The organism is Pikeienuella sp. (assembly GCF_046290545.1).
Classification (GTDB): domain Bacteria; phylum Pseudomonadota; class Alphaproteobacteria; order Rhodobacterales; family Rhodobacteraceae; genus Pikeienuella.
In genome coordinates, this window is record NZ_JBKAGV010000018.1 from 55,740 (window position 1) to 167,915 (window position 112,176).

Below are 112,176 nucleotides of genomic sequence, written 5' to 3' on the forward strand. Positions count from 1 at the left end.
ACGGCGAACATCGTCGCCAACAAGGGCTCGCAGGCCAACTCCGTCCTCGCCTCGCTCGACCGCGGCTCTGACCAGACGGTCTCCACGGCGTCGATCACGGTCAACAAGCAGGACCTCACGAACCGCGCCGGCGCCGCCGGCACGGGCACCGACCTCGCGGCGGCGGCCTTCACCGTCTCCGGCGCGGCGGCGGCGGCACTCGGCTCCACGGCCACGCTCACGGTCGTCGGCGACGTCGCCACGGCGGCCCGTGGCGGCAACCGTGTTCTGGCTGGCGACAGCTACACGATCGGCGGCCTGACCGGTGTGACCGGCGCAGTGCGCTACGTGGCGCGGGACGGCGATTCGGTGAACGACATCGCCGCCGGCATCGCGGAGCGCATCAACCTGCAGGCGGCTGCGGACGGGATCAAGCTGACCGCTTCCGTCTCCGGCGCGGCGATCACGCTGACCAACAACACCGGCGCGGCCGTGACGGCCACCAGCACGCTGACCACCGGCGGCACCACCTCCGGCGGTCTCGAGACGCTCAGCCTGATCGACGTCTCGACGGAAGAGGGGGCCACTGCGGCGCTCTCCGCCATCGAGGGCCTGATCCAGACCACGACCAACGCGCAGGCCGCGCTCGGCACGTCCGAGAGCCGCATCGAGATCCAGAACGAGTTCATGGGCGCCCTGATCGACAGCTTCAAGTCGGGCATCGGCTCCCTCGTGGACGCGAACATGGAAGAAGCCGCTGCGCGGCTCCAGGCGCTCCAGGTCCAGCAGCAGCTCGGCACCCAGGCGCTCTCGATCGCCAACCAGGCGCCGCAGTCCATCCTGGCGCTCTTCCGATAAGGAGAGCCTGCCGGAGCCGGGCGAACCCCGGCTCCGGTCCCTTCCTCGTCGCGCGGCCGAAGCCGCGTATGACACCGCCGCCGGCCGGACCGGCGCCTTTGCGAGGATACGCATATGACTTCCCACCACCGCGCTCAGGCTGGCTATGGCGATACGTCCCGCGCCGTGAACGCCCCGAGACAGATCGAATACCAGGCTTTCGCGCGCATCACGCATGGCCTCAGCGCCGCGATCGCCGCCGAAGGCCCTGGCGCCTTCCCCGCGCTCGCCGAGGCGATGCACCAGAATCTCCGGCTATGGACCATTCTCGCCGGCGAAATGGCCGACCCGAACAACGGCCTCCCCGAAAAACTCCGCGCCCAGCTTCTCTCCCTCGCCCTTTTCACGCGGGAGCATACGTCCCGCGTCCTTGCGAAGGAGGCGACGGCCGAGGCGCTTGTCGAGATCAACACCGCGATCATGCGCGGTCTCAGAGCCCAGAACGAGGCGGCGCTATGCCCGGCCTGATCCTCAAGCTCGCACCAGGCGAGCGTTTCGTCGCCAACGGCGTCGTCATCGAGAACGGGGACAGGCGCGCCCGGCTCAACATCCTGACGCCGGATTCGAACGTCCTGCGCCTCCGCGACGCGCTGCATCCCGACGAGGCGAACACGCCCGTCCGCCGCGTGCTCTACATCGTCCAGCTCGCGCTGGCCGGCGAGGCGGACGTTGCGGAAGCCAAGCGGCAGATCGCGATGGGTATCGAGCAGCTCGGCTTCGTGTTCAACGACCCCGAATCGCGCGTGCGCCTCTCCCGCGCCGCGGAGGATGTCGCGCTCGAACGGTTCTACCCGGCGCTCCGCGCGCTGCGCGGGCTTCTGCCGCTCGAGGAAAAGCTGATGGCCTATGCGGCCGGGGCGGAGCCGAGGCCGCAATGAGCTTCGATCCCATCGTCCCTGTCGGCGGCGTCGCCGGCTACCGACTCCTCGTCCGGACGGAGACGACGCAGCGCGCCGTCTTCGACCGGCAGCCGGAGATCGCTCGCGACGTCGCCTATTTCAAGGAGAACATCGCGAAGGTCACGAGCGCGGAAGAGCTTGTGGCGGACCGGAGGCTGCTGACCGTCGCGCTCGGCGCCTTCGGCCTCGGGGACGAGATCGACAAGAAGGCGTTCATCCGGAAGATTCTGGCTGAGGGCACGGAAAACCAGGACGCGCTGGCCAACAAGTTCGTCGATCCCCGCTATGGCGAGATCGCGAAGGCCTTCGGCTTCGGCAATCTTGCCGGCGCCCGGACCGGAGACCCGGGCTTCGGCGAGCGGATCACGGACGCCTACCGTGTCCGCGCCTTCGAGATCGCGGTGGGCGAGCAGGACGAATCGCTGCGCCTCGCGCTCAACTTCCGGCGCGAGATCGGCAAGTTCGCCAACGCCAGCGACCCGGTGAGCACGGCATGGCTCTCCGCGCTCGGCGACCAGCCGGTGCGCGCCGTGCTGGAAGGCGCGTTCAACCTGCCCGCCGGCTTCTCCCAGCTCGACGTGGACCGCCAGCGGGAGGAGCTCCAGCGCGTGGCGCTGCGCGATTTCGGCTCGAAGTCCATGGCGGTGTTCAACGATCCGGTGAATGTGGACCAGGCGATCAACCGCTATCTGATTCGCAAGTCGATCGAGAACGGCCCTTCCGCCTCGACGCCCGGCATGGCGGCGCTCTCTCTCCTCCAGGGCTCGGTCGGGCCGAGCGCGGCGCAGAACCTGCTGCTCTCAAATCTCGGCTGAGCCGGCTCAGCCGGGCTTGCGGCGCCTGTGCTCTTCGAGCCGCGGCATGATCTCGACGAAGTTGCAGGGCTTGTGCCGGTAATCGAGCTGCGGGGCGAGCAGCGCGTCCCAGCCGTCGCGGCAGGCGCCGGGGCTGCCGGGCAGGGCGAAGAGATAGGTGCCGCCCGCCACACCCGCGCAGGCGCGGGACTGGATCGTCGAGGTTCCGATCTTCGCCCATGAGATCATGTGGAAGGCGACGGCGAAGCCCTCGATCTCCTTTTCGAACACGGATTTCATCGCCTCCACCGTCACGTCGCGCCCGGTGAGGCCGGTGCCTCCGGTGGAGATCACCACGTCCACCTGCGGGCTCTCGACCCAGGGGCGGACCTGCGCGACGATGGCCTCCACGTCGTCCTTCACGATGGCGCGCCCGGCGAGGAGGTGCCCGGCCGCCTCCAGCCGCTCGACCAGCGCATCGCCGGAGCGGTCGTCAGCGGGCGTGCGCGTGTCGGAGACGGTCAGCACCGCGATGCGGACGGGGACGAATTCGCGCTCGGTCATCATCGGGCCTCGGGCGGCGGCGCGCCGTCCAGCACGGAGCGCAATGACAGGAGGTCCCGCCAGGCCTTCGCCTTTTCGGCGGGCTGGCGGAGGAGATAGGCGGGGTGCAGCGTCGGCAGGACGGGACGCCCGCCCGTTCGCGCCGCCTGCCGCCAGCGCCCTCGGACACGCGTGATGGAAACCGACTCGTCGAAGAGCGCCGAGGCCGGCGCACGGCCGAGCGTGACCACGATTTCCGGCGCGGCGAGTTCGATATGGCGTTCGAGGAAGGCCAGGAGCATCGCGGCCTCGTCGCTCGCCGGGTCCCGGTCGCCCGCGGGGCGCCAGGGGAGGAGGTTCGTGATGTAGGCGCCGCGCTCCGGCCCCGCCGCGCGGCGGTCCAGCCCGATCGCGGCGAGCATCCGGTCAAGCAGCTGGCCCGAGCGGCCGACAAAGGGCTTGCCCTCCCGGTCCTCGTCGCGCCCCGGCGCCTCGCCGACGAACATCACCCGCGCCGCCGGGTCGCCGTCGGCGAAGACGGTGTTGCGCGCGCCTTGCTTCAGGGCGCAGCCCTCGAAGCCCTCGATCGCTGTGCGGAGCTCTTCAAGCGTCCGCGCCCCGGCGGCGAGTCTCCGCGCCTCCGTCACGGCTTCCGCGGCGTCAGTTTCCGCCGGCTGCCTCGGGCTCAGGACGGCGGGCGCCGCCGGTTTCGGCGCGGGCGCGGGCGCGCGCGCATCGGCCCGCGCCGCCGCCGCCTCGCGCGCTGCGGCGGCCGCGGCGAAACGGTCCACCGGCTCCGCGCCGATGCATTCGTCCGCCCCCGCCTCCATCTGGAAGAGAAGCGCGGCGAAGAGCGCCTGCCTGTCGAGCGGTTGCGGGTCCATGCCCGGAGGATAGGGCCGGCGGCGGGGCGCCGCCAGCCCGTCAGGAGAGATAGGTCTCGTCGAGCGCGTAGCCGGCGGCGCGGACGGTGCGGATCGGGTCCGCATCGCCGCGGCGGTTCAGCGCCTTGCGGAGCCGGCCGACATGCACATCCACCGTCCGCGCCTCGACATAGACGTCGCGGCCCCAGACCATGTCGAGCAACTGCTCTCGGCTGAAGACGCGGCCCGGCCGGCGGATCAGGCAGTCGAGCAGGCGGAACTCCTTCGGGCCGAGATGCACCTCGCGCGGGCCGCGATGGACGCGCCGCGTCTCCCGGTCCAGCACGATGTCGCCGAAGGTCGCGACGTCGCCCGCCAGGGTGGGGCGGGAGCGGCGCAGCACGGCGCGGACGCGGGCGAGAAGCTCCGTCATCGAGAAGGGCTTGGTCAGGTAATCGTCGGCCCCGGTGTCGAGCCCGCGAATCCGGTCCTCCTCCTCGCCGCGGGCGGTGAGCATGATGATCGGCAGGTCCCGCATATCGGCCCGCCCGCGCGCGCGGCGGCAGATCTCGATGCCGGAGACGCCGGGCAGCATCCAGTCGAGGATCATCAGGTCCGGCGCCTCCTCGTCGAGGGTCAGCAGCGCCTCGTCACCGTCGGCGCAGAGCCGGACCTGGTAGCCTTCCTGCGTCAGATTGTAGTCGAGGAGCGCGCCGAGCGCCTCCTCGTCCTCGACCACGGTGATCCGCGCGCTCATCTCTCCGCTCCCGTTCAGATTGCCTGCCCGATATCGTCCGCCTCGCCCTTCGGCCGCTCCGGCCCGATGGCCTCGCCCTTCGCGCTGTAGTGGATCATCTCCGCGATATGGGTCGCGTGATCGCCGATCCGCTCCAGGTTCTTCGCGATGAAGAGGAGCTGCGAGCCGAGCGAGATCGTCCGCGGATCCTCCATCATGTAGGTGATCGTCTCGCGGAAGAGGGCGTTGTAGGCGTCGTCGATCTCCACGTCGCGGCGCCAGACGGCGATCGCGGCGTCCACGTCCGTCTTCACGTAGGCGTCCAGCGCTTCGGTGAGCTGGGCCTGCGCCTGCCGGCCCATGCGGACGACGGAGCCGGAAATCCGCACCGGGCTCGTCGCCGTCAGCGCGCGGGAGCGTTTGGCGATGTTCTTGGCGAGGTCGCCCACCCGCTCCAGCGTGGTCGAGAGCTTCATGGCGGAGACGACGAGGCGCAGGTCCTTCGCCATGGGCTGCCGCTTCGCGATGATCTGCGTCGCGAGCCGCTCCACCTCGTGCTCCAGCGCGTCGAGCCGCCGGTCCTTGCCGATCACCTCCTCGGCGAGCTCGGAATCGCGCCGCTCGATGCTGTCCAGCGCCTGGGAGAGCTGCGTCTCCGCCACCCCGCCCATCTCCGCGATGCGGGCGCGAAGCTCGATCAGGTCGTCGTCGAACGAGGTGACGATGTGTTCGCCCATGATGGCCTCCTCAGCCGAACCGGCCGGTGATGTAGTCCTGCGTCCGCTTGTCGGACGGGTTCGTGAAGATCTTGTCGGTGTCGTCGTACTCGACCATCACCCCGAGGTGGAAGAACGCCGTCTTCTGGCTCACGCGCGCCGCCTGCTGCATCGAGTGGGTGACGATGACGATGGCGAAACTGTCCCTCAGCTCGTCGATCAGCTCCTCGACGCGCGCCGTCGCGATCGGGTCGAGCGCGGAGCAGGGTTCGTCCATCAGCAGCACTTCCGGGGAGGTGGCGATGGCGCGGGCGATGCAGAGCCGCTGCTGCTGGCCGCCGGAAAGGCCGGTGCCCGGCTTGTCGAGCCGGTCCTTCACCTCGTCCCAGAGCGCGGCCTTGCGGAGGCAGCCTTCGACGATGGCGTCGAGATCGGGCTTGTTGGTCGCCATACCGTGGATCTTCGGGCCGTAGGCGACGTTGTCGTAGATCGACTTCGGAAAGGGGTTCGGCTTCTGGAACACCATGCCGACGCGGGCGCGGAGCTGCACCGGGTCGACCGACTTCGCGTTGATGTCCTCCCCTTCGAGCAGGATCGAGCCCGTGACGCGGCAGATGTCGATCGTGTCGTTCATCCGGTTGATGCAGCGGAGGAAGGTGGACTTGCCGCAGCCGGAAGGGCCGATGAACGCCGTCACGGCCTTGTCCCCGATCTCGACGGAGACGTCCTTTATGGCGTGCGCCTCGCCGTAGTAGACGTTCACGTTCGTGGCGGAGACTTTCGTATCCCCCATCAGCGCCCGCTCGTCGTCCTTCATGAAGTTTCCTTCCATCTCTTTGTCCCCCGTCGTCACCAGCGGCGCTCGAAGCGCTTGCGGAGCAGGATCGCGGTGACGTTCATGATCAGCAGGAAGCCGAGCAGCACGATGATCGCCGCGGAGGTCCGCTCCACGAAGGCGCGCTCGGCCATGTTGGCCCACATGAAGATCTGAACCGGCAGCGCCGTCGCCGGGTCGGTCGGGCCTGACGGAACGTCCGCGATGAAGGCGACCATGCCGATCATCAGCAGCGGCGCAGTTTCGCCGAGCGCTTGGGCGAGGCCGATGATCGTCCCGGTCAGGATGCCGGGCATCGCGAGCGGCAGGACATGGTGGAACACCGCCTGCATCTTCGAGGCGCCGACGCCGAGCGCGGCCTCGCGGATCGAGGGCGGCACCGCCTTCAGCGACGCGCGGGTCGCGATGATGATCGTCGGCAGGGTCATCAGCGTGAGCACAAGGCCGCCGACCAGCGCGGCCGAACGCGGCAGTCCGAAGAAGTTGATGAAGACGGCGAGGCCGAGGATGCCGAACACGATGGAGGGCACGGCGGCGAGGTTGTTGATGTTCACCTCGATCAGATCGGTCCAGCGGTTCTTCGGCGCGAATTCCTCGAGATAGATCGAGGCGGCGACGCCGATCGGCAGCGCGAGCGCGAGCACCACCAGCATCATGTACATCGAGCCGACCATCGCCGCGCCGACGCCCGCCGTCTCGGCGCGGGAGGAGGCGCCGAAGGTGAAGAGCCCGGTGTTGAACTTCTTCTCCAGCGCGCCCGCCTCTTCGAGCTGGCGCAGCATGGCGATCTGCCGGTCCTTGATCGGTCGGCGGGATTCCTCCGTCTCCTCGCTGATCGAGCCTTTCATGAAGGCGTCGACAACGCCGTCGGCGAGGAACCAGATCTCCTGCCGCGTGCCGATCTGGTCGAGATTCTCGGCCACGTAGTCACGCAGGAGGATCCGGGAGCCGCCGGAGAGCAGCTTCTGGGCGTCCGCCGCGAGAAGCTCGTCATTCGGGTCGATGCCGAGTTGCGAGAGCAGCGCCTCGTCCACGAGGCCGCCCCAGCGGAAGACGTTGCCCGTCATCACCGCGTCCACGGTGTTCCGGCCCTGCGGGTCGATCACGTCCTGCTTCAGGTCGACGGTCAGGCGAATGGACGTCTGCTGGAACGCGCTGATCCCGTTGACGAAGACGGTGGAGAGCAGCGCGATGAGAAAGAAGAGCGCGACGGAGATCGCGGCGATGCCGTAGGCCTTGAACCGGGCCTCCGCGGCGCGGCGCTTCTTCAGGCTGGGCGTGACCTCGCCAAGCGAGGCCGCGCGACGGGGTGCGGCGATGTCGGCCATCAGTCGTACTGCTCCCGGTATTTGCGCACGATGTGCAGCGCGTAGATATTAAGCCCCAGCGTGACGACGAAGAGCGTGAGGCCGAGCGCGAAGGCGACGAGCACCTGCGGCGAGGTGAATTCGGTGTCGCCGGTCAGCTGGCTCACGATCTTTACGGTGATCGTCGTCATTTCCTGGAAGGGATTGAGCGAGATGCGCGTCGCGACGCCCGCGGCGAGCACGACGATCATCGTCTCGCCGATGGCGCGCGAGGCCGCGAGCAGCACGGCGCCGACGATGCCGGGCAGGGCGGCGGGCAGCACGACCTGCCGCACCGTCTCCGACTTCGTGGCGCCGAGGCCGTAGGAGCCGTCGCGCAGCGATTGCGGCACCGCGTTGATGATGTCGTCGGAGAGCGAGGAGATGAAAGGGATGATCATGATGCCCATCACCACACCCGCCGTCATCACCGAGGAGCCGGAGGAGCCGAGGCCGAGCGGCACGGCCACCGCGTCGCGGATGATCGGGCCGACCGTCACGAGGGCGAAGAAGCCGTAGACGATGGTGGGGATGCCGGCCAGCACCTCGATGATCGGCTTCACGATCCCGCGCACGCGCTTGGAGGCGTATTCGGCCATGTAGATCGCCGAGAAGAGCCCGATGGGGACGGCGATGATGAGCGCGATGATCGAGATGTAGGCCGTGCCCCAGAGCAGCGGCAGGATGCCGTATTGCCCGCCCTCGTCGCCCGTCGAGTCGGCGGCGGCGAAGCGCGGGTCCCAGGTCGAGCCGAAGAAGAAGTTGACAGGCGAGACCATGCTGAAGAAGCGCAGGCTCTCGCTCAGCATCGAGAAGACGATGCCGACCGTGGTGAGGATCGCGATGGCGGAGGCGGCGATGAGCACGCCCTTGATGACCGTCTCGACGCGGTTCCGCGCGCGCATCTCCGGCTTGATCTGGAGCCAGCCGAGCGCGCCGCCGATCACGGCCGCGAGGATGGTCAGGAGCCACATGGCCCCGGAAAAGGTCGAGTTCAGCCCGTTCAGCGTTTCCGCGGCGCGGACCATGAAGGGCTCGATATCGGCGCCGCCGAGCGCGACGCCCTTCTCCGCCAGCAGCGGCCGGAGCGGCACAAGGCCGACGCGCACCTGCTCGCGCTCGCCTTCGTCGAGCAGCGTCAGCCCGCCCGCGATCTGCGAGACCATACCGGCGATGAGGTTCGATTGCGTCTCGTCCTGCCGGAGCTCCGCCGGGAACTCGGCGCGCACCGCGTTGTCGACGATGATGGGGCGCGCGATCACGATCAGCACGATGACGGCGAGCGAGGGCAGCAGCACCCAGTTCATCACATGGGCGGCGTGAAAGCCGCTCCGCGAATGGGGCTTCGCCCCGGCCCTCTCCATCGCCTTCGCCTTCATCCGGCCGGCGATGTAGCCGGCGGCGGCGAGCGCCAGCACGACCAGTATCAGCGTCGAGACGCCCATGATTTCTTCCCCTCGCGTCAGGTCGCCGGGGGCGGGCGCCCCGCCCCCGGCGCGTTCAGGACCGGGGTCCGATCACATCGTCTCGCCGGAGGCGATGCGCGCGCGCAGCGCCTCACGCTCCGCCTTCGGCGCGGCGACGAGGCCATAGTTGGCGAGCGGACCCGCCGGCCCGATCATCTCGTCGGCCGTGAAGAACTCGACATAGTCACGAAGGCCCGGGATCACGTCGAGATGTGCCTTCTTTACATAGAAGAAGAGCGGGCGGGAGACGGGATACTCGCCCGCGGCGATCGACTCCGTGGTCGGGACGACGCCGGACATCGTGCCGACCTTCAGGCGGTCCTTGTTGTTCTCGTAGAAGGCGAGGCCGAACACGCCGACGCCGGTGCGGTTCGCATCGATGCGGGAGAGCGTCTCGGTATAGTCGCCGTCGATGTCGATGGAGGCGCCGTCCTTGCGGACGCGGATGCAGGCGTCTTCGGCGCTGTCCTCGGACATGCCGCCGTCAATCATCGCCTTGAGCGCGCCGGTCTCCTCGCAGCCATGCGCGAGCACCTTCTCCTCGAAGACTTCACGGGTGCCGTGCTTCTCGCCCGGGATGTAGGCCGCGATCTTCCAGTCGGGGAAGGCCGGGTTCACTTCGTTCCAGGTCGTGTAGGGGTTCGGGACGAGCGCGCCATCGACCACGACGTCGGAAGCCAGAGCCTTGTAGATGTCCGCCGGGGTGAACGCGAAGTCCGGGCCGTTGATGTCCGTCGCGAAGACGATCCCGTCATAGCCGATGCGGACTTCCATGATGTCCGTCACGCCGGCGTCTGCGCAGGCCTTCACCTCGCTGTCGCGGATCGGGCGGGAGGAATTCGCGATGTCGATGGTCGCCGGGCCGGCGCCCTTGCAGAACTCCTTCAGGCCGCCCGAGGAGCCGCCGGATTCGACGATCGGCGTCTTGAAGTTGGAATAGGTCTCGCCGAAGGCCTCCGCCACGATCTGGGCGTAGGGAAGGACAGTCGAGGAGCCGGCGATCTGGACCTGGTCGCGGGCCGAGGCGGACCCGGCGACGGCGACCGCCGCGGCGGCGATCGCGGCGGCTGCGATGCGCTTGTTCATGTGAATCTCTCCATATCGAGGATCGTTTCTGCGTTTTGACGAGCAGAACGTCTCGCGCCCTGTCTCAGGAGCCGTGCCTAGCCTTCGCAGGCCGAGTTTCTATGACGGAGGGAAAACAGTTTTGTGACATCTTAGTAGTTTGGAAAACATATGGATTTCAGGATTAGTCCGCATTCGTGGAGGGAGACTCGCGCGGTTTCGTCACGGAACCGGGCGCGGCGCGCGAGTCGGGCGCGGGGGGCATCCAGATCGTGAAGGCGCTGCCCTCGCCGAGTTTCGAGCGGATCTGGAGCTCCCCGCGATGACGCGTCAGGATGTGCTTCGCGATGGCGAGGCCGAGCCCGGTTCCCCCCACCGCCTTGCTGCGCGCGACCGAGACCCGGTAGAACCGCTCCGTCAGCCGGGGCAGGTGCTCCCGCGGGATTCCGGGGCCGTCGTCGGCCACGGTGAGGCCTACCATGCCGGGCCACTCCGGGGCGGGCGCCGCGCGGCGGATGGCGACGGTGACGCCTTCGCCGCCATACTTGATCGCGTTGTCGATGAGGTTGGTGAGGAGCTGGGCGAGCTGGTCCTGGTCTCCGGCGACGACGGGGCCTTCTCCCTCCACCTCCAGCGCGAGTGTCGCCCCCGCCTCGCGCGCCACCGGCTCCATCGCCGCCACGGTGGCGTGGGCGAGGGCGGCGAGGTCCACCGCGCCCTTGGGCCGGACATGGGCGTTCATTTCGATGCGGGAGAGGGACATGAGGTCCTCCACCAGCCGCTTCATGCGCTCCGCCTGCGTCGCCATGATGCCGAGGAAGCGGGCGCGGGCGGCGGGGTCGTCCCTCGCGGGGCCCTGCAGGGTCTCGATGAAGCCGATGATGGAGGCGAGCGGGGTCTTCAGCTCGTGGCTGGCGTTGGCGATGAAATCCTGCCGCATCTCCTCGATCTGGCGGATGCGCGTCCGATCCTCGATCAGGACAAGCGCGGCCGGCTCCCGCGGGGCGGCGGGGCCGAGGGCGCGGACATGGGCGAGGAGCCGCCGCTCCGTCCGCTTGCGGATCAGCGGCGCCTCGACGCTCCGCGGCGCGCCGTCGGTGATCGTGTCCTCGATCGCCTCGATCAGCCCCGGCGCGCGGATCAGCGAGACGAGCGGCAGGTCGACCGCCGCCTCCTCATTCGGCCCCGGTTCCTCGGCGAGGAGCCGCAGCGCCTCCGGGTTCACGCGCCGGATGCGGAGGTCCTCGTCCACGAGGATGAGGGCGGCGGGCAGCCTGTCCAGCGCCTCCGAATCCGGCGAGCGGGCGGGGGGCGGCGGCGCGACGGGCGGCGGCTCCGGGGCCGGAGACGGCGCTTCCGGCTCCGCCTCGGGCGGGCGGACGAAGAGGCGGCCCGCGAGGCGGGCGAGGTCGGGGAGGCGCGGCATGATCCATCCCTGATAGCCGAGCCGGGGCCGCGAAAGAAGCGCGATGGCTTTCACGGAAACGTCTTATATATCATCCTGCGAGATAGAGAGGGGCCATGATCCGCTACGACCTTCGCTGCGCCCAGGGCCACGCCTTCGAAGCCTGGTTCGGCTCCGCCGCCGCCTATGACGAGCAGGCGGCGCGGGGCCTCGTCTCCTGCGCGCTCTGCGGCTCCCCGAAGGTGGAAAAGGCGCTGATGGCGCCGGGTGTGCCGGTGAAGGGCAACCGGAATGCGGCGCCGGCGGAGCCGATGCTCTCCGCCCCCGCCCCGGCCGAGATCGTGGAGAAGCTCGCCGCGCTCCGGCGGGAGATCGAGGCGAAATCCGCCTGGGTTGGCCGCCGCTTCGCGACGGAGGCCCGGGCCATGCATGTCGGCGAGGCCGAGGCCCGCCCGATCCACGGCGAGGCGACGGCCGAGGAGGCGAAGGCGCTGATCGAGGAGGGTGTGCCGGTCGCCCCGCTCCCGTTCCTGCCAAGGCGGGACGATTGAGGGGATGCGCACAGTGCGCAGGGGTGATAAGTCTATGGGGTTAAAGGTGAATATACCATGATACCCCAACTGTCGGATCCCGGTGCGGGCGCCCCCCTGCCTGTCCGTCCTCTCGGTACGGGGGGAGGGGAGCGCCTTGCGGGGCGCGTTGACGCCCGGGTCGGCCGGACGGGCCCCGCCGAATTCCCCGTTGTGTAGCGCCACCCGAACGCCTTGCCCCCCCGCGCCCCCGGCGATATAGCGCACCCGCCCGCCGGGACGGCCGGGCGAGCAGGAGCCGCGGATGACGACACCCCCCCGTCTCGTGATGAAGTTCGGCGGCACCTCGGTCGCCGACCTGGAGCGAATCCGCAACGCCGCTTCGCGCGTGAAGCGCGAGGTCGAGGCGGGCTATCACGTCGCCGTCGTCGTCTCCGCCATGGCGGGGGAGACGAACCGGCTGGTGGGTTACGTGCGCGAGGCGGCGGCGACGCCGGGGGCGAACAGCCCCGGTTTCTACGACGCGCGCGAATATGACAGCGTGGTGGCGAGCGGCGAGCAGGTGACGAGCGGGCTGATGGCCATCGTCCTGCAGGAGATGGGCGTGCTCGCCCGCTCCTGGGCCGGCTGGCAGGCCCCGGTGACGACGACCTCCGCCCACGGCTCGGCCCGGATCACCGGCATCGACACGACGAAGATCGAGGAGCGGTTCGGGCAGGGGATGCACGCGGTGATCGCCGGCTTCCAGGGCGTGAGCCCGGAGGGGCGGATCACCACGCTCGGCCGCGGCGGCTCCGACACCTCCGCCGTCGCCTTCGCCGCCGCGCTCGGCGCCGAGCGCTGCGATATCTATACGGATGTCGACGGCGTCTATACGACGGACCCGCGGATCGAGCGGAAGGCGCGGAAGCTCGCCCGCATCAGCTTCGAGGAGATGCTGGAGCTGGCCTCGCTCGGCGCCAAGGTGCTCCAGACGCGCTCCGTCGAGCTCGCCATGAACCATGGGGTGAAGCTGATGGTCCGCTCCAGCTTCAGCGACGATCCGGGCACGCTCGTCTGCCCAGAGGAGGAAATCGTGGAGAAGAACGTCGTCTCCGGCATCGCCGCCGAGCGCGGGCAGGCCAAGGTCACGCTGCTGAAGGTGGCGGACCGGCCGGGCGTCGCCGCCTCGATCTTCGGTCCGCTCGCCGAGGGCGGGGTGAACGTGGACATGATCGTCCAGAACATCTCCGAGGACGGCTTCACCGACATGACCTTCTCCTGCGCGGAGGATGACGTGGCGCGGGCGAAGCACCTGCTGGAGAATGCGGAGCCGAAGATCGGCTATCGCGAGATCGTGGTGGACGACGATGTGGCGAAAGTCTCCGTCGTCGGCGTCGGCATGCGCTCCCATTCGGGCGTGGCGCAGACGATGTTCAGCGCGCTCGCGTCGGACGGCGTGAACATCAAGGTCATCACGACGTCGGAGATCAAGGTGAGCGTGCTCATCAGCCGCAAATATCTTGAACTGGCCGTGCAGTCGTTGCACGCGGCCTTCGGTCTCGACAAGGTCTGAACGCCGGCGCAGAACGCGCCGGGGACAGGGGGACTCGCAAATGCCGCCACCGGCGGACATAGGCTCGCGCGTGCTGCTGCGCCGGCTTCGCCAGGTCATGGCGAAGCCCGGAGACGCGCAGGCGAGGCTCGACCGGATCGTCTCCGTCATCGCCGTCAACATGGTGGCGGAGGTCTGCTCGATCTATCTCCTGCGCGAGGAGCAGATGCTGGAGCTTTGCGCGACGGAGGGGCTCCGGAAGGAGGCCGTCCACCGCACCCGCTTCCGCTTCGGGCAGGGGCTGGTCGGCCGCATCGCCGCCTCCGCCGAGCCCTTCGCCTCCCGCGATGCGCCGCGTGCGCCCGGTTTCGAATACCGGCCCGAGACGGGGGAGGAGATCTATTCGAGCTTCTGCGGCGTGCCGATCCAGCGGCTCGGCAAGGTCATGGGCGTTCTCGTCGTGCAGAACGCCGCGGCGCGCGATTATACGGAAGACGAGATCGACGCGCTCGAGGTGATCGCCATGGTGATCGCCGAGATGGCCGACGCCGGGCAGTTCACCGGCGAGGGGTTCGACCTCGTTCGCTCCGCGCCGAAAGCCTATGAAGGCGTCGGCGCCTCGGACGGCGCGGCGATCGGCGTCGTCCACCTGCACGAGCCGAAGGCGGCGATCACCAACCCCTTCACGGACGATGTCGAGGGCGAACGCGCGCGGCTCGACGCCGCTATGGCCGACCTCCGGGAGGAGGTCGACGCGCTGGTGACCGCGGACATGACCGAGGCGACGGCGGAATATCGCGATGTGCTCGAAGCCTACCGGATGTTCGCGCATGACAAGGGCTGGCTCCGGCGGCTCCACGAGGCGGTGGCCGCCGGCGTCGTCGCGGAGGTGGCGGTGGAGCGGGTGCAGTCCGCCGCGCGGAGCCGGATGGAGCGCGCGGCGAACCCCTATCTGAGGGACCGGCTCCACGATCTCGACGATCTCGCCAACCGGCTGCTGCGCCGGCTCGGCGGCGGGGCGCCGAACGGCGCGCCGCCGGAGGGCGCGGTGCTCGTCGGCCGCACGATCGGGCCGGGCGAGCTGCTCGACCATGGCAAGCGGCTCGGCGGCGTGGTGATGGAGGAGGGCGGCCTCGGCTCGCACGCCGCCATCGTCGCCCGCGCGCTGGCCATCCCGATGGTCGTCGGCGCGGAGCGGATCGTGGCGGAGGCGCGGAACGGCGACGCCATCGTGGTGGACGCGGACCGGGGCGAGGCCTTTCTCCGCCCGCCGGAGAATCTCCGCATCGCCTATGAGGAGAAGGTCGCGCTCGCGGCTGAAGCGGAGGCGCGCTACCGCGCGATCCGCGCCCTGCCGGCCGAGACGCGGGACGGCCACCGCATCGCGCTCCAGATCAACGCCGGATTGCTCTCGGACATGCCGAACCTTTTCGAGGTCGGGGCCGAAGGCGTCGGCCTCTACCGCACCGAGTTGCAGTTCCTGACGCGGCCGACCCTGCCGCGGCGGGCCGACCAGGCGGCGCTCTACGGCCGGGTGCTCGACGCGGCGCAGGGCGCGCCGGTGATCTTCCGCACGCTCGACATCGGCTCGGACAAGGTGCTGCCCTACATGAAGCGGCCGGAGGAGGAGAACCCGGCGCTCGGCTGGCGGGCGATCCGCGTCGGGCTCGACAAGCCCTTCGCGCTGAAGATGCAGCTCCAGGCGCTGCTGAGGGGGGCGGGCGCGCGGCCGCTCTCCGTCATGTTCCCGTTCGTGGCGGACGAGTCGGAGTTCTACGCCGCGCGGACGATCCTGACGGAGACTCACGGGCGGCTCCAGAAGCTCGGCTATACGGTGACGACCGAGCTGAAGGTCGGCGCGATGCTGGAGACGCCCTCGCTCGCCTACGCCTCCGCCGCCTTCTTCCGGGAGGTGGATTTCCTCTCGGTCGGCGGCAACGACCTGATGCAGTTCTTCTTCGCGGCGGACCGGGGGAACGAGCGGGTGCGGCGAAGGTATGACGCGCTTTCCGCGCCCTTCCTTACCTTCCTCCGCCGCGTCGCCTCCCGCGCCGCGGCGGCGGGGACGCCGATCTCCTTCTGCGGGGAGGCGGCGGGCAGACCGGAGGAGGCGCTGGCGCTCGCCGCGCTCGGCTTCCGCAGCCTCTCGATGCGCCCGGCCTCGGTCGGCCGGGTGAAATACGCGCTCCGCTCGGTCGAGCTCGGCGCCGTGCGCGCCATCGTCGAGGAGGCGATGAGCGGCGGCGCTCCGGCCCGGCCGGCCATCGGGGCCCTTCTGGCCCGCTCCGCGGAGCTCTGAGCCGCCCTTCCGCACGCTGTGGCGGGAAATCCCATGAGATTCCTGTTAACCTTGGTGAACAATCAAAGAACAAAAGGAACAAACAAGAAACAAATACACGGCCAAGATGTGACTTATCTCGCATTCGATGGAATCTGCGGGCGTCGTCCCATGAATTGCCCATACGAATCCCTTGCTGACCATGAAATCCCATGCTATCACCATCTCAAGCAGCGACCTCCGGCCTCAACGATAAATCGGCAGGTTCATACAGGCGCCGGGGCGCTGCTTGAGGCGAAGACGACCGCGAAAACGCGGCGGGCGCAGTCAGACGGCGCCGAGGGACAGGCTGAGGGCCGCGCATCCCGAGAGGTGCGCGGCCCGTTTCACATCCGGGCGGCGGGAGCGGCGCGGAGAAAGAGGGAGAGGCGGGGAGCGGGCGGTGCAGACGATCTTCCACTCCAGCGCGACCAACAAGGTCGATGCGAAGGGCAGGGTCTCGATCCCGGCGCCCTTCCGCAATGCGCTGCGGGACGGAGGGGATTCCACGCTCTACCTCATGCCCGAGATCATGGAGCGCCCGGCCATCATGGGCTTCGGCGCGGGCCATTATCGCCGCCTCGCCGAAAGCGTTATGACCATGCCGCCCTTCGACCCGGTGGCCGAGGCGCTTTCGGATGCGCTCGGCAGCGAGGCGCGGGAATTGCCGCTCGACGGGACGGGGCGGATCGTGCTGCCGGCCGACCTGAAGGCGCTGGCGGAGATCGAGGAGGACGCGCTCTTCATCTCCCGCCTCACCCATTTCCAGATCTGGAAGCCCGAGAACTACGCCGCGATGAAGGCCGATCTCCGCCGCACGGCGCGGGAGAACGCCTCGGCGCTGCCCTGGTCCACGGCGCGCACGGCATGAGCGCGGAGGCGGCGCTTCGCGCGGCGCGCGCGCTCCACGAGCCGGTGATGCTCGCGGAGGTTCTTTCCGTGCTGGAGCCGGGGCGGGGCGGGACCTATCTCGACGGGACCTTCGGCGCGGGCGGCTATTCCGTCGGGCTGCTCGAAGCGGGGGCGGGGCGCGTGATCGCGCTCGACCGCGATCCGGAGGCGGTTTCCCGCGGGCGGGACTGGGCGCCGGCCTTCGCCGGGCGGCTCGAGATCGTCGAGGGGCGGTTCGGGGACCTTGCGGAGCTTGTCGAAGGGCCGCTCGACGGGGCGGTGTTCGACATCGGCGTCTCCTCCATGCAGATCGACGAGGCGCGGCGCGGCTTTTCCTTCATGAAGGACGGCCCGCTCGACATGAGAATGAGCGCGGAAGGGCCGAGCGCGGCGGAGATCGTGAACCGGGCGGAGGAGGCGGCTCTGGCCGACATCTTCTTCCTCTACGGGGAGGAGCGCGCCTCCCGCCGCATCGCGCGCGCCATCGTCGCGGCGCGCGCCGACGCGCCCATTGAGACGACGCGCGCGCTCGCCGCGCTGGTGGAGCGCTGCCTGCCCCGGCCGAAGCCGGGCTGGCCGCATCCCGCGACGCGGGTCTTCCAGGCGCTGCGCATCGCTGTGAACGACGAGCTCGGGGAGCTCGCACGCGGGCTCTCCGCCGCCGAGGCGCTGCTGGCGGAGGGCGGGATTCTCGCCGTCGTGAGCTTTCATTCGCTGGAGGACCGGATCGTGAAGCGCTTCCTGCGGCTCCGCGGCGGCGCGGCGCCCGGCGGCTCCCGCCATGCGCCGGCGGCGGCGGGGGAGGCGCCCGCCTTCGAGATCGTGACGAGGAAGGCGCTGGAGCCCGGCGCGGCGGAGCTGGCGCGGAACCCGCGCGCGCGGTCCGCGAAGCTCCGCGCCGCACGGCGGACGGGCGCGCCGGCCGGCGCCGTCTCCGCCGCCGCGCTCGGCCTGCCGGCGCTCCCGGGCGCCTCGCGGGGGATGCGCTGATGCGCTGGGTCCTCCATCTCTTCGCCTTTGCGGCGCTCATCGCCGTCGCCTCCTGGTCCTTCTCCGTCACTTACCGGACGAAGGACGCCCTGCGCGACGTGGCCCGGCTCAACCGGGACATTGCGGCGGAGCGGGAGGCGCTGGCGGTGCTGCGGGCCGAATGGGCCTGGCTCAACGCGCCGGACCGGCTCACCGCCCTCGTTGCGGCGCATGGCGCGCCGCTCGGCCTCGAGCCGCTGACGCCGGAGCGCTTCGGCGAGACGGCGGAGGCGCCGCTGATCGAGCCGGACGACGGCATGGACCCGGTCGCGCTGATCGATCTCGACGCGCTCTTTCCCGGCGAGGCGGCGCCGCGCCGGCGCGAGCCCGCGCGAGAGCCCGGGGAAGGCGCGCCGACGGCCCGTGTCGCGGCGACCCCGGCCGTTCGGGCGGCGCCGCAAGAGGCGGTGGAGCCCGCACTGGCCCCCGCACTTGCCCCTGCGCCGGCCTTCGTCGCAGCGCCCGCCCCGGCCCCCGCGCCGCAGGCGGCCGCAACCGCCGCCCGGAGCGCGCCGGCGCCCGCCCGCGAGAGGGTGGACCGATGACGCGGCGCGACGAGCTCATCCGCGTTCTCGGCGACCAGGGCGCCGAACGCATCGCGCAGAGGGCGCAAAGGCGTGAGAGCGCGCGCGAGGCGCGGCGCAAGGCGCGCGCCGACCTCGCCGAATGGCGACTCTGGCTCGTCGCCGGCTGCTTCGCGCTCGGCTACGCCACGCTCGCCGGCCAGATGGCGCTCACCGCGGTCGCGGAGCCGGAGGAGCCGGCGCTCGAAGTCGCGGGCGGGCCGCCGCCGGCGGAGCGCGCGCCGATCGTGGACCGGGAGGGGAGGATCCTCGCCGCCAACCTGCCGACCTGGGCGATCTATGCGCATCCCGAGGTCACCGCCCGCGCCGGGATCGATGCGGCGGAGGCTGCGCGGCTCCTCGCCTCCGCATTGCCCGGCGTCGGGGAGGAGACGCTCCGCGCCCGCTTCGCGCCGGGGCGCAAGTTCGTCTGGGTAAAGCGGCCGGTGAGCCCGGCCGAGAAGCAGGCGGTCCACGATCTCGGCCTCCCCGGCGTCGAGTTCGGGCGGCGGGAGACGCGGATCTATCCGGCCGGGCGGATCGGCGCGCATGTCCTCGGCGGCGCGACCGTGGGGGCGGAGGGCGTGGACCATGCCGAGCTCGTCGGCCTCGCGGGCGTCGAGCGGCGGCTCGACAACGCGCTGAGGGACCCGGCGCGCGCGGGCGAGCCCTTCCGCATCTCCCTCGACCTCGCGGCGCAGACGGCGATGACGGAGGTGCTGGAGGCGGCGATGCGCGACTTCCGCGCCATCGCCGCCTCCGCCGTGCTGATGGACGCGCGGAACGGGGAGATCATCGCGATGGTCTCCCTCCCCGATTTCGACCCGAACGCGCGGCCGGACACGCGGGACCCCGTAGTGGCCAAGACGCGCCCGATGATGAACCGGGCGGCCGAGGGCGTGTTCGAGCTCGGCTCCACCTTCAAGACCTTCGCCGCCGCGCAGGCGATGGAGCTCGGACTCTACGGCCCGGGAAGCCTGATCGACACGACCGGGCCGCTCCGCGTGGGCAGGTTCCGCATCAGCGACTTCCACAAGATGCCGCCGCAGATGACGCTGCGCGACGTGATCGTGGAAAGCTCCAATGTCGGCACCGCGCGCGTCGCCGTCGCCATCGGCGCGGAGCGGCAGAAGGACTTTCTCGGGAAGCTAGGCCTCCTTGAGCCCACGCCGGTCGAGATCGCGGAGGCGCGGCTCGGCCAGCCGCTCTATCCGGCGAACTGGAGCCAGCTCTCGACCATGACCATCTCCTACGGCCACGGCCTCGCCGCGACGCAGCTCCATCTCGCAGCGGCCTATGCGACGCTGCTGAACGGCGGGCTGAAGGTGAAGCCGACGCTGATCCCCGGCGCGCCGGCGCCGACGGAGGCGGACCGCGTGGTCTCCGCCGAGACGTCGCGTCATCTGCGCGAGATGCTGCGCGCGGTGGTGGCGGAGGAGAAGGGCACGGCGAACCTCGCGGAGGTTCCGGGCTACGAGGTCGGCGGCAAGACCGGGACGGCGGAAAAACCCTCGGCGGGCGGCTATGACGGCGGGCGGAACATCACGACCTTCGCCGGCGCCTTCCCGATGTCCGATCCGCGCTACGTGATCGTGGTGACGCTCGACGAAGCCTCGACCTTCAAGTACGGGCGGACCTGGCGGACCGCCGGCTGGACGGCGGCGCCGACCGCCGGGCTCGCCGTGCGCCGCATCGCGCCGGTGCTCGGCATGCGCCCGGCGCCGAAGCCGATCGACCCGGCGGAGGTCGCCGGAGCGGCCTCGGGGGCGCGGTTTTGAACGGGCGGACGCTCGCCGCGCTCGGCCTCGCGGGGCTGGCGCATCGGGGGCCCGCCCCGGAGCCCGGTCTCTCCATCGCGGGCCTGACGGCGGACAGCCGGGAGGTGAAGCCGGGTTTCCTCTTCGCCGCGCTCCGCGGGCGGCTCGACGGCGCGGAATTCGCGCAATATGCGGTCAGGATGGGCGCCGCGGCGGTTCTGGCGGACGAGGCGGGGGCGGAGCGGGCGAAGGCCGATATCGGCTCCTGGCCCGTCCCCTTCGTGATCGACCCCGAGCCGCGCCGCCGCCTCGCCCTCGCCGCCGCGGCTTTCTTCGGCGCGCAGCCCGAAACGCTCGTCGCCGTGACGGGGACGAACGGCAAGACCTCGGTCGCCAGCTTCGCGCGGCAGATCTTCGCCGCGCTCGGGCGGCGCGCGGCGAGCTTCGGCACGGTCGGCGTGGAGGGGGCGGACATTCTCGCCCCGGCGATGACGACGCCGGACCCGGTGGCGCTCCACCGCCTCCTCGCCGCGCTGGCGGCGGAGGGCGTGACCCATGCGGCGATGGAGGCGTCGAGCCACGGCCTCGCGCAATACCGGGTGGACGGCGCGCGGCTCGCCGCGGCGGCCTTCACCAATATCAGCCGCGACCATCTCGACTATCACGAGACCTTCGATGCCTATCTCGCCGCGAAGCTCCGGCTCTTTTCCGAGGTGCTGCCTGAGGGCGCGGCGGCGGTGATCAACGCGGACGAGGCGTGCTTCCCGGAGGCGCTCCGCGCCGCGCGGCGCGCGGAGGTCATCCCATACGGGCGGGACCGGGAGGCGGCGCGGGGCCTGCGCCTGCTCGACGCGCGGTTCGATGCGGAGGGGCAGAGCCTCGACCTCGAATGGCGGGGCGCGCCGCGCCGCGTGCGGCTCGGGCTCGTCGGCGGTTTCCAGGGGCTCAACGCGATGGCGGCGGCGGGGCTCGCCATCGGGGCGGGGGAGGCGCCGGAGGCGGTGTTCGGCGCGATGGAGGCGCTCGTCGGCGTGCGCGGGCGGATGGAGCGGGTCGCGACGCGGGCGAACGGCGCGGCGGTCTATGTCGACTACGCCCACACGCCCGCCGGGCTCGCCACGGCGCTCGCCGCGCTCCGGCTCCACACGCCGGGGCGGCTCGTCGTCGTCTTCGGCGCGGGCGGGGACAGGGACAGGGGCAAGCGGCCGGAAATGGGCCGCGCCGCCGCTGCGGGCGCCGATGTCGTGATCGTGACGGACGACAACCCGCGGAACGAGGATCCGGCCGCGATCCGCGCCGAGGTCATGGCGGGCTGCCCCGGCGCGGAGGAGGCGGGGGACCGGGCGGAAGCCATTCTCCGCGGCGTCGACTCATTGTCGCCGCATGACCGCCTTCTGATCGCGGGAAAGGGGCACGAGACCGGGCAGGAGATCATGGGCGTTACGCATCCCTTCGACGACGCGGAAATCGCCCGCGCCGCGGTCGCGGCGCTGGACGGGGAGGCGGAGAGATGACGCTCTGGACTTCGGAGGAGGCCGAGGCGGCGACGGGCGGGCGGGCGACCGCGCCTTTCTCCGCCTCCGGCGTCTCCATCGACAGCCGCGCGCTCGCCCGCGGCGACCTTTTCGTCGCGCTGGCGGACCAGCGGGACGGGCACGATTTCGTCGCCGCCGCCTTCGCCGCGGGCGCCGCCGCCGCGATGGTCTCCCGCATCCCGGAGGGAGCGCCAGAGGGCGCGCCGCTCCTGATCGTGGAGGACGTTCTGGCCGCGCTCCGCGGTCTCGCCGCCGCGGCGCGAGCGCGCTCGGGCGCGAAGGTGATCGGCGTCACCGGCTCGGTCGGCAAGACGGGGACGAAGGAGATGCTGCGCGCCTGCCTCGCGACGGCGGGGGAGGTCCATGCGGCGGAAAAGAGCTTCAACAACCACTGGGGGGCGCCGCTCACGCTGGCGCGGGCGCCGCGGAGCGCGGCCTTCATCGTCGCCGAGCTTGGCATGAACCATGCGGGGGAGATCGCGCCGCTCTCCCGCCTCGTGCGGCCGGACATCGCGATCATCACCACGGTGGAGGCCGTCCATCTCGAGAATTTCGCGAACGAGGAGGGGATCGCGGACGCGAAGGCGGAGATTTTCGAAGGACTGGCGGAGGGCGGGCTCGCCGTCCTCAACGTGGACAACCGGCATTTCGCGCGGCTCGAAGCGGCGGCGCGGGCGAAGGGCGCGCGCATCCTCCGCTTCGGCGCGGCGGAGGGGGCGGAGGCGCGGCTCGAAGGGGCGCGGCTTGCGGGGCCGGCGACGGTGGTGCGGGCGAGCCTTCACGGCCGGCCGCTCATCTTCAAGATCGGCGCGCCGGGCCGGCATCTCGCGATGAACGCCCTGGCCGCGCTCGCGGCGGCGGAGGCTGCGGGGGCGGATGTGGCGCGCGCCGCGCTCGCGCTCGGCGGCTGGGCCCCGCCCGAGGGCCGCGGCTCGCGCTGGCGCATCGCGCTCGGCGCGGGCGGGATCGACGGCGGGGTGACGCTGATCGACGAGAGCTACAACGCCAACCCTGTCTCGATGCGCGCGGCGCTCGCGGTCCTCTCCGCCGCGAAGCCGGAGGACGATATCGGCCGGATCGCGAAGGGCCGCCGCGTCGCCTTTCTCGGCGACATGCTGGAGCTCGGACCGCAGGCGGAGGCGATGCATGCCGGGCTCGCCGCCTGCGAGGAGATCGCGGGGGTGGATGTCGTCCATACCTGCGGGCCGCTGATGCGCGCGCTGCATGAGGCGCTGCCGCCGGAAAAGCGGGGCAAGTGGTTCCCTTCCTCCGCCGAACTGGCGGAGGCGGCGGGGAGGAAGCTTGACGCGGGGGACGTCGCGATGGTCAAGGGCTCGCTCGGCTCGAAAATGGCGGCTGTGGCGGCGGCGGTGAAGCGCTTGGGCGCCGCCGCGCCGGAAGGGGGAGAGGCCTGAATGCTCTATGAACTCCTCACCCCGCTCTCGACCGGCGGGGATGTCTTCAACCTCTTCCGCTATATCACATTCCGCGCGGGTGGCGCGTTCTTCACTGCGCTCGTCTTCGGCTTCCTCTTCGGGCGGCCGATCATCGACCGGCTGCGGCGTATGCAGGGCAAGGGGCAGCCGATCCGCTCGGACGGGCCGGCGAGCCACATCCTCGAAAAGGCGGGAACGCCGACCATGGGCGGGGTGCTCATCCTCGCCGCCATGGTCGTCTCGACCCTGCTCTGGGCGCGGATGGACAACGGCTTCGTGCTCCTCGTCCTCTTCGTCACGCTCGGCTTCGGGGCCATCGGATTCGTGGACGATTACCTGAAGGTCACGAAGCAATCCCATCGCGGCTTTTCCGGCCGGCACCGGCTCGCCATCGGCTTCGCCATCGCCGCCCTCGCCTCCTGGTGGGCGACGAGCCTCCAGCCTGAGCCGCTCCAGACGCAGCTGGCCGTGCCGGTGTTCAAGGAGGTGCTGATCCCGCTCGGGCTCCTCTTCTTCCCCTTCGCGATGTTCGTCATCGTCGGCAGCGCGAACGCCGTGAACCTGACGGACGGGCTGGACGGCCTCGCCATCATGCCGGTGATGATCGCCGCGGGTTCGCTCGGCGTCATCGCCTATGTCGTGGGGCGGACGGACTTCACCGAATATCTCCAGATCCACTATGTGGCCGGGACGGGTGAGATCACCGTCTTCGCCGCGGCGCTGATCGGCGGCGGGCTCGGCTTCCTCTGGTACAACGCGCCGCCCGCGATGGTCTTCATGGGCGACACCGGGAGCCTTTCGCTCGGCGGCGCGCTCGGGGCCATCGCCGTCTCGATCAAGCACGAGATCGTCTGGGCCGTGATCGGCGGGCTCTTCGTGCTGGAGGCCGTTTCCGTCATCGTGCAGGTGGCCAGCTACAAGCTGACGGGCAAGCGCGTCTTCCGCATGGCGCCGATCCATCATCACTTCGAGCAGAAGGGCTGGCGCGAGCCGACCGTGGTGATCCGATTCTGGATCATCGCGCTCATCCTCGCGCTGATCGGGCTCGCCTCGCTGAAGCTGCGGTGATGAGCGTCGCCTCCCCCTGGATCGCCGGCCTTTGGCTGAAGCTCCGCGCGGCGAGGCCCGCGCCCTTTGGCGAGGGGGTGGCGCGGCTCCTCCGCGCGCGGGATGAGGCGAAACGGGAGGAGGCGCGGCTGGAGGCGGCGCGGGCGAAGGGGCGGGAGGGCGCGGGATGATCGCGCGGGCCATCCTCGCCGCGACGGGGCTCCTCGTGCTGGCGCCGGGGTCGGCGCATGCCTGCCGGGTCACGGGAGACGAGTTGCTGAATCCGGCTTGGATCGGCGCGCGCAGCGACAGGATGCCGGACGTCGAAGTGGAGATCGTAGGCTTCGTTACGAGCGTCGAGCACGGTGAAACGAGGCTCAAGGGCTTGCTCACCGGGCGGCCGTGGGTGATCCGCGTCGAAACGATCCGGACCGTAAGGGGGGAGCGGAGGCCGAACTGGAGCGTGGCGCTGCTTGCGCCTCTGGACGGTTACACGCGGCCCGACTTCGGCGAAGGGGCCTACCGCTTCGCCTTCGATCTGCCTGAGACCGACGCGCGCGACAGCGCGCCCTCGCCTGTGCGGGAGACGCGGATTCGCGGCTCGGATGTGGCGCTGCCGCAAGTCGGGATGAGGCTCTGCGGGCAGGCCTCGGTCTTCCCCGTCTCGCCCTATTCACCGGACGTCCTCCTCGCGCGCGCCGTCGGAGCCTCCGCCGCGCCCTTCGTCGCCGGCCTTTCCGGCCTCGGCCTTCTCGCCGGAGCCGCCGCTCTCCTACGCCGCCGCTGGAGGCGCGCATGATCGCCGTGCGCGGATACGAAGGGCGGCGCGTCGGCGTGCTCGGTCTCGGCCGCTCCGGCCTCGCCGCGGCGCGCGCGCTCCGGGCGGGGGAGGCGCAGCCCGTGCTCTGGGATGACGGAGAGGCTGCGCGGGCGGCGGCGGAGGCGGCGGGCTTCGCGGTGGAGGACCTGACGCGGGAGAAGCCCTGGGCGGACATGCCGCTACTCGTTGTGTCCCCCGGCGTGCCGCATCTGCCGCCCGCCGCGCATCCGGCGATCCGGGCGGCCTGGGCGGCGGGCGCGCTGGTGGACAATGACGTGTCGCTCTTCTTCCGCGCCGTGCAGATGACGGGCGCGCGGGTGCGGATCGTCGCCGTCACCGGCTCGAACGGGAAATCGACGACGACGGCGCTGATCGACCATGTTCTCGGCGCCGCGGGGCGCCCCCGGCAGATGGGCGGCAATATCGGCCGCGGCGTGCTCGACCTCGACCCGCCGGCGGACGGGGAGACGATAGTGCTCGAGCTTTCCTCCTACCAGACCGACCTTGCGCGGACCCTAGCGCCGGACGTGGCCGTGTTCCTCAACCTCTCGCCCGACCATCTCGACCGTCACGGCGGCCTTGGCGGCTATTTCGCGGCGAAGCGGCGGCTCTTCGAACTCGGAGCGCCGGAGGCGCTGGTGATCGGCGTGGACGACGATTTCGGCCGCTTCCTCGCCGCGGCGACGGACGACCCTTCGGAGGATGGCGCGCGGCTGACGCGCGTCTCGGCCGGCGCGAAGCTGAAGGGGCAGGGCCGCTCGGTCTACATGAACCGCAACCACCTGACGGAATGGGATGGCGCGAAGCAGGCCGCCGCCTTCGACCTCCGCGAGGCGAAGGCGCTGCCGGGGGCGCACAACCACCAGAACGCCTGCGCCGCCTGGGCCGCGCTCCGCGCGCTCGGCCTCGGGCCGAAGGTGATCGAGGCGGGGATGCGGAACTTCCCCGGCCTGCCGCACCGGCTGGAGCTCGTGGGCGAGGCGCGGGGCGTGCGCTTCGTGAATGACTCTAAGGCGACGAACGCGGATGCGGCGGAAAAGGCGCTGCTGACCTATGACCGCATCCGCTGGATCGCGGGCGGCGTGCCGAAGGCGGGGGGGATCGCGCCGCTCGCGCCGCTCTTTCCCCGCGTCGCCAAGGCCTATCTGATCGGGGTGGCGGCGCCGGCCTTCGCGGAGACGCTGGGCGATCATCCGAACGCGCTTTGCGGCGACCTCGCCGCCGCGCTCGCCCGCGCCGCGGCGGAGGCGGAGCCGGGGGACGTGGTGCTGCTCTCCCCCGCCTGCGCGAGTTTCGACCAGTTCCGGGATTTCGAGGCGCGGGGCGACGCCTTCCGCGAGGCCGCCCGCCGCATCGTCGAGGGGGGCGCATGACCGATATCAGCTACCACGCCGCGCCGGCCGGCTATGGCGACCCGTCGATCCTCGGCCGCTGGTGGCGGACGGTGGACAAGCTCTCGCTCGGCGCGCTCGCGCTCCTGATCCTCGTCGGGCTCCTGATGAGCTTCGCCGCCTCGGTGCCGCTGGCGGAGAAGCGGGGCCTGCCGCCCTTCTATTTCGTCACGCGCCATGTCGTCTTCGCCGTCGTCGCCTATGCGGTGATTGTCGCGATCTCGGTGATGCCGCCGGACCAGGCGCGGCGGAACGGCGTGCGGCTCTTTCTCGCCGCTTTCGTCGCGGTGCTGTTCCTGCCGGTCTTCGGCACGGATTTCGGCAAGGGCGCGGTGCGCTGGTATTCGTTCGGCTTGTCCGTCCAGCCCTCGGAATTCCTGAAGCCCGGCCTCGCCGTGCTGACCGGCTGGATGATGGCGGCGGCGCTTCGGCCGGGCGGGCCTCCGGGCGTCGTCATGTCCTTCCTCGTGACGCTCGCCGTCGTGGCCTCGCTGGCGATCCAGCCGGATTTCGGGCAGGCGCTGCTCGTCATAGCGGCCTGGGGGGCGATGTTCTTCGCCTGGGGCGCGCCGATCCTCCTCATCGTCGGCTTCGTCGGGCTCGGCGTCGGGCTCGTCTGGTTCGCCTATACGAACTTCGAATACGTCGCGAGCCGGATCGACGACTTCCTCGCGCCCGAAGTCGATCCGACGAGCCAGATCGGCTATGCGATCACCGCCGTGCAGAAGGGCGGTCTCTTCGGCGTCGGCGCGGGGGAGGGGTCGGTGAAATGGTCCCTGCCGGACGCGCATACCGATTTCGTGATGGCGGTGGCGGCGGAGGAATACGGGCTGCTCTTCTGCCTCGCGGTGATCGGGCTCTATCTCTTCGTCACGCTCCGCGCGCTGACCCGCCTGATGCGGGAGCGGGACGCCTTCGCCCGCGTCGCGGGGGCGGGGCTCGCCGTGCTCTTCGGCGTGCAGGCCTTCATCAATATCGGCGTGACCTTCACGCTCCTGCCGGCGAAGGGTATGACGCTGCCCTTCGTCTCCTATGGCGGCTCCTCAATGCTCGCCTCCGGCATTGCGATGGGCCTCCTCCTCTCGCTCACGCGCCGCCGCCCGCAGGACCATGTGACGGACAGGCTCGGCCGGCGATGAGCGGGCGGCTTCTCGTCATCGCCGCGGGGGGGACGGGCGGGCACATGTTCCCGGCGCAGGCGCTGGCGGAGGCGATGCTCGCCCGCGGCTGGCGCGTCGCGCTCTCGACGGACGAGCGGGGGCTCCGCTACGCCGGCGGCTTCCCGGCGGCGGTGGAGCGGCGCGCGCTTTCGGCGGCGACCTTCGCGCGGGGCGGGATGGCGGCGAAGGCGGTCGCCCCCCTCCGCATCGCGAAGGGCGTGGCGGAGGCGTGGGCCTGGTTCGGGCGGGCGAAGCCGGCGGCGGTGGCGGGGTTCGGCGGCTATCCGGCGCTCCCGGCGCTGGCGGCGGCGGGGTTGCGCGGGGTTCCGCGGCTGATCCATGAGCAGAACGGCGTTCTCGGCCGGGTCAACCGCGCCTTCGCGAGCCGGGTTGAGGCGGTGGCCTGCGGCGTCTCCCCTCTCGTCGGCGCGCCTTCCGGCGCGCGGCTCGTCGACATCGGCAACCCGGTGCGGGCCGCAGCGAAGGCGGCGGCGCAAGCGCCTTACGCGCCGCCGGGGCAGGGGGCGCTGAACCTACTCGCCTTTGGCGGCAGCCAGGGCGCCTCCGCCCTCTCCCGTCTCCTGCCGGAGATGCTGGCGGCGCTCCCCGAAGGCTTCCGCGCGCGGCTGAAGATCACGGCGCAGGCGCGTGAGGCGGAGGCGGCGGCGCTCTCCGCCGCGCTCGGGCCCGCGGCGGAGGTCGCGCCCTTCTTCGCCGACATGCCGGAGCGGATCGCCGCGGCGCAGCTCGTCATCTGCCGCTCCGGCGCCTCCACGGTGGCGGAGCTGGGCGTCATCGGCCGGCCCTCGATCCTCATCCCCTTCCCGGCGGCGACGGCGGACCACCAGACGGCGAACGCCCGCCCGCTGGCGGAGGCGGGCGCGGCGATCCTCGCGCCCGAGGCGGGGTTGACGGGGGCGGCGCTCGCGGGCCATGTGCGCGCCGTTCTCGAGGATGCGGCGCGTGCGGCGGCGATGGCGGAGGCGGCGCGGCGGCTCGGCCGGCCCGCGGCGGATGCGGCGCTCGCCGACCTCGTGGAGCGGATCAGCGAAGGAAAGCCCCCGGCATGATGACAATCGCCCTCCCGCTCGACATCGGGCTCATCCATTTCGTCGGCATCGGCGGCATCGGCATGTCCGGCATCGCGGAGGTGCTGCTCAATCTCGGCTATCAGGTGCAGGGCTCTGACCTCCGCGCCTCCCCGATCACGGAGCGGCTGGCGGGGATGGGGGCGAAGATCTTCGTCGGGCAGCGGGCGGAGAATGTGGAGGGCGCGCGCGTCGTCGTCATCTCCTCCGCCATCAAGCCCGGCAACCCGGAGCTGGACGCGGCGCGGGCCGCGGGCCTGCCCGTCGTGCGGCGGGCGGAGATGCTGGCGGAGCTGATGCGGCTCCGATCCAACGTCGCGGTCGCCGGCACCCACGGCAAGACGACGACGACCTCGATGGTCGCCGCCCTCCTGGACGGCGGCGGGCTGGACCCGACCGTGATCAACGGCGGCATCATCCAGAACTATGGCTCCAACGCCCGGCTCGGGACCGGAAAATGGATGGTGGTGGAGGCGGACGAGAGCGACGGGACCTTCGTGAAGCTCCCCGCCACCATCGCCATCGTGACGAACATCGACCCCGAACATCTGGATCATTACGGCGATTTCGAAGGGGTGCGGGACGCCTTCCTCGCCTTCGTCTCCAACATCCCCTTCTATGGCCTCGCCGTGCTCTGCATCGACCATCCGGAGGTGCAGCGGCTCGTCGGACTGGTGGACGACCGACGGAAGGTCACCTACGGCTTCGCCCGGCAGGCGGACGTGCGGGGAGAGGGGCTGCGCTATGAGGGCGGGCGCGCCGTCTTCGACGTCGCGTTCCGCGGCGGCGCGCGGATCGAGGGGCTCACGCTGCCGATGCCGGGGGCGCATAACGTGAGCAACGCGCTCGCCGCCATCGCGGTGGCGAAGGAGCTTGGCGTCTCTGACGCGGACATCCGCGCCGCCTTCGCCGGGTTCGGCGGGGTGAAGCGGCGCTTCACCCGTGTCGGAAGCTGGAACGGGGCGGAGATCATCGACGATTACGGGCACCATCCTGTCGAGATCGCGGCGGTGCTGAAGGCGGCGCGGGCGGCCTGCTCCGGCAAGCTGATCGCGGTTCACCAGCCGCATCGCTACACGCGGCTTGCGGACCTCTTCGACGAGTTCTGCGGCGCCTTCAACGACGCGGACGCGGTCGGCATCGCGGAGGTCTACGCCGCGGGGGAGGCGCCGATCGAGGGCGTGAGCCGGGACGCGCTGGTCGAGGGCCTCCGCGCCCACGGCGTGCGGGACGCGCACGGGGTGGAGGAGGAGGCGGGGCTCGCGAATTTCGTCCGCGCCCATGCCGGGCCGGGGGACATGGTCGTCTGCCTCGGCGCCGGGTCGATCTCGGCCTGGGCGAACGCGCTGCCGGGTAAGCTGGCGGCGGAGGCGTGACGGTGGGGCGGGCGAAGCGCCACGGCCCCGAAAGGCGGCCTTCCGGTGGAAAGCCGCCGGGGCCGTTCGGCCGGAGGCGCAAGCCGGAGGCCGAGGGGCGCCAAGCCGCCGCGTCGGTCGAAGATCGGGCCGTGGTCGTCGCGGCGAGCGCGGACTCGCGGTCGCCGGGGGGGCGACGACCGCGGGCCGATCTGACGCAGGTCAGATCGGCCGGGCGCAGACGGTTCCCTTCGCGCGATGGCCGGGCGGGCGTGCTTCCCTGCCCAACCCCTCGGCTCCGCGCATGACCGGCGCTCGGCCCGAAGACCTCGCCGCCCGCTTCGCCGGCCGGCTCCATGCCGGGCGCCCGCTCTGGCCGCTCACCTGGCTCCGGGTCGGCGGGCCGGCGGAGCTGCTCTTCATCCCGTCGGACGCCGCGGACCTCGCCGCCTTCATGGCCGAGCTGTCGCCGGAGGCGCCCGTCACGATCATCGGCGTCGGCTCCAACCTTATCGTGCGGGACGGGGGCGTGCCCGGACTCGTCATCCGCATCGCCGGGCGCGGCTTCGGCGCGGTCGAGCAGCTGCCGGGCGCGCGCATCCGCGCCGGGGCCGGAGCGCTCGACTCGCGCGTCGCGGAAGCGGCGGCGGATGCCGGGATTGGCGGGCTTGAGTTCCTGCGCACCATTCCGGGCTCCATCGGCGGCGCGGCGGCGATGAACGCGGGCTGCTACGGCGCCTACATGGCCGACGTGTTCGAGAGCGCGGAGGCGGTGACCCGCGCGGGCGAGACGATCACGCTCGGACCGGAGGACATGAATTTCGCCTACCGCTCCTCAAACCTCCCCGAAGGCGCGATCCTGACTTCGGTGACGCTGTGCGGGAGCCCTGACGAGCCCGAGGCGATCCGCGCCCGCATGGCCGCGGCGCTGGCGAAACGGGCGGAGACGCAGCCCGTGAAGGACCGCACGGCCGGCTCCACCTTCCGCAACCCGGCCGGCTTCTCCTCCACCGGGCGGGGCGATCACGGGCAGGAGCTGATGGCCTGGAAGCTGATCGACGAGGCGGGCTGCCGCGGGCTGCGGCTCGGCGGGGCGGTGATGAACGAGATGCACCCGAACTTCCTGACCAACGCCGGCGGGGCCAGCGCGGCCGATCTCGAAAATCTGGGCGAACTTGTCCGCAAAAGGGTTCTCAATTCATCGGGCATTAAGCTAGAGTGGGAGATACGTCGGATCGGGGTTCTCCCCGAAGCAGGCGAGACCGGGGAAAGCCCGGCGAAAACAGGCGAATAGCCCCCGTCAGAGGGGTGAGAAGCGAGGCGCGGATGTCGGGCAGGACGACGCGCGTGGCGGTGTTGATGGGCGGATGGTCCGCCGAGCGCGAGGTTTCCCTCGTCTCGGGGGCGGAATCCGCGAAGGCGCTGCGGAACGCGGGATACGACGTGATCGAGATCGACGCGGGGCCTGACCTCGCGCAGCGGCTCGCCGCGGCGGCGCCGGATGTCGTCTTCAACGCGCTGCACGGGCGCGGCGGGGAGGACGGATGCGTCCAGGGCCTCCTAGAGGTCATGCGCCTCCCCTACACCAATTCCGGCGTCCTCGCCTCCGCACTCGCGATGGACAAGGTCCGTGCCAAAGAGGTCTTCGCCGCCGCGGGCGTGCCCGTGGCCGAGGGCCGGCTCGTCCGGCGCGAAGAGGTGGAGCGGGGGCACCCGATGGAGCCCCCCTATGTCGTGAAGCCCTACAACGAAGGCTCCTCCGTCGGCGTCTACATCGTTCGCGAACAGGCCAACGGCCCGGCGAAGCTCGACGCCGGGGCGCCGGACATGCTTCTCGTCGAACGCTACGCGCCGGGGCGGGAGCTGACGGCGGCGGTGATGGGCGACAGGGCACTGGCGGTGACGGACATTGTCTCGACTACCGGCTGGTACGACTATACCGCGAAATACAGCCCCGGCGGCTCCCGCCACATCCTGCCCGCAGAGATTCCCGAAGAGGTGACGGAGGCGTGCCGTGCCCATGCGCTCGCCTGCCACCGCGCGCTCGGCTGCCGCGGCGTCTCGCGCACCGATTTCCGGTGGGACGAGACGAAGGGCGCGGAGGGACTCATTGTGCTGGAGGTCAACACCCAGCCCGGCCTGACGCCGACCTCGCTCATTCCCGAACAGGCGGCGCTGTTCGGGATCGACTTCGCCGCGCTCTGCCGCTGGATGGTGGAGGACGCCTCATGCGGGCGCTGAGCGCGCGGCTGATCGCCCTGAGGAACGACCCGGCGCCCTCTCGCCTCGGCTTCCGGCTGAAGCGGCTCTGGCGGAGCGCGCGGTTCCGCCGGGCGGCGACGGTGCAGGCGCCGCTCGCCGCGCTCGCCGCGGCGCTCGTCTGGTCCGCGGCGCAGCCGGATTTCCGCGCCGCGGGGCTCGCCGCTTTCGACACGGCGCGGGAGGCGGTGACGGCGCGCCCGGAATTCGCCATCCGGCGGATCGAGGTCCGGGGGGCGGGGTTGGAGGTGACGGCGGCGGTGGAGGCCGCGCTCGCGCCCTGGCGCGGCGCCTCCTCCCTCGCGGCGGATGCGGAAGCGGTGCGGAGCGCGGTTTCCGCTCTCGGCGCGGTCGCCTCCGCCTCCGTCCGGCTCTCGGCCCCCGAGACGATGATCGTTACGGTGGAGGAGCGTCTGCCTGCGCTCGTCTGGCGCCGGGGCGGGGCGCTTTCCCTCGTCGACGCGACCGGGGCGGAGATCGGGCCGCTCGCCGCGCGCACGGCGCGAGAAGACCTCCCGCTCGTCGCCGGCGAAGGCGCGGATGCGGCGGCGGAGGAGGCGCTGGCGATCTTCGCCGCCGCGGCCGGGCTCGGCCCCCGGCTCCGCGGGCTCGTGCGGGTCGGGGAGCGGCGGTGGGACGCGATCCTGCACGAGGGGCCGGTCATCATGCTGCCGGCGGAGGGCGCGGCGGACGCGATGGGCTACGCCGCAGCGCTCGACGCCGGGGAGCGGCTAACGCGCCGCGCCGTCACCCATGTCGACCTCCGCATCGCCGGCCGGCCGACCCTGCGCCTTACGCCGGAGGCGGCGGCGGCGCGGAACGAGACGAAGAAACCCCGAACCCCCGGTAAAGACGCATGATGACCACCCTTTCCGACATGCGCTCGATGCGCGAGCGGCTCCGCGCGGCGCTCCGCCGCGGGCTCATCGCCGTGCTCGACGTCGGCTCGGCCAAGACCGTCTGCCTCATCCTTGAGGTCGACGCGGCGCGGCTCGCCGCGGCGGAGGCGAAGGGCTCGGCGCATGAGGCGCATGCCGCGCTCCGCGTCGTCGGCGCCGGCCTCACTCGTTCCCGCGGAGTCCGGCTCGGCGAGATCGTGGAGATGGAGGAGGCGGAGCGCGCGATCCGCACCGCGCTGGAGCGGGCCGAAAAATCCGCCGGCGCGCGGGTCGACCAGGTGATCGCGGCGCTTTCCGGCGCCCGCCCGCGCAGCCACGCCGTCTATGGCGAGGCGGAGCTCGAAGGCGAGGAGGCCGGGTCGCGCGACATCGCCCGCGCCCTCGCTGCGGCGGAGGAGCCGGAGCGGCGCGAGGGGCGGGAGATGATCCACGCCATGCCGGTCAACTACACGCTCGACGGGCGGACGGCGACGGCGGACCCGCGGGGCATGGCGGCCCGCTCGCTCGGGGTCGATCTCCACACCGTCTCGGTGGACCGGACGCCGCTCCGCAACCTCGCCGCCTCCGTCCGGCGCTGCGACCTCGAACTTGCGGGCGTCGTGATCGGCGGTTGCGCCTCCGGCCTCTCGGCGCTGGTGGAGGACGAGCAGAAGCTCGGCGCCGCCTGCATCGACCTCGGCGCCGGCTCGACCGACATCTCGATCTTCCTGCGCGGCCGGCTGGTTCATGCGGACAGCGCGCGGCTCGGAGGGGATCACCTGACGCAGGACATTTCCGTCGGCCTCTCCATGCCGGTGGCGGAGGCGGAGCGGATCAAGACGCGGCATGGCGGCGCCATCGCCACGGGCATGGACGAGCGCGAGCTGATCGAGGCGCCGCATCTCGGCGGCGACCATCCGGCGGAGCGGCGCCGCATCTCCCGCTCCGCGCTGATCGGCGTCATCCGCCCGCGCCTGGAGGAGATCCTGGAGGATGCGCGGCGGCGGCTCGATCGGGCGGGGTTCCAGAACCTCCCCGGCCGGCGCATCGTGCTGACAGGCGGCGGCGCCCAGCTGACGGGGATCGAGGAGACGGCGCAGCGCATCCTCGGCCGGCAGGTGCGGATCGGGCGGCCCATGCGCGTCGCGGGCCTCCCCGCCTCGGTCAGCGGGCCGGACTGCGCGGCCGTAGTCGGCCTCGCGCTCCACGCCGCGCGGCCGCAGGACGAGGCCTGGGATTTCGAGCCGGCGGCGGCCTTCGCGCCGCGGCTCCGGCTCGTCGGCGCGGTGCGGTGGTTCCGCGAGAATTGGTAGGCTTTTAGGGGTTTTCGAATCGACATGATTCTTCCCCTGCGTTACTCTCTTTCGATAACGCCTCAACTCAACAACGAAGGCGTGGCAGCAGTGGCAAATACAGGCGGATGACATGGCCCTTACCCTGAAGTCGCCGGAGCCCGACGAGCTCCGGCCGCGCATCACCGTGTTCGGCGTCGGCGGCGCCGGCGGCAACGCCGTCAACAACATGATCGAGAAGAACCTCGAAGGCGCGGAGTTCGTGGTCGCGAACACGGACGCCCAGGCGCTTCAGCAGACGCGGGCGAGCCGGCGGCTCCAGCTCGGCGTCGGCGTCACGCAGGGGCTCGGCGCGGGGGCGAAGCCGGATATCGGCGCCGCCGCGGCGGAAGAGAGCCTCGAGGAGATCATCCGCCATCTCGAAGGCTCCCACATGTGCTTCATCACCGCCGGGATGGGCGGCGGCACGGGCACCGGAGCCGCGCCAGTCATCGCCCGCGTCGCGCGGGAGATGGGGATCCTCACCGTCGGCGTCGTCACCAAGCCCTTCCAGTTCGAAGGGTCGAAGCGCATGACCCTCGCCGCGGGCGGGATCGACGCGCTGCAGCAGGTGGTGGACACGCTCATCATCATCCCGAACCAGAACCTCTTCCGGATCGCCAACGAGCGGACGACCTTCGCCGAAGCCTTCATGATGGCGGACGACGTGCTCTATCAGGGCGTCAAGGGCGTGACCGACCTGATGGTCCGCCCCGGCCTCATCAACCTCGACTTTGCGGACGTGCGCGCCGTGATGGACGAGATGGGCAAGGCCATGATGGGCACCGGCGAGGCCGAGGGCGAGACCCGTGCGATCGACGCCGCGGAGAAGGCCATCGCCAATCCGTTGCTCGACGAGGTGAGCCTGAAGGGCGCCAAGGGCGTCCTCATCAACATCACCGGCGGCTACGACCTCACGCTCTTCGAACTCGACGAGGCGGCGAACCGCATCCGCGAGGAAGTCGATCCGGAGGCGAACATCATCGTCGGCTCCACGCTCGACCCGGACATGGAGGGGCGGATGCGCGTCTCCGTCGTCGCGACGGGGATCGACGCGGCCGCGATGGCGGAGAACCGGCCGACGCCGGTGGAGCGGCGCCCGGCCGCGACCGCCCGGATCGTGCCGGCGACGCCGGAGGCCCCGCGCCGCGCCTCCGCCATGCCCGCCGCGGCGGAGCGCCCGGCCGAGCCCGCGCCGCGCCCCGCGCCGCAACCGCTTCCGGCCGAGCCGAACCTCTTCGCAGAGGAGGAGGCGCCCTCCGCCCCCGCGCCGCGCGCGGAGGCCTATATCGCTCCCGCCCCGGTGCAGCCCGGCGACCCGCGCGCGGAGGCGCCCGAACCGGCGCCGCGCCGCCCGGCCCATGCCGGGGACCCGACGCCCTTCACCGTCCAGGGGATGCGCGACGCAGCGCAGGTCTCCCCGGGCGGGGAGGCCGAGCGCGGGCGCTTCGGGCTCAACAGCCTGATCCACCGGATGACGGGCGGCGGCGCGACGGCTGCGCGCTCGGCCCAGCCGGTCGGCCGGGCCGAGCCCGTCGCCCCCGCAGCGCCGCGCCCGGCGCAGCGGCCGGCGGAGCGGATCGAGGACTCGGTGGAGGATGACGAGGACCTCCGCATGGAGATCCCGGCCTTCCTTCGCCGCCAGGCGAACTGACGCAGAAGCGGCGGGCGCCCGCGCGGCGCCCGCCCTTCCCGCCCGCGCGGGTGGGCGATGACGGGGCCGCGAGGCCGTGCTATCGAACCGCCAGAGACGGCGGACGAAGGAATCGGACATGAAGCGGACGCGGATCACGGCGCGGACTTTGGGCGCAAGCCTCGCCCTCGCGGCGGCCCTGGCGCTCGCCGGCTGCTCGTCGGATGAGTCGCTGGTGGATGACGCGCGCCCGGCCGCCGACATCTTCGCCGAGGCCGAGGCGAATTATCAGGATGGCGACTTCACCGAGGCGGCGACCGGCTTCGACGAGGTCGAGCGGCTCTATCCCTATTCCAGCCTCGCCAAGACCGCGATGATCCGCTCCGCCGAAGCGTATTACCGCGCCCGCCGCTATGACGAGGCGCGCCTCGCCGCGCAGCGCTATCTCGATTTCTTCCCGTCCGACGAGGACGCGTCCTATGCGCAGTACATCGTCGCGCTGAGCTACTATGACCAGATTTCCGACGTCGGCCGCGACCAGGGCGACACGATCCGCGCCGGGCAGGCGCTCCGCGAGGTCATCGAGCGCTACCCCGACAGCCCTTGGGCGCGGGATGCGGCGCTGAAGCGCGACCTGACGCTCGACAACCTCGCGGGCAAGGAGATGGAGATCGGCCGCTATTATCTCGGCCGGGGCCATTACGTCGCCGCCATCAACCGCTTCCGCCGGGTGGTGGAGCAATACAACACCACGAGCCAGACGCCGGAGGCGCTGCACCGGCTCGTCGAAAGCTATCTCGGCCTCGGCGTGACGGCGGAGGCGCAGAACGCCGCCGCCGTGCTCGGCTTCAACTATCCGGGCTCCGAATGGTATGTGGACAGCTTCGCGCTCCTGACCGGAGAGCGGCTCGGGCCGGAGATCAGCCCGGAAAGCTGGCTGAGCCGCAACTTCCGCAAGGTCGTCTACGGCGACCAGTTCTGACCTGCGGGGCGCCGGCGGGGCCCATGCTCGAAAGTCTGGAGATCAGCGACATCGTGCTGATCGAGCGTCTGGCGCTCGAATTCGGCCCCGGCCTCACCGTGTTCACCGGGGAGACGGGGGCGGGCAAGTCGATCCTCCTCGACGCGCTCGGCTTCGCCCTCGGCTTCGCGGAGGCGCGCGGCCTGGTCCGCGCCGGGGCGGCGGAGGGGGCGGCGACGGCGATCCTTCGCGTCCCCTTCGGCCATCCGGCGCGGGCGATCATGGCCGAGGCGGGGCTGGAGGCGGATGCGGACGAGCTGATCCTCCGCCGCGTCGCGTCCGCCGCCGACCCGTCCCGCGCCTATGTGAACGACCGGCGTGTGAACGCGGAGACGCTCCGCGCGCTCGGGGAGGCGCTGGTGGAGGTTCATGGCCAGCATGACGACCGGGGCCTCCTGAACGCCCGCGGCCACCGCGCCCTGCTCGACGCCTTCGCAGGGGCCGAGCCTTCGCTCTCCGCCTGCCGCGCGGCGCACGGGGCCTGGCGGCGCGAGGCGGCGGCGCTGGAGGCGGCGGAGGCCACGCTCGCGGAGGCGACGCGGGAGCGGGAGACGCTGGCGCATTTCGTCGCCGAACTCGAAGCCTTCGCGCCCGAGCCGGGCGAGGATGCGGCGCTGGACGCGCGGCGGCGCGCGATGCAGGGCGCTGCGCGGATCCGGGAGGATGTGGCGCGCGCGCTCGCGCTTCTCTCCGAAGGAGCCGAGGGCGCGCTCTTCGACGCGAGCCGCCGCCTCGCCGCCGCCGCGGGGGAGGCGGAAGGCCGGCTCGACGGGCCGCTCGACGCGCTCGACCGGGCGAAGGACGCGCTCTCCGAGGCCGTCGCCGGGGTCGAGACGGCGATGGAGGCGATGGAGTTCGATCCGCTGGCGCTGGAGCGCGCAGAGGAGCGGCTCTTCGCCCTCCGCAAGCTCGCGCGGAAGCATGATTGTGCGCCGGACGATCTCGCCGCGCTCGCCGGCGCGCTTTCCGCCCGCCTCGCGCGGATCGAGGCGGGGGAGGGGGAGATCGCCGCGCTCCGCGCCCGGGCGAAGGCGGCCAAGGCGGCGCATCGCGAGGCCGCCGCCGCGCTCTCCGCCCTCCGGCTTGAGGCGGCGGGGCGGCTGGAGGCGGCGGTGGCGGCGGAATTGCCGGCGCTGAAGATGGAGCGGGCGCGGTTCCATGTCTCCGTCGAGTCTGCGGAGCCGGGGCCGGAAGGGGCGGAGGAGGTCACCTTCCTCATCGCCGCCAATCCCGGCGCCGCGCCCGCCCCGCTCGCCCGCGTCGCCTCGGGCGGCGAGCTTTCGCGCCTCCTCCTCGCGCTGAAGGTCGCGCTCTCCGCCGCGGGCGGCGCGGGGGCGATGATCTTCGACGAGATCGACCGCGGCGTGGGCGGCGCGACGGCGGACGCGGTGGGCCGCCGCCTCGCCCGGCTCGCGCGCGGGGCGGGCGCGGCGCAGGTGCTCGTCGTCACCCATTCACCGCAGGTCGCCGCCTGGGGCGACGTTCAGTTCCGCATCGAGAAGCGGGTGGAGGCGGGCGCGGCGCGCACCGAAGTCCGCCGGCTCGCGGAGGGCGAGCGGGCGGAGGAGATCGCGAGGATGCTCGCCGGCGGCGCGGTGACGGCGGAGGCGCGCGCCGCCGCCTCGGCGCTTCTGGCGGCGGCGGGCTAGAGCGTCATCCGTCCTGACTGGTCTTCCGGGCGGATGACGCGCGAAGCCTCAGAAGTCGCTCGGCGACTCGTGGCTCTCCTCGGCGTCGATCCCGGGATCGCCCGCGCCGCCCGCCTCTCCGCCGAGCGGGTTCGTGACCGGAACAGGCGGTGCCTCGCCGGGCTCGCAGCCTCCGGCGGAGCAGGTCGCGAAGGCGGGCGCCGTGAACTCGAACACGGTCGCGCTGTTCGCCGGCGCCGCCGTCACCACGCCTTCGAGGACCCAGAGCCGGATCAGGTCGTCGCTCGGCGCCTCGATCCAGAAATCCGTGCCGCGCACGCCGATCGTGCCGATCGAGGTGGAGACGGCGACGCCCTCCTTCGGCATCCGCCCGCTCACCATCCGCATCGCGCCGCGGCTCAGCGAGAGCGCGAGCGAGCCCGGCCGCCCGGCGCCGGCGAAGACGTAATCGTCGATCACGAGGGAGGCGTTCGGCGCGACGGTGAGCGCGGTGCCGTCCTCCAGCCGGATCTCCGCCGTGCCGTATTGCTTCGTGTAGACCCGCGCATTGCGGAAGATCTCCGCCCCCGCGTCGATCGGAAAGCCGACGGCGCCCTCGGCCTGCAGCGCATCCTGCTGGACGGCGACGGCCCGGCCCGCGAGCTCCGCCGCGCCGGCGCCGCCGGCGCAAAGCGCGGCGACCGCGGCGGCGGCGATGAAGTTCCGTTTGATGGACATGGCGATTTTCCCCTCATTGGCGACATGCCAGCGTCGCCTGTTTGACATGAAAGTGTAGCAGACCACGCGGCGCCTGTCTCAGCGCCGCGCCGTCGGGTCGATCGGATAGACGATGGGCCGAGGCGGCGGCCATGCCTCCCGGCAGGTCGTACGGGTGCATTCGGCATAGACCGGCTCGTCGAAGACGAAAACCTCGTTCGAATCCACCGGCCGGGCGATGACCGAGCCTTCGTCCACCCAGAGCCGCGTGAGGCCCGGCGTGTCGACATCCAGCCAGAACTGCGTCCCGCGCACGCCGATATTCGCGACCGCCGTCCGGAATTCCGACTCGTCCTTCTTCAGCCGCCCGCTGATGACGCGAAGCGCGCCCTTCGCCAGCGACATGCCGACGGCGCCGCCCTCCGGGTCATAGACATAACTGTCGATCACGATGGAGGAGGAGGGGCCGACGAGCAATTCCGTCCCGTCGTCGAGCGCGACCTCCATCGTGCCGTAGGTCTTGGTGTAGAGCGTGGCGTTCTGGATCACTTCCGAGCCGCGCCGCATCGCATAGCCGGCGAAGCCCTCCTTCTGGAAGGATTCCGCCTGCACGCGGATCGCCTCGCCCGCGCGGTCCGCGGCGGCGAGGCCGGGAAGGGCGAGGAGAAGGGCGGCTAGGGAGAGGCGTGCGGTCATCGGCGATCCTGTCTTCCGTCTCTTCCCGACCTAGGCGCCCGTCGCCGCGGGCGCTGTGATCTTTCGCAAGCCTCGGAGCGGCTTAAGTAGCGCCCCCGTCAGTTCACCTCCACCACCTTCCCCGGGTTGAGGATGTTCTTCGGGTCGAGCGCGCGCTTGATCTCCGCCATCACGGCGTAGCCGGCGCCGTGCTCCTCCTCCATGTAGCGCTTCTTGCCGACGCCGACGCCATGCTCCCCCGTCACCGTGCCGCCGAGGCGGATGGCGCGGCGGTTCATCGAATGGGTGAGCTTCTTGGCCAGCTCCAGCTCCTCCGGTTTCTCAGGGTCGATCAGGAAGCCGCAATGGAAGTTCCCGTCCCCCACATGGCCGATGATGGGTGAGATCATGCCGGATTCCGCGATCTCCTCCGCCGTCTCCAGCAGCGCCTCCGCGAGGCGGGAGATCGGGACGCAGACATCGGTGGAGAGGGCGCGGCAGCCCGGCTTCAGCTTCAGCGACGCATAGTAGAAATTGTGCCGCGCGTGCCAGAGCCGGTTCCGCTCCTCGAGGTTGGCGGACCATTCGAAGCCCATGCAGCCATGCTCCCGCGCGATCTCCCCGAAAAGCTCCACCTGCTCCTTCGCGCCCGCCTCGGTGCCGTGGAACTCGACGAAGAGATGCGGAACCTCCGGCAGGCTCATCGAGCCCGAGATGTTCACGGCGCGGATCGCCACCGGGTCCACGATCTCGATCCGCGCCATCGGCACGCCCATCTGGATCGTCTGGATCACGGTGTTGACGGCGGACGGCATGTCCGGGAACGGACAGACGGCGGCGGTGATGCTATCGGGCTGGCCCTGGAGCTTCACCGTCAGCTCGGTGATGATGCCGAGCGTGCCCTCGGAGCCGATCATCAGCTTGGTCAGGTCGTAGCCGGCGGAGGATTTCCGGGCGCGGGAGCCGGTGCGGATGATCCGCCCGTCCGCGAGCACCACTTCGAGCGCCATGACGTTCTCCCGCATCGTGCCGTAGCGCACCGCGGTGGTGCCGGAGGCGCGGGTCGCCGCCATGCCGCCGAGGGAGGCGTTGGCGCCGGGATCGACCGGGAAGAAGAGCCCGGTCGCCCGCAGCTCCGTGTTGAGCTGCTCCCGCGTCACGCCGGGCTGCACCACGGCGTCCATGTCCTCTGCGTGGATTTCGAGGACCCGGTTCATCTCCGACATGTCGAGCGAGATGCCGCCGTTGAAGGCGACGGCGTGCCCTTCGAGCGAGGTGCCCGTGCCCCAGGCGACGATCGGACAAAGCTCCTCGTTGCAGATCTTCACGATGGCGGAGACTTCCTCCGTCGAATGCGGGAAGGCCACTGCGTCGGGCGGGACGGGGGTGAAATAGCTCTCGTTCTGCCCGTGCAGGTCGCGCACGGAGGGGGAGGTCGAAAGCCGCTCCCCGATCAGATCCCGCACCCGCGCTATCGCCGCCTCAACGCTCATCGTCGTCGCCTCCCGCTGTTTGCCGGAAGGCGTAGCGCGAACCGCGCCGGCAAGGAAGCCCGCTTGGCGGGGCGGCGGCGCGCGTCTATCACGGGACGCGACGCAAGAAAGAGGAGGCGCCATGCGCGACCTGAGCCCCTGCTGCCCCGACCGGGACTTTCCCGCCGGCATGGTCCCGATGCAGCCGCAGGTCGTCCTGCCCGAATGGATCGACTATAATGGGCACATGAACGTGTCCTACTACACCTTCGCCTTCGACAAGGCCTTCGACGACCTTCTCGACAACTGGCTGGGCGTCGGCGTCGAGTTCGTGAAGCGCGCCCGCCTCGGGCCGATGGCCCTGCAGACGCAGATCTGCTATCTCGCGGAGCTGGTGGAAGGGGAGCCGTTCCATGTGGAGACGCGCATTCTCGACCATGACGAGAAGCGGATGCACTTCTTCGGCGTGATGGTCTCGGACCGGACAGGCAAGCGCGCGGCGACCTATGAGAGCCTCGGCATGAATGTCGATCTCGAGACGCGCCGGCCCGCCCCCTATCCGGCCTGGGCGCAGGAGCGAATCGCGCGGATGGCGGCGGCGCAGGCCGCGCTGCCGCTTCCGCCCGAGGCCGGGCAGAAGCTCGGAATCCGGCGGAAATCGTGACTGGCCGCATTAGCCAAGGCTTCAGCTTCCTTCGATAGCGGTGTCGTGCAGGAGGCGAGGCAGGCGGATGCGGTTCACAAAGGCGATGGCGCTGAGGTCGACGGCGGCGATCCTGCTGTGTCTCGCCGTGGCCGAAGCCGTGGTCTTCGTCATGACCGTTGTCATCGAGCCGGAGCGGCTGGTCTTCGAACTGTCGGTGACGGCGGCCATAACGCTGATGATCGCGACGCCCGTCATTCTCTATTTCGTCACGCTCACCGAGGAGCTTAGGGCCGCGAAGCTGAGCGCAGCAGCGGCCGATCGGGCAAAGAGCGCTTTCCTCGCCAACATGAGCCACGAGATCAGGACGCCGATGAACGGCGTGCTCGGCGTCGCCGAACTTCTGGACCATACGCCACTCGACGAGCGGCAGAAGGGCTATGTCGGGCTCATCAAGTCCTCCGGCGACGCCCTGCTGACGATCATCGACGAGGTGCTCGATCTCTCGAAGGTCGAGGCCGGTCGGATGGAGTTGCGTCCGGAGCCGTTCTCGCCGCACGCCCTCGTCGGGGATGCGGCGGCGCTGATGGCGGCGCGCGTCGGCGACGGGCCGGTCGAGGTGATGGCGCGGGTCGCGCCCTCCGTGCCCGAAACGTTGATCGGGGACGGCGGGCGGCTCCGGCAGATCCTGCTGAACTTCGCTGGCAACGCCGTGAAATTCACGGAACGCGGCCATGTTCTTATCGAGGCGACGGGCGCGCCGCGCCGCGGCGGCTTCCTCCTCCGCCTCGCGGTGGAGGATACCGGCCCCGGCGTTCCCCGAGAGGAGCGCGTCCGGATTTTCGAGGCGTTCAGGCAGGGCGACGAGACGCTCCGCCGTCGGCATCAGGGCGTGGGCCTCGGCCTCGCCGTCAGCGCCTCGCTGACGCGGCTGATGAATGGCGCGATCTGGGTCGAGGCCGGGCCGGAAGGCGGCGCGCGTTTCGTCATGGAGGCGCTTCTCCCGGCCGAAGCCGCGGAGGCGGCGCGGCCGCTCGAAGGCGCGCGGCTCCTGCTCGTTTCCGTTTCCGGGCGACACGCCCGCATCCTTGAAGAGGCGCTGTCGGCCGCGGGGGCGCGGTCCCGAACCTGTGCGACGGCGGCCGCCGCCGCCGCGCTCCTCCAGGCGGGCGAGCCGGCGGAGGCGGCGCTGCTCGACTGGCGGGGCGAGCCGGAGGCCGAGATCGCTCTCCTCGACGCGGCCGCAGGGCAAGCCGGCGCCGGCCTCATCCTCCTCACGCCCTTTGGCTCCGTCCCGCCCCCCCGACGCCCCGGCCTGACGCTTATGCGCCCGGTCTGCGCGGCGGCGCTGACCGAGGCGGTGAACCGGGTGAGGGCCGCTGCGCGGCGGCCCGCACGGCTCGTCTCATGACGACGCAAGGCGGGTTCCCGACCGCACGCCCCGCCTCTCGCTGGCGGGTCCTGCGCACGACGGCGCTGGTCTCCGTCGCCTGCGTCATCGGCTCCAACGCGCTCTCGCTCGTCTACGCTCTGGCCGCGGATCTTGACTCCGAAATGCTGTGGACGACGATCATCCTCACCACCTTCATCTCCGGCGTCGTCTCGGGACTGACCTGCTGGCGATTCGTGCTGGATGCGGAGAAGCTCCGCGCCGCGAAGGCGGAGGCGGAGGCGGCCAACCGGCGCGCCGCCGCAGCCGACCGGGCGAAGAGCGCCTTCCTCGCGAACATGAGCCACGAGATCAGGACGCCGATGAACGGCGTGCTCGGCGTCGCGGAACTTCTCAACCACACCGACCTCGACGAGCGGCAGCGGAGCTATGTCGGCGTGATCAAGTCCTCGGGCGACGCGCTGCTGAAGATCATCGACGAAGTGCTCGACCTTTCGCGGATCGAGGCGGGGCGGATGGAGCTGGAGCCTGCGTCCTTCGCGCTTCGGGATCTGGTCGAGGATGTGGGCCTTCTGATCGCCGCGCGGGTCGCGGAGAAGCCGGTCGAGGCGCTGGTCTCCGTCGACGCCGCGCTGCCGGACCGGCTGACGGGAGATGCGGGGCGGCTCCGCCAGATCCTTGTGAACCTCGCTGGGAACGCCGCCCGCTTCACCGACGAGGGGCATGTGCTCATCTCCGCCGAATCCGCCGGCAGGAGCCGGGACGGCGCCGCGCGGCTTGTCCTTGCGGTGGAGGATACCGGGCCCGGCGTGCCGGAGGCGGAGCGGGAGCGGATCTTCGGCGCCTTCGTCCAGGCGGAGGGGGCCTTCGCGGGCAAGAGCGCGGGCGCCGGACTCGGGCTCTCGATCTCGGCCTCGCTCGCCGCGCTGATGAAGGGCTCCATACGCGTCGAGGAAGCCCGGGGCGGCGGAGCCCGCTTCGCCCTTGAGGTATCCCTGCCGCCCGCGCCTGCGCCTCCGCGGGCGCGGGCGCTTGAGGGCAGATGCGTCGCGCTCCTCTCCGCTTCTCCGGTCCACGGCGCGATCCTCGAGGCGCTCCTCTCCGGCGCCGGGGCGGAGGTCCGGCGGGCGGCGGAGCCCGGCGACGCGGCGGCCCTTCTCGCGGACGGCCGCGCGGGCGCCGCCCTTCTCGACTGGCGGGGCGAGCCGCCCGAGGCGCTCCGGCCCTATCTCGATGCGGCGGCCGAAGCGGGCGCCGGAATGGTCGCGCTGGCGCGGTTCGGCGGCTCTGAGCCGGGGCAACCGGGAATTCGCGTTCTCTCTCGCCCCGCGCCGGCCCGGGCGCTCGTTGCGGCGCTGCTCGACGCCGCGAAGGCGGCGCGCCAACCTTCCGCGGCGCGGGCGCATCGTCTATAGCGAGAGCGGGCGCCGGGAGCGGGCGCGGGGAGGCGAGGCATGCCCGACGGCACGGCGGCGGAGGCGGCGAAGCGGCGACGAAAATGGCTCGGCGCCCTCGCCCATCAGGCCGAAACGGCGCCGGGAAGGCTTGTCTTCTGGGCCGTCGCGCTCGTCGTCGGGGTAATGGCGGGATACGCCGCCGTTGGCTTCCGCCTGTCGATCGACATTCTCCAGACCTTCTTCTACGGCGCGGGAAACCAGACGATCCACAGCCACGCGGCGGGGCTCGATCCCTGGATCGTCTTTCTCGTCCCGGTTTTCGGCGGGCTCGCCGTGGGCCTGATCCTCTCGCGCTTCACGCCCAACGCCCGCGCGCTCTCCGTCTCCGATGTGATCGCCGCGGCGGCGCTCCGGGATTCGCGGGTGGACCGGAAGGCGGGCCTCGCCTCCGCCGCCGCCTCGCTCATCACCCTCTCGACCGGCGGTTCGACCGGTCGCGAGGGGCCGGTGGTGCATCTCGCGGCGGTGATCGCCGGCTGGGTGGACGACCGGCTGAACCATCATGGCGTCACCGCGCGGGACATTCTCGGCTGCGCCGTCGCCGCCGCCGTCTCGGCCAGCTTCAACGCGCCGCTCGCCGGGGCGCTCTTCGCGCTCGAGGTCGTGCTGCGGCACTACGCGCTCCACGCTTTCGGCCCGATCGTGATGGCCTCGGTGGCCGGCGCGGTGATCGCACGGGTCCATATCGGGGAGTTCACGCAATTCACCCTCCCGGAAAACACGCTCGGCTTCTACGAGGAGATTCCCGCCTTCATGCTGCTCGGAGTCTTGTGCGGTTTCGCGGCGGTCGTGATGATGCGGACGCTCTTCGCGGCCGAGGATTTCGCGGATGCGGCGCAGAAGCGGCTCCGCTGCCCGGTATGGGCCAGACCGATGATCGCGGGCGCGATGCTTGGCGCGCTCGCCATTCCCTTCCCTCATGTGATCGGCGTCGGCTACGAGACGACGACGCGGGCGCTGACCGGCGGGCTCGACTTCCAGGCGGCGGTGCTCTTCGCCGTGGTGAAATGCGCGGCGGTCACGATCACCTATGCCGGGCGGATGGGCGGCGGCGTCTTCTCCCCCTCGCTCATGATGGGGGCGTTGACCGGGCTCGCCTTCGGCGCCGTCGCCTCAAGCGTCTTCTCCGGCCTGCCTGGCTCGGAAGGACTCTACGCGCTGGCCGGCATGGGCGCTTTCGCCGCCGCGGTGCTCGGCGCGCCGATCTCGACCACGCTTATCGTGTTCGAGCTGACGGGGGATTATCAGGCGGCGATCGCGGTGATGGTCTCCGTCTCCGTCGCGACCGTCGTGGCGAGCCGCTTCGTCTGGAAGAGCTTTTTCCTCAGTCAGTTGAAGCGCGCCGGCGTCGCGCTCGGCGGCGGGGCGGCCCGCTTCCTGCCGGGCACGATCCCGGTCCGCGGCCTCATGCGGGTGCGCGGCGCGGATGACGGTGCGTCGGACACCGCCTGTCTCGCCCTCGCGGAGCAGGGCGTGAAGCTCCGGCAGTGGGACACGCTGGCGGAGGCGCTGCCGCTTTTCGAGGCGTCGCGGCGGCTCGAATTCGTGCCGGTCATGGCGCAGGTCGTCGACGGGCGGGAGGAAATCGTCGGCGCGCTCTATCAGGTGGACGCGCTGCGGGCCATGAACCGCGCCCTGATCGAGCGGGACGAGGAGCGCGGCGGCTGAGGCCCCTCAAGGGAGAACTTCGATGGACCACTATCCGAAGCCGGAACGCGCGGCCTTTCCGGCCTTCCAGCGCATTCCGACGCGCTGGAACGACAACGACGTCTACGGCCACATGAACAACGTGGTCTATTACGAATACTTCGACACGGCGGTGAACCGCTGGCTGATCGGCTCCGGCGCGCTCGACGTGCCTGCCGGGCCTTTCCTGGGCCTCGTGGCGGAGACGCGGTGCCGCTTTCTCGCCGGCGTCGGCTTCCCCGACATCCTCGAGATCGGCCTCTCCGCGCTCCGGGTCGGGACGTCGAGCGTAACCTACGGTCTCGGCCTCTTCCGGGAGGGCGAGCCGACGCCCGCCGCGGTCTGCCGCTATGTCCATGTCTATGTGGCGGCGGAGACGCGGCGGCCGATCCCGATCCCCGAATCGCTCCGCGAGGCGCTGGCCGCGCTTGCCCCGCCGGAAGCCGCGGATTCCGCCTGAAAGCCCACGCCGCCGCCCTCTTTTCGTCGCAATCGCGGCTCATCAGGGGGCGAGCGTCAAACCCTGTGGCGGAATGGTGACGGAGTTGCCGGGTTGACGCAGCGAAGGGCCTTAAGTCGCTTGCCATGTTGTTTTTGCGCGCCTGACGTGCCAAAACACACGCAAGCCGGAAAACGGCTTGAACGAGGGTCGTAGATTTGGGCGCGCCGAGCAGTGCGGCCCGCAAAGAGACGGAGAGAGGGATGAAGATGACTTCCCGAATCGCACTGGCAGGCGCCGCGCTGGTCGCCGCCGGGTGCACGAACATTCCCGGCGCGAATCTTGGCGGGACCTTCGGCGCAGCCGACTTCCTGGCGATGGACATGCCGGGCGGCGACTTCAACGCCGAACTGGCGAAGCAGTATCAGTCCGCCGCGGCGTTCAACGCCACGAAGGAAGTGAACTGGATGGACGCGGCCGGCTACATGGACCGCTCCAACGCGGCCGCCGCCGGCGGCGTCGCCCCCTGGAATCCGGCCGATCTCGGCATCGGCGGCGAAGCCGCGGCGATGTATTCCGAAGTCGGCGCGGGCATCGCGGCGAACGCGGCGACCAACCCGGCCGCCTGCGCCGAGGCGCAGAAGCTCTGGGATCAGTGGCTCGAAGCGCAGTACCAGCCCACCGGCTGCCTCGACGCCGATGAGGTCAAGGCGATGTTCGACGCGGCCTATGCGGCCTGCCTCGGCTCCGGCCCGGCCAACTTCATCGTCTACTTCGGCTTCGACCGGTCGAACCTCACGGATGCGGCGCGCGGCGTCGTCTCTGATGTGGTCGCCGCGCTCTCCGGCGTCGCCAACCCGATCGTCTCGCTTGTCGGCCATGCCGACACGTCGGGCCCGGCGGCCTACAACGTCGGCCTTTCCCAGCGCCGCGTGAACACGGTCGCCGACGCGCTGGCCTCCGCCGGCGTCCCGATGGGCGGCGTCACCCGCGCCGCGCGCGGCGAGGCCGAGCCGGCCGTCCCGACGGGCGACGGCGTGCGCGAGCCGCGTAACCGCCGCGTCGAGATCACGATCGGCAACTGATCCGGCAGGCGCCTCCGGGCGCCGGCCCCAACGAACAAGAGCCGCTCCGCATCCGTGCGGGGCGGCTTTTGCTTGGAACATGATGAACCGTCCGCCCCTGGCGCCTATATGCCCGGGATGAGATTCTTGCGCGCCGCCGCCTTCGCCCTTCTTGTCGCCACGCCTGCCGCTGCGGACGAGGCGGGCGAGCCGATCCTGCCGGGGGAGGAGGAGCTTCGCGCCCTCGGCGAGGAGGCGGAGGCGATGCTCAGGCGCTTCGCCGAGACGCTCGACCCGATGGCGAAGCGCCTCCGCGCGCTGATTGACGATCTCGACGCCTACGAGGCGCCGGAGCGTCTCCCGAACGGAGACATCATCATCCGCCGCAAGCCGGAGGCGCCGGATCCGCCCCCCGACGGCGGGATTTCGCTCTGACGCGGCGCCTTTCCCCCGCCTGTGCGCCGCCCTACCCTCCCTGCCGTGCAAAGAGAGACGAAGGACCATCCATGACCCCGATTCCCGCCCCGCCCCGCGACGCCGCCTCCCCCTCCGGCGGCGCGCCCTTCGGCGACCTGCCGGAATGGCGGCTCGACGATCTCTATCCGGGCATGGAGAGCGCGGAGCTGAAGGCTGACCTTGCCTGGCTTGCCGCCGCGATCCCGGCCTTCGCGGCGGACGCGCAGGGGAAAATGGCGGCGATGGAAGGCGACGCGCTCGCCGCGCTCCTCGCCCGTTACGAGGCGATCCAGGGCAAGAGCGGGCGGATCATGTCCTATGCCGGGCTCCTCTACAGCCAGAACACGGCGGACGGCGCGCGCGGCAAGTTCTACGCGGACCGGGAGGCGGAGATCACCGCGCTCTTCAACCCGCTCGTCTTCTTCACGCTGGAGCTTAACCGGATCGAGGATGCGGCGCTGGAGGCGAAATTCGCCGAAAGCCCCTCCCTCGCCCGCTACCGCCCCTGGTTCGAACGCCTCCGCGCCTTCCGCCCGCACCAGCTTTCGGACGAGCTGGAGACATACCAGCACGACATGTCCGTCGTCGGCGCCTCCGCCTGGAACAAGCTCTTCGACGAGACGATGGCCGCCCTCGAATTCGACGTGGAGGACGAAACCTTGAATCTCGAGGCGACGCTCAACCTCCTCTCCGATGCGGACCGGGCGCGGCGCGAGGCGGGGGCGCGGGCGCTGACGAAGGTGTTCAAGGCCAATCTCCCCCTCTTCGCCCGCATCACCAACACGCTCGCGAAGGAAAAGGAGATCGAGGACAAGTGGCGCAAGCTGCCGACGCCGCAGCACGCCCGCCATCTCTCCAACCATGTCGAGCCCGAGGTGGTGCAAGCGCTGCGCGACGCGGTGGTCGCCGCCTATCCCACGGTCAGCCATCGCTATTATGCGCTGAAGGCGAAATGGCTCGGCCTCGAAAAGCTCGAATTCTGGGACCGGAACGCGCCGCTCCCCTCCGCCGACGACCGGAAAATCTCGTGGGACGAGGCGAAGGAGACGGTGCTCGGCGCCTATGCCGGCTTCGACCCGAAAATGGCCGACCTCGCCCAGCCCTTCTTCGAGAAGGGCTGGATCGACGCCGCGGTGAAGCCAGGCAAGGCCCCTGGCGCCTTCGCCCATCCAACGGTGACGGAGGCGCATCCCTATGTGATGCTGAATTATCTCGGCAAGACGCGGGACGTGATGACGCTGGCGCACGAGCTTGGCCACGGCGTGCATCAGCTGCTCGCGGCGGGGCAGGGCGAGCTTCTCTCCCGCACGCCGCTGACCCTGGCGGAGACGGCCTCCGTCTTCGGCGAGATGCTGACCTTCAAGCGCCTCCTCGCCGCCGCCGCGCCGGAGAAGCGGAAGGCCATGCTCGCCTCCAAGGTGGAGGACATGATCAACACCGTCGTCCGCCAGATCGCCTTCTACGAGTTCGAGAGCCGGGTCCACGCCGCGCGGCGCGAGGGCGAGCTGACAAAGGAGCAGCTGGGCGAGATCTGGATGGGCGTGCAACGGGAAAGCCTCGGCCCCGTCTTCGACTTCGCGGAAGGCTACGAGACCTACTGGACCTATATCCCGCACTTCATCCACTCGCCCTTCTATGTCTACGCCTACGCCTTCGGGGATGGTCTGGTGAACGCGCTCTATGCCCGCTACGAGGCGGAGCCTGAGGGCTTCCAGCAGAAATATTTCGACATGCTGGCGGCGGGCGGCGCGAAGCATCACCGGGAATTGCTCGCGCCCTTCGGGCTTGACGCGACGGATCCGGATTTCTGGAAGATGGGCCTCGGCGTCATCTCCGGCATGATCGACGAGCTGGAGGCGATGGAGGGGTGAGAGCGGGCGGGGCGGGGGAAGCGCCTTTCGCCTGCTCAAGCGAGCATACGTCCATCATGGCGAGTTCCGCCTTAAGTAGCGCCCGGCGGATCAGACCCGCGGCTGATCCGCCCGCGGCCGCCGCCCCCCGGCGGCAGCGTTTCCGCGCCCGCCGCGGAGGCCGCCGGCAGATCTTCGGCCGACGCGGCGGCTTGGCGCCCCTCGCCCTGCGGCTTGCGCCTTCGGGCGGCGGCCTCTGCGACCTTCCACTGGAAGGTCGCTGACCGATGCCGGGGACTTGAATGGCGGGCGAGCGCCAAGCTCGGCCGCCCCGCCGCGCCCGGCAATTGCCGGGCGCAGAGCCGCGGTGTAGGCTGGCTGTTCAATAATGAATGGCCTGCTCATGAATGAACCGGACGCCGCCGAAGCCGCCTATTCCGTCCCGCCCGTCCACCGCGCCTTCGCGCTCCTTCGCCACATCGCCGGCGGCGGGCGCTGCCGCAACGTGAACCAGACGGCGAAGAGCCTCGGCATCAACCGCACGACGATGATCCGCCTCCTCCACACGCTGGAGGCGGAGGGGATGATCGAGCGGATCGAGGAGGATGCGGGCTGGCGGCTCGGCCCCGGCATGATCGTCCTCGCCGCCGACGCGCTGAAATCGCGCGACGTCGTGCGCGTCTCCCGCCCGATCATGGCGCGGCTGGCGGCCTCCCTCTCGCTCTCCTCCCATCTCGGCGTGCTGGACGGGCGGGAGATCATCTATCTCGCGCGGGAGACGCCGGATTCGCACCTTGTCAGCAATATCCGCGAAGGCTCGCGCCTGCCGGCCCACGGCACGACGGTCGGGCGCGTCCTCCTCTCGCATCTGCCGCCGGAACGGCTTCGCGCGCTCTATGCCGGCGCGGAGCTCGCCGCCTACAGCGACAGGACGGCGACGAGCCTGGAGGCGCTGGAGCGGCAGCTGGCGGAGGACCGGGCGCGCGGCGTCGCCTGGTCCGTCTCCAACTATGAGCGCGGGCTCGGCTCCTGCGCGGCGCCGGTGCATGACCATCGCGGCCGCGTTGTCGCCGCGATCAACGTCACCGGCCCGGCCGAAGCCTTCGAGCCCGGCGCGCCCCGCGCCGAGGAGATCGAGGCGGCGGTGAAGGCGGGCGCGGAGGAGGCCTCCGCCGCGCTCGGCTGGCGAAGGGGCGCCTAGAGCCCGAGGCTCTTGTAGGCCGCGGCGACTCGGCCGATGGAGACGAGATAGGCCGCCGTCCTGAGGTCCGTCACCTCGGGCCGCGCCCGCCAGACCTCGGCGATGGACTGATATGCGCCGCGCATCGTGTCTTCGAGCCCGGAGCGGACCAGCGCCAGTTCGTCCGCCCCCTTCAGGAACTTCTCCGAGAAGGTCGTGGAGACGGTCTGGCCCGTCAGCCGCTCCAGCTCGTCGATCAGCATCCTGTGCCGCGATTCCTCCTGCCGCCGCTGCATCCGGCCGAAGCGGATATGGGAGAGGTTCTTGACCCATTCGAAATAGCTCACGGTCACGCCGCCGGCGTTCGCGTACATGTCCGGGATGATGACGCAGCCCTTCCGGCGCAGGATCTCGTCCGCCCCCGCCGTCACCGGCCCGTTCGCCGCCTCGATGATGAGCGGGGCCTGGATGCGCTCCGCATTCGTGAGGTTGATCGCCGCCTCGAAGGCCGCGGGAATGAGGATGTCGCACTCCTCCTCCAGAAGCCGCGCGCCCTCCGCGATGTATTTCGCGCCGGGAAAGCCGCGGACGCCGCCCTGCTCGATCATGTGCTGGCGCACCCGCTCCACCGGCAGGCCCGCCGGGTCGAATATCGCGCCGTCCCGCTCGATCACGCCGGTGATGCGGCAGCCGTCCTCTTCCTCCAGAAACTTGGCGGCGTGATAGCCGACATTGCCGAGGCCCTGGACGATGACGCGCTTGCCGTCGAGGCTCCCGGTCAGCCCGGCCTTCTTCATGTCCTCCGGGTGGCGGAAGAACTCCTGCAGCGCATATTGCACCCCGCGCCCCGTCGCCTCCACGCGCCCGGCGATGCCGTGGGCGGTGAGCGGCTTGCCGGTGACGCAGGCGCGGGCGTTGAGCTCCGACGTGTGCATCCGCGCGAACTGGTCGGCGATCCAGGCCATTTCGCGCTCGCCCGTCCCCATGTCCGGCGCCGGGACGTTCTGGCTCGGATGGATCAGGTCCCGCTTGATGAGCTCATAGGCGAAGCGGCGGGTGATGCGTTCGAGCTCGTCCTCCTCCCATTCCTTCGGGTCGATGCAGAGCCCGCCCTTGGAGCCGCCGAAGGGCGCCTCCACCAGCGCGCATTTGTACGTCATGAGGGCGGCGAGCGCCTCCACCTCGTCCTGGTTCACGCTCATGGCGTAGCGGATGCCGCCCTTCACCGGCTCCATGTGCTCGGAATGGACGGAGCGGTAGCCGGTGAAGGTGTGGATGCGCCCGCGCAGCTTCACGCCGAAGCGCACCGTATAGGTGGAGTTGCAGACGCGGATCTTCTCCTCCAGCCCCGGCGAAAGGTCCATCAGCGCCACCGCGCGGGTGAACATCATGTCGACGGACTGGCGGAAGGAGGGTTCGGAGGTGTGCTGGAGCATGGCGCTCTCCCCTGTGGCCGGCCGCGTGGGCTCGCGGCTCATCCCCCATAGAGCGCACAGGTGACCCGCGAATGAAAGGCCGGGGGGGCGCGAGGCCCGCCTTCCGCCGCGCGCGAGGCCCCCTCGCCCCGGTCGGCGGGGTTCAGAAGATGAAGTCGTCCTCCGCGAAGGCGTTGGCGTTCTGGTTCTCGAAGAGGATCGAACCGCGCCTGTAGGTCACGAGCACGTCGTCGCCCCGCTGCTCTATGGTCAGATCGTCGAAGCCGGGAACGCCGCGCCTGAACTCGACCTGATCGCGGCCCTGCTGGAAACGCAGGATCACGTCGTCGCCATCGCCCGGCTTGAAGCGGAAGAGGTCCGCCCCCGCGCCGCCGATCAGCGTGTCGGCGCCCTTGTTCCCCTCGATCGTGTCGGCGCCGCCGCCGCCGATGATCCGGTCCGCCCCGCCGCCGCCCTTCAGGAAGTCGCCGCCGCCGCCGCCCTTCAGCGTGTCCTCGCCGCCCTGGCCGAACATCCGGTCGGCCTGGCCGCCACCCTTCAGGCTGTCGTCGCCCCCGCCGCCGCGGAGCACGTCCTCCCCCTGCTGGCCGAGCAGCGTGTCGTCCCCGCCCCGGCCCCTCACCGTATCGTCCCCGGCCAGCGCCGCGATCCGGTCCGGCCCGCCGGTTCCCCTCAGGTTGTCGTCGCCCTGCGTCGGCCCGGCGGGCGGAGTGGCCGGGGGCGTCACAGGGGGCGTCACGGGCGGTTCGACCGGCGTGGCAGGCGGCGTGACGGGCGCAGCCGGAATCGCCGCCTCTACCGAGGCGAGGCTCCGCGCCCCGTCAGCGAAGAGGAAGGTTTCCACGGAGAGCGCCGTGGTCGCTTCCCCGGCGCGTGAGAGCGTGACGCCGCCAGGCGCGGCGGAGACGGAATAGGTGGAGAACGCGCCGGCGAAGACGGCCGTATCCGTCCCCGTCCCGCCTTCGAGCCGGTTGACGCCCGCCCCGCCCTCCAGCCTGTCGTTCCCCGCGCCGCCGATCAGCGTGTCGTCGCCCCCGAGGCCGAGAATGGTGTCGTCCCCGCCCAGCCCGTCAATTCGCTCATCGAGATCCGTGCCGAGAAGGTCGTCCGCCCCTTCGGTGATGGTCCGGGCGCCGAAGAGGATGATGGCCTGTTCCGGAGCGGCGCTATTTGCACGGGCCTGCACGATCAGGTCGTCGATCCCGTCTCCGTTCACGTCCCCCGCGCCGGAGACGCCGACGCCGAGGCGGGAGGCGGAACCGGAGACGCCGTCGATCCTGAAGCCCTCCGTCTCCGTCAGCGTGGCGAGGTCGAGCACGCCGGGGAAGCCGGCCTTCCGCCCGAAGACGACATAGGCGACGCCGTCCGTCTCCGAATTCACTGGCAGGGCGCCTAACAGAAGATCGTCCAGCCCATCGCCGTTCACGTCCCCCGCGATGGCGACGGCGTAGGCGAGTTGGTCGCCCGGGTTCTCGCCGTCGATCCGCATGGAGGTCACGCCGTCGAAACTGAGGTTGTCGACGCTGAAGCCGGCGCCCTGGAGGATCTCGACATCGTCTCTCGGATTGACGTAGTTCGAAATATAGCGGTCTGCGCCGCCGAAGAGGACTACAGCCGCGCCCTGCCGTATCGCGCCGCCGGCGCCGTCGCCCGTCGTCTCGCCCGACGCGCCAATGATCACGTCGTCGAACCCGTCCCCGTTTATGTCGCCGCCGCCGCCGACCGCGCCGCCGCCGCCGGCGATGGACGGGTCGCCAGTCTCAAACGAGTCGAAATTCAGAACTCTGAGCCCGCCAAAAACTCCGGACTCGGGCTGTTGCAGCGGAGCCGTCGCGGGCGCCCCGGCGCCAAGGTCCGCGCCGAAGACGATAAAGGCCGCGCCGCCTTCGAAGACGATGAGGCCTCCGTCTCCCGGCCCGCCGACGATGAAATCGTCGATCCCGTCGCCGTTGAAGTCCCCTGCGCCGGAAACGGCCGCCCCCGCCAGCAGGCCTCCGGCGAAACTGGTGAAGATCACGCCGTTCTCGCCGTCGAGATCTTCGGCGACCATCTCCGCGGCGAAGCCGGCGTCCTTCCGCCCGAAGAGGACGAAGGCGTGGCCCGAAATCACTCCAAAGTCCAAACCGGTGCGGAACTGGGGATCGCCGACCAGGATGTCGTCCACCCCGTCTCCGTTAAAGTCGCCGATGCCGGAGACTGCGGCGCCGAAGGCCGAGGCGGTGCGGCCGAGCAGGGTGAAGCCGTTCTGGCCGTCGAGGCTCGCGAGATCGAATGTCGCCCCGAAACCTTCCTTCTGTCCGAACACGACATGGGCGCGCCCTCTGTCCGCAAAGTCTCTCGCGCCGATCAGGAGATCGTCGATCCCGTCCCCGTTCACATCGCCCGCCGCCGCGACGGAGGTCCCGGAGCGCCCGTTCGGAGTGGCGGCGGTCAGCGTGAAGCCGTCGGTCCCGTCCAGCGCGTCGAGATCGACGGCGGCGCCGAACGCGTTGGCGCCGGTCTGGCCGAATATGACGTAGGAAACGCCCGGGCGCGCGCCCGCGGCTCCGAACGTGTTCGGCAGGCCGATGACGATATCGTCGATCCCGTCGCCGTTCAGATCTCCGGCGGAAGCCACGGTCAGCCCGCCCGAACCGTTGATCTCGCCGCCGGTCAGCCGGAAGCCGTTCGTCCCGTCGATGTCGGCGGCGTTGACGACCTTCATGGCGCGCTCCTTTCCCGCCGAAACCCGGGAGGAGCCGACGACCAACCTGACGCCACGTTAACCGATGCGGGCGCGCGCACGAAGTGTCGGAGCGCACGCCGGCCCCGCCTCGCCGGAGGACGGCGCCGCGCTGGCGTCACGATTCGCGTTCAGGATCGGCGCGGAAGCGCGGCGTTAACCTTCGAGGCGCAGAACGTCGCAGTCTGGGAGGATCGGAAGATGGCCATGATCGACGCTCCGAAACGGCTTTCGCACGGCTGGCCGGGGATGCTGCGCTTCGCGCCCTTCGGCGCGGCGGTGGCGCTGATGCCCCTCGGCGCGCTGGTGACGCTCATCGCGCCGATCACGGGCGTTATCCTCGCCCTTCTCGGCCTCGTCCTCACACTTGTCGGCCTCTACGACCTGAACCAGACGAAGCACGCCGTTTCGAAGAACTACCCGGTCTCCGCCCGGCTCCGTTATCTCCTCGAATTCTTCCGCCCCGAAATCCGGCAATACTTCATCGAGGACGACCGGGAGGAGACGCCTTTCAGCCGCGAGCAGCGCGCGCTCGTCTATCGCCGCGCCAAGGGGATCGAGGGGCTGCGCCCCTTCGGCACGATCTATGACGTGAACGCCATCGGCCACGAATGGATCAACCATTCCATGGCGCCGAGCCATATCGAGAGCGCGGATTTCCGCCACCGCGTCGGCGGGCCGGATTGCGCGAGGCCCTATGAAAGCTCGGTGCTGAACATCTCCGGCATGTCCTATGGCGCGCTTTCCCCCACCGCCATCGAGGCGCTGAACAAGGGCGCGAAGGAGGGCGGCTTCGCGCACACGACCGGGGAGGGCTCGATCTCCCGCTTCCACCGCATCCACGGGGGGGACCTGATCTGGCAGATCGGCAGCGGGTATTTCGGCTGCCGCGACAAGGCGGGCCGCTTCGACGAGGGGCGCTTTGCGGAGAATGCGGCCGGCGAGGCCGTGAAGATGATCGAGATCAAGCTGAGCCAGGGCGCGAAGCCCGGCCATGGCGGCATCCTCCTCGGCGCCAAGGTGACCGAGGCCATCGCGGAGGCGCGGGGCGTCGCGGTCGGGGAGGATTGCGTCAGCCCCTCGGCCCATTCCGCCTTCTCCACGCCGCTCGAGCTTTGCGCCTTCATCGCGCGGCTTCGGGAGCTTTCGGGCGGCAAGCCCACCGGGCTCAAGCTCTGCGTCGGCCATCCGTGGGAATGGTTCGCCCTCGCCAAGGCGATGAAGGAGAGCGGGATCACGCCCGATTTCATCACCATCGACGGCTCCGAAGGCGGCACCGGCGCCGCGCCCGCGGAATTCGCGGACCATCGCGGCGCGCCGCTGCGGGAGGGGTTGATGCTCGTCCACAACACCCTCGTCGGCCTCGGCCTGCGCGACCGCGTGCGCCTCATCGCCGCCGGCAAGCTCATCAGCGCCTTCGACATTTCCCGCGTCTTCGCGCTCGGGGCGGACGGGTGCAACATGGCCCGCGGCTTCATGTTCGCCATCGGCTGTATCCAGGCGCAGGCCTGCCATACCGGCCATTGCCCGACGGGCGTGACGACGCAGGACCCGGGCCGCTACCGCGCCCTCGTCGTGGCGGACAAGTGGAAGAGGGTCGCCAACTTCCACCGCAACACCATGATCGCGCTGAAGGAATCGATCGAGTCCTCCGGCCTCCGGCACCCTTCGGAACTGACGCCGCATCACCTGATGATCCGCGTCTCCAGCCGGGAGGTGCGCTCCGCCGCCAGCCAGTATCCCTGGGCGGAGCCGGGCGAACTCGAACGCGGCACGCCGAACCACCCCGCGTTCCGGAAATACTGGGCGGGGGCGCGGGCCGGGAGCTTCTCCCTCGCCGGCGGGACTGCGCCGGCCGACTTGCGCGAGGAACGCGGCGCCGCGTAAGAGGGCCCGGTCGAAACCGGAGCGCGCCATGGACATTTCCGAAGGCTTCGCCGGGCGGGAGGCGGAGATCGCCGCCCTCTTCGCCCGCACATTCGCCGCCTCCGAAGGCGAGGCGGAAGGCGACCTGATCGGCGGCCTCGTGCGGGATATGATGGCGGGGACGCCGGAGGAAGACATCCGTGTCTTCACCGCGGCGGAGCGCGGCGCCCTCCTCGGCGCCGTCGTCTTCACCCGCATCGTCTGGTCGGAGGATGCGCGGGCGGCGTTCATCCTCTCCCCCGCCGCCGTCGCGCCGGAGCGGCAGGGCGAGGGAATCGGGCAGGCGCTGATCCGCTTCGCGCTCGACGCCCTGCGCGAGGCGGGCGTGGAGGCCGCCCTCACCTATGGCGACCCGAATTATTACGGGAAGGTCGGCTTCGCGCCGGTCTCGAAGGCCGTCGCCCCCGCGCCGCAGCCGTTGAGCCAGCCGGAGGGATGGCTCGCGCTGTCGCTTGCGGGCGAGGCGCTCACGCCGCTCCGGGGCGCTTCGCGCTGCGTCCCCGCACTGATGCGGCCGGAATTCTGGTAGGCGCTCAGCCCGCCAGCCGCATCAGATACCGCCCGTATTCCGTCTTGGTCAGCGGCGCGGCGAGCGCCTTCAGCTCGTCGGCGTCGATCCAGCCGGCCTCGAAGGCGATCTCTTCGGGGCAGCCGATCTTCTGGCCTTGCCGCTTCTCGATGGTGCGGACGAACTCGCCCGCCTCGATCAGGCTGTCATGCGTCCCCGTATCGAGCCAGGCGAAGCCGCGGCCCATCCGCTCGACCGAGAGCGCGCCCTCGGCGAGGTAGGTGTCGAGCACGGAGACGATCTCCAGCTCCCCGCGCGCGGAGGGCTTCACGCCCCGCGCCCGCGCAGGGGCCTCCGCATCGAGGAAATAGAGCCCGGTCACGGCGTAGGAGGAGCGGGGCTGTTCCGGCTTCTCGACGATGGAGACGGCCCGCCCCTCCCGGTCGAACTCGACGACGCCATAGCGCTCCGGGTCCGCCACGCGGTAGCCGAAGACGGAGCCGCCCTTCGCCTTCGCCCCGGCGCGGGCGAGGAGGTCCTGCATCCCGGCGCCGTAGAAGATGTTGTCCCCCAGAACCATCACCGAGGGCGCCCCGGCGAGGAAGTCCTCCGCGAGGAGATAGGCCTGCGCCAGCCCGTCCGGGCTCGGCTGCACGATGTATTCGAAGCGGAGGCCCCATTTCGCACCGTCTCCGAGGAGGCGGGAGAATTGCGCCTGGTCCTGCGGCGTCGTGATGATCGCGATTTCCCGCACGCCGGCGAGCATCAGCACCGAGAGCGGGTAGTAGATCATCGGCTTGTCATAGACCGGCAGGAGCTGCTTGGAGACGGAGAGCGTCAGCGGATGGAGCCGCGTGCCCGAGCCCCCGGCGAGGATGATGCCCTTGCGTGTCATGCCTTCAGCTCCTTCACGACATCGGCGAGCCCGGCCCGCCAGTCCGGCGCCTGCACGCCGAAGGTTGCTTCGATCTTCCCGCAATCGAGGCGGGAATTGAGCGGGCGGCGCGCCGGCGTCGGCCAGTCCGCCGTCGCGATGGGCGCGACGGAGACGGAAAGCCCCGCCTCCGCGAAGATCGCCTCCGCGAAGCCGCGCCAGCTCACCGCGGGGGCGCCCGCGAAATGATAGACGCCCGAGGCGCCCCGCCCCGCCGCCAGGGCGGCGGCGACGGCGAGGCAGGCGTCGGCGATGGCGGCGGCGGGGGTCGGCCCGCCGACCTGATCGTCCACCACCTTCAGCGCGCCGCGCTCGGGGCCGACGCGGAGCATCGTCTTCACGAAGTTCTTGCCGTGGGCGGAGAAGACCCAGGAGGTGCGGAGGATCGCATGGGAGCCGCCCGCAGCGGCCACCGCCCGCTCCCCTTCGAGCTTGGTGCGGCCATAGGCGGAGAGCGGCGCGACCGGCTCGTCCTCCCGCCGCGGGGCCTCGCCCGCGCCGTCGAAGACGTAATCGGTGGAGATGTGGACGAAGGGCAGCCCGCGCGCCGCCGCGGCCCGCGCCATCGCGCCGGGCGCCTCTGCGTTGACGCGGCGCGCGGCGTCCTCGGCGCTCTCCGCCCCGTCCACATCCGTCCAGGCGGCGGCGTTCAGCACGGCGTCAACCTCCGCCGCCTCCATCGCGCGGGCGCAGGCTTCCGGGTCCGCGAGGTCCGCAAGGCCGCGCCCGAGCGCGACGATCTCGTGCGCCCCGGCCCGGCGCAGGATCTCCCGCGCCACCTGCCCCGTCTCTCCGAACATCAGGATCTTCACGCGCCGAGCCCCCGGCGCTTCGCCGCCTCGCCCCGCTCCTGCAGCGGGCGCCACCAGGCCTCGTTGGCGAGATACCAGTCCACCGTCCGCGCCAGCCCCTCCTCCAGCGTCACGGTCGGCGCCCAGCCGAGCTCCCGCCCGATCTTCGCGGCGTCGATGGCGTAGCGGAAATCGTGGCCCGGCCGGTCCGCCACGAAGGCGATCAGCCGGTCATGCGGCGCGCCTGCGGGGCGCCGCTCGTCCAGCAGGCGGCAGAGCGCGCGCACGATGTCGATGTTCCGCGCCTCCGCGTTGCCGCCGATATTGTAGGTCTCCCCCGGCGCGCCCTTCTCGACGACGAGGAGCAGCGCTTCGGCGTGATCCTCGACGAAGAGCCAGTCCCTCACGTTCTCGCCCTTGCCGTAGACGGGCAGCGGTTTGCCCGCGAGGGCGTTGAGGATGATCAGCGGGATCAGCTTTTCCGGGAAGTGATAGGGCCCGTAATTGTTCGAGCAGTTGGTGACGAGAACGGGGAGCCCGTATGTCTCCCCCCAGGCGCGCGCCAGATGGTCCGACCCGGCCTTGGAGGCGGAATAGGGCGAGTTGGGGTCGTAGGGCGTCTCCTCCGTGAACTTCCCCTCCGGCCCGAGCGCGCCGAAGACCTCGTCGGTGGAGATGTGATGGAAGCGGAAGGCGGCCTTCGCCGCGCCTTCGAGGCGGGACCAGTGGGCCCGCGCCGCCTCCAGCAGGGTGAAGGTGCCGACGAGATTGGTCCGGATGAAATCCCCCGGCCCGTCGATGGACCGGTCCACATGGCTCTCCGCCGCGAGGTGCATCACAGCGTCCGGCCGGTGCGCGGCGAAGATGCGGTCCATCTCCGCCCGGTCGCAGATATCCGCCTTCTCGAAGGAATAGGCCGGATTCGCCTCCGCCCCCGGCAGGTTGGCGGGGTTTGCCGCGTAGGTCAGCTTGTCGACATTCACCACCTCGTGCCCGCGTTCGAGCGCGAGGCGGACGACGGCGGAGCCGATGAAGCCGCAGCCTCCGGTGACGAGGAGCTTCATGGCGCGGCCCCGAACGGGTTCTTCCAGCTCTTCAGGAAGGGCGCGTTCATGTCCTTCTCCGAAAGCACCATGTTCTCGTGCGCCACCGTCCAGTCGATCGCGAGGTCCGGATCGTCGAAGCGGACGGAGCCGTCGGCTTCCCGGTTGTAGGGCGCGTCGACCTTGTAGAGCACCTCGGTGTTCGGCTCGAGCGTCAGGAAGCCGTGGAGGAAGCCCTTCGGCACCAGCAACTGCTCCCCGATGCAGGAGGTCAGCTCCACCGCCACCCATTTCCCGTAGGTCGCGGAGCCGGGCCGCACGTCCACCGCCACGTCGAGGACGCGCCCGCGCGCGACGCGCACGAGCTTCGTCTGCGCGTAGGGCGGCGCCTGATAGTGCAGGCCGCGGAGCGTGAAGGCGGGAACCGAGAGCGAGTGATTGTCCTGGATGAAGGCGAAATCGAGCCCGACCGCCGCCATCGCCCCGGCGTTCCATGTCTCCGAGAACCAGCCCCGCGCATCGCCGAAGCGGCGCGGGGTGATGAGCTTGACGTCCGGTATGCTCGTCTCGTCCACCTGCATGTCAGCCCTCCTGCACGACGGGGTTGCGGCAGACGCCGATCCCCTCGATCTCGCATTCGATCACGTCGCCCGGCTTCATGTAGACGGGCGGGGTGCGCGCGTTGCCGACGCCGGGGGGCGTGCCGGTGGCGATGAGGTCCCCGGGCTCCAGCGTCGCGAATTCGGACATGAGGGAGACGATCTCGTCCACCTTCCACATCATGTCCGCCGTCGTCCCGTCCTGCATCGTCGCGCCGTTGAGGCGGCTGCCGATCTTCAGCGCGCCGGCGAGGCCGAGCTCCCCCGCATCGGTCACGACGGGGCCGACGGCGCCCGTCCGGTCGAAATTCTTGCCCGGCGTCCACTGGTGGGAGCGCTTCTGGTAATCCCTCAGCGTCCCGTCGTTAAAGATCGTGTAGCCGAAGATGTGGTCGAGCGCCTTTTCCCGCGCGATCCCGCGCCCGCGCTCGCCGATGACGATCATCAGCTCGGCCTCGTAGTCGAACCGCTCCGAGACGTGGGGCCGCACCAGCGGCGCGCCGGCCGGGGCGAGCGAGGTGGAGATGCGGACGAAGATCGCCGGATGGGTCGGCATGTCGTAGCCGCCCTCCTTCACATGGTCGACATAGTTGTGCCCGAGGCAGAGCACCTTGCCCGGCCGCGCCACCGGCATCTCCGGCGTCAGCGAGGCGAGGGGGACGCGCGGCGCCCCCGCCATCAGCGCCGCCGCGCGCCGCGCCGCCTCGAGCCGGCCGAGGGCGATGGGCCCCGTCATGTCCGCCCCGAAGGCCGGGTCGAGCGCGGTGAGATTCGCCGCCTCCGCGCCCGAAACGCCCCAGACGGCGCCGCCGCTGACCAGATATTTCATGAAGCTCCCTCTCTCGCCGGCGCGAGGAATAAAGCGTTACGTCCTTTCGTTCCAGTGAAGAGACGCACGTTGAATCCGCCCGGTTTCGGGCGTAATCGCAGCGAAACCATGGAGCCGCGCATGTTCTCCACTCTCCGCCCTTCCGCGCCCGACCCGATCTTCGCTCTTGCCGCCGCCTATCGCGACGATGCGCGCGCGACGAAGCTCGATCTCGGCGTCGGGGTCTATCGCGACGCTGCGGGGGGAACGCCGATTCCCCGCGCGGTGAAGCGGGCCGAGGCGCAGTTGCTGGCGGGCCAGGAAACCAAGAGCTATCTCGGCTTTCTCGGCGATATCGGCTTCACCGCCGCGATGGCCGATCTCGTCCTCGGCGGGGCGGCGCCCGCCTCGCGCATCGCCGCGATCCAGACGCCGGGCGGCGGCGGCGCGCTCTGGATTCTCCTCGCGCTCGCGAAGAAGGCCGCGCCGGACGCGACCGTCTGGCTCTCCACGCCCACCTGGCCGAACCACGGCGCCATCGCCGAATTCGCCGGGCTGAAGACGCGCGCCTATCGCTATTTCGACCCCGAGACGCGGGACGTGAACGCCGCCGCGATGCGCGACGATCTGAAGGAAGCCGGGCCGGGCGACATCGTCCTCCTCCACGGCTGCTGCCACAACCCCACGGGCGCGAACCTGACGATGGAGGACTGGGCGGCGCTGACCGAGATGGCGCTGGCGCAGGGCTTCACGCCCATGGTGGACATCGCCTATCAGGGCTTCGGGGACGGACTGGCGGAGGACGCCGCGGGGCTCCGCCACATGGCCGCGCGCGTGCCGGAGATGCTCGTCGCCGCCTCCTGCTCGAAGAATTTCGCGCTCTACCGGGACAGGACGGGCGCCGCCTTCGCCCTCTGCGCGAGCGAGGGGGAGGCTGCGGCGGCGCGGGCGAACCTGATGACGCTGATGCGCGTCTCGATCTCGATGCCGCCGGACCACGGGGCGGCGACCGTCCGCATGATCCTGACCGACCCTCTGCTCCGCGCGGAGTGGGAGGCGGAGCTGGGCGATATGAGGGGCCGCATGCTCGCGCTCCGCGCCGCGCTGGCCGAGGCGCTGCGGGCGCGCACGAACTCCCCCCGGTTCGACTTCATCGCCCGCCACCGCGGCATGTTCAGTCTCCTCGGCGCGACGCCCGAACAGGTCGCGCGCCTGCGGGAGGAGCACGGGATCTACATCATCGGGGACAGCCGGATGAACGTCGCCGGGCTGAAGGAGGACCGGATCGGGGAAGTGGCCGACGCCTTCGCCGCAGTGGGCATGTAAGGGCGCTCAGCGCGCCTCGCGGTATTCGATCACGGCGAGCCGCGCGGGCGTGATCTGGTCCTTCCGGCATTCGCGTGAGCCGCCGATCAGCCTTCCGTTCGCCTCGAAGGAGACGATGCAGCCGTTGCCGTAGCGCGCCTGGAGCGAGCCGTCCCGCGCCTCCGTCACGTTGGGCCTCTGGCCAGGAAAGGCGATGCCGCCATTGTCGTCGTCGTCGCGGTCGAAGCCGTTGTCCCGGCGATAGGTCGCCGCCGCCTCGTCCGCGCGGCGGAACTGGCCGGGATTGCAGGGGCCGTTGTCCCGGTCGCGCCGTCCGTCCTCGTCATAGGCGATGAGGCAGCCGTTTGCGAAGGAGACTTCCACGGCGCCCCGCCGCCCGATCCCGGCGACGCGCGGGGCGGAGCCATCCTCCCGCCGCGCTTCGAGATAGGGGCCGACCTCGCGCTCCGCGGTCGCGACCTGCCGCGCGGAGCAGGCGCGGTCCGTCGCGCCCCTTGCGCCCCTCGCATCGAAACGGACGGTGCAGCCGTTCCGGAAAGTCGCGAGCGCGCCCGCCTGTCTGACATCGCGGAACTCCGGCGCGCCGCCGCTGTCCGAGCCGCCTTGATCCACGCGCGCGCCGATCGCGTCGTCCGCCCGGCGAAGCTGATTCGCGTTGCACGAGCGGTCGGCGCCCCGGCGCCGGCCGTCCGCCGTGTAGCGGACAGCGCAGCCGTTGCGGAACACTACCTCAATCCCGGAGGAGGAGCGGAAGATCGAGGGCGCCGGCTGCGCCGAGGAAGGTTCGGGCGTCAGCGCCGCGAGGAGCGCGGCGGCGAGAAAAGCCGGGATGCGGATCATGGTGGGTCTCCTCCGAGGATCGCGGTCTCTACGCGGCTGCGACGCGCTTCCGTCTCGCCCGCGACGATATACCCATCCGCGGGCCGTCGCCTCATGGTCTAGGCGCCGCCCGTCGGCGGCGATAGCGTGCCCCCAAACCAAAAGGGGAGCGCCATGACCGATACGCCCGTAACCGTCGCCTTCGACGGCGACCTCGCCCTCGTGACCGTGGACAATCCGCCCGTCAATGCGCTTCGGCAGGCCGTGCGCGTCGGGCTCGTGAACGCGGTGAAGGCGGTTGAGGAATCGCCGGCGAAGGCGGCCGTTCTGCTCTGCGCCGGGCGGACCTTCATCGCCGGGGCCGATATCCGCGAATTCGACATGGGTCCACTCCTCCCGCACCTGACGGACGTGGTGGGGACGATCGAGATGTGCTCGAAACCCTGGATCGCGGCGATCCACGGCACGGCGCTCGGCGGCGGGCTCGAGGTCGCGCTCGGCTGCCATTACCGCGTCGCCTCCCCCTCCGCGAAGATGGGGCTGCCGGAAGTGCATCTCGGCATCCTGCCGGGCGCGGGCGGCACGCAGCGCCTGCCCCGGATCGTCGGCGCGGAAGCGGCGGTGGAGATGATCACCACCGGCGCCCCCGTCTCCGCCGCCAAGGCGAAGGCGATGGGCCTCCTCGCGGCGGTCGTCGAGGGCGACCTGACCGAGGGCGCGAAGGCTTTCGCCCGCAGCGTGATGGACGCGCCCCCGCCGCGGATCGACCGCGCGCCCGCCCGCCCCGCGCCGACCGAAGCCGAATGGGGCGCGATGCGGAAGGCGGTGGAGAAGGCCGCGAAGGGCCAGATGTCCCCGGTCGGCTGTTTCGACGCGATCCGCGAGGCCTTCCGCCTCGACCTCGACAAGGGGCTGGAGGCGGAGCGCGCGGGCTTCATGATCCTGAAGAATTCCGACCAGTCGAAGGCGCTCCGCCACGCCTTTTTCGCGGAGCGCGCGGTCGCGAAGCCGAAGGCCATCGAGGGCGCGAGCCCGCGCGCCATCGCCCGCGTCGCCGTGGTCGGCGGCGGGCTGATGGGCTCCGGCATCGCCACCTCGCTCCTCCAGGCGGGGATTCCCGTCACCATGATCGAGACGAGCGATGAAGCCGCCGCCGCCGGCGTCGGCCGCGTCGAGGCCAACCTCGCCTCCGCCGTGAAGCGCGGCATCATCGGGGAGGAGGCGAAGGCGAAGCTGATGGGGATGCTGACCCCGGCCTCCGACTATTCCGCCGCCGCCGGCGCCGACCTCGCCATCGAGGCGGTGTTCGAGGAGATGGAGGTGAAGCAGAAGGTCTTCGCCGCGCTCGACGCGGCGATGGGGGTGGAGGCGATCCTCGCCACCAACACCTCCTACCTGAACCCGGACGAGATCGCGAAGGGCCTCCGCAACCCCGCCCGCGTGATCGGGCTCCATTTCTTCTCCCCCGCCCACGTGATGAAGCTGGTGGAGATCGTTCAGGCGAAGGAAACCTCGGCCGAGGTGCTGGCGACCGGTTTCGATCTCGCGAAGAAGATGCGGAAGGTCGGCGTCCTCTCCGGCGTCTGCGACGGGTTCATCGGCAACCGGATGCTCTCCGCCTATCGCCGCGTCTGCGACTACATGATGGAGGACATGCGGGCGATCGAACCCATCGACGCCGCCATGCGCGCCTTCGGCCTTCCCATGGGCCCGTTCCAGCTCATGGACCTCGCCGGGCTCCAGATCGGCTGGGCGACTCGGAAGCGCCTCGCGCCGACGCGGGACCCGAAGGTGCGTTACGTGACGGTCGCGGATGCGATCTGCGAGGCGGGGCGGTTCGGGCAGAAGACGGGCGCAGGCTGGTATCGCTACGAGGACGGGCGCACGCCGATCTCCGACCCCTGGGTGCTCGACGTCATCGGGAAGGCGGCGGAGGCTGCGGGCCGCGAGAAGCGGAGCTTCACGGCGGACGAGATCCAGCGCCGGGCCATGGCCGCGATGATCAACGAGGGCGCAAAGATCCTCGACGAGGGGATCGCAGCCCGCCCGCTCGACATCGATATGGTGAAGCTCTTCGGCTACGGCTTCCCGCGCTGGCGGGGCGGGCCGATGATGCATGCCGATCTCGTCGGCTGCGATCAGGTGCTGGCCGACATGGAGGCCGTGGCGGCGGACGATCCGGGCTCCTGGGTCGTCTCCCCGCTCCTCCGCAAGGTTGCGAAGAATGGCGGCTTTGGCAAGCTGAACGGGTGAGGAACGGCGCATGACCATCGCCTTCGTGCACGGCGTCCCCGAAACCGCCGACATCTGGGCCGCGCTGCGGGCGGAGATGGGGGAGGAGACGGTCACGCTCTCCAAGCCCGGCTTTGGCGCGCCGCTGCCCGCAGGTTTCAACTGCATGGCGGACGGTTATCTCGACTGGCTGATCGGGGAGGTTTCCGCCCTTCCCGGCCCGGTGGACCTCATCGGCCATGACTGGGGCGGCATCCATGTCGTCCGCCTCGTCATGGCCCGGCCGGACCTTGTCCGCTCATGGGTCAGCGACGTCGTCGGCGTCTTCGATCCGTCCTATCGCTGGCATGACCTCGCGCAGGCCTGGCAGACGCCGAACGCCGGGGAGCAGGCGGTCGCGATGATGGCCGCCGCGCCGGCGGAAATGAAGGCGGCGCAGCTCGCCGCCGCGCACATGCCGGCGGACGTAGCCGCGAAGGTCGCCGCGGCGATGAACGCGGAGATGGGCCGCGCGATCCTCCCCCTCTACCGCTCCGCGACGCAGCCCTTCCTCGCGAGGATCGGCGAGCGGGCGGAGGCGGCGGCGGCGCGGCCCGGCCTCGCCATCGTCGCGACGGAGGACGCCTATACCGGCGGCGCCGAGCCGGCCCTGCGGATGGCGGAGCGGATGGGGGCCGAAGTCGCCGTGCTCGAAGGCGAGAGCCATTGGTGGATGGCCAACCAGCCCCGACGAGGGGCGGAGATCATCCGTTCGTTTCTCCAAACGCTGGGCTGATCTCAACGCGCCCGGCCGAAAATGAATTGAGCATCAAAAACTTGTGACCCACGTCGATTTGCAGGAACAACGACCGCGATATCCGGAGCCTCTTTCCGAAGACGAGACACCCTGAATCGCGGCCTGCACGCCCGATCAATGGACTCATCGGGTTTCGACCCTTCCCCAGGATCCGGGGCGTTCGCGGAGACAAGGTCGAAACCGAAGCCTCGACATGCGCCGCCCGGTCGCCGCCGGGGGAGGGCCCGCTGGACTGGCGTCGCCGCCCCGGATAAACCGCCGGGATGGCGGAGAGCGCGGAGGAACGGGCGGAGCGGCTGGCGGCGGCCTTGCGCCGCAACCTGCGGCTCCGCAAGCGGCAGGCGAAGGCGCGCGACGATCTTTCGGGGCTCGACCCGAACCGCACGGACACGCCGCTCAATCGCCATGATGAGGCGGAACAACAGCGCCGGGGGCGAACCGGCGGAGAGGGCTGAGGCATGGACCGGATCATCGTAAGGGGCGGCGCGCCGCTTTCGGGGCGCATCGCCATCGGCGGGGCGAAGAACGCCTGCCTCGCGCTGATGCCCGCCGCGCTCCTGACGGAGGAGCCGCTGACGCTGACGAACGCGCCGCGGCTCGCGGACATCCGCACGATGACGGAGCTTCTCGCCTCGCTCGGCGTCGAGGTGGCGGCGCTCCAGGGCGGGCGGGTGCTGGCGTTGGCCGCGCACGGGCTGTCCTCCCATCTCGCGCATTACGACATTGTGCGGAAGATGCGCGCCTCGATCCTCGTGCTCGGGCCGCTGCTGGCGCGGGAGGGGCGGGCCGTCGTCTCCCTCCCCGGCGGCTGCGCCATCGGCGCGCGGCCCGTCGACCTGCACCTCAAGGGGCTGGAGGCGATGGGGGCGGTGATGGACCTCCGCGAAGGCTATGTGCATGCGGAGGCGCCCGGCGGGCTCCGCGGGGCGCGGGTCGCGTTTCCCTTCGTCTCGGTCGGCGCGACGGAGAACATCCTCATGGCCGCGACCCTCGCGAAGGGGACGACGGTGCTGGAGAACGCGGCGAAGGAGCCCGAGATCGTCGATCTCGCCCGCTGCCTCCGGGCGATGGGCGCGCATATCGAGGGCGAGGGGACGGGAACGATCACGGTCGAGGGTGTGGACCGGCTCGGCGGCGCCACCCATCGCGTCGCGCCGGACCGGATCGAGCTCGGCACCTACATGATCGCCCCGGCCATCGCCGGCGGCGAGGTGCTGCTGGAAGGCGGGCGGCGCGACCTCGTCGCCGCCTTCGCGGAGCGGCTGGAGGCGGCGGACGTGGAGGTGAGCGAGGAGCCGGAGGGGCTGCGCGTGCGCCGGAAGAACGGGGTCATCCGGCCCGTGGACATATCGACCGCCCCCTTCCCCGGCTTCCCGACCGACCTTCAGGCCCAGATGATGACCCTCCTGACGCTGGCTGACGGAAAGAGCCGGATCGAGGAGACGATCTTCGAGAACCGCTTCATGCATGTCCCCGAACTCGCCCGCATGGGCGCGCGGATCGAGGTGGAGGGCGGCGTCGCGACCGTCAGCGGCGTTTCCGCGCTCAAGGGCGCGCCGGTCATGGCCTCCGACCTCCGCGCCTCCGCTTCGCTGGTCCTGGCCGGGCTTGCGGCGGAGGGGGAAACCGTGGTCTCTCGCGTCTACCATCTCGACCGCGGCTATGAGCGGGTGGAGGAAAAGCTCTCCGCCTGCGGCGCGCGGATCGAGCGGATCGGCGGGTAGGCGTGGTGCAGGACGCGACATTCGAGGACGGGAAGGGCGAGGGGCCGCTCCGCCTCCGCGCCGAAAGCGCGGACGACCTCGCCGTGCTCTCCGCCCTCGTGCAGGATGCGGTCGGCAAGGTCGCGAACGTCCAGTATGCGCCGCGCCGCCGCCGCTTCTCCCTCCTCCTCTACCGCTTTCGCTGGGAGGACGAGGCGCGCGCGAAGCGGGAGCGGCGCCCGTTCGAGCGCGTCGCCGCCGCGCTGACGGTGGACGACGTGCTCCGCGTCCGCGCCGCCGGGCTCGACCCGCGGGAGAAGGAGGCGGTGTTCAACCTTCTCGGCCTCACCTTCGAGCCGGGGGAGGACGGCGCGGGCCGGCTCGTCCTCGCCTGTTCCGGCGGCGTCACGCTTTCGCTCGATGTGGAATGCCTCTCCGTTGGCCTCGTCGATCTCACGCGGCCCTGGGCGGCGGGCGGGCAGCCGCAGCATTTCTGAGCGTTGAAGAGAGCGTTGAACCGGGCCCCCGCGCGGCCTAAAGGGCGGGCGACAGAAGGGAAGACAGCCGCCATGCCGCTCCGCCTTGACGCCTCCGCCCCGGATTTCGAAGCCCGCTTCGCCGCCTTCCTCGACGCGAAACGCGAGGCCGAGACGGATGTCGACGAGGCGGCGGCGGCGATCATCGCCGAGGTCCGCGCCCACGGCATCGGGGCGGTGCTGGCGCTGACCGCCCGGTTCGACGGCTTCGCGCCGGATGCGGAGAGCCTCCGCGTGACGGAGGCGGAGATCGACGAGGCCTGCGCCGCCGTCCCCGCCCCGCAGCGGGAGGCGCTGGAGCGCGCCGCCGCGCGCATCCGCGCCTATCACGAGCGGCAGCTCCCCGCCGCCGAAAGCTGGACGGACGGCGCCGGCGCGACGCTCGGCTGGCGCTGGACTGCGGTGGAGAGCGCCGGTCTCTACGTGCCGGGCGGGCTCGCCTCCTATCCCTCCTCCGTGCTGATGAACGCCATCCCCGCCCGCGTCGCCGGGGTGGAGCGGCTCGTCATCGCGGCGCCGACGCCGGGCGGGCGGGCGAACCCTCTTGTCCTCCTCGCCGCGCGGCTTTCGGGGGTGACGGAGATCTGGCGCATGGGCGGGGCGCAGGCGGTGGCCGCGCTCGCTTATGGCGCCGGGCCGATCCGGCCGGTGGACAAGATCACCGGCCCCGGCAACGCCTATGTGGCGGCGGCGAAGCGGCGCGTCTTCGGCAAGGTCGGGATCGACATGATCGCCGGCCCCTCCGAGGTGCTGATCATCGCGGACCGGGACAACGAGCCGGACTGGGTGGCGCTCGACCTGCTCGCCCAGGCCGAGCATGACGAAAGCGCGCAGTCGATCCTCATCACCGACGACGCGGCCTTCGCCGACGCCGTCTCCGCCGCGGTGGAGGCGCGGCTCGAAACGCTCGCCCGCCGGGCCATCGCCGGGGCGAGCTGGCGCGACCACGGGGCGATCATCCTCGTCCCCTCGCTCGACGCCGCGCCGGCGCTGGCGGACCGGATCGCCGCCGAGCATCTCGAGATCATGACGGCGGAGCCGGAGGCGCTGGCCGCGCGCATCCGGCACGCGGGGGCGATCTTCCTCGGCGCGCATACGCCGGAGGCGATCGGGGATTATGTCGGCGGGCCGAACCATGTGCTGCCGACGGCGCGCTCCGCACGCTTCTCCTCCGGCCTCTCCGTGCTCGACTTCATGAAGCGCACGACGCTCCAGCGCCTCTCCCCCGGCGCGCTCGCCGCGATCGGGCCGGACGCCGCGGTTCTGGCGGAGGCGGAGGGACTGGAGGCGCACGGGCTTTCCGTCCTCGCGCGGCTGGCCTTGCTCAACGAAGGGGGGAGACATGGCTGAGGCGAACCGAATCCTCTCCATCGAGCTGGACGATTCCGGCCTTCCCGCCCCCACCGCGGAGGTGGAGCAGGAGCGGAAGGTCGCGATCTTCGACCTGCTGGAGGAGAACGAATTCATCCTTCCCGGCCGCGGCGACGGGCCCTGGCGGCTCTTTCTTTCCGTGCAGGACCGCCGGCTCGTCTTCGACGTGCGGACGGAGGCGGGGGAGCCGGCGGCGGCGTTCCACCTCTCGCTCTCCCCGTTCCGGCAGATCATCCGGGACTATTTCCAGATCTGCGAGAGTTATTACGACGCGGTGAAGCGCCTGCCGCCCTCGCAGATCGAGGCGATCGACATGGGCCGCCGCGGCATCCACAACGAGGGCGCGCGGGTTCTGAAGGAGCGGCTCGAAGGCAAGGTGGAGACGGACGACAAGACCGCGAGGCGGCTCTTCACGCTCGTCTGCGTCCTGCATTTCCGGGGGTGAGGCGATGGCCGGCCTCCCCGGCGCGATCCTCTTCTGCTGCGACCACAACGCCGTCCGCTCGCCGATGGCGGAGGGGCTGGCCAAGCGGCATCTCGGCTCGGCGGCCTATATCCAGTCCGCCGGGGTGAAGGGGGAGATGGAGATCGACGGCTTCGCGGTGGAGGTCTGCCGGGAGATCGGCGTGGACCTCTCCCGCCACCGGGTGAAGAGCTTCGACGATTTCGAGGATTGGGGCGAGGATATCGAGAGCTACGACCTCATCGTCGCCCTTTCCCCCGCCGCGCAGCGGCGCGCGCAGGAATATACCCGCCACCACGCCATCGAGGTCGAATACTGGCCGACTCTGGACCCGACCGGCCTCGCCGAAGGTCGCGAGGCGAAGCTCGCCGCCTATCGCCAGACGCGGGACCAGCTGGCGAAGCGGATTCAGGAGCGGTTCCCGCGCTGAAGCGTCTTCGGGGCGGCGGAATCCGGGGGATAACCATGGTTATCGGGCTCGGGGCGTTGAATTTCAAAGAAAAAAGTCGTGATCGGATTGTTTCAGGGGGTTTCGGGGGGTCTTGCGGGCGGGCGGCGGAACTCCCTCGCCCCGCCTCCGCGGGGGGCGCCTCCTGTGCGGCGGAACGGGGCTGCGGGCGATATATATGATTTTTCATGGAATGGAGCGGGCGCTTCGTTCTTCGGGGCCCCGGATCAAGTCCGGGGCCGGGTGAGAGGCGCGGGGGGCTTCAAGAGGCGCGAGGCCCCGGCCTTGAGCCGGGGCCCCGAGGGGGTGGGCGCTTCGTTCGTCGGCCCGGAGGTCCGGGCGGGGAGAGGGCGGGGATGCAAGGGATGCGCGGCCCCGGCCTGAGCCGGGGGCCCATGGGTTGGGTGCGTACTCATCGGGGCCCGGGGTCCGGGCCGGGGAGAGCGGCGGGGAGGGGCCGGGGGGAGGGGCGGGGGTGGCCGCGAACCGGGGCGATCGCCGGTGGTGAGGCGCCGTGCGGTCTGGACAAATCGGCCCCGCCGCGCGACAGGAGCGCGCCGGAAAGAGCAAGCAAGGGAGAGACGGACATGGCTGAGACCATTGCGGCGCTGATCGCCGGACATGACGACGCGGCGCCGGCCCTCGGCGCGCCCGGGCGGCCCTGGCTCACCTATGGCGGGCTGCGCGCGCTTTCGGGCGAGGTCGCGGCGCGGCTCCATGCGGCGGGGATCGGGCGGGGCGACCGGGTCGCCATCGTGCTGCCGAACGGGCCGGAAATGGCGGCGGCCTTCGTCACGGTCGCGCAGGCGGCGGTGACGGCGCCGCTCAACCCGGCCTACCGGCAGGAGGAATATTCCTTCTATCTCGAAGACCTGAAGGCGAAGGCGCTGATCGTGGCCGAGGGCTATGACGGCCCGGCGCTGGCTGCGGCGCGGCCCTTCGGTCTGAAGATCCTCCGCCTCGGCTTCGACGAGGCTTCGCCCGCCGGGACCTTCACGCTCAGCGCCGAGGGCGCGGGCGGCGCGCCTTCCGACGCCTCCCCGGCGCGGGCCGACGATGTGGCGCTCATCCTCCACACCTCGGGCACGACATCCCGCCCGAAGATCGTGCCGCTCCTCCAGTCCAACGTCGCCGCCTCCGCCGGGAACATCCGCGAATCGCTCGTGCTTACGGCGGCGGACCGGTGCCTCAACGTGATGCCGCTCTTCCACATTCACGGCCTCATCGCCGCGATCTCCGCCTCGCTTTCCGCCGGCGGCTCGATCTGGTGCGCGCCGGGCTTCGACGCGCTGCGCTTCTTCGGCTGGATGGGGGAGGCGGAGCCGACCTGGTTCACCGCCGTGCCGACCATGCACCAGGCCCTCCTCGCCCGCGCGGAGCGGAACAGGGACGTCATCGCGGCGGCGAAGCTGCGCTTCCTCCGCTCCTCCTCCGCCTCGCTCCCGGCCCCTGTCATGCGCGCGCTCGAAGCCGCCTTCGGCGCGCCGGTGATCGAGGGCTACGGGATGACGGAGGCCACCCATCAGATGACCTCCAACCCGCTCCCCCCGAGGGCGCAGAAGCCGGGCGCCGTCGGCCTCCCCGCCGGGCCGCTCGTGCGCCTCGCCCATGAGACGGAGAACCGGCTGCTGCCGGATGGCGCGACCGGGGAGATCGCCATTTCCGGCCCGAACGTGACGCCGGGCTATGAAGGCAACCCGGAGGCGAACGCGAAGAACTTCTTCGAGGCGGAGGGCCGGCGCTGGTTCCGCACCGGCGACCAGGGGGCGTTCGACGAGGACGGCTACCTCACCCTCACCGGCCGGCTGAAGGAGATCATCAACCGCGGCGGGGAGAAGGTGAGCCCGCTGGAGGTCGATGCGATCCTCCTCGAACATCCCGCCGTCGCGCAGGCGCTGACCTTCGCGCTGCCGCATCCTAAACTCGGGGAGGAGGTCGCCGCCGCCGTGGTGCTGCGGGAGGGGATGGAGGCGGACGAGCGCGCGCTGCGCGATTTCGCCGGCGCCCGACTCGCCGCCTTCAAGACGCCGCGGAAGATCGTGTTCCTCGACGAAATCCCCAAGGGCGCGACCGGCAAGATGCAGCGCATCGGCATGGCCGAGAAGCTCGGCCTCGTCTCGGAGGCCTGAGCCATGAAGATCTGCATCTACGGCGCCGGCGCCATCGGCGGCTATATGGGCGCGAAGCTCGCCGAGGCGGGCGCCGAGGTCAGCCTTGTCGCCCGCGGCCCCCATCTCGCCGCGATGCAGGCGAACGGCCTGACGCTGATCGAGGAAGGCGAGCGGAAAACCGTGAAGGTCCGCGCCGAGCAGGACCCGGCGGCGCTCGGCCCGCAGGATTACGTCATCGTCACGCTGAAGGCCCATTCCGTGCCGCCGCTCGTGCCGCTGATGCAGCCGCTGCTCGGGCCGGAGACGACGGTGGTGAGCGGCGTGAACGGCGTGCCGTGGTGGTATTTCCACAAGATCGGCGGGCCGCTTGAGGGGCGCCGCGTTCAGGCCGTCGACCCCGGCGACGCGCAGTGGAACGGCTTCGGGCCGGACCGGGTGCTGGGCTGCGTCGTCTATCCGGCGGCGGAGGTGATCGAGCCCGGCGTCGTCAACCATATCGAGGGCAACCGCTTTTCGCTCGGGGAGCCCGACGGCTCGAAATCCGACCGGGCGACGGCGCTCTCCGCCGCGCTCGGCGCCGCCGGGCTGAAGGCGCCGGTGCGCCCCCGCATCCGGGACGAGATCTGGGTGAAGCTCTGGGGCAACCTCTCCTTCAACCCGATCTCCGCGCTGACCCATGCGACGCTCGACGTGCTCTGCACGGATGAGGGGACGCGCGCGGTGGCGAAGGGGATGATGCTGGAGGCGCAGGCCATCGCGGAGGCGCTCGGCGTCAAGTTCCCGATCGACGTGGAGCGGCGGATCGACGGGGGCGCCGCCGTCGGCGCCCACCGCACCTCGATGTGGCAGGACCTCGACGCAGGCCGCCCCATGGAGATCGACGCGCTGGTGACGGCGGTGCAGGAGCTGGGCCGGCTGACGGAGATCCCGACGCCGACCATCGACATCGTGCTCGCGCTCGTCCGCCTCCGGGCGCGGACGGCGGGGCTTTACGGGAAGGCGTGAGCATGACCAAACGGATCGGCATCATCGGCCTCGGCATCATGGGCCGCCGCTTCATGCCCTACATGGCGGCGCATGAGGCCTTCGCGCTCGGCCCGGTCTGGGACCCTTCGGAGGCGCAGCGCGAGGCGGCGGCGGCGCTCGGCACGGGGGCGGAGATCGCCGGCTCGGCGGAGGCGGTGATCGCGGGCGCGGACCTCGTCTATCTCGCCTGCCCGCCCGTCCCGCGGAAGGCCTATGCGCTGGCGGCGGCGGAGGCGGGCAAGGCGCTCTTCATCGAGAAGCCCTTCGGCGTGGACCTCGGCGAGGCGCGGGACCTTGCGGCGCGGCTCGAAGCCTCCGGCGTTCCCGCCGCGGTCAACTTCACGCAGGCCGCCGGAAAGGCGCTCGCCACCGTGACGGGCGACGCGGAGATGGGGGAGACGGCGGGGGTGGACATCGTCGTCACCTACGCCAACTGGCCGCGGGAATGGCAGAAGGCGGCGGACTGGCTGCGCTTCTCCGCCGAGGGGGGCATGACGCGGGAGGTGATCTCCCATTTCCTCTTCTTCTCGGCCCGCGTGCTCGGGCCGCTTTCGCTGGTCTGGGCGCGGCCGACCTTCCCGGCGGACCCGGCGCTGTGCGAGACGCATATGGCGGCCGGCCTCGTCTCCGCCTCCGGCGCGCCCGTCTCCGTCTTCGCCTCCGTGGGCGGCGCGCAGCCGGACCGGCAGGAGCTGAACGTGAAGGGGGCGAAGGCGAGCTGGCGGGTGAGCGATTTCTACGCCCTCTCCCGCTCGACAGGCGGCGCGTTCGAAGCCTTCGGCCCGCGCGTGGCGGACCCGCGCGCCGAAAGCCTCCGGGCGCAGCTCGGCGGCCTCGCCGCGATGATGCGGGGCGAGCCGCATCCGCTCGCCACGGTGCGGGAGGCGCTGGCGGTGCAGGAGCTGGTGGAGGCGATGCTGGCGGGGCGGTGAGGCCCCCTCACCCCCGCCGCGCCAGCTCCTTCGCGATCATGCAATGCACCCCCTTCGACCCGTTCACCACCTGCGTGATGCGGAGGTCGGCGGCGAGGGAGCAGAGCATGTAGGCCTCTTCCCGGCTCAGCCCCGCCACCTCCCCGAGGAGCGCGATCATCGCGCGGAGCGCGCGTTCGGCGCAGGTGTCGAGGTCGGGATGCATCGCCATCGTTATGAGATGCGTCTCCGTCTCCGCCCGCGGATATTCGAGATTCATGTCCTTCCGCAGGATCAGGGTGAACTCGCCCGTCAGCGCCGTCTCGATGGCGGTGACGTTCACCTCCCCGTCGCCCTGCGCGCCGTGACCGTCCCCGGCGGAGAAATTGCCGCCCGGAACAAAGACGGGGAGATAGAGCGTCGCGCCCTCCCGCAGCTCCTTGTTGTCGAGATTGCCGCCGAAGGCGCGGGGGATGAGGGAGGTGACGCGGCCCCAGGCGGGCGGCGGGGCGACGCCCATGACGCCGAAGAACGGATTGAGCGGCAGGTCGAGCCCCCAGGGCAGCTTCGCCACGTTCTTCGCCCGGTCGAGCGGAATGTTGACGAGCCGGTAGTCCGGGAAGTCTTCCGGCAGGGCGCCGGCGAGGGGCTTGATGAAGTTCCAGCCCCAGTCCGTCGTAACGTCGATCCGGCCGATGCGGACTTCGAGCACGTCCCCCGGCTCCGCGCCGGCGACGGCGACGGGGCCGGTGAGCATGTGGCCGGGCAGCATCCGTTCCGCCTTCGCGATGATCTCCCGCTGCGCCTCCGGCACGTGGAAGCCGGGGGGCGGCAGCACGTCGTCCCCGCCGGAGACGGTCTCGATCACCACCGTGTCGCCGCTCTCCACCGTCAGGACGGCGGGCGTGTCGGCCCCGAACCATCCCCAATGGCATGTCTCCACGCCCGCCTTCAGCTCATGCCGCGCCATCGCCCGCTCCTTCCGCCGTTTCGCGGAGCCTAGCGCCGGCGCGCGCGGGGCGCCATGGGCGCGGCGGCTGGACGGAGCGGGCCCGGCGCACTAGCCTTTCCCGGCAACAGAAGGACGCGGCGATGGCCGAGGCGGCGGAGTTCCTGAACATCTACAGGCAGGGCTTCGCCCGCATCGCCGCGGCGACGCCGCGCGTCCATGTCGGGGACCCTGCGGCGAACCTCGAAGCGACGCTGGAGATGGCGCGACGGGCGCACGAGGCGGGGGCGGCGCTCTGCGTCTTTCCGGAACTCGGGCTGACGGGCTACGCCATCGACGACCTTCTCCAGCAGGAGGTCGTGCTGGACGGGGCGGAGGCGGCGCTTGCGGCGCTGGTGGAGGCTTCCGCCGGGCTTCGCCCGCTTCTTCTGGTCGGGCTGCCGCTGAGAGTGCGGGGGCGGCTCTTCAACGTGGCGGCGGCGGTTCAGGGCGGGCGGCTGCTCGGGCTCGTGCCGAAGACCTATCTGCCGAACTACCGCGAATTCTATGAGCGGCGGCATTTCACGCCGGGGGACGAGGCGGGCGTGGAGAGCGCGCGGGCCGGCGGGCATGAGGCGCCGTTCGGGACGGACCTCCTTTTCGCGGCGGAGGATGTTCCGGGGCTGATCGTCGGCGCGGAGATCTGCGAGGACGTCTGGGTTCCCGCCCCGCCCTCGAACGCGGCGGCGATGGCGGGGGCGACGGTGCTGGCCAACCTTTCCGCCTCCAACGTCACCATCGGCAAGTCGGATTACCGGCATGCGCTCTGCCGCGTGCAGTCGGCGCGGTGCTTCGCGGCCTATCTCTATTCCGCCGCGGGGCATGGCGAGTCCACGACCGATCTCGCGTGGGACGGCCATGCGATGATCTGGGAGAACGGGGCGCTCCTCGGGGAGACGCGGCGGTTTTCCGGGGAGCCGCAGCTCCTCATCGCCGATGTCGATCTCGACATGCTGCTGGCGGACCGGATGCGGCAGGGGAGCTTCGCGGATTGCGCTTCGCGGGAGGGGCGGGCGTTCCGGCGCTGCGGGTTCCGGCTCGACCCGCCTTCGGGCGATCTCGGGCTCCGCCGCGCCGTCAGCCGGTTTCCCTTCGTGCCGGATGACGATGCGAAGCTGGATGAGCTCTGCTTCGAGGCCTACGAGATCCAGGTCGCGGGGCTCGTGAAGCGGCTGGAGGCGTCGGGGATCGGGCGGATCGTCATCGGCGTCTCGGGCGGGCTCGATTCGACGCAGGCGCTGCTTGTCGCGGCGCAGGCGATGGACCGGCTGGGGCGGAAGCGGACGGATATCCTCGCCTATACCCTGCCCGGGTTCGCGACCTCCTCGGGCACGAAATCCGCCGCCTGGGACCTGATGCGCGCCCTTGGCGTGACGGCGGAGGAGATTTCCATCGACGCCGCCTCGCGGCAGATGCTCGCCGATATCAGCCACCCGCACCGGGAGGGGGCGAATGTCTATGACGTGACCTATGAGAACGTGCAGGCCGGGGCGCGGACCTCGCTCCTCTTCCGGCTCGCCAATCTCAACGGCGCGCTGGTGCTGGGGACGGGGGACCTTTCGGAGCTGGCGCTCGGCTGGTGCACCTATGGCGTGGGCGACCATATGAGCCATTACAACGTCAACGGCTCGGTGCCGAAGACGCTGATCCAGCATCTGATCCGCTGGGTCGCCGCTTCCGAGCGGTTCGGGGCGGAGGCCTCCGCCGTGCTGCTCCGGGTGCTGGCGACGGAGATTTCACCGGAGCTGGTGCCGGGGGACGGGGCGACGCCCGCGCAGCGGACGGAGGATTTCGTCGGCCCCTACGAGTTGCAGGACTTCAACCTCTACTGGATCAGCCGCTTCGGCCTCCGCCCCTCGAAGGTCGCCTTCCTCGCGCTCCACGCATGGCGCGACCGGGAGGCGGGGCGCTGGCCGCCGCACATGCCGCCGGAGAAGCGGAACGAATACGACCTCGCGACGGTCCGGACATGGCTCCGCGGCTTCCTCTGGCGGTTCTTCCAGACGAGCCAGTTCAAGCGCTCGGCCCTGCCGAACGGGCCGAAGCTCGCCTCCGGCGGCTCCCTCTCCCCGCGGGGGGACTGGCGGGCGCCTTCGGACGGGGTGGCGGCGCCGTGGATCGCGGAGCTGGAGGCGAAGGTTCCGGAGCGGCTCTAGGCGGCCCTTTTCGCCGCCTTTCCGGGGCATAACCATGGATATCGAGCCTGGGGCGTTGATTCAAAAGGGAAATAAAAAATTTCGAAATTTTTGGCCTGTGTGCGCCCAGCCTCCTCCTCCATCTGCCGAAGCGGCTCGCCCTTGCCGCCATCCTCCGCCGCATCTCCCGCCGCTTCGGCCTCATTGTCTCGCCGATCAGCCCGCCCTTCGCGGAGGCGCGGATCGACGTGGACAACGAGCGCACCTGCCGCATCGCGCGGGAGATCGTCGCGGCCCGCGCGGCCGAGGCGGAGGCGGCGCGGGAGGGCTTGCATTCCGGCGGGGATTCGCGGAAAACCCGCCCCGCGCCTGACGGGCCGGAAGCTGCGGTAGCTCAGTGGTAGAGCACTCCCTTGGTAAGGGAGAGGTCGAGAGTTCAATCCTCTCTCGCAGCACCAGATCCGCCCCCGCCGCTCTCCAGAAACAGCGCCAGCAGCCGCTCCGCCGCCGCCTCCGGCGCCTCCTCCCCGGCCTCGATCCGCGCCTCGGCGCGGGGCAGGGCGGCGGCGACGGCGGGGTGGGCGGCGAAGGCGGCCTTCAGGCCCTCCTCCAGTTCCCGCCGCAGCCATAGCTTCGCCTGGCCCGTGCGGCGGCGCGCGAGGGCGCCTGTCCCGCGCCGGTGCGCGTCGAGCGCGGCGATGCGGCGCCAGACGGCCTCCAGCCCCTCGCCCGTCTCGGCGGATACCGTCATCGCGGCGGGGATGCCTTCCGGGTCCCCCTCACGCTTCCGCATCAGGCGGAGCGCGCCGGCATAGTCCGCCGCGGTGCGGGTCGCCGCCGGTTTCAGCGCGCCGTCCGCCTTGTTGACGACGACGAGGTCCGCGATCTCCATGATCCCGCGCTTCACGCCCTGCAATTCGTCGCCCCCGGCGGGGGCCATGAGGAGGAGGAAGAGGTCCGTCATCTCCGAGACCATGGTCTCCGACTGGCCGACGCCGACCGTCTCCACGATCACCACGTCATAGCCCGCCGCCTCCGCCAGCAGGATCGCCTCCCGCGTCCGCCGCGCGACGCCGCCGAGAGCGGCGCGGGAGGGGGAGGGGCGGATGAAGGCGTTCGGGTCGCGCGAAAGGCGCTCCATCCGCGTCTTGTCGCCGAGGATCGAGCCGCCGGAGCGGGTCGAGGACGGGTCGACCGCCAGCACGGCGACGCGGTGGCCCCGCGCGGTGAGGAGCCCGCCCAGCGCCTCGATGAAGGTGGACTTGCCGACGCCGGGCGTGCCCGTCAGCCCGAGCCGCATCGCGCCCTCCGGCCCCGGATGGAGGCGGGCGAGGAGGGCGCGCGCCGCCGCCCGGTCATCCGCCCGGGTCGATTCGATCAGCGTGATCGCCTGCGCCAGCGCCCGCCGCTCCCCGGCGCGGAGCCGTTCCGCCATCGCTTCAACGTCCATCGTCTTCCTTCCCGGCCTCGTGCGGTTCTGGCGGAAATCGCCATGCCGGGCAATGGCGGGAGGCTCAGCGGCGCGCGGGGGCGGGCAGGGCGCGGTCCAGCCATGCCCACATCGCGGCCTGGGTCGGCGCCTCCACATAGCGGCGGAAGATCGCGGCGAGGGCGAGGATCAGGAGCATCGCCGCCGGGGTGGCGAAGAGGAGCGCGAGCGCGGCCCGCTCGCCCCCCGCCGCGACGAAGGCCGCGGCCGGCTGCGCGAGGAGGGCGGGCGCCATCACCAGCGGCCAGACGGCGCGGCCGAGCGCCTGCGGCGCGGGCCGGCAGAGCGCGCGCGCCGCCGCGCCCTTCCGCGTGAGCGAGAGAAGGAGCGCGGGCGCGAAGGCGAGCGGCGCGAACGGGGCGAGGCCCGGAGGCGCGAGGGCGAGGAAGGAGAGGGCGGAGGAGAGCGCCCAGAGCTCCAGCGCCCCGCCGGCGCGGCCGCCGAGCTTGCCCTTCAGCCGCCGGAGCGCCTTCCGCCCCCGTTCGGAGGCGAGCGGCGCATGGAGGAGCGCGCCGAGCATGAAGGCGGCGAAGACGCGCGCCGCCTGATCCTCGAAGGGCGGGAGCGGCAGCGCCGCCCGCGCGCCGATGGCGCCGAACGCGAGGATGAGGAGCGCGGCGCGGCCCATCCAGCCGGAGAAGAGGCCGAGCAGGCAGAAGGCCGCGAAGAGCGCGGAAAGCTGCGCCTCCGCCGCCATCAGCCAGCCGCCGGGCGCCCAGCCCTCCGCGCCCGGAACCAGCACCTCGATCAGCGCGAGCGAGGCGAAGAAGGCCCGCCCCTGCTCGGCCCCGATCGGCCCTGAAAGCGTGGCCGCAAGGAGGAGGAGGCCGAGCACCGCGGCGTTCAGCGGCAGGAAGCGCATGACGCGGGAGACGAGGAAGCGCCCCACGCCCTCCCCCCGCGCCAGCGCCGCGCCGTGCGCCCGCGCGCAGATGAAGCCCGAGGCGAGGAGGATGAAGTCCGCCGTCAGCCCGAGCCGCGCCGCCGCCCCGCCCAGCGGCGTCAGCGCCAGCCAGAGCCCGAGCGCGAAGCCGAGCGCCGCCAGCCCGCGCAACCCGTCCATCGCCTCAGGCTCCCGCCGCATCGCCCGCCTCCCTTTCGGGCGGAGGCTGGCGCGGCCGGGTTAAGACCGGGTTGACGAAGCGCGCGCGGCGCGCAAGCTGTGCGGATGAACCTCATCACGGGCGCGCCGGCCCTGCCCGAAGGCCGGATCATCGAAGACAGCGTCGTCCCCGCCCGCGCGCCCTGGAGCGTGCGGATGAAGGCGGGGGAGACGCTCCGCGTCATCGACATCGAAGGCCAGCAGGCGGTGGACTTCCTCTGCTTCGGCGCGTCGAGCCATGAGGGGCAGATCGAGCGGTATCACATGCCGAACACGATCAAGATCCCGAAGAACCTCTTCGTGGGGAAGGGCTCCGTCCTCTATTCGCAGTTCGCCCGGCCGATGATGACCGTGGTGGAGGATACCTGCGGCGGGCACGACACGATCTTCGGCTGCTGCTCCTTCGCGGTGGACCAGTTCCGCTACGGCAAGCACAACGCCGAGTGCTGCCAGCGGAATTTCGAGCGGGAGATGGCGCTGCACGGGCTCGGGCCGGAGCATGTGGTGGCCAACCTCAACCTCTTCATGAACGTGCCGGTGGCGCCGAACGGGGATTGCGAGATCCTCGACGGCCAGTCCAAGCCCGGCGATTTCGTCGACCTCCGGGCGGAGATGGACGTGATCGTGGTGATCTCCAACTGCCCGCAGGAGCTGAACCCGGCGGCGGGGGGCGGCCCGACGCCGGTGCGGGTGGTGGTTTGGGAGGGGTGATCGGGCGGGTCTAGGGCCGGAGCCCTCCGCCTTCCCCCGGCTCGCGGAAGCGGCCTTCCGGTGGAAGGACGCGCGAGACGGGCGACCGGAGGCGAAGGCCGGAGGTCGCCGGGCGCCAGGCCGCCGCGTCGGGCCGTATCGGGCTGGGGCCGCCCAGACGGGCGCGAATGCGACCGCCCCGGGGTGGGCGGCCGCAGCCCGATCCGCGGGGCGGATCGGGCGGGCTCTATCACTCCGCCGCCACCGCCCCCGGATTGTTCGGATGCGTCGTCCAGTTCGCCGGCTCGGCCTGCACCACGCGCCCCGTCCGCGGGTCCACCGCGCCGGCAGGCAACCGCTCCATCGTGATGCAGTTCTCCACCGGGCAGACATTGACGCAGAGGTTGCAGGCGACGCATTCGTCGTCCATCACCTCGAACACCCGCCCCGGCTTCATCGCGATGGCCTGGTGGGACGTGTCCTCGCAGGCGGCGTAGCAGCGGCCGCACTTGATGCAGAGGTCGGGGTCGATCCGCGCCTTCGCGACGTATTCGAGGTTGAGATACTGCCAGTCCGTCACGTTCGGCGTGGCGCGGCCGATGAGGTCCGCCAGCGTCATCCCCTTCCGGTCGAGATAGTCGGAAAGGCCCGCCTTCATCTCCTTCACGATGGCGAAGCCGTAGGTCATCGCCGCGGTGCAGACCTGCACGTTGCCGGCGCCGAGCGCCATGAACTCCGCGGCGTCGCGCCAGGTCGTCACCCCTCCGATGCCGGAGATGGGGAGGCCGGCGGTTTCCGGGTCCCGCGCGATCTCGGCCACCATGTTGAGCGCGATGGGCTTCACGGCGGGGCCGCAATAGCCGCCGTGGCTGCCCTTGCCGTCGATGGAAGGTTCAGGGCTGAACGAATCGAGGTCCACCGCCGTGATGGAGGAGACGGTGTTGATGAGCGAGACGGCGTCCGCCCCGCCCTTCTTCGCGGCGCGGGCGGGATAGCGGATGTCCGTGATGTTCGGCGTCAGCTTCACGATCACGGGCATCCGCGTCGTCTGCTTGCACCAGCGGGCCACCATCTCGATATACTCCGGCACCTGGCCGACGGCGGAGCCCATGCCGCGCTCCGACATGCCGTGCGGGCAGCCGAAATTCAGCTCGATCCCGTCCGCCCCCGTCTCCTCCACCAGCGGGAGGATCGCCTTCCAGGCGGCCTCCTCGCAGGGGACCATGATGGAGACGATCATGGCGCGATCCGGCCATGCCGCCTTCACCGCCTTGATCTCGCGGAGGTTCACCTCCAGCGGGCGGTCGGTGATGAGCTCGATGTTGTTGAGGCCGAGGAGCCGCCTGTCCGCCCCCCAGACGGCGCCGTAGCGCGGGCCGTTGACGTTCACGACGGGCGGCCCCGCCTCGCCCAGCGTCTTCCAGACGACGCCGCCCCAGCCCGCCTTGAAGGCGCGGACGACGTTGTATTCCTTGTCGGTCGGCGGGGCCGAGGCGAGCCAGAACGGGTTGGGGGACTTGATCCCGAGGAATTCACTCGCGAGGCTTGCCATGGTTTGCTCCCTCTCCGTTAGTCCGTGATGTCGATGTTCAGGCGCCGAGGCTCCGCCAGACCGCGCCCAGAGCGTCCCCGCCCAGTTCCCCGGCCTTCGGCGTCACATAGGCCCAGATCAGGGCGCCCGGCGCGTTCGCGAGCTGGAAGGCCGCCGCGCGCATCGCCGCCGCCCCCGCGAGCAGGAAGGCGACGGAGCGGAGCGGGCCGAAGAAATGGCCGATCAGGACGGCCCCGGCGCCCCATCGCGCGAAGGCGCTCCGCCCCCGCTCCGCAAGGTCCGGCCGTCGGCTCAGCGGCCAGGCGGAGACGATCTCCTGCCCGTAGCGGCGCCCGAGCCAGAAGGAGAGCGTGGAGCCCGCGAGCGCGCCGAGCGCCGCGCCCACGAAGATCGGCCCGAAATCCAGCGCCCCCGCCGCCACAAGCCCGCCGACGCCGATCAGGATCGCGGTCGAGGGGATGAGGAGCGAGACGAGCGCCGCCGTCTCCGCGAAGGCGAAGAGGAAGGCGAGGGCGGGCGCCCAGGCACGGTGCGCCGAGATGAAGTCCAGAACGGGGGTGACGAGCGTTTCCATGCGCCTCCTGACCGGGAGGAGCTAGGCGCCCGCCGCGTTCCGGGCAAGCGGCGCTCATGCGGCGCCGGTGAGCATGGCGTGAATATCCTCCGCCGCGTCCCGCCCCTCGGCGACGGCGGTCACCGTCAGGTCGTCCCCGCCCGTCGCGCAATCCCCCCCGGCCCATACGCCGGGGAGCGAGGTGCGGCCGGCGCCGGTGACGGCGATCTTGCCGCCCGCCGCGGCGAGGCCGAAGGCGGCGTCGAGCTTCTGGCCGATGGCGGCGAGGATCTGGTCGGCTTCGAGGGTGATCGTCTCCCCCGTCTCCTTCAGGCCCTCCGGCCCGTCCTCCGTCAGGGCGAGGACGATCCCGCCATTGGCCCGGCCCTTCGGCGCGGCGTTGGCGAGGATGCGGACGCCCGAGGTCGCCGCCAGATCCTGCTCCCAGCGGCTGGCGTTCATCTTCTCGCGCCCGCGGCGATAGGCGAGCGTCACCGTCTCGGCGCCGAGCTTCTTCGCCTGCACCGCGGCGTCCACCGCCGTCATGCCGCCGCCAATGACGACGACGTTGCGCCCGACGGGAAGCGCGGCCTTGTCCTCCGCCTGCCGCAGCGCAGCGATGAAGGCCACCGCGTCCTCCGCCCCGTCGATCCCCAGCGCGTTGACGCCGGCGAGGCCGATGCCGAGGAACACGGCGTCATATTCGGCCTTCAGCGCGTCGAGGGAGAGTTCGGCGCCGAGGCGCTTTCCGGTCTCGATCCCGATCCCGCCGATCCCGAGCAGCCATTCGACCTCGGCCTGGGCGAAGCCGCCCACCGTCTTGTAGGCGGCGATGCCGTATTCGTTGAGCCCGCCCGGCTTCGGCCTTGCGTCATAGATCGTGACGGCGTGGCCGTTCATGGCGAGACGGTGGGCGCAGGCGAGGCCCGCGGGGCCGGCGCCGACGACGGCGACGCGCTTTCCCGACTCCGGCGCGCGGGCGAAGGGATGCGGCTTCTCCATCAGCGTGTCGGTCGCGAAGCGCTGGAGCCGGCCGATCTGCACCGGCTCGCCCTCCGCCGCCTCGCGCACGCAGGCCTCCTCGCAGAGCGTCTCGGTCGGACAGACGCGGGCGCACATGCCGCCGAGGATGTTCTGCTCGAAGATCGTTTTCGCCGCGGCCTCGGGCGTGCCGGTCGCGATCTGGCGGATGAAGAGCGGGATGTCGATGGAGGTCGGGCAGGCCGTGATGCAGGGCGCGTCATGGCAGAAATAGCACCGGTCCGCCGCCACCGCCGCCTCGTGCGGGGTCAGCGGCGGATGCAGGTCCGCGAAGTTCTCCGCAATGGCTTCTGCGGGCAGACGCCCTGCGACGAGGCCGGGCGTGGAAGGCGTGTTCGGCATCTGGCTACCGCCCCGAGTTGGCTCAGCTTGAATTTGACCGTCTGGTAAAATCGTCACGCGGGCCTGCGAAATTGTCAAGCTTGGAGTCTGGCGGCCCTTGAAGGTAGTTCCGAATTGCACTATATAGTGCAATATAGCACAATATGGAGGCCGCATCATGTCCACCCGCCGCACCTTCCTCCGCCTGCTCGGCGGCGGCGTCGTTCTCGCCGCCGGATCGGCCGGGGCATTCCTCGCCACGCGGACGCCTTCAAGGGCGCTCGCGCCCTGGGATGCGGCGGGGGAATATGAGGAGCCGCGGATGCGCGCGCTTTCCTTCGCCATCCTCGCGCCCAACCCGCATAACCGGCAGCCCTGGGAGGCGGACCTGCGGGAGCCGGGCAAGATCACGATCTGGCGCGACAAGTCCCGCGACCTGCCGGAGACGGACCCTTACGACCGGCAGCTCACCATCGGCATGGGCTGCTTCCTCGAACTCCTCGCCATCGCGGCGGGGGAGACGGGCGATGCGGTTTCCTTCGAGCTCTTTCCGGAGGGGGAGGAGGGGCCGGTCGCCGTCGCGAGTTTTGCGGAGGGGGGCGCGAGGGACCCGCTTTTCGCGCATGTGATGGACCGGCGCTCCTGCAAGGAGCCGTTCGAGGACCGGGCGGTTCCCGCCGAAGCCGCCGCCGCGCTCGCGCCGCTGGCGGAGATCGTGACGGAGGCGGAGCGGGTCGCGGCGCTCCGGGCGCTGACCTGGGAGGCGTTTCAGGTGGAGGTCATGACGCCGCGGACCTTCAAGGAGAGCGTGGACCTGATGCGGATGGGGAAGGCGGAGATCGAGGCGAATCCGGACGGGATCGACCTTGGCGGGCCGTTCTTCGAGAGCCTCCAGCTTGTCGGCATGATGAGCCGCGAGGGGCAGATGGACCAGACGAGCCAGGAATTCGCCATCGGCTTCTCGATCTATGAGGAGATGCTGGCGGCGACGCAGGCCTATGCCGTGGTGACGACGCCGGGGAATTCGCGGGCGGACCAGATCGCGGCGGGGCGGCGGTGGCTGCGGCTCAACCTCGCGGCGACGGGGCTGGGGCTGGCGCTTCAGCCCGTCAGCCAGGCATTGCAGGAGTTTCCGGAGATGGCCCCGCACTACGAAGCGGCGCACGCCCTGTTGGCAAAGCCGGGCGAAACGGTTCAGATGCTGGGCCGGCTCGGCTACGGGCCGGAGACCCCGCGCACGCCGCGCTGGCCGCTGGAGACGAGATTGCGTGACGCCTGAGGAGAAGGTCAGACTCTATTTCGGCTTCTTCAACGAGGTCGGGATCATCAACCAGCTCAGCCGCGCCGTGTTCGAGGGGCGGCTGCCGCCGGGGGTGACCGTCTCCCACTTCACGGTGCTCAATCACCTGATCCGGGTGAGGGACGGGCAGACGCCGATGACGCTCTCCCTCGCCTTTCAGGTTCCGAAGACGACGATGAGCCACACGCTCGCCGGCCTCGTCTCCCGCGGGCTGGTGGACATGCGGCCGAACCCGGCGGACGGGCGCTCCAAGCGGGTCTGGATCACGGAGGCGGGGCGGGCCTTCCGCGAGGAGGCGATCCTCTCCATCGCGCCGGACATCCTCCAGCTCTCGCAGGTTGTCGAGCCGGACCGGGTGGCGGCCCTGATGCCGGCGCTGCAGCGCATCCGGGAGGCGATGGACGCCGAGCGGCTGGAGCGGGACGGGCTCACCTGAGGCGGGATTTCCATGGAAATCCGCCGAATTTCGTTGAAACCATTGGATATTTTTTGAAAAATTAACCTTTTCGCCCGTCGTCTGCGAGCCATCCGGCGGCGATCTCCCGCATCCGCCGCGCATCGAGCGCGGCGCCGTGGCCGGGGAGGACGAGCGCGGGGCCGAGGGCCGCCAGGCGCTCCATCGTCCGGCGATAGGCCGCCTTGTCCGAATGCGGCAGGTCGTCCACCAGCCCGCCCTCATAGAGCGCGTCGCCGGTGACGAGGAGGCCCCGCGCCGCATCCCAGAGCCCGATGGAATCGGGGGAATGGCCGGGCAGGGCCAGCACCGCGAAATCGAAACCGGCCGCGGCGACGCGATCCCCCTCCCTGAGCGCGCGGGTCAGGGGGGCGGGGCGGAGGCGGAAGCCCCGCGCCGACCAGCCGGGCGAGGGCGGGCGGCTGACGGGTTCGGGATGGTCGCGGAAGAGCGGCGCGAGCGTCGCCCCGTCCTCCATCGTCGCCAGCGCCTCCGCGCTTTCCGCCGGGCCGAGCCTGACGGCGAATTCGTGCAGCGCGCCGACATGATCGACATGGGCGTGGGTGACGAGCGCCGCGACCGGCTTGTCGGGCGGAAGCAGGGGGGCGAGCGGGGCGAGCCCGTTCCCGCAATCGACCAGCAGCCGGTCCTCCGCCCCTTCCAGCAGCCAGAGATTGGCGCGGAAGAAGAGGTGGGCGTGCGGCTCCGTGATGCGGGTGATCCCGGGGCGGAGGGGCTCGAAGCGGAACCAGCCGGAGGGATCGGTCAGGGTCATCGGCGGCGTGCTTTCATCCATTTTCATGGAACAGGGTGCGGCGGCCCCGCATCCGGCGTCAAGGGCCGGCGCGCGGGGCCCCCCGGCCCGCGAGAAGGCCGGAGGCGAGCCGGACGAAGGCCGCCTTCGCCCGCGCCAGAACGTCTTCCGGCGCGTCGCTCGCCGCCACCCAGAGCGCGGCGTTGAGCGCGGCGCCGTTCAGGAGCCGCGCCGCGGCCTCGATGTCGACCGGCGCGAGCGCGCCCGCCCGCGAGAGCGTTTCGAGGCTTCGCATCGTCGCCGCGAGGCAGCGGTTCTGGCTCGGCCAGAGGGAGGGATCGCCGAGCGCGGCGGGCCCGTCGAGCAGCACGATGCGCCGCACCTCCGGATCGAGCGCGGATTCGATATAGGCCGCGCCTTCGGCGAGGAGGCGGCTCCACTCGTCGCCGCCGGCCTCCGCGGCCCTGGCCTGCGCGCGGGCCGCCATCTCGCTGTCGATCCGGTCGACGACTGCGGCGAGGAGGCCGCGCTTGTCCCCGAAATTGTGATAGAGCGCGCCGCGGGTGAGGCCGGCCGCGGCGGTCAGATCGTCCATCGAGGCGGCGGCGTAACCTTGCTCCGCGAAGGCCTTGCGCGCCGCTTCGATCAGCTTCTCCCGCGTTTCCTCCATCCGCTTCGCGCGAAGGCCCGCCATCTTGTCTCCGTCATTCGCGCAGGGCGCGGGCATTGACATACGCCGCGTATGCGACCAACTCACATACGGATCGTATCCGAAATCGCCGATCAGGGCGAGACCCGAAAGGAACCCGGACATGCCGACCAGAGACCCCGTCTTTCCCGCAAACCGCCACGCGCTCTATGAGAAGCACGGCTATTCCGCCGCGATCCGCTCGGGCGACCTCCTCTTCGTCTCCGGCCAGGTCGGGAGCCGCGATGACGGCTCGCCGGAGCCCGACTTCCCGAAGCAGGTGGCGCTCGCCTTCGACAATCTCGAAGCGGTGCTGGAGGCGGCGGGGGGCGGGCTCGACGACATCGTCGACGTGACGACGTTCCACACGGACCCGGAGGCGCAGCTCCCGGCGGTGATGGAGGCGAAGGCCCGCGCCTTCCCGGAGCGGCCCTATCCGAACTGGACCGCCGTCGGCGTCACCTGGCTTGCGGGCTTCGATTTCGAGATCAAGGCGGTCGCGCGTCTGAGCGTCGCGCCGGAGCCTGCCGCCGCGGGCGCGCGCTGACGGGGAGCGCATGGGGAAGGGCCCCGCCTTGCGGCGAGGCCCGGAGAGATGCGTCAGGCGGCGAGGGCGCGCAGGGGGGCGGTTTCCTTGTCGGCCCGGACCGGCGCGGCCTCGCGGTGCTCGAGGTTGAAGCGCGCGACGGCGGCGGCGAGGGCGTCCGCATCCGAGAGGAGCCGCTCCGAACGGCCGAGGCCGTCCACCGCGGCCGTCTCCGCCCCGGCCGAGAGCTTGCCGAGATCGCGCACGGCGTCGTTGATCCGGTCGATCCCGACCGACTGCTCGCGGAGCGCGCCGGTGATCGCGGCGACGAGTTCCGAGGTGCGCTGGATGTTCGGCACCATCGTCTCCAGCCGGCGCTCGACATCTTCCGAGACGGTCACCGCCTCGGCCGAGATCGAGGAGATTTCCCGCGCGGCGCCCTGGCTCCGCTCGGCCAGCTTGCGGACCTCCGTGGCGACGACGGCGAAGCCGCGGCCATGTTCGCCCGCCCGCGCCGCCTCCACCGCCGCGTTGAGGGCGAGAAGGTCGGTCTGGCGGGCGATCTCCTGCACCACGCCGATCTTGTCCGCGATGGCTTCGAGGGCGCGCATCGCCCGTGCGATCGCCTCGCCCGAATCGCGGGCCTCGCCGGCCGAGCGGGCGGCGATGTCCGCCGTCGTCTTCGCGTTCTCGTTCGACTGGCCGATGCTTGCCGAAATCTGCTCGACGGCGGCGGAGGCGCTCTGGGTCAGTTCGCTCTGCCGGGTCGCATCGTCCCGCAGGCGGGTGGAGATGTCGTTCATCCGGTTCGCCCCCTCGCGGACGCCGCCGGCGCCGGCGACGACGGCGGTGATGCTTCCGCGCACCTCGCCCAGCATGGATTCGATCGCCTTGCCGAGCATGTCGCGGTCGCTGTCCGCCCGGTATTCGGCCTTCAGATCCATGTCGCGCAGCGTCTCCACCTTGCGGCGGATCGAGGCGATCATGCCCGCGGCGGCGCGCTGAAGCTCGCCGATCTCGCCGATTCCGCCCGTCTCGACGCCAGTGGAAACATCGCCCGCCGCGACCTCTTCGACCGAGCGGGTGACGCGGCCGAGCGCGGAGAGGTTGCGGCCCATGATCCACATCGCGGCGGCGGCGGCGAGGATGGCGGCGACAAGCGCCGTCGCCATGATCCAGCGGAAGCCGCCGACGATGCCGGCGACTTCGGCGCCGACGACCTGGTTCTTGGCTTCCTCATGGTCGATATAGCGGTTGATCGCCGCCAGCCAGTCAATGAAGAGCGGGCGCGCCTCCTCCATCAGCATCGTATGGGCGCCCGCCGCGTCCCCCGCCGCGCGGGCGGCGACGACCGCCTCGATCAGCGGCAGCGTGCGCTGCTCGATGGCCTTGATGTCCGTGAGGATGGCGGTCTCCGTCGGGTCGACGCCGGCGCCGGTGGCCACCATCGCGTCGAGCGCGACCGCGCTTTCGGCGTAGAAGGCTTCGAGCACGGCGATCTTGTTCACCGCCGCCTCGCGGCCTGCCGGCGATTCGAACAGCACCACGTCGCGCAGCTCGATTGCGCGATCGTGAACGCTGCCGCGGAAGTTGATCGCGTAGCGCTGCTTGACGCTGTTTACCTCGTTCACCGTGGCGAGCCGCGTCGCCACGCCGTCCATCTCGACGAGGCTGAATGCGCCGAGGCCGATCATGGCCGCGGTGATCGAGCCGAGCGCCAGAAGGCTCAGCTTACGCAAGGTCAGGGAAATCCTAGGCATTTTCATGCTCCATCTTCATCTCCGCCGCGGCATTCCGCCGGCGTCCGCTTGCAAGCCCGGGAGAGTCGGATGGTTCTGCACGACATAGCAAAGCCGTTCGCCAAAGCCTGGCGACGGCCCCCTAATTCCTCAGGTTTGTACGGACCAATTAGCGAAACAGCCTTTACGGCGCGTGAATCGCGCAAGAGCAGATCGGCCGGAGTTTACCTCTCGCGCGGCTTCGCCCGCGCCGTCGGCTCGGCGTTCGCCGGGTCCTCCGGCCAGGGGTGTTTCGGGTAGCGCCCGCGGAGGTCCTTCCTCACGTCGGCATAGGCGCCCGCCCAGAAGCCGGGGAGGTCCGCCGTCGTCGCCACGGGGCGGGCGGCGGGGGAGAGGAGTTCGAAGAGGACGGGCTCGCCGGAGATTTCGGGGTGGCGGGCGGTTCCGAACATCTGCTGGAGGCGGATGGAGACGGTGGGGCGGCCCGAGGCGTAGTCGATCCGCGTCTCCGTCCCGGTCGGGGCGCGGAAGCTCGCGGGGGCGAGGCGTGCGAGGGCGGCGAGGCCGTCCCGCCCGAGGCGGAATTCGAGCGCCTGGAGGGGGGCGAGCTTCGCGAAGGCCTCGGCGCTTCGCGCCTCGCCGAGGAAGGGGAGGAGCCAGGCTTCCGCCTCCGCGAGGAGCGCGGGTTCGTCCATGGCGGGGAGGGGGGCGCCGCGGGCGCGCGCCCATTCGGCGCGGGCGGCGAGGCCGCGCGCGGCCTCCGTCCAGCCGAGAGCTTCGAGGCCGAGATGGCGGAGCCCCTCAAGCGCGGCGGCGGCGAGCGCCTCGGGCGGGGCTTCCGGCCAGGGCCGCTCCTCCAGCGCGAGGGCGCCGAGCATGAGGCGGCGGCGAGCGCGGACGCGGCGCTCCCGCCGGGACCAGTCGCAGGTTTCCGCCCATGCGATCCGGCCTCCGAAGAGCGCCTCGATCTCCGCCCTGTCGATCCGGGCGGCGAGGCGGATGCGGGCCTCCGTCGCGTCGCCGTCGAGATCGGCGGCGACGAGGAAGGGCTCCGCCGCCAGCGGCTCCCCGGTGGGGAGGAAGGCGCCCTTGCCGCCCGAGAGGAGATGCCGCGCCTCGCCGTTCGGGCCGGCGCCGGGGCGGCGCATGGCGATCCGGTCCGGAAAGGCGCGGGCGAGGAGGGGGCCGGGGGCGGTTGCTCCCCCCTCCGCGCCGAAGCGCCGGGCGAGGCGGGCGGCCTCCGCTCCGATCCGGCGGAGCGCGCCCTCCGACGGGCCGTGGCGGGCGGGGGCGCGGAGCGCTTCGAGCCGGAGCGCGACATCAGCGCCGGCGGAGCGGAGGGGGTCGCGGTCTTCCAGCAGGGCGGCGAGGCGCGCGGCCTCGCCCCGCGCTTCGGGCGGCGCGGTCAGCATCATGTGGGCGAGGCGGGGATGTGCGGGGGCGGCGGCGAGCGCGCGGCCATGCGGGGTGATCCGCCCCGCGCCGTCCAGCGCGCCGAGATCGGCGAGGAGTCGCCGGGCCGCGGCCATCGCGCCCTCGGGCGGGGGGGTGAGGAAGGCGAGGTCGGCGGGCGCGGCGCCCCAGGCGGCGAGGTCGAGCGCCAGAGGGGCGAGGTCCGCGGTCAGGATCTCGGGCGGGGCGAATTCGGCCATCGCCGCCTCCTCCCCCTCCGTCCAGAGCCGGAGGCAGAGGCCGGGGGCGAGCCGCCCGGCGCGGCCGCGCCGCTGGTCCGCCTCCGCCTTCGCCGCGCGTTCGGTGACGAGCCGGGCCATGCCGGAGCCCGGATCGAACCGCGCGCGGCGGGCGAGGCCCGCATCCACCACGGCGCGCACGCCCTCCACCGTCAGCGAGGTTTCCGCGATGACGGTGGCGAGGACGATCTTCCGCCCCGCGGCGGGGGCGAGCGCGGCCTGTTGCGCGGCGAAGGGGAGCGCGCCGTGGAGCGGCAGCACCGCGGCCGGCGCCCCGGCGAGGGCGCGGGCGGCGCGCCCGATCTCCGCCGCGCCGGGGAGGAAGACGAGGACATCGCCCTCGATCTCCCGGAGCGCGAGGCGGGCGGCCTCCGCCGCCGCCTCCTCGATCCGCCCCGCGCCGCGGCCGATGCGCCGCGTCTCGACCGGGAACATCCGCCCCTCGGCGCGGACGATGGGCGCGCCGCCCATCAGCGCGGCGACCGGCTCCGCCGCCAATGTGGCCGACATGACGAGGAGGCGGAGGTCGGGCCGGAGCGCGGCGCGGGCCTCGAGCGCGAGGGCGAGGCCGAGATCGGCGTGGATCGAGCGTTCGTGGAACTCGTCGAAGATCAGGGCGGAGATGCCGGCGAGCGTGGGGTCGGATTGCAGCATCCGGGTGAGGATGCCCTCCGTCACCGCCTCGATCCGGCTTCCCGGCCTCGCCTCCCCCCGCACGCGCCAGCCGATCCGGGCGCCCGGCGCCTCGCCCAAGGTCGCCGCCATGCGCTCCGCCGTCGCGCGGGCGGCGAGGCGGCGCGGCTCCAGCATCAGGATGAGCCCCGCCGCCCAGGGCTCCTCCATCAGCGCGAGGGGGACGAGCGTGCTCTTGCCGGCGCCGGGCGGGGCGACGAGGACGGCGAGGCCGGGGCCCCGGAGCGCCTCCCGGAGCGCGGGGAGCGCGGCGGAGACGGGAAGCCGCGCCGCCTCCGCCGCGAAGCCGCTCATCTCAGCCGCCCATCGCCTTCCGCGCCATGTTCAGCGCCGTCGCCGCGAGGAAGAGCGCGAAGAGGAGCTTCAGCGGCCGCGGGTCCATCGAATGGGCGATCTTCACGCCCACGGGCGCGAAGAGCACCGTCATCGGCACGATGATCGCGAAGGCGGGGAGGTGGACATAGCCGAGCGCGAAATCCGGCCGGTTCTCCACCGCGAGGCCGGAGAGGACGAAGCCCGCCGCGGCCGGGACCGCGATGACGAGGCCGAACCCCGCCGCCGTCGCCACCGCGCGGTGGACGGGAAGGCCGAAAAGCGTGAGCGCGGGCACGCCGAACGTGCCGCCGCCGATCCCCATCAGGACGGAGGCGAAGCCCATCGGCGCGGAAAGGGCGGCGCCCTTCCAGCCGCGCGGCGGCGCTTCCCCGATGCGCCAGGACGCCCGCCCGAGCGCCATCCAGAGCGCGACGAGGAAGGCGAGCGCGCCGAAGATCAGCATGAGCGAGGCGCTTTTCAGCCGGTCCGCCGCGAGGACGCCGAGGAGGGCGCCGGCGCCCATGAAGGGCGCCCATGATTTCAGGACGGACCAGTCCACCGCCCCCTTCCTGTGATGCGCGGCCAGCGACCGCAGCGAGGTCGGCACGATGGTCGCCAGCGAGGTCGCGACGCAGACATGCATCAGCGTCTCCGGCGGATGGCCGAGCGCGGAGAAGACGGCGAAGAGCGCGGGCACGATCACGATGCCCCCGCCGACGCCGAGAAGGCCGGCGAGCACGCCCGCCGCCCCGCCAACGAAGAGGAGGAAGGCGACGAGCGCCAGCATGTCGGCGAGCGGCAGGGTCATGGCTTTGCTTTCAGGCTGCGTCCCGCGCGGGGCCTATCGCGCCGAGGGCCTCCTCCACAAGCTCCGGCCCCGCGCCGGGGAGATGCGACCGCTCGGACAGGACGCGCCGCCAGAGCCGCGCGCCGGGCCGGCCCTGGAAGAGCGTCAGCATGTGGCGCGTGACGCGGTTGAGCCGCTCGCCCGCGGCAAGCTGCGCCTCGATATAGGGGAGCATGGCGCGCGCGGCCTCTTCCGGCGCGATCTCCCGCGCCGCGCCGAAGAGCCGCCGGTCCGCCGGCGCGAGGATCGCCGCCGGGTCGTGATAGGCGGCGCGACCGATCATCACGCCGTCGAACCCGGCGGCGAGATGCGCCTCCGCCTCGTCCAGCGAGCCGATCCCGCCGTTGAGGAGGATGGTCAGGTCGGGGCGCGCGGCCTTCAGTCGGAGGACGAGCGGATAGTCGAGCGGCGGCACCTCCCGGTTCTCCTTCGGGGAGAGCCCTTCGAGCCAGGCTTTTCGCGCATGGACCGCGAAACGGGAGACGCCGGCGGCGGCGACCGTATCGACGAAAGCGGGGAGGGCCGCCTCCGGCTCCTGCTCGTCCACGCCGATGCGGCATTTCACGGTGATCTCCGCCCGCCCCTCCGCCGCCTCGATCATCGCGGAGACGCAGGCGGCGACGAGCGCGGGGTCGCGCATCAGGCAGGCCCCGAAGGCGCCGGATTGCACCCGGTCCGACGGGCAGCCGACATTCAGGTTGATCTCGTCATAGCCGAAGGGCAGCGCCGCCCGCACCGCCGCCGCGAGCAGCGCAGGCTCGGAGCCCCCGAGCTGGAGCGCGACCGGATGCTCCTCCGGCGAATGGCCGAGCAGGCGATCCCGGTCCCCATGGACCACGGCGGCGGCGGTGACCATCTCCGTATAGAGGAGCGCCCGGCGCGAGAGGAGCCGGTGGAGGTAGCGGCAATGCCGGTCCGTCCAGTCCATCATAGGCGCCACGGCCAGTCTATGTATTTGATTTACTGACATTTTTCTTGTATCTTCAGTCCGTTGATCCAGTTTGCCCCTACGCCGGAACATGCCTCGACATCCCTGAATATCCCCGTCTGCGACGACTCACTGCACACATAGCGCACACGAAAATGGCCTCGATCACCAAGCTTCCCTCCGGCGCTTACCGGGTCCAGATCAGGCGGAAGGGCCGCTACGCAAGCGAGACGTTCCTTCGTCGCGACGATGCCCATAGATGGGCCCGCCAAGCCGAGACCCTGGTCGACCAGGGACAGCCGCCCAACCGATCATCCGTAGCCCGCCTGCACACGTTCGGCGATCTGGTGGACCTTCACATAGCCGATATGTGCGCCGTAGGGAAACCACCGAGACGCAGCAAGGCGGCGACCCTCACAACGCTCAAGCGTGACCTCGGCAAAGAGAAAATCGGGTGCCTGGATCGGCACAAGCTCATCGAGTACGGGCGCAGGCGTGCGGACCTTGGCGCCGGGCCCGTGACGCTGGGCATAGACATCGGCGTGATCAAGATGATCATGACCCATGCCGCCGCCGTCCATGGCCTCGAGATTTCAGTCGAAGGGGTCGATCTGGCCCGCGTGGCGCTGAAGCGTCTCGGTCTGATCGGCAAAGGTATCGAGCGCGACCGACGTCCTACCACGGCAGAATTGAACCGCCTGTTTCTTCGTTTTGACAAGAACGCGCGTCTGACGATGCCCATGACGCGCATCGTCCAGTTCGCCATCGCAACCGCCCTTAGGCTGGACGAAATCTGTCAGGCTGACTGGAGCGACCTCGACATTGACGGTCGGATGCTCCTTGTCCGCGATCGAAAGGACCCGCGCAACAAGGCCGGCAACGACCAGCGGATCCCGCTCTTCGCTGCAACAGGGTACGACGCCTGGGCCTTGGTGATGGCGCAGGCCAAGTATCTCGGGAAGGTTGAGGGTCAGATTTTCCCCTACAACTCAAGATCCGTCGGGACCGCGTTCCGCCGAGCCTGCGCCGACGCTGACGTCAGGGACCTTCACTTCCATGACCTGCGCCATGAAGGTACGAGCCGCTTGTTCGAGGTCGGTCTGTCCATCGAACAGGTTGCCTTGGTCACCGGACACAAGGACTGGAAGATGCTCCGCCGGTACACCCACATTCGCCCCGAAGCGCTGCACCGCCTCGTTGAAGCCCGTGCGCCCTATTCAGAGGGAACATTGCAGCAGAGTGGAGTGTGCCTTGTTGACTTGACATAACCGCTGGTCGTCTGGACAGGGGCGCGGGTATTGACGCGATAGCCGTCATTATGAAGGTCGGCGTCCATGCAGCGGTAGCCATAACCCTCGAACACGTTGGTGATGGCCCGGATCTTCGCTACGAACTGCCCGTCGCGAGGCCTGCATTCGGGCTTGATGCAGTAGGTGGATTGCGCGACGCTCGGGAGCTGGCCCCCACCGTAAGGAGAGGCTGCGGCGCCGCCCGTCACGGAAGCAGCCACACACCTCAGCTTAAGTCCGGAGCGAATCTTCCCTTCTTGGGAACTCGATCTCTCGCGCCTGCCGACCGACCATTCGCTCGAGGCACCCTTTGGCAGCGAGCAACACCACCGTTGCGCCGCCCTCGTCACGGGCGCCGACTTTCGATTTCTCAACCTTTCGAACTCAAGCGTTCGCACAGATCATGTTCCGCGCCAAATCTAGCCTGCGCGAGACGGCGTGGAAGGTCTCTCCAGCATGGTGCGCGACGACCTAGGTTTCGAATTCGTGCTGCAATCGTGTTTCGACTTGGCCCTTTTTACTTCAGAAGCCGGACTCCGGTAGAATTATTCCGCGTCAGTCTGTCCCCCCAAGGGGCGCACGCCATCAAGGGGGCTTCTTGAGCACCGGTCCACAGACATGGTCACATTTTGGAGTCCGAGCGCGTCGGCGCAGACTTCGCCGGCGCTGCCCTCTGCGCTTTCTTGAATCCCCGATCAGTCGCCATGAACCTTGCGAGCATGGGCGCGACGAGTCGGGCAGGGTCGAGATGCTGGCCGGTCTCGCGGGAGAGGGCCTCGGCATAGGCGGCGAGATCGCGGTGGACGCCGGCGGGGAGTTCGACGGCGAGCTTCACCGGCTTGTCGTCAGGGATGGCGCCGAGCTTCAGTCTGGTCATCGGATTTCTCCGAGGGGTTCGAGGATGAGATCGCGGGTGACCATGACTCGGACGGGAAAGCCCGGGCGGATGGTCAGGGTCGGGGGGATTGCGAGCTGACGGCGGACGATGTCATCGCCGGCGCGCCCGACGGTGCCCTGCGCCGCCTCGCGGATGGCGCGGGCGATGTCGTCCTCGCTCTCGAGCCCGGTCTCGAGCCCCAGGTTGAGGAGCGTGGCGAGGCCGGCGGCGAGGAGAATGCGGCCCCAGTGGTTGTCGACCTCGTCCTCGAGGCCGGCGGCGCCGGACGCGTCGGCGCCCGGTTCGCGCATGAGGATGATCGAGCGGCCGTCGGGCAGGATCAGGCGGGTCCAGACCAGGAGGAGGCGGGTCTGCCCGGCGGCGATGCGGCTGTCATATTCGCCGAGCAGGCGCGCGCCCTGCGGGATCAGGAGATAGCGGCCAGAGGGGCTGTCATATACAGGCGCGGTGACCTGCGCCGCGATCTGGCCGGGAAGGTCGGAGCGGAGGCCGGTGATCAGCGCGGCCGGGATGACGCTCCCCGCCTGCAGGATGTAGGGGCTCGGCGGCAGGGCGAGACGCTCGGGGCTGACCGGGTCGCGGCCCGTCGCCCGAGCCAGGAAGGCCTCTCGCGCGGCGACGGAATCCGATGCGCCCGGGCTGGAGGGGAGCGACGGCAAGCCGCCGGGACCAGCGGGCGCGGCGCTCCGAGCTGGCGCGCCGCCGGGCGGGACGGTCCGGGCCTCGGCGAAGAGCGCGCTGAGACGGGCGGACTCGATCTCCTGCAGGCGGCGCTGCTCGTCCGGGTCGAGAGGCGTCGGACCCGCTGTGACGGGCCCGGTTGGCACGGCGACGCCCCTCTCCTGCGCGGCGATGGTCGGTCTGCCGAGATAGCCGGGCAGCGGCGGGCCGAGACGAGGGATGTCGGCATAGGAGCCGGGCAGCGTCGAGAGGCCCTCGGCCTGCTGGACCCGGTCGGTGGAGTAGAGTTCGGCGTGCTCGTCGCCCCCGCGTCGATCCTGCAGCGCGACGATCAGGATCGCGCCGAGCCCGAGCCCGCCCATGGTCGCGGCGGTCGTGACGGCCTTGCGAGAGAGACGCATCACCCGCGGCGGATCGGGGCGGAGGCGCAGGTCCTCGGCGATCTCGGCCTCGGTCCGCGGGCGCGCCGGATCGGTGTCCGCACGGGTCACCGCCCCCGCTCCTCCGGTTCGGGCGCCTGGCGCGGCGCGGTCAGCCTGCGACCGTCGGTCCGCTCGATCCGCACCACCTCCTGTGGTTCGCCGCCGAGACGCAGCTCAGCCGCCGCGAAGAGACGGTCGACGATCAGGACGTCGCCATGCACACGGATGTTGGCGATCTCGGCCCCGCCATCCGGGCCGATCAAGAAGAGCGGCGGCATCTCGCCCTGCACGATCCCCGGCGGGAAGACCACATAGACGCGGCGACCGTCGTCGAAGACTGAGACCGGCCGCCAGGGCGGGCCGTCGCCGGAGAGCGCGTAGCGATGGCGGCGGTCGGCCTCGTCGGGGATGACGGGACGGCTAAGGATCGGCGGGCCTTTCGCGGCAGGCTCATCGGGATAGGCCCAGGCGATGGCCGGCATCCAGACCTCGTCGCTGGCGCGGAGCTCGACGTGATAGCTCCGCCGGTCGGTGCTGATCACGAGGTTGGTGACGATGTCGGGGCGCGTCGGCTTGACGAGGACATGGACCCGAGCGGTCCGGCCGGCCCCGCTCGTCGTGTCGCCGATGATCCAGCGCGCGGTGTCGCCCGCGGCGATGGGGCCCGGTCCGACAAGCCGCTCGCCGGGCTCGAGCGCGAGCGACGTGATCCGCCCCGGCGCGGCATGGACCTGGTAGAGCGCGCCCTCGGACCATGGGAAGACCTGCAGCGCGTTGTGATAGCCCTCGCGCCTGGGCTCGACGCGGGCGGCGGCGTTGGCGGCGAGGATGCGCGCCTCGACGGTCGCTGCGCCCGGATCGCCGCCGCGGGATGGTGTCCATGGGGGCGGGACATGGACGGGACGCGGCCGTTCCTCCAGCACGGGCGCCGGGGGCGGCGCCAGCGCGGGCAGGCGCTCGTCATAGGCGATCTGAGGCAAGGGCGCCGGGGCGCAGGCGGCGAGCGCGGTCGCGGCGAGGAGGAGGACGGGCAGCGGTCGCCGCGCGCTCATGACGCCGTCTCCCGCGACCAGTTGATGGCGTGGACGTAGACGCCGAGCGGGTTGGCGCGGAGCCGCTCCGCGTCGCGCGGCGTCTGGAGCGCCACGGTCAGGATCGCGGTCCAGCGCTCAGTCGCCGCGAGCTGGCCGTTGACATAGCGCCGCTCGATCCAGGCGACGCGGAAGCTCGTCTCCGAGGCGCGGATCACGCTCGAGATCTCCACCGCGACCTGGGTGTCGCCGAGCCGGGCGAAGGGATCGGCGATGCGGGCGTGGTCGTTCAGCGCCGCGGCCCCCCGGTCGGTGGCGAAGTCATAGGCGCGGAGCCAGTTCTGGCGGAGCACGATCGGATCGGCGGGTAGCTGGCGGACGTTCTCGACGAAGCGGGCGAGATGCCAGGCGATCTGCGGATCAGTCGGGCGATACTCGGCCGGCGCCGGGGCGACGGCGCGCGCGGCGCCGAGCCGGTCGACCTCGACGACGTACGGAACGACCCCGCCCCGGGTCGACTGCCAGACCAGCGCGGCGGAGAGTCCGGCCGAGAGCGTCAGACAGCCGAGCGCCATCAGCCGCCAGTTGCGGGCCTGGACGCGGGCGGAGCCGATGCGCTCGTCCCAGACCTGCGCGGCCTTCTGGTAGGGCGTGACCGGCTCGGGCGTGACGCCGTAGCGGGAGGAGGGTCGTCGGAACATGATCAGGACCTCTCGGTGAGGCTGACGGAGGCCCCGCCGCCGCCTTGGTCGCCGGAGCGGAGCGCATGGGCGGCGGTGACGAGGCCGTGATGGAGGCTCTGCTGACGCTTCATCCGCCGCGCCCAGGCGGGCGGGCCGTCAGCGGGGGGTGAGGCGAGTGACGACGGCGCGGCGCCGGTGAGGGCGGCATGGGCGGCGCTGCGGCCTGACTGTGCGCTCTCCGACAACGCGCGGCGGAGCGGGCTGACGGCGGTCAAAGCCGCTGCGCGACCCGTCGCCATGGTCCCGCCCGCGGCCTTGCCAGCCGGGGTTGCGCGGCCGGCGGCTCCGAGCTCGAAGGCCGAAGCGCCGCCGGCGCCGAGCGCCGTGGCGCCGCGGACCGCCGAGCCGGCGGCGCCGAGACCGATCCGCGTCGCGGCCGCGCCGCCGACCGCCGCGCCGCCGACCGCAAGGCCGGCGCCGACCGCGGCCCCCGCGCCGAGCTGCGGGCCGCCCGAGACGATGCCGTTGGCGATTCCGGGGCCGAATATGCCGAGCGCGAGGATCGCCAGCGCGCCGAGGACGATCGACATCGCCTCCTCGATCGTCGGCGGGCCGGCGAAGCCGGCCGTGAACTCGCCGAAGATGGTCGAGCCGATGCCGACGATGACCGCGAGGACCAGCACCTTCACACCCGAGGAGATGACGAGGCCGAGGACCCGCTCGGCCATGAAGGCGGTCTTGCCGAAGAGGCCGAAGGGCACGAGCACGAAGCCCGCGAGCGTGGCGAGCTTGAACTCGATCAGCGTGACGAAGAGCTGGATCGCGAGGATGAAGAAGGCGAGGAGCACGACGGCCCAGGCGAACATGAGGATCGCGATCTGGACGAAGTTCTCGAAGAAGGCGGTGAAGCCCATCAGGTCGGCGACGGCGGAGAGGATCGGTCGCCCGGCCTCCAGCCCGACCTGCGCGATACGGCCGGGTTGCAGGAGCTCCCCTGCCCCGATGGCGCCGCCTGTGGCCAGAAGGCCGAGCCCGGCGAAGCTGTCGAAGACGATCCGGGCGAGGTCGCTCCACTCGCCGATGATGTAGGCGAAGATCCCAACGAAGAGGGTCTTCTTCACGAGCCGGGCGATGATGTCCTCATCCGCGCCCCAGGCCCAGAAGAGCGCGGCGAGCGTGACGTCGATCACGATCAGCGTCGTGGCGAGGAAGGCGACGTCGCCGCCAAGGAGGCCGAAGCCCGAATCGATATAGGTCGCGAAGACCTCCAAGAAGCGGTCGATGACTCCGACGCCGCCCATCGGTCACTCCGCCCCTGCCGGCCGCGCTGGCCCCGTCGCCGTCTCGGGCGGCGGACCGAAGAAACGCCTCCGGGCCTCCTCCCAGGCGGCTCGGCATCCTTCCAGCGCCGCCTCGTCGCTCGGCGCGACCGTCCGGCAGCGGGCCAGCGTCCCGGCAAGCGCAGTCGTCACGGATTTGTCCGCCGCGATCGCCGGTCCGGCCTCCCCCGTGACGGCGACCTCCGCGAACTCGAAGGCGGCGGCGAGGACGGCGAGCCCGCCCATGCCGAGCGCGAGCGCGCGGAGGGTGGAAGCGGTTCCGAGCGGCATCGCCTCACTCCCCGAAGAGCCGGACAGGGCTCGGCTCGTAGCCGCCGCCATAGTCGAGGAAGCGGGCGAGAGCCTCGCGCGCCTGAGCCTCCGCCGAGGCGGCGCGGACGGCCTCCATCGTGACGGCGCGATTCTGCGCCGCGATGGCGGCGGCGAGATCGGAGAGCTGCGCCGATTGCAGCGCCAGCAGCTGGTTCCCGGCCTGCGCCGCCTGCAACGCGCCGACCGCGCCCTGGCTCTCGCGGACGAGGGCGCCCATCTCGGCGCGGGAAGCCTCGATGTTGCCGACGACGCCGGCCTGCACGCGGAGCGCCGCCTCGAAGCCCGCGACCGACATCTCCCAGCGCCGCCGCGCGCCGTCGATCATTGCGTCGAACGCGCCCTGCGCCGCTGCGGCGCCGTAGTCCTCCGAAAAGGCCTCCTCGATGGCGGCGACGTCGAAGGCGAGCCCGCCGGCCCCGTCCAGCAGCGCCTGCGTCTCGCCGACCGCCTCCCGCAGCCGCGCGAGCGAGGAATGCGGCAGATGCGCGAGGTTCAGCGTATCGTTCATCAGCATGCGCGCCTCATTCTGCAGCTGGGCGATCTGGTTGTTGATCTGCTCGAGCGCCCTTGCGGCGGAGAGGATGTTCTCGGCGTGGTTCCGCGGGTCGTAGACGATCCTCCCGCCGCCGCCGAAGAAGGCCAGCGCAGGCGTGGTCAGCACGGGCGTCAACGCCAGCGCGCCGACGAGCGCGGTTGCGGCGAGCTTCCGGGACGGGCGGTCAGGCGTGCGGGTCATCTGATGTCTCCTTGTCGACAGGTTCTGTGGGTGATGGGGCCGCCTCGGGGCCGAGCAGGTCGACTGCCCAGTCGAGGCCGCGATGCCGCAGCCAGGCGGCGGGAAAGCCCGCGCGGCCGTGATTGGTGAGGATCTCGGTGATGGCGGTCTGGTCGGCCTTGGCAGAGGCGGCGGTGAAGGCGAGGGCGACCTCACCGAGGCCGAGCGCGAAGAGCCGGTTGCCGCGCCGCGACTGGCAATAGTAGTCGCGCTTCGGGATGGCGCGGGCGAGGATCTCGATCTGCCGGTCGTTCAGGCCGAAGTTCCGGTAGATGCGCGCGATCTGCGGCTCGAAGGCCCGTTCGTTCGGCAGGAAGACGCGCGTCGGGCAGCTCTCGACGATCGCGGGCGCTACAGCCGAACCGTCGATATCGGCCAGCGACTGGGTGGCGAAGACGACGAAGGCGTTCTTCTTCCTGAGCGTCTTCAGCCATTCGCGGAGCTGCGCGCCGAAACTGGCGTCGTCGAGCGCGAGCCAGCCCTCGTCGATAAGGATCATCGTCGGCCGCCCGTCGAGCCGGGCCTCGATCCGGTGGAAGAGATAGGCGAGGACGGCGGGCGCCGCAGGCGAGCCGATCAGCCCCTCGGTCTCGAAGGCGAGCACGTCCGCCGAGCCCAGCGCCTCGGCCTCGGCGTCGAGCAGCCGCCCGAACGGGCCGCCGAGGCAGAATGGCTTCAGCGCGCGCTTCAGCTCGGTCGATTGCAGGAGGACGGAGAGACCGGTGAGTGTGCGCTCCTCGACCGGGGCCGAGGCGAGCGAAGTCAGCGCCGACCAGAGGTGATCGCGCGCCACGGGCTCGATCATCGCGCCATCGCGGCCCAGCATCCCCGCGAGCCAGTCCTGCGCCCAGGCGCGCTCCGCCGCCTCGTCGATGCGGGCGAGCGGCTGCAGCTGGACGGAGGGCGCCTCGTCGGCGAGCGCCTCGCCGAGATTCTCCCAGTCCCCGCCCATGGCGAGCGCGGCGCAGCGGATCGAGCCGCCGAAGTCGAAGGCGAAGATCTGCGCGCCCGGATAGCGGCGGAACTGAAGCGCCATCAGCGCCAGCAGCACCGACTTGCCCGCCCCGGTCGGGCCGACGATGAGGGTATGGCCGACATCGCCGACATGGGTGGAGAAGCGGAACGGGGTCGAGCCCTCGGTCTCGGCATGAAAGAGAGGCGGGCCGTCCAGATGGTCGTTGCGCGCGGGCCCCGCCCAGACCGCGGAGACCGGGATCATGTGCGCGAGGTTCAGGGTCGAGATCGGCGGCTGGCGGACATTGGCGTAGAGATGGCCGGGCAGCGAGCCGAGCCAGGCGTCGAGCGCGTTGAACGTCTCGGGGATGCAGGTGAAGTCGCGGCCCTGGACGATCTTCTCGGCGGTCTTGAGCCGCGCCTCGGCCGCTCGGGGATCTTCGTCCCAGACCGTGATCGTGGCGGTGACATAGGCGGCGCCGGCGAGATCGGCGCCGAGTTCCTGCAGCGCCGCGTCGGCGTCGGCGGCCTTGTTGGCGGCGTCGCTGTCAAGAAGCGTCGAGGCCTCGTTGGTCATCACCTCCTTCAGGATCGCCGCGACCGACTTCCGCTTGGCGAACCACTGGCGGCGGATGCGGGTGAAGAGCCGGGCGGCGTCGGTCTTGTCGAGACAGATCGCGCGCGTCGACCAGCGATAGGCGAAGGCCTGACCGTTGAGCTCGTCGAGCAACCCCGGCCAGGTCGCGCTCGGAAATCCCAGGATCGTGAGGGTGCGGAGATGCATCGCGCCGAGCCGCGGCGCGAGCCCGCCGAGGAGCGGTTCGTCCGCGAGCACCGCATCGAGATGCATCGGCGTCTCGGGGACGCGCACGCGCTGGCGGCGGGTCGAGACGGTCGAATGGAGATAGGTCAGGGTCTCCTCGTCGCCGAGCCAGGCGACCTCGGGCATGAAGCCTTCGAGAAGATCGAGGAAGCGGTCGGTGCGGCCGGTGAACGTGGCGAGGAGTTCAGCGGGCTCGGCTCCGCGCGCGGGCGCGTTCTCGATCAGCCAGCCGCCGGCGCGGCGAACCTCGTCTGCCGGCGGCATCCAGACCAGCGTCAGAAAATACGCGCTCTCGAAATGCCCCTGTTCCTCTTCGAACTGCGCCCGTCGCTCTGCGTCGACCAGCGCTGAGACCGGGTCGGGGAAGTCGGAGACCGGGTAGTCCTGCGCGGGAATCCGCTGCGCCTCGACGAAGACCGCCCAGCCGGAGCCGAGGCGTCGCAACGCCGCGTTGAGTCGGGCGGACGTGGCGACCAATTCGGCAGGCGTGGCGGAATCGAGATCAGGCCCGCGGAACCGGCCGCAGCGCTGCAGCGAGCCGTCTTTGTTCAGGACGACGCCCGGCGCGACCAACGCCGCCCAGGGCAGGAAATCCGCCAGCGAGGCAGGTTTGGCGCGATACTCTGCGAGGCGCAGCATCGTTTCAGACCCCGAACCAGGCTGGGTAACGGAGATGTCGTCGCGCCGCCTCGGCGATCTGCGGGTCGCGTTTTGCAGCCCAGACAGCGAGTAAATGGCCGACGATCCAGACGACCAGACCGACCAACCAGAGCCGCAGCCCCAAACTGATCGCGGCGGCGAGCGTGCCGTTGGCGATGGCGACGGCGCGCGGCGCGCCCGCGAGCAGGATCGGCTCTGAGAGCGCCCGGTGAACGGGGGCGTAGTAGCCGGGGACGTCGGTCGAACGGTCCATCTCAGATCAGCGCCCCGCCGCCGAAGGAGAAGAAGGAGAGAAAGAAGCTCGAGGCCGCGAAGGCGATGGAGAGGCCGAAGACGATCTGCACCAGCCGCCGGAAGCCGCCGCCTGTGTCGCCGAAGGCGAGCGTCAGGCCGGTCACGATGATGATGATCACGGCGACGATCTTGGCGACCGGACCCTCGATCGATTCGAGGATCGTCTGCAGCGGCGCTTCCCAGGGCATGCCGGATCCGGCGGCCAGCGCCGCATCGGGGACGAGAAAGGAGCCAGTTGACAGGGCGACGGCGCCAGCGAGGGCAATGGAGGACAGGTGTGGGATCATGAGGCGTCTCCGGATGTGGGGGTGAGCAGGTCTTCGATCGCGTAGTCGCCTGCCTGCGTCAGCCCGGCGACCCCGGCGAGTTCGTTCAGCCGCCGTGCGGCGCCGCGCCCCGTGAGCACCGCGACGAGGTCGATGGTCTCGGCGATCAGCGCTCGGGGCACGGTGACGACCGCCTCCTGGATCAGCTGCTCCATCCGGCGGAGCGCCCCGAGCGCCGAGCTGGCATGGATCGTCCCGATCCCGCCGGGATGGCCGGTGCCCCAGGCCTTCAGGAGATCGAGCGCCTCGGCGCCGCGCACTTCGCCGATGGGAATGCGGTCAGGGCGCAGGCGGAGCGAAGAGCGGACGAGATCGGACAGCGTCGCCACCCCGTCCTTCGTGCGAAGCGCCACGAGATTGGCCGTCAGGCACTGGAGCTCGCGGGTGTCCTCGATCAGCACCACGCGGTCCGCAGTCACCGCCACTTCAGCCAGCAACGCGTTGGTCAGCGTCGTCTTGCCGGTCGAGGTCCCGCCCGCGACGAGGATGTTGGCCCGGGCGGCGACGGCGTGGCGGAGGAGCTCTGCGGCGTGCGGCGTCATGATCCCCGCCGCCGCGTAATCCCACAGCGTGAAGACGGCGACCGCCTGCTTGCGGATGGCGAAGGCCGGAGCCGCGACGACCGGCGGGAGCAGACCCTCGAACCGCTCGCCCGTCCCGGGCAGCTCCGCCGAGACCCGCGGCGCCCCGGCATGGACCTCGGCGCCGACATGGTGCGCCACCAGCCGGATGATCCGCTCGCCGTCCGCTGCCGAGAGCCGAGCGCCGGTGTCGGAGAGCCCCTCGGTCAGCCGGTCCACCCAGAGCCGGCCGTCGGGGTTCAGCATCACTTCGACGATTCCGGCATCCTCCAGCCAGGCCGCGACCTGCGGCCCGAGCGCCGTGCGCAGCATCCGTGCGCCGCGCATCGTGGCTTCCGGGTGGAGGGTGGCGACGGACATGTACGGCTCCGTGGTGGATCACGGGGCCGATTAAGGGGAGAGGAAAGACCGGCGGCGCAACAGCGGTGAAGGCGTAGAAGGGCCGGGGCGCGTAAAGACAGGGGAGTGGGGTGAGGCGATCGAGCGTCAACCTAAAGGGCTCAGATGCAAGAGAAGCTGAGTCCCCGAACTTTTCCTGCTGCGACCACTTCAGCTCAAGATTGCCTCACAACGGCACTACTGTTCCGGGCGGCGAGACAAACAAAATGCGCAAGCAGACCCGGGACTGCCGAGAAAGGACGGTGCACGCATGCTAAGCCTGATCTGCGGGCCGAAGGCCAAGGTCGAGTGTTGCCACGCGCTGCGTGGCAAGGAGGCCGCCCGTGTGTTCTGGTGATGCCAGCGCCGCGCTCTTGGTCATGCTGCGCCGCCTCAAGATGCACAGCATGCGCACCGCTTGGTGGCAACGCGTGACGCCATTCGCTTCACGCGATCGCACGCGGACCGCGCAGAACGACGCTAACGCGCGGCGAGGATGAGTGAAAGCATCAAAGGCACCGCGTTGAGGGTGGTGATAGCGGCGACCGAGGAGAACAGCCAAGATGCGCCGCTCATAGAGCAAGCCCCGAAGACTAAAACACCACTAAAAAGTGCCATTATCAGGGTCTGCGACAATCGCAGACGTCGGGGCTGGTCGGCGTGGGATCTTTTGACAACGCACTCGGTGGCAGAAGGCGGAACATGCTTCATAGGCGCTTCTCCTGCGACGCGCCTTACCGTGCCCCGAACTCATCTAATCCCGATATCGTATTTATGCTGTAGAGGGTAATTCTTGTGCTTAGCATCGAGGCTGGAGTGGCGCGCGGTGGCGCTGCGCAAAGCGATAGGGCCGGGGGGCGTCGGTGAGGCGCCTGTGTCAGCGCTGACGGCTCGCCGGGTGCGGTAGGGTGGAATGCGTCACGCCGGGCACCTCGCCCGAGGGCAGAGCGCTTTCGGGCGCGTTGTTTCCTTTCACTTTCCAGCCCGCGGGAAACCGCTGGAGGCTTGCCGATACGACAACGGGGAGCACCCTTGCGGTGCGATCGGCTAACAGGTCTCTATCGCACCCGTGAGCGGCGACGGCTCATCCGGCTGACCGTCGTCGTGAAGCCCTAGAATTCCATCCTCATACACTCGCATGATTGGTTTCAATTTAAAGATATTCCGCCATCTCCGGACTCTGAAGCGCCGGGTTGGCGGTTGGGCCAGTATCGATCCGCCAACGGCGCCAATGATCTGGGCAGCACGATACATGCACCGTAAGCGCGACAGGGCCACAACGCCAAGCTGACCGACGCGTGCGGGTCGTCGATCCCGCTTATGCCCTCATCGGACATAAGCATAATACCTATTTAAGTCTTATGACTTCGTAAACCATTGTGACTGTCAACTCTTGCCGCGTAAAGAGTATCCATGATCACGGTGTCAAGAGTGTCTCAAATAACGTCTCGCTTCAGCGCAGTGTTCGCGCGCCTGGTGCTGCTGGTGATTGGCGTCTCGGTGGTAATCGGCTTAGTCGCGGTATTTATCGACATGCGGCTTCGTGCTGCGGATCGCCTCGAAATGCTGGAGGAACGCGCGGCGGTTGCGGCGAAAATGATCGACTCTCGAATTGTCGAGAGCCTCGGCGTGTTGCGGTTCTGCGCGACGTCGCCGCATCTTTTGAGCACGGTTAATCTATCGGCGTTCGCGGATGAATGCGGCAGGGCGCACGATGTGTCGGGGGGATGGGTTGTTCTGATCGAGGTCGGCGAGACCCATCGTCAGATCGTCAACAGCCGCGTGCCGGCGGACGGTCAGCTCCCCCCGCCGTATCCGCGCAGCGAGGAACGCGAAACATTGCTCGCCCTCGAAGCGCGAAGCCGAGCCGTTGGCGGGCCCGCGATCAGCGACGCCTTCTTCGGCAGGGTCCTCGATGCTCCGGTAATGGCCGTCGGGCAACTCGTGACGCTGGCCGATGGCCGCGAGACGATGCTCTACAGCGGCATCGAGGCGGCGACGCTGTCTCGCCTGCTCGAGGTTTTCGCCGGCGCAGGCCACGACCAGTGGGAGGACAAGGGCTTCCTGGGGCTGGTGGATGGATCTTTGCGCGCTGTGGCGCGGTCGGAGGACTCGGAGGCGCGGCTCGGTATGCCTGCGCCTTCGTGGTTCGCTGCGCTGACGGCGGCGCGCTCGGGGAGCGCCGCGAACGTCTCCGGACCGCATCCCGATGATCCGCGACTCGACATCGGTTTTCGCCATCTCGAGACCGCGACAGGATGGGTGGCGTTCGCAGGTTCATGGAGATCTCCAAACCCGCTCGAAGATTTCACAATGGCGTCCTGGCCGTCTGCGCTTGCCTTGGCGGCCGGACTGTTCGCGGTGGGTGCGCAGTTTCTGTGGTGGCGGCAAGAGCTGCTCGAGGCGCAGGTGAAGGCGCACGAGAAGGAGCGTGAGGCCGCAGTGATCGCGGATCGGGAGCGAGCGCGCGTGATGGCTGCGACAGCGCACGAGATTCGCGGCCCGGTGGTCGCTCTCCTCGGGGCGCTCGAGCTTGGGCGCACTGCAATTCGGCCAGACCTTTATGCCTCTGCGACACGAGCTGGCGAGGGCGTCTTGCGGTTGGTGAACGAGTTGCTGGAAGTCTCCCGGATCGGCGCGCGAAAGATGACGTTTCACCCCGCGCCGACAGATCTGGCGGCCGCGATCCGCGACGTTGTCGCCCGCCATGAGAACGCGGCGGCGGCCAAGTGCCTTGAGTTGACCGTCAAGACGCCTGACGCGCCCCTGCCATTGCTGAATGTCGACCAGTTGCGCTTGGAGCAGATCGTCGAAAATCTTGTGTCGAATGCCGTGAAGTTTACTGCGCGCGGTTTCGTCAGGGTTGTCCTGATGGGGGCGCGGGCAGGCGCGAATTGCGTTGAGGTGATTCTGACCGTGTCGGACACCGGCCCCGGTGTGCCGCTCTTCATGCAGGAGAAGATTTTCGACGAGTTTTCCAGATTCGAGTCCAGCAAAGTCGAACGTAAAGCCGGCGTCGGCCTCGGATTGGCGATCGCGCGCGGCCTTGCCCGGGCAATGGGGGGCGATATCACTTTTGTCTCGAGAGCGGCCGGCGGATCGGTTTTCCGTGTCTCGCTGAGGTTGCCGGTCGCCACGGCCGCTCGAGTCTCCGCCGGCGAAGAGAGCCAAGGGCTTCTTAAGGGGCTGCGGATCGTGCTGGCCGAGGACGATCCCATCATTCGGGAGATCACGGCGCGTCGGTTGCGGATTGCCGGCGCCGAGGTGTTCGAAGCGGAGGATGGTGCGACGGCCGTGACGACGATTTCGCGCTTTCGGCCCGACGTGGCTCTTCTTGATCTGGAGATGTCGATCCTGGATGGCATCGGAGCCGTCCTCCGCTTGCGCAACAATACGGCGCTCGGCGGATTGCTGGTCTTTGGCCTCACCGCCTACGGCGTTGGACCGAAGGTTGCGGCCGCCCGCGCGGCGGGGATGGACGAAGTGCTCATCAAGCCGTTGCAGCTGGAGGTGCTGGCGCAGAAGGTGAGAAGCGCCCTGGGCGACCGTGACCTCGCGAAGAAGCGTGATGCGGCAAGTCAGGCTTCGAGCATCTGAAACAGAGGCGATGGATTTTAGCCGCGTTCGCGCGCCGACGAGACTGGTCCCCCGGAGACGTGGTCCTTCCCGACGCAGGCCTTTGTGCCAGCTGGGGAATGAAGGAACACCCTATCATCGACCGGCGCGGTCCCGCGCGCATGTGCGGCATTAACCGCCGGACAGCCTCTTCGCGGGCTATCTCGCAATCGCCGCCGGACGCGAGACTGCAGACGGTCTCGACGGCCCGCGCAATGACCCGGCGTTCGAGATGGCGCTCGGCAAGGCCCGGAGGCGGCCCTCGGGCCAGCAAGACGTCCGTGTCGCGCCTGGAGAACGCGCCCGACCTCCGCGCCGATCCTTGTCTACACCGGCAAGCGCCCCTCGGCCCAGGCCACGAACTCGCTCGCCCTCTCGCCGCAAACCGCGGAATGCCACTCCTATCGCGGCAACGTGGTCAGGCTCGTTCGGGAATGCGGGTTTATTTTTGGCAATATTACTTACCAATTACCGAAAATTAAACCCTATATTATGCTTTCCCGACTTACTAATTCCAGTCAGTCAAGCAAAAACTCCTTCACGCGACGGAACACTTCCGCGCGGGTATCAGCCGTGATGCTGTATCCCACACCCTTGATGGCTTTGATTTCAGCCCAAGGCGCGTCAGCTCGTATATTGTGAATCACGACGCGCAGAAGGTTCCTTCCGCGACTTGTATCGCCGATTAACGCTTCCGAGGTGACAACGCCGGGATTGGATGCCAATTTGGTGACAATGCGCGCCTGCTGGGGACTGAGGCCAAGAGCCGCCCCCACCTGCCTGGGATCGAGGCTCTTCAGCTCTATCAAAGCTCGCAGCGCCTCCTCGGCTTTCTCGGCGCGCTGCCGGTACTCATCGCAGGCCGGGCAGTTCATTGGGTTCTTTTTGTCGACGCCTTCAATGGGGCCTACGCGCATCGCTGTAAACCCTTTCTACCTTGTTCAACTGCCCGCGTGCGCGTCTAAGGCGGCCCGGCGCAAGTGGCTTTTGAGCATGTTCTCCCCACTCCATGCCTTGCTCCGG

102 protein-coding genes and 1 tRNA gene (1 of these 103 cut by a window edge) are annotated in these 112,176 nt (G+C 70.7%); 59 read left to right on the plus strand and 44 right to left on the minus strand.

The features are described 5' to 3' along the window. The 4 genes from ACE37J_RS21230 to ACE37J_RS21245 form a co-directional block, all read left to right on the plus strand. Positions 1-837 carry the 3' portion of a flagellin gene (locus ACE37J_RS21230; RefSeq protein WP_409715658.1) on the plus strand. The gene continues 441 nt to the left of window position 1, outside the view, so only the last 837 of its 1,278 coding nucleotides appear in the window; its start codon lies beyond the left edge, outside the window; the stop codon is at positions 835-837. Positions 838-951: 114 nt separating this feature from the next. After that, the gene (gene flaF / locus ACE37J_RS21235) at positions 952-1,344 is read left to right on the plus strand and encodes a flagellar biosynthesis regulator FlaF (protein ID WP_409715661.1); all 393 of its coding nucleotides are present in this window, start codon (positions 952-954) and stop codon (positions 1,342-1,344) included. Then, positions 1,332-1,754 carry a flagellar biosynthesis repressor FlbT gene (gene flbT, locus ACE37J_RS21240; protein WP_409715664.1) on the plus strand — a complete coding sequence of 141 codons (423 nt, stop codon included), beginning with the start codon at positions 1,332-1,334 and terminating at the stop codon, positions 1,752-1,754. Before flaF ends, flbT begins: the two co-directional genes overlap by 13 nt. Continuing rightward, a complete protein-coding gene (locus ACE37J_RS21245) occupies positions 1,751-2,590 on the plus strand; it encodes a DUF1217 domain-containing protein (RefSeq protein ID WP_409715667.1) in 840 nt (279 codons plus the stop codon). The genes flbT and ACE37J_RS21245 overlap by 4 nt, the downstream gene beginning before the upstream one ends. 6 nt (positions 2,591-2,596) lie before the next feature. Here the strand turns inward: ACE37J_RS21245 and moaB are convergent, their stop codons facing one another. From moaB to ACE37J_RS21290, 9 genes are all read right to left on the minus strand, one after another. Further along, positions 2,597-3,133, minus strand: a complete 537-nt coding sequence (moaB, locus tag ACE37J_RS21250) for a molybdenum cofactor biosynthesis protein B (RefSeq protein WP_409715670.1) — start codon at positions 3,131-3,133, stop codon at positions 2,597-2,599. Next, positions 3,133-3,996 (minus strand): uracil-DNA glycosylase family protein, encoded by an 864-nt coding sequence (locus ACE37J_RS21255; protein WP_409715673.1) that lies wholly within the window; start codon positions 3,994-3,996, stop codon positions 3,133-3,135. The genes moaB and ACE37J_RS21255 overlap by 1 nt, the downstream gene beginning before the upstream one ends. Before the next feature lie 40 nt (positions 3,997-4,036). Beyond that, positions 4,037-4,732 carry a phosphate regulon transcriptional regulator PhoB gene (gene phoB, locus ACE37J_RS21260; protein ID WP_409715676.1) on the minus strand — a complete coding sequence of 232 codons (696 nt, stop codon included), beginning with the start codon at positions 4,730-4,732 and terminating at the stop codon, positions 4,037-4,039. A 14-nt stretch (positions 4,733-4,746) separates the two neighbouring features. After that, positions 4,747-5,448: a phosphate signaling complex protein PhoU gene (gene phoU / locus ACE37J_RS21265; protein ID WP_409715679.1), complete on the minus strand. Its 702-nt coding sequence runs from the start codon at positions 5,446-5,448 to the stop codon at positions 4,747-4,749. Between the two features lie 10 nt (positions 5,449-5,458). Further along, positions 5,459-6,244, minus strand: coding sequence for a phosphate ABC transporter ATP-binding protein PstB (pstB, locus tag ACE37J_RS21270; RefSeq protein WP_409715682.1), 786 nt, complete (start codon positions 6,242-6,244; stop codon positions 5,459-5,461). Positions 6,245-6,276: 32 nt separating this feature from the next. Beyond that, on the minus strand, positions 6,277-7,590 hold the full coding sequence (gene pstA / locus ACE37J_RS21275) for a phosphate ABC transporter permease PstA (RefSeq protein WP_409715685.1): 1,314 nt from the start codon (positions 7,588-7,590) through the stop codon (positions 6,277-6,279). Continuing rightward, positions 7,590-9,053, minus strand: coding sequence for a phosphate ABC transporter permease subunit PstC (gene pstC / locus ACE37J_RS21280; RefSeq protein WP_409715688.1), 1,464 nt, complete (start codon positions 9,051-9,053; stop codon positions 7,590-7,592). The genes pstA and pstC overlap by 1 nt, the downstream gene beginning before the upstream one ends. A gap of 72 nt (positions 9,054-9,125) precedes the next feature. Next, complete coding sequence (locus tag ACE37J_RS21285; protein WP_409715691.1) at positions 9,126-10,160, minus strand: substrate-binding domain-containing protein; 1,035 nt, start codon at positions 10,158-10,160, stop codon at positions 9,126-9,128. Between the two features lie 163 nt (positions 10,161-10,323). After that, positions 10,324-11,619 carry an ATP-binding protein gene (locus ACE37J_RS21290; protein WP_409715694.1) on the minus strand — a complete coding sequence of 432 codons (1,296 nt, stop codon included), beginning with the start codon at positions 11,617-11,619 and terminating at the stop codon, positions 10,324-10,326. 41 nt (positions 11,620-11,660) lie between these two features. Here ACE37J_RS21290 and ACE37J_RS21295 point away from each other — a divergent pair, with 41 nt between their 5' ends. From ACE37J_RS21295 to recN, 23 genes are all read left to right on the plus strand, one after another. Further along, positions 11,661-12,095: a DUF1178 family protein gene (locus ACE37J_RS21295; RefSeq protein ID WP_409715697.1), complete on the plus strand. Its 435-nt coding sequence runs from the start codon at positions 11,661-11,663 to the stop codon at positions 12,093-12,095. Between the two features lie 283 nt (positions 12,096-12,378). After that, entirely contained in the window at positions 12,379-13,629 is a 1,251-nt protein-coding gene (locus ACE37J_RS21300; protein ID WP_409715700.1) for an aspartate kinase, read from the plus strand. 40 nt (positions 13,630-13,669) lie between these two features. Further along, positions 13,670-15,907: a phosphoenolpyruvate--protein phosphotransferase gene (ptsP, locus tag ACE37J_RS21305; protein WP_409715703.1), complete on the plus strand. Its 2,238-nt coding sequence runs from the start codon at positions 13,670-13,672 to the stop codon at positions 15,905-15,907. Between the two features lie 421 nt (positions 15,908-16,328). Next, entirely contained in the window at positions 16,329-16,796 is a 468-nt protein-coding gene (locus tag ACE37J_RS21310) for a division/cell wall cluster transcriptional repressor MraZ (protein ID WP_409715706.1), read from the plus strand. Then, the gene (gene rsmH / locus ACE37J_RS21315) at positions 16,793-17,806 is read left to right on the plus strand and encodes a 16S rRNA (cytosine(1402)-N(4))-methyltransferase RsmH (protein ID WP_409715709.1); all 1,014 of its coding nucleotides are present in this window, start codon (positions 16,793-16,795) and stop codon (positions 17,804-17,806) included. The genes ACE37J_RS21310 and rsmH overlap by 4 nt, the downstream gene beginning before the upstream one ends. After that, positions 17,806-18,390, plus strand: coding sequence for a hypothetical protein (locus tag ACE37J_RS21320; RefSeq protein ID WP_409715712.1), 585 nt, complete (start codon positions 17,806-17,808; stop codon positions 18,388-18,390). The genes rsmH and ACE37J_RS21320 overlap by 1 nt, the downstream gene beginning before the upstream one ends. After that, entirely contained in the window at positions 18,387-20,186 is a 1,800-nt protein-coding gene (locus tag ACE37J_RS21325) for a peptidoglycan D,D-transpeptidase FtsI family protein (RefSeq protein WP_409715715.1), read from the plus strand. The genes ACE37J_RS21320 and ACE37J_RS21325 overlap by 4 nt, the downstream gene beginning before the upstream one ends. Next, entirely contained in the window at positions 20,183-21,679 is a 1,497-nt protein-coding gene (locus ACE37J_RS21330) for a UDP-N-acetylmuramoyl-L-alanyl-D-glutamate--2,6-diaminopimelate ligase (RefSeq protein ID WP_409715717.1), read from the plus strand. The genes ACE37J_RS21325 and ACE37J_RS21330 overlap by 4 nt, the downstream gene beginning before the upstream one ends. Then, the gene (gene murF, locus ACE37J_RS21335; protein WP_409715720.1) at positions 21,676-23,115 is read left to right on the plus strand and encodes a UDP-N-acetylmuramoyl-tripeptide--D-alanyl-D-alanine ligase; all 1,440 of its coding nucleotides are present in this window, start codon (positions 21,676-21,678) and stop codon (positions 23,113-23,115) included. Before ACE37J_RS21330 ends, murF begins: the two co-directional genes overlap by 4 nt. After that, a complete protein-coding gene (mraY, locus tag ACE37J_RS21340; protein WP_409715723.1) occupies positions 23,116-24,204 on the plus strand; it encodes a phospho-N-acetylmuramoyl-pentapeptide-transferase in 1,089 nt (362 codons plus the stop codon). After that, entirely contained in the window at positions 24,204-24,374 is a 171-nt protein-coding gene (locus ACE37J_RS21345; protein WP_409715726.1) for a hypothetical protein, read from the plus strand. Before mraY ends, ACE37J_RS21345 begins: the two co-directional genes overlap by 1 nt. Next, a complete protein-coding gene (locus tag ACE37J_RS21350) occupies positions 24,371-24,982 on the plus strand; it encodes a hypothetical protein (RefSeq protein ID WP_409715729.1) in 612 nt (203 codons plus the stop codon). The genes ACE37J_RS21345 and ACE37J_RS21350 overlap by 4 nt, the downstream gene beginning before the upstream one ends. After that, positions 24,979-26,376, plus strand: a complete 1,398-nt coding sequence (gene murD, locus ACE37J_RS21355; protein ID WP_409715732.1) for a UDP-N-acetylmuramoyl-L-alanine--D-glutamate ligase — start codon at positions 24,979-24,981, stop codon at positions 26,374-26,376. Before ACE37J_RS21350 ends, murD begins: the two co-directional genes overlap by 4 nt. Beyond that, positions 26,373-27,533, plus strand: coding sequence for an FtsW/RodA/SpoVE family cell cycle protein (locus ACE37J_RS21360; RefSeq protein ID WP_409715735.1), 1,161 nt, complete (start codon positions 26,373-26,375; stop codon positions 27,531-27,533). Before murD ends, ACE37J_RS21360 begins: the two co-directional genes overlap by 4 nt. Further along, the gene (locus tag ACE37J_RS21365; protein ID WP_409715739.1) at positions 27,530-28,624 is read left to right on the plus strand and encodes a UDP-N-acetylglucosamine--N-acetylmuramyl-(pentapeptide) pyrophosphoryl-undecaprenol N-acetylglucosamine transferase; all 1,095 of its coding nucleotides are present in this window, start codon (positions 27,530-27,532) and stop codon (positions 28,622-28,624) included. Before ACE37J_RS21360 ends, ACE37J_RS21365 begins: the two co-directional genes overlap by 4 nt. Next, positions 28,621-30,018 carry a UDP-N-acetylmuramate--L-alanine ligase gene (murC, locus tag ACE37J_RS21370; RefSeq protein ID WP_409715742.1) on the plus strand — a complete coding sequence of 466 codons (1,398 nt, stop codon included), beginning with the start codon at positions 28,621-28,623 and terminating at the stop codon, positions 30,016-30,018. The genes ACE37J_RS21365 and murC overlap by 4 nt, the downstream gene beginning before the upstream one ends. Positions 30,019-30,301: 283 nt before the next feature. Continuing rightward, the gene (murB, locus tag ACE37J_RS21375; protein WP_409715744.1) at positions 30,302-31,291 is read left to right on the plus strand and encodes a UDP-N-acetylmuramate dehydrogenase; all 990 of its coding nucleotides are present in this window, start codon (positions 30,302-30,304) and stop codon (positions 31,289-31,291) included. A gap of 32 nt (positions 31,292-31,323) precedes the next feature. Beyond that, positions 31,324-32,238, plus strand: a complete 915-nt coding sequence (locus tag ACE37J_RS21380) for a D-alanine--D-alanine ligase (protein WP_409715747.1) — start codon at positions 31,324-31,326, stop codon at positions 32,236-32,238. Beyond that, positions 32,226-33,116, plus strand: coding sequence for a cell division protein FtsQ/DivIB (locus ACE37J_RS21385; RefSeq protein ID WP_409715750.1), 891 nt, complete (start codon positions 32,226-32,228; stop codon positions 33,114-33,116). Before ACE37J_RS21380 ends, ACE37J_RS21385 begins: the two co-directional genes overlap by 13 nt. Continuing rightward, a complete protein-coding gene (ftsA, locus tag ACE37J_RS21390; RefSeq protein ID WP_409715753.1) occupies positions 33,116-34,447 on the plus strand; it encodes a cell division protein FtsA in 1,332 nt (443 codons plus the stop codon). The genes ACE37J_RS21385 and ftsA overlap by 1 nt, the downstream gene beginning before the upstream one ends. A gap of 112 nt (positions 34,448-34,559) precedes the next feature. Continuing rightward, a complete protein-coding gene (gene ftsZ / locus ACE37J_RS21395; protein ID WP_409715756.1) occupies positions 34,560-36,119 on the plus strand; it encodes a cell division protein FtsZ in 1,560 nt (519 codons plus the stop codon). A gap of 118 nt (positions 36,120-36,237) precedes the next feature. Then, on the plus strand, positions 36,238-37,080 hold the full coding sequence (locus ACE37J_RS21400) for an outer membrane protein assembly factor BamD (protein ID WP_409715759.1): 843 nt from the start codon (positions 36,238-36,240) through the stop codon (positions 37,078-37,080). Positions 37,081-37,103: 23 nt separating this feature from the next. Further along, a complete protein-coding gene (recN, locus tag ACE37J_RS21405; protein ID WP_409715762.1) occupies positions 37,104-38,768 on the plus strand; it encodes a DNA repair protein RecN in 1,665 nt (554 codons plus the stop codon). 48 nt (positions 38,769-38,816) lie between these two features. Here the strand turns inward: recN and ACE37J_RS21410 are convergent, their stop codons facing one another. The 3 genes from ACE37J_RS21410 to ACE37J_RS21420 form a co-directional block, all read right to left on the minus strand. Next, a complete protein-coding gene (locus tag ACE37J_RS21410) occupies positions 38,817-39,485 on the minus strand; it encodes a FecR domain-containing protein (protein ID WP_409715765.1) in 669 nt (222 codons plus the stop codon). Positions 39,486-39,563: 78 nt separating this feature from the next. After that, on the minus strand, positions 39,564-40,160 hold the full coding sequence (locus ACE37J_RS21415; RefSeq protein ID WP_409715768.1) for a FecR domain-containing protein: 597 nt from the start codon (positions 40,158-40,160) through the stop codon (positions 39,564-39,566). Positions 40,161-40,258: 98 nt separating this feature from the next. After that, positions 40,259-41,632, minus strand: a complete 1,374-nt coding sequence (locus ACE37J_RS21420) for an FAD-binding oxidoreductase (protein WP_409715771.1) — start codon at positions 41,630-41,632, stop codon at positions 40,259-40,261. 121 nt (positions 41,633-41,753) lie between these two features. Between ACE37J_RS21420 and ACE37J_RS21425 the strand changes: the two genes are divergently transcribed. The 9 genes from ACE37J_RS21425 to ACE37J_RS21465 all read left to right on the plus strand — a co-directional run bounded on the left by ACE37J_RS21425 (position 41,754) and on the right by ACE37J_RS21465 (position 51,797). Beyond that, positions 41,754-42,275, plus strand: a complete 522-nt coding sequence (locus ACE37J_RS21425) for a thioesterase family protein (protein ID WP_409715774.1) — start codon at positions 41,754-41,756, stop codon at positions 42,273-42,275. Positions 42,276-42,342: 67 nt separating this feature from the next. Further along, positions 42,343-43,665 (plus strand): ATP-binding protein, encoded by a 1,323-nt coding sequence (locus ACE37J_RS21430; protein ID WP_409715777.1) that lies wholly within the window; start codon positions 42,343-42,345, stop codon positions 43,663-43,665. Continuing rightward, on the plus strand, positions 43,662-45,059 hold the full coding sequence (locus ACE37J_RS21435; RefSeq protein WP_409715780.1) for an ATP-binding protein: 1,398 nt from the start codon (positions 43,662-43,664) through the stop codon (positions 45,057-45,059). Before ACE37J_RS21430 ends, ACE37J_RS21435 begins: the two co-directional genes overlap by 4 nt. A gap of 39 nt (positions 45,060-45,098) precedes the next feature. Beyond that, a complete protein-coding gene (locus tag ACE37J_RS21440) occupies positions 45,099-46,769 on the plus strand; it encodes a chloride channel protein (protein ID WP_409715783.1) in 1,671 nt (556 codons plus the stop codon). A 22-nt stretch (positions 46,770-46,791) separates the two neighbouring features. Next, complete coding sequence (locus tag ACE37J_RS21445) at positions 46,792-47,247, plus strand: acyl-CoA thioesterase (RefSeq protein ID WP_409715786.1); 456 nt, start codon at positions 46,792-46,794, stop codon at positions 47,245-47,247. Between the two features lie 242 nt (positions 47,248-47,489). After that, positions 47,490-48,311 (plus strand): OmpA family protein, encoded by an 822-nt coding sequence (locus ACE37J_RS21450; protein WP_409715789.1) that lies wholly within the window; start codon positions 47,490-47,492, stop codon positions 48,309-48,311. A 117-nt stretch (positions 48,312-48,428) separates the two neighbouring features. Next, positions 48,429-48,725: a hypothetical protein gene (locus tag ACE37J_RS21455; protein WP_409715791.1), complete on the plus strand. Its 297-nt coding sequence runs from the start codon at positions 48,429-48,431 to the stop codon at positions 48,723-48,725. Between the two features lie 71 nt (positions 48,726-48,796). Further along, positions 48,797-50,617, plus strand: a complete 1,821-nt coding sequence (locus ACE37J_RS21460; protein ID WP_409715794.1) for a M3 family oligoendopeptidase — start codon at positions 48,797-48,799, stop codon at positions 50,615-50,617. Positions 50,618-50,999: 382 nt separating this feature from the next. Then, positions 51,000-51,797, plus strand: a complete 798-nt coding sequence (locus tag ACE37J_RS21465) for an IclR family transcriptional regulator (protein ID WP_409715797.1) — start codon at positions 51,000-51,002, stop codon at positions 51,795-51,797. Here the strand turns inward: ACE37J_RS21465 and ACE37J_RS21470 are convergent. Further along, positions 51,794-53,212, minus strand: coding sequence for a Glu/Leu/Phe/Val family dehydrogenase (locus ACE37J_RS21470; RefSeq protein WP_409715800.1), 1,419 nt, complete (start codon positions 53,210-53,212; stop codon positions 51,794-51,796). The two genes, ACE37J_RS21465 and ACE37J_RS21470, sit on opposite strands and share 4 nt — an antisense overlap. A 142-nt stretch (positions 53,213-53,354) precedes the next feature. Continuing rightward, positions 53,355-55,916 carry a hypothetical protein gene (locus ACE37J_RS21475; protein ID WP_409715803.1) on the minus strand — a complete coding sequence of 854 codons (2,562 nt, stop codon included), beginning with the start codon at positions 55,914-55,916 and terminating at the stop codon, positions 53,355-53,357. A 219-nt stretch (positions 55,917-56,135) separates the two neighbouring features. Here ACE37J_RS21475 and ACE37J_RS21480 point away from each other — a divergent pair, with 219 nt between their 5' ends. Continuing rightward, positions 56,136-57,821 carry an FMN-binding glutamate synthase family protein gene (locus ACE37J_RS21480; RefSeq protein ID WP_409715806.1) on the plus strand — a complete coding sequence of 562 codons (1,686 nt, stop codon included), beginning with the start codon at positions 56,136-56,138 and terminating at the stop codon, positions 57,819-57,821. Positions 57,822-57,849: 28 nt separating this feature from the next. Beyond that, a complete protein-coding gene (locus ACE37J_RS21485; protein ID WP_409715809.1) occupies positions 57,850-58,389 on the plus strand; it encodes a GNAT family N-acetyltransferase in 540 nt (179 codons plus the stop codon). Positions 58,390-58,393: 4 nt separating this feature from the next. Here ACE37J_RS21485 and rfbA read toward each other — a convergent pair whose 3' ends face one another. The 5 genes from rfbA to ACE37J_RS21510 are packed head-to-tail and all read right to left on the minus strand — an operon-like array spanning position 58,394 to position 62,564. Next, positions 58,394-59,263, minus strand: a complete 870-nt coding sequence (gene rfbA / locus ACE37J_RS21490; protein ID WP_409715813.1) for a glucose-1-phosphate thymidylyltransferase RfbA — start codon at positions 59,261-59,263, stop codon at positions 58,394-58,396. After that, positions 59,260-60,114 (minus strand): dTDP-4-dehydrorhamnose reductase, encoded by an 855-nt coding sequence (gene rfbD, locus ACE37J_RS21495; protein ID WP_409715816.1) that lies wholly within the window; start codon positions 60,112-60,114, stop codon positions 59,260-59,262. Before rfbD ends, rfbA begins: the two co-directional genes overlap by 4 nt. Then, the gene (gene rfbB / locus ACE37J_RS21500) at positions 60,111-61,157 is read right to left on the minus strand and encodes a dTDP-glucose 4,6-dehydratase (RefSeq protein WP_409715819.1); all 1,047 of its coding nucleotides are present in this window, start codon (positions 61,155-61,157) and stop codon (positions 60,111-60,113) included. Before rfbB ends, rfbD begins: the two co-directional genes overlap by 4 nt. Beyond that, positions 61,154-61,717, minus strand: coding sequence for a dTDP-4-dehydrorhamnose 3,5-epimerase (gene rfbC / locus ACE37J_RS21505; RefSeq protein ID WP_409715822.1), 564 nt, complete (start codon positions 61,715-61,717; stop codon positions 61,154-61,156). Before rfbC ends, rfbB begins: the two co-directional genes overlap by 4 nt. A gap of 1 nt (position 61,718) precedes the next feature. Beyond that, on the minus strand, positions 61,719-62,564 hold the full coding sequence (locus ACE37J_RS21510) for a fumarylacetoacetate hydrolase family protein (protein WP_409715825.1): 846 nt from the start codon (positions 62,562-62,564) through the stop codon (positions 61,719-61,721). A 120-nt stretch (positions 62,565-62,684) separates the two neighbouring features. On the opposite strand from ACE37J_RS21510, the gene ACE37J_RS21515 reads away from it, so the two are divergent. Next, positions 62,685-63,869, plus strand: a complete 1,185-nt coding sequence (locus ACE37J_RS21515) for an aromatic amino acid transaminase (RefSeq protein WP_409715828.1) — start codon at positions 62,685-62,687, stop codon at positions 63,867-63,869. Between the two features lie 6 nt (positions 63,870-63,875). On the opposite strand, the gene ACE37J_RS21520 is transcribed toward ACE37J_RS21515, so the two are convergent. Further along, positions 63,876-64,709 carry a hypothetical protein gene (locus ACE37J_RS21520; protein WP_409715831.1) on the minus strand — a complete coding sequence of 278 codons (834 nt, stop codon included), beginning with the start codon at positions 64,707-64,709 and terminating at the stop codon, positions 63,876-63,878. A 153-nt stretch (positions 64,710-64,862) separates the two neighbouring features. Between ACE37J_RS21520 and ACE37J_RS21525 the strand changes: the two genes are divergently transcribed. The 11 genes from ACE37J_RS21525 to ACE37J_RS21575 all read left to right on the plus strand — a co-directional run bounded on the left by ACE37J_RS21525 (position 64,863) and on the right by ACE37J_RS21575 (position 76,306). Beyond that, positions 64,863-66,941: a 3-hydroxyacyl-CoA dehydrogenase NAD-binding domain-containing protein gene (locus ACE37J_RS21525; protein WP_409715834.1), complete on the plus strand. Its 2,079-nt coding sequence runs from the start codon at positions 64,863-64,865 to the stop codon at positions 66,939-66,941. A gap of 10 nt (positions 66,942-66,951) precedes the next feature. Continuing rightward, a complete protein-coding gene (locus ACE37J_RS21530) occupies positions 66,952-67,695 on the plus strand; it encodes an alpha/beta fold hydrolase (protein WP_409715837.1) in 744 nt (247 codons plus the stop codon). 284 nt (positions 67,696-67,979) lie between these two features. Next, a complete protein-coding gene (locus ACE37J_RS21535) occupies positions 67,980-68,171 on the plus strand; it encodes a hypothetical protein (RefSeq protein WP_409715840.1) in 192 nt (63 codons plus the stop codon). Between the two features lie 3 nt (positions 68,172-68,174). Continuing rightward, on the plus strand, positions 68,175-69,440 hold the full coding sequence (gene murA, locus ACE37J_RS21540) for a UDP-N-acetylglucosamine 1-carboxyvinyltransferase (protein ID WP_409715843.1): 1,266 nt from the start codon (positions 68,175-68,177) through the stop codon (positions 69,438-69,440). Between the two features lie 5 nt (positions 69,441-69,445). Then, positions 69,446-69,916 (plus strand): DUF2948 family protein, encoded by a 471-nt coding sequence (locus tag ACE37J_RS21545; RefSeq protein WP_409715846.1) that lies wholly within the window; start codon positions 69,446-69,448, stop codon positions 69,914-69,916. A gap of 72 nt (positions 69,917-69,988) precedes the next feature. Then, entirely contained in the window at positions 69,989-71,305 is a 1,317-nt protein-coding gene (gene hisD / locus ACE37J_RS21550; RefSeq protein WP_409715849.1) for a histidinol dehydrogenase, read from the plus strand. Then, a complete protein-coding gene (locus ACE37J_RS21555; RefSeq protein WP_409715852.1) occupies positions 71,298-71,771 on the plus strand; it encodes a UPF0262 family protein in 474 nt (157 codons plus the stop codon). The genes hisD and ACE37J_RS21555 overlap by 8 nt, the downstream gene beginning before the upstream one ends. A 4-nt stretch (positions 71,772-71,775) precedes the next feature. Then, positions 71,776-72,219 carry a low molecular weight phosphatase family protein gene (locus ACE37J_RS21560; protein WP_409715855.1) on the plus strand — a complete coding sequence of 148 codons (444 nt, stop codon included), beginning with the start codon at positions 71,776-71,778 and terminating at the stop codon, positions 72,217-72,219. Positions 72,220-72,824: 605 nt separating this feature from the next. Further along, complete coding sequence (locus tag ACE37J_RS21565; RefSeq protein WP_409715858.1) at positions 72,825-74,366, plus strand: acyl--CoA ligase; 1,542 nt, start codon at positions 72,825-72,827, stop codon at positions 74,364-74,366. Positions 74,367-74,369: 3 nt separating this feature from the next. Continuing rightward, on the plus strand, positions 74,370-75,353 hold the full coding sequence (locus tag ACE37J_RS21570) for a 2-dehydropantoate 2-reductase (protein WP_409715861.1): 984 nt from the start codon (positions 74,370-74,372) through the stop codon (positions 75,351-75,353). 2 nt (positions 75,354-75,355) lie between these two features. Then, positions 75,356-76,306, plus strand: a complete 951-nt coding sequence (locus tag ACE37J_RS21575) for a Gfo/Idh/MocA family oxidoreductase (RefSeq protein WP_409715864.1) — start codon at positions 75,356-75,358, stop codon at positions 76,304-76,306. Positions 76,307-76,313: 7 nt separating this feature from the next. Here the strand turns inward: ACE37J_RS21575 and ACE37J_RS21580 are convergent, their stop codons facing one another. Then, a complete protein-coding gene (locus ACE37J_RS21580; RefSeq protein ID WP_409715867.1) occupies positions 76,314-77,255 on the minus strand; it encodes an acetamidase/formamidase family protein in 942 nt (313 codons plus the stop codon). A gap of 122 nt (positions 77,256-77,377) precedes the next feature. On the opposite strand from ACE37J_RS21580, the gene ACE37J_RS21585 reads away from it, so the two are divergent. The 3 genes from ACE37J_RS21585 (at position 77,378) to ACE37J_RS21595 (ending at position 79,866) form a co-directional block, all read left to right on the plus strand. Continuing rightward, a complete protein-coding gene (locus ACE37J_RS21585) occupies positions 77,378-79,429 on the plus strand; it encodes an NAD(+) synthase (protein WP_409715870.1) in 2,052 nt (683 codons plus the stop codon). Positions 79,430-79,656: 227 nt separating this feature from the next. After that, positions 79,657-79,812 carry a hypothetical protein gene (locus tag ACE37J_RS21590; protein WP_409715873.1) on the plus strand — a complete coding sequence of 52 codons (156 nt, stop codon included), beginning with the start codon at positions 79,657-79,659 and terminating at the stop codon, positions 79,810-79,812. Continuing rightward, positions 79,792-79,866: transfer RNA gene (locus tag ACE37J_RS21595), tRNA-Thr, on the plus strand. Before ACE37J_RS21590 ends, ACE37J_RS21595 begins: the two co-directional genes overlap by 21 nt. Here the strand turns inward: ACE37J_RS21595 and meaB are convergent. Together meaB and ACE37J_RS21605 are read right to left on the minus strand one after the other, a co-directional pair. Then, on the minus strand, positions 79,845-80,858 hold the full coding sequence (gene meaB / locus ACE37J_RS21600; RefSeq protein ID WP_409715875.1) for a methylmalonyl Co-A mutase-associated GTPase MeaB: 1,014 nt from the start codon (positions 80,856-80,858) through the stop codon (positions 79,845-79,847). The two genes, ACE37J_RS21595 and meaB, sit on opposite strands and share 22 nt — an antisense overlap. Positions 80,859-80,922: 64 nt before the next feature. Next, positions 80,923-81,981 (minus strand): hypothetical protein, encoded by a 1,059-nt coding sequence (locus ACE37J_RS21605; protein WP_409715878.1) that lies wholly within the window; start codon positions 81,979-81,981, stop codon positions 80,923-80,925. An 84-nt stretch (positions 81,982-82,065) separates the two neighbouring features. Here ACE37J_RS21605 and ACE37J_RS21610 point away from each other — a divergent pair, with 84 nt between their 5' ends. Beyond that, the gene (locus tag ACE37J_RS21610) at positions 82,066-82,710 is read left to right on the plus strand and encodes a DUF1989 domain-containing protein (RefSeq protein WP_409715881.1); all 645 of its coding nucleotides are present in this window, start codon (positions 82,066-82,068) and stop codon (positions 82,708-82,710) included. 229 nt (positions 82,711-82,939) lie between these two features. Here the strand turns inward: ACE37J_RS21610 and preA are convergent, their stop codons facing one another. From preA to ACE37J_RS21625, 3 genes are read right to left on the minus strand one after another with little or no spacing between them, the layout of a single operon-like run. Beyond that, positions 82,940-84,241 carry an NAD-dependent dihydropyrimidine dehydrogenase subunit PreA gene (gene preA / locus ACE37J_RS21615; protein WP_409715884.1) on the minus strand — a complete coding sequence of 434 codons (1,302 nt, stop codon included), beginning with the start codon at positions 84,239-84,241 and terminating at the stop codon, positions 82,940-82,942. Positions 84,242-84,278: 37 nt separating this feature from the next. Further along, positions 84,279-84,815 (minus strand): DedA family protein, encoded by a 537-nt coding sequence (locus ACE37J_RS21620; protein WP_409715887.1) that lies wholly within the window; start codon positions 84,813-84,815, stop codon positions 84,279-84,281. Between the two features lie 54 nt (positions 84,816-84,869). Continuing rightward, positions 84,870-86,177, minus strand: coding sequence for an NAD(P)-dependent oxidoreductase (locus tag ACE37J_RS21625; protein ID WP_409715890.1), 1,308 nt, complete (start codon positions 86,175-86,177; stop codon positions 84,870-84,872). 157 nt (positions 86,178-86,334) lie between these two features. On the opposite strand from ACE37J_RS21625, the gene ACE37J_RS21630 reads away from it, so the two are divergent. Beyond that, positions 86,335-87,435, plus strand: coding sequence for an Acg family FMN-binding oxidoreductase (locus ACE37J_RS21630; protein ID WP_409715893.1), 1,101 nt, complete (start codon positions 86,335-86,337; stop codon positions 87,433-87,435). Continuing rightward, entirely contained in the window at positions 87,425-87,892 is a 468-nt protein-coding gene (locus tag ACE37J_RS21635) for a MarR family winged helix-turn-helix transcriptional regulator (protein ID WP_409715896.1), read from the plus strand. Before ACE37J_RS21630 ends, ACE37J_RS21635 begins: the two co-directional genes overlap by 11 nt. 61 nt (positions 87,893-87,953) lie before the next feature. On the opposite strand, the gene ACE37J_RS21640 is transcribed toward ACE37J_RS21635, so the two are convergent. Both ACE37J_RS21640 and ACE37J_RS21645 read right to left on the minus strand, forming a co-directional pair. Continuing rightward, positions 87,954-88,712, minus strand: a complete 759-nt coding sequence (locus ACE37J_RS21640; RefSeq protein WP_409715900.1) for an MBL fold metallo-hydrolase — start codon at positions 88,710-88,712, stop codon at positions 87,954-87,956. 31 nt (positions 88,713-88,743) lie between these two features. Continuing rightward, a complete protein-coding gene (locus ACE37J_RS21645) occupies positions 88,744-89,358 on the minus strand; it encodes a TetR/AcrR family transcriptional regulator (protein WP_409715903.1) in 615 nt (204 codons plus the stop codon). A 118-nt stretch (positions 89,359-89,476) separates the two neighbouring features. Here ACE37J_RS21645 and ACE37J_RS21650 point away from each other — a divergent pair, with 118 nt between their 5' ends. Continuing rightward, on the plus strand, positions 89,477-89,899 hold the full coding sequence (locus tag ACE37J_RS21650) for a RidA family protein (RefSeq protein WP_409715906.1): 423 nt from the start codon (positions 89,477-89,479) through the stop codon (positions 89,897-89,899). Between the two features lie 53 nt (positions 89,900-89,952). Here ACE37J_RS21650 and ACE37J_RS21655 read toward each other — a convergent pair whose 3' ends face one another. The 4 genes from ACE37J_RS21655 to dusA form a co-directional block, all read right to left on the minus strand. Then, the gene (locus ACE37J_RS21655) at positions 89,953-91,638 is read right to left on the minus strand and encodes a methyl-accepting chemotaxis protein (RefSeq protein WP_409715909.1); all 1,686 of its coding nucleotides are present in this window, start codon (positions 91,636-91,638) and stop codon (positions 89,953-89,955) included. A 203-nt stretch (positions 91,639-91,841) separates the two neighbouring features. Next, on the minus strand, positions 91,842-94,295 hold the full coding sequence (gene hrpB, locus ACE37J_RS21660; RefSeq protein ID WP_409715912.1) for an ATP-dependent helicase HrpB: 2,454 nt from the start codon (positions 94,293-94,295) through the stop codon (positions 91,842-91,844). A 1-nt stretch (position 94,296) separates the two neighbouring features. Next, positions 94,297-95,124, minus strand: coding sequence for a sulfite exporter TauE/SafE family protein (locus tag ACE37J_RS21665; RefSeq protein WP_409715915.1), 828 nt, complete (start codon positions 95,122-95,124; stop codon positions 94,297-94,299). Between the two features lie 10 nt (positions 95,125-95,134). Next, entirely contained in the window at positions 95,135-96,133 is a 999-nt protein-coding gene (gene dusA, locus ACE37J_RS21670) for a tRNA dihydrouridine(20/20a) synthase DusA (protein ID WP_409715918.1), read from the minus strand. A gap of 113 nt (positions 96,134-96,246) precedes the next feature. Here dusA and ACE37J_RS21675 point away from each other — a divergent pair, with 113 nt between their 5' ends. Further along, on the plus strand, positions 96,247-97,359 hold the full coding sequence (locus ACE37J_RS21675; RefSeq protein ID WP_409715920.1) for a site-specific integrase: 1,113 nt from the start codon (positions 96,247-96,249) through the stop codon (positions 97,357-97,359). 643 nt (positions 97,360-98,002) lie between these two features. Here the strand turns inward: ACE37J_RS21675 and ACE37J_RS21680 are convergent. The 11 genes from ACE37J_RS21680 to trbB form a co-directional block, all read right to left on the minus strand. Further along, positions 98,003-98,257: a DUF2274 domain-containing protein gene (locus ACE37J_RS21680; RefSeq protein WP_409715923.1), complete on the minus strand. Its 255-nt coding sequence runs from the start codon at positions 98,255-98,257 to the stop codon at positions 98,003-98,005. Next, positions 98,254-99,360 (minus strand): TrbI/VirB10 family protein, encoded by a 1,107-nt coding sequence (locus ACE37J_RS21685; protein WP_409716058.1) that lies wholly within the window; start codon positions 99,358-99,360, stop codon positions 98,254-98,256. Before ACE37J_RS21685 ends, ACE37J_RS21680 begins: the two co-directional genes overlap by 4 nt. A gap of 86 nt (positions 99,361-99,446) precedes the next feature. Then, positions 99,447-100,433, minus strand: coding sequence for a P-type conjugative transfer protein TrbG (gene trbG / locus ACE37J_RS21690; RefSeq protein ID WP_409715926.1), 987 nt, complete (start codon positions 100,431-100,433; stop codon positions 99,447-99,449). Continuing rightward, entirely contained in the window at positions 100,430-101,119 is a 690-nt protein-coding gene (gene trbF, locus ACE37J_RS21695) for a conjugal transfer protein TrbF (protein ID WP_409716061.1), read from the minus strand. Before trbF ends, trbG begins: the two co-directional genes overlap by 4 nt. After that, the gene (trbL, locus tag ACE37J_RS21700; RefSeq protein WP_409715929.1) at positions 101,116-102,396 is read right to left on the minus strand and encodes a P-type conjugative transfer protein TrbL; all 1,281 of its coding nucleotides are present in this window, start codon (positions 102,394-102,396) and stop codon (positions 101,116-101,118) included. The genes trbF and trbL overlap by 4 nt, the downstream gene beginning before the upstream one ends. A gap of 3 nt (positions 102,397-102,399) precedes the next feature. Next, a complete protein-coding gene (gene trbK-alt / locus ACE37J_RS21705) occupies positions 102,400-102,705 on the minus strand; it encodes a putative entry exclusion protein TrbK-alt (RefSeq protein ID WP_409715932.1) in 306 nt (101 codons plus the stop codon). Positions 102,706-102,709: 4 nt separating this feature from the next. Continuing rightward, positions 102,710-103,483, minus strand: coding sequence for a P-type conjugative transfer protein TrbJ (gene trbJ, locus ACE37J_RS21710; RefSeq protein ID WP_409715935.1), 774 nt, complete (start codon positions 103,481-103,483; stop codon positions 102,710-102,712). Further along, positions 103,467-105,938, minus strand: coding sequence for a conjugal transfer protein TrbE (trbE, locus tag ACE37J_RS21715; protein WP_409715937.1), 2,472 nt, complete (start codon positions 105,936-105,938; stop codon positions 103,467-103,469). Before trbE ends, trbJ begins: the two co-directional genes overlap by 17 nt. Positions 105,939-105,942: 4 nt before the next feature. Further along, a complete protein-coding gene (locus ACE37J_RS21720; RefSeq protein ID WP_409715940.1) occupies positions 105,943-106,212 on the minus strand; it encodes a VirB3 family type IV secretion system protein in 270 nt (89 codons plus the stop codon). A gap of 1 nt (position 106,213) precedes the next feature. Continuing rightward, complete coding sequence (locus ACE37J_RS21725) at positions 106,214-106,540, minus strand: TrbC/VirB2 family protein (RefSeq protein ID WP_409715943.1); 327 nt, start codon at positions 106,538-106,540, stop codon at positions 106,214-106,216. Further along, entirely contained in the window at positions 106,537-107,520 is a 984-nt protein-coding gene (gene trbB, locus ACE37J_RS21730; RefSeq protein ID WP_409715945.1) for a P-type conjugative transfer ATPase TrbB, read from the minus strand. Before trbB ends, ACE37J_RS21725 begins: the two co-directional genes overlap by 4 nt. Before the next feature lie 1,431 nt (positions 107,521-108,951). On the opposite strand from trbB, the gene ACE37J_RS21735 reads away from it, so the two are divergent. Further along, positions 108,952-111,135, plus strand: coding sequence for an ATP-binding protein (locus tag ACE37J_RS21735; RefSeq protein WP_409715948.1), 2,184 nt, complete (start codon positions 108,952-108,954; stop codon positions 111,133-111,135). A gap of 536 nt (positions 111,136-111,671) precedes the next feature. On the opposite strand, the gene ACE37J_RS21740 is transcribed toward ACE37J_RS21735, so the two are convergent. Continuing rightward, positions 111,672-112,070 carry a helix-turn-helix domain-containing protein gene (locus tag ACE37J_RS21740; protein ID WP_409715951.1) on the minus strand — a complete coding sequence of 133 codons (399 nt, stop codon included), beginning with the start codon at positions 112,068-112,070 and terminating at the stop codon, positions 111,672-111,674. Between the last annotated feature and the right edge of the window lie 106 nt (positions 112,071-112,176).

Bases quoted from the DNA above. Each gene is read 5' to 3' on its own strand.
- ACE37J_RS21725 (WP_409715943.1), bottom strand. From the start codon at position 106,540: ATGATCCCACACCTGTCCTCCATTGCCCTCGCTGGCGCCGTCGCCCTG.
- ACE37J_RS21720 (WP_409715940.1), bottom strand. From the start codon at position 106,212: ATGGACCGTTCGACCGACGTCCCCGGCTACTACGCCCCCGTTCACCGG.
- ACE37J_RS21425 (WP_409715774.1), top strand. From the start codon at position 41,754: ATGCGCGACCTGAGCCCCTGCTGCCCCGACCGGGACTTTCCCGCCGGC.
- ACE37J_RS21640 (WP_409715900.1), bottom strand. From the start codon at position 88,712: ATGAAAATGGATGAAAGCACGCCGCCGATGACCCTGACCGATCCCTCC.
- ACE37J_RS21605 (WP_409715878.1), bottom strand. From the start codon at position 81,981: ATGCGGCGGGAGCCTGAGGCGATGGACGGGTTGCGCGGGCTGGCGGCG.
- ACE37J_RS21480 (WP_409715806.1), top strand. From the start codon at position 56,136: ATGGCCATGATCGACGCTCCGAAACGGCTTTCGCACGGCTGGCCGGGG.
- murF (WP_409715720.1), top strand. From the start codon at position 21,676: ATGACGCTCTGGACTTCGGAGGAGGCCGAGGCGGCGACGGGCGGGCGG.
- ACE37J_RS21410 (WP_409715765.1), bottom strand. From the start codon at position 39,485: ATGTCCATCAAACGGAACTTCATCGCCGCCGCCGCGGTCGCCGCGCTT.
- ACE37J_RS21450 (WP_409715789.1), top strand. From the start codon at position 47,490: ATGAAGATGACTTCCCGAATCGCACTGGCAGGCGCCGCGCTGGTCGCC.
- trbL (WP_409715929.1), bottom strand. From the start codon at position 102,396: ATGGGCGGCGTCGGAGTCATCGACCGCTTCTTGGAGGTCTTCGCGACC.
- ACE37J_RS21510 (WP_409715825.1), bottom strand. From the start codon at position 62,564: ATGAAATATCTGGTCAGCGGCGGCGCCGTCTGGGGCGTTTCGGGCGCG.
- moaB (WP_409715670.1), bottom strand. From the start codon at position 3,133: ATGACCGAGCGCGAATTCGTCCCCGTCCGCATCGCGGTGCTGACCGTC.
- ACE37J_RS21610 (WP_409715881.1), top strand. From the start codon at position 82,066: ATGAACCTCATCACGGGCGCGCCGGCCCTGCCCGAAGGCCGGATCATC.
- ACE37J_RS21645 (WP_409715903.1), bottom strand. From the start codon at position 89,358: ATGGCGGGCCTTCGCGCGAAGCGGATGGAGGAAACGCGGGAGAAGCTG.
- ACE37J_RS21620 (WP_409715887.1), bottom strand. From the start codon at position 84,815: ATGGAAACGCTCGTCACCCCCGTTCTGGACTTCATCTCGGCGCACCGT.
- pstB (WP_409715682.1), bottom strand. From the start codon at position 6,244: ATGAAGGACGACGAGCGGGCGCTGATGGGGGATACGAAAGTCTCCGCC.
- pstC (WP_409715688.1), bottom strand. From the start codon at position 9,053: ATGGGCGTCTCGACGCTGATACTGGTCGTGCTGGCGCTCGCCGCCGCC.
- hrpB (WP_409715912.1), bottom strand. From the start codon at position 94,295: ATGAGCGGCTTCGCGGCGGAGGCGGCGCGGCTTCCCGTCTCCGCCGCG.
- ACE37J_RS21585 (WP_409715870.1), top strand. From the start codon at position 77,378: ATGGCCGAGGCGGCGGAGTTCCTGAACATCTACAGGCAGGGCTTCGCC.
- ACE37J_RS21680 (WP_409715923.1), bottom strand. From the start codon at position 98,257: ATGACCAGACTGAAGCTCGGCGCCATCCCTGACGACAAGCCGGTGAAG.
- ACE37J_RS21535 (WP_409715840.1), top strand. From the start codon at position 67,980: ATGGCGGAGAGCGCGGAGGAACGGGCGGAGCGGCTGGCGGCGGCCTTG.
- ACE37J_RS21350 (WP_409715729.1), top strand. From the start codon at position 24,371: ATGATCGCGCGGGCCATCCTCGCCGCGACGGGGCTCCTCGTGCTGGCG.
- meaB (WP_409715875.1), bottom strand. From the start codon at position 80,858: ATGGACGTTGAAGCGATGGCGGAACGGCTCCGCGCCGGGGAGCGGCGG.
- murB (WP_409715744.1), top strand. From the start codon at position 30,302: ATGACCGGCGCTCGGCCCGAAGACCTCGCCGCCCGCTTCGCCGGCCGG.
- ACE37J_RS21360 (WP_409715735.1), top strand. From the start codon at position 26,373: ATGACCGATATCAGCTACCACGCCGCGCCGGCCGGCTATGGCGACCCG.
- murC (WP_409715742.1), top strand. From the start codon at position 28,621: ATGATGACAATCGCCCTCCCGCTCGACATCGGGCTCATCCATTTCGTC.
- ACE37J_RS21525 (WP_409715834.1), top strand. From the start codon at position 64,863: ATGACCGATACGCCCGTAACCGTCGCCTTCGACGGCGACCTCGCCCTC.
- ACE37J_RS21630 (WP_409715893.1), top strand. From the start codon at position 86,335: ATGTCCACCCGCCGCACCTTCCTCCGCCTGCTCGGCGGCGGCGTCGTT.
- ACE37J_RS21365 (WP_409715739.1), top strand. From the start codon at position 27,530: ATGAGCGGGCGGCTTCTCGTCATCGCCGCGGGGGGGACGGGCGGGCAC.
- ACE37J_RS21515 (WP_409715828.1), top strand. From the start codon at position 62,685: ATGTTCTCCACTCTCCGCCCTTCCGCGCCCGACCCGATCTTCGCTCTT.
- trbJ (WP_409715935.1), bottom strand. From the start codon at position 103,483: ATGACCCGCACGCCTGACCGCCCGTCCCGGAAGCTCGCCGCAACCGCG.
- murD (WP_409715732.1), top strand. From the start codon at position 24,979: ATGATCGCCGTGCGCGGATACGAAGGGCGGCGCGTCGGCGTGCTCGGT.
- ACE37J_RS21625 (WP_409715890.1), bottom strand. From the start codon at position 86,177: ATGCCGAACACGCCTTCCACGCCCGGCCTCGTCGCAGGGCGTCTGCCC.
- ACE37J_RS21300 (WP_409715700.1), top strand. From the start codon at position 12,379: ATGACGACACCCCCCCGTCTCGTGATGAAGTTCGGCGGCACCTCGGTC.
- ACE37J_RS21465 (WP_409715797.1), top strand. From the start codon at position 51,000: ATGAATGAACCGGACGCCGCCGAAGCCGCCTATTCCGTCCCGCCCGTC.
- ACE37J_RS21460 (WP_409715794.1), top strand. From the start codon at position 48,797: ATGACCCCGATTCCCGCCCCGCCCCGCGACGCCGCCTCCCCCTCCGGC.
- murA (WP_409715843.1), top strand. From the start codon at position 68,175: ATGGACCGGATCATCGTAAGGGGCGGCGCGCCGCTTTCGGGGCGCATC.
- ACE37J_RS21415 (WP_409715768.1), bottom strand. From the start codon at position 40,160: ATGACCGCACGCCTCTCCCTAGCCGCCCTTCTCCTCGCCCTTCCCGGC.
- ACE37J_RS21440 (WP_409715783.1), top strand. From the start codon at position 45,099: ATGCCCGACGGCACGGCGGCGGAGGCGGCGAAGCGGCGACGAAAATGG.
- ACE37J_RS21560 (WP_409715855.1), top strand. From the start codon at position 71,776: ATGGCCGGCCTCCCCGGCGCGATCCTCTTCTGCTGCGACCACAACGCC.
- trbK-alt (WP_409715932.1), bottom strand. From the start codon at position 102,705: ATGCCGCTCGGAACCGCTTCCACCCTCCGCGCGCTCGCGCTCGGCATG.
- ACE37J_RS21735 (WP_409715948.1), top strand. From the start codon at position 108,952: ATGATCACGGTGTCAAGAGTGTCTCAAATAACGTCTCGCTTCAGCGCA.
- phoB (WP_409715676.1), bottom strand. From the start codon at position 4,732: ATGAGCGCGCGGATCACCGTGGTCGAGGACGAGGAGGCGCTCGGCGCG.
- ACE37J_RS21325 (WP_409715715.1), top strand. From the start codon at position 18,387: ATGACGCGGCGCGACGAGCTCATCCGCGTTCTCGGCGACCAGGGCGCC.
- rfbB (WP_409715819.1), bottom strand. From the start codon at position 61,157: ATGAAGCTCCTCGTCACCGGAGGCTGCGGCTTCATCGGCTCCGCCGTC.
- ACE37J_RS21445 (WP_409715786.1), top strand. From the start codon at position 46,792: ATGGACCACTATCCGAAGCCGGAACGCGCGGCCTTTCCGGCCTTCCAG.
- rfbC (WP_409715822.1), bottom strand. From the start codon at position 61,717: ATGCAGGTGGACGAGACGAGCATACCGGACGTCAAGCTCATCACCCCG.
- trbG (WP_409715926.1), bottom strand. From the start codon at position 100,433: ATGAGCGCGCGGCGACCGCTGCCCGTCCTCCTCCTCGCCGCGACCGCG.
- phoU (WP_409715679.1), bottom strand. From the start codon at position 5,448: ATGGGCGAACACATCGTCACCTCGTTCGACGACGACCTGATCGAGCTT.
- recN (WP_409715762.1), top strand. From the start codon at position 37,104: ATGCTCGAAAGTCTGGAGATCAGCGACATCGTGCTGATCGAGCGTCTG.
- ACE37J_RS21665 (WP_409715915.1), bottom strand. From the start codon at position 95,124: ATGACCCTGCCGCTCGCCGACATGCTGGCGCTCGTCGCCTTCCTCCTC.
- ACE37J_RS21255 (WP_409715673.1), bottom strand. From the start codon at position 3,996: ATGGACCCGCAACCGCTCGACAGGCAGGCGCTCTTCGCCGCGCTTCTC.
- preA (WP_409715884.1), bottom strand. From the start codon at position 84,241: ATGGCAAGCCTCGCGAGTGAATTCCTCGGGATCAAGTCCCCCAACCCG.
- mraY (WP_409715723.1), top strand. From the start codon at position 23,116: ATGCTCTATGAACTCCTCACCCCGCTCTCGACCGGCGGGGATGTCTTC.
- ACE37J_RS21420 (WP_409715771.1), bottom strand. From the start codon at position 41,632: ATGAGCGTTGAGGCGGCGATAGCGCGGGTGCGGGATCTGATCGGGGAG.
- ACE37J_RS21455 (WP_409715791.1), top strand. From the start codon at position 48,429: ATGAGATTCTTGCGCGCCGCCGCCTTCGCCCTTCTTGTCGCCACGCCT.
- ftsA (WP_409715753.1), top strand. From the start codon at position 33,116: ATGACCACCCTTTCCGACATGCGCTCGATGCGCGAGCGGCTCCGCGCG.
- ACE37J_RS21555 (WP_409715852.1), top strand. From the start codon at position 71,298: ATGGCTGAGGCGAACCGAATCCTCTCCATCGAGCTGGACGATTCCGGC.
- pstA (WP_409715685.1), bottom strand. From the start codon at position 7,590: ATGGCCGACATCGCCGCACCCCGTCGCGCGGCCTCGCTTGGCGAGGTC.
- ACE37J_RS21430 (WP_409715777.1), top strand. From the start codon at position 42,343: ATGCGGTTCACAAAGGCGATGGCGCTGAGGTCGACGGCGGCGATCCTG.
- ACE37J_RS21385 (WP_409715750.1), top strand. From the start codon at position 32,226: ATGCGGGCGCTGAGCGCGCGGCTGATCGCCCTGAGGAACGACCCGGCG.
- ACE37J_RS21740 (WP_409715951.1), bottom strand. From the start codon at position 112,070: ATGCGCGTAGGCCCCATTGAAGGCGTCGACAAAAAGAACCCAATGAAC.
- ACE37J_RS21520 (WP_409715831.1), bottom strand. From the start codon at position 64,709: ATGATCCGCATCCCGGCTTTTCTCGCCGCCGCGCTCCTCGCGGCGCTG.
- ACE37J_RS21570 (WP_409715861.1), top strand. From the start codon at position 74,370: ATGAAGATCTGCATCTACGGCGCCGGCGCCATCGGCGGCTATATGGGC.
- ACE37J_RS21575 (WP_409715864.1), top strand. From the start codon at position 75,356: ATGACCAAACGGATCGGCATCATCGGCCTCGGCATCATGGGCCGCCGC.
- ACE37J_RS21345 (WP_409715726.1), top strand. From the start codon at position 24,204: ATGAGCGTCGCCTCCCCCTGGATCGCCGGCCTTTGGCTGAAGCTCCGC.
- ACE37J_RS21475 (WP_409715803.1), bottom strand. From the start codon at position 55,916: ATGAAGGTCGTCAACGCCGCCGACATCGACGGGACGAACGGCTTCCGG.
- ACE37J_RS21285 (WP_409715691.1), bottom strand. From the start codon at position 10,160: ATGAACAAGCGCATCGCAGCCGCCGCGATCGCCGCCGCGGCGGTCGCC.
- flbT (WP_409715664.1), top strand. From the start codon at position 1,332: ATGCCCGGCCTGATCCTCAAGCTCGCACCAGGCGAGCGTTTCGTCGCC.
- ACE37J_RS21320 (WP_409715712.1), top strand. From the start codon at position 17,806: ATGCGCTGGGTCCTCCATCTCTTCGCCTTTGCGGCGCTCATCGCCGTC.
- ptsP (WP_409715703.1), top strand. From the start codon at position 13,670: ATGCCGCCACCGGCGGACATAGGCTCGCGCGTGCTGCTGCGCCGGCTT.
- flaF (WP_409715661.1), top strand. From the start codon at position 952: ATGACTTCCCACCACCGCGCTCAGGCTGGCTATGGCGATACGTCCCGC.
- ACE37J_RS21245 (WP_409715667.1), top strand. From the start codon at position 1,751: ATGAGCTTCGATCCCATCGTCCCTGTCGGCGGCGTCGCCGGCTACCGA.
- ACE37J_RS21565 (WP_409715858.1), top strand. From the start codon at position 72,825: ATGGCTGAGACCATTGCGGCGCTGATCGCCGGACATGACGACGCGGCG.
- trbE (WP_409715937.1), bottom strand. From the start codon at position 105,938: ATGCTGCGCCTCGCAGAGTATCGCGCCAAACCTGCCTCGCTGGCGGAT.
- ACE37J_RS21530 (WP_409715837.1), top strand. From the start codon at position 66,952: ATGACCATCGCCTTCGTGCACGGCGTCCCCGAAACCGCCGACATCTGG.
- ACE37J_RS21655 (WP_409715909.1), bottom strand. From the start codon at position 91,638: ATGCCTAGGATTTCCCTGACCTTGCGTAAGCTGAGCCTTCTGGCGCTC.
- hisD (WP_409715849.1), top strand. From the start codon at position 69,989: ATGCCGCTCCGCCTTGACGCCTCCGCCCCGGATTTCGAAGCCCGCTTC.
- ACE37J_RS21685 (WP_409716058.1), bottom strand. From the start codon at position 99,360: ATGCGTCTCTCTCGCAAGGCCGTCACGACCGCCGCGACCATGGGCGGG.
- ACE37J_RS21485 (WP_409715809.1), top strand. From the start codon at position 57,850: ATGGACATTTCCGAAGGCTTCGCCGGGCGGGAGGCGGAGATCGCCGCC.
- rfbA (WP_409715813.1), bottom strand. From the start codon at position 59,263: ATGACACGCAAGGGCATCATCCTCGCCGGGGGCTCGGGCACGCGGCTC.
- ACE37J_RS21400 (WP_409715759.1), top strand. From the start codon at position 36,238: ATGAAGCGGACGCGGATCACGGCGCGGACTTTGGGCGCAAGCCTCGCC.
- ACE37J_RS21380 (WP_409715747.1), top strand. From the start codon at position 31,324: ATGTCGGGCAGGACGACGCGCGTGGCGGTGTTGATGGGCGGATGGTCC.
- ACE37J_RS21470 (WP_409715800.1), bottom strand. From the start codon at position 53,212: ATGCTCCAGCACACCTCCGAACCCTCCTTCCGCCAGTCCGTCGACATG.
- ACE37J_RS21675 (WP_409715920.1), top strand. From the start codon at position 96,247: ATGGCCTCGATCACCAAGCTTCCCTCCGGCGCTTACCGGGTCCAGATC.
- ftsZ (WP_409715756.1), top strand. From the start codon at position 34,560: ATGGCCCTTACCCTGAAGTCGCCGGAGCCCGACGAGCTCCGGCCGCGC.
- ACE37J_RS21650 (WP_409715906.1), top strand. From the start codon at position 89,477: ATGCCGACCAGAGACCCCGTCTTTCCCGCAAACCGCCACGCGCTCTAT.
- dusA (WP_409715918.1), bottom strand. From the start codon at position 96,133: ATGTCAGTAAATCAAATACATAGACTGGCCGTGGCGCCTATGATGGAC.
- ACE37J_RS21580 (WP_409715867.1), bottom strand. From the start codon at position 77,255: ATGGCGCGGCATGAGCTGAAGGCGGGCGTGGAGACATGCCATTGGGGA.
- trbB (WP_409715945.1), bottom strand. From the start codon at position 107,520: ATGTCCGTCGCCACCCTCCACCCGGAAGCCACGATGCGCGGCGCACGG.
- ACE37J_RS21435 (WP_409715780.1), top strand. From the start codon at position 43,662: ATGACGACGCAAGGCGGGTTCCCGACCGCACGCCCCGCCTCTCGCTGG.
- ACE37J_RS21295 (WP_409715697.1), top strand. From the start codon at position 11,661: ATGATCCGCTACGACCTTCGCTGCGCCCAGGGCCACGCCTTCGAAGCC.
- rsmH (WP_409715709.1), top strand. From the start codon at position 16,793: ATGAGCGCGGAGGCGGCGCTTCGCGCGGCGCGCGCGCTCCACGAGCCG.